General features: G+C 55.7%; 97 protein-coding genes, 1 tRNA gene and 2 pseudogenes (2 of these 100 cut by a window edge). 70 read left to right on the top strand and 30 right to left on the bottom strand.

Annotated features, from left to right (window positions below; translation table 11 throughout):
* The 4 genes from gyrB to dnaA form a co-directional block, all read right to left on the bottom strand.
* Window positions 1-800 carry the 5' end (the start) of a DNA topoisomerase (ATP-hydrolyzing) subunit B gene (gene gyrB / locus AC0T7J_RS17450; RefSeq protein WP_473795542.1) on the bottom strand. It extends 1,609 nt beyond the left edge of the window, so only the first 800 of its 2,409 coding nucleotides appear in the window; its start codon is at window positions 798-800; the stop codon falls past the left edge of the window.
* Window positions 801-818: 18 nt separating this feature from the next.
* Window positions 819-1,904, bottom strand: a complete 1,086-nt coding sequence (gene recF, locus AC0T7J_RS17445) for a DNA replication/repair protein RecF (protein WP_473795540.1) — start codon at window positions 1,902-1,904, stop codon at window positions 819-821.
* Between the two features lie 207 nt (window positions 1,905-2,111).
* Window positions 2,112-3,212 (bottom strand): DNA polymerase III subunit beta, encoded by a 1,101-nt coding sequence (dnaN, locus tag AC0T7J_RS17440; RefSeq protein WP_010258930.1) that lies wholly within the window; start codon window positions 3,210-3,212, stop codon window positions 2,112-2,114.
* 4 nt (window positions 3,213-3,216) lie between these two features.
* A complete protein-coding gene (gene dnaA, locus AC0T7J_RS17435) occupies window positions 3,217-4,632 on the bottom strand; it encodes a chromosomal replication initiator protein DnaA (RefSeq protein ID WP_010671615.1) in 1,416 nt (471 codons plus the stop codon).
* A gap of 597 nt (window positions 4,633-5,229) precedes the next feature.
* Between dnaA and rpmH the strand changes: the two genes are divergently transcribed.
* The 6 genes from rpmH to AC0T7J_RS17405 all read left to right on the top strand — a co-directional run bounded on the left by rpmH (window position 5,230) and on the right by AC0T7J_RS17405 (window position 9,928).
* A complete protein-coding gene (gene rpmH / locus AC0T7J_RS17430) occupies window positions 5,230-5,370 on the top strand; it encodes a 50S ribosomal protein L34 (protein WP_003849659.1) in 141 nt (46 codons plus the stop codon).
* A 14-nt stretch (window positions 5,371-5,384) separates the two neighbouring features.
* Complete coding sequence (gene rnpA / locus AC0T7J_RS17425) at window positions 5,385-5,744, top strand: ribonuclease P protein component (RefSeq protein WP_008926396.1); 360 nt, start codon at window positions 5,385-5,387, stop codon at window positions 5,742-5,744.
* On the top strand, window positions 5,708-5,965 hold the full coding sequence (gene yidD / locus AC0T7J_RS17420) for a membrane protein insertion efficiency factor YidD (protein ID WP_008926397.1): 258 nt from the start codon (window positions 5,708-5,710) through the stop codon (window positions 5,963-5,965). The genes rnpA and yidD overlap by 37 nt, the downstream gene beginning before the upstream one ends.
* Before the next feature lie 2 nt (window positions 5,966-5,967).
* On the top strand, window positions 5,968-7,614 hold the full coding sequence (gene yidC, locus AC0T7J_RS17415; protein WP_473795536.1) for a membrane protein insertase YidC: 1,647 nt from the start codon (window positions 5,968-5,970) through the stop codon (window positions 7,612-7,614).
* Window positions 7,615-7,706: 92 nt separating this feature from the next.
* Window positions 7,707-9,071: a tRNA uridine-5-carboxymethylaminomethyl(34) synthesis GTPase MnmE gene (gene mnmE / locus AC0T7J_RS17410; protein WP_122459560.1), complete on the top strand. Its 1,365-nt coding sequence runs from the start codon at window positions 7,707-7,709 to the stop codon at window positions 9,069-9,071.
* Between the two features lie 266 nt (window positions 9,072-9,337).
* Window positions 9,338-9,928: a malonic semialdehyde reductase gene (locus AC0T7J_RS17405; protein WP_010258936.1), complete on the top strand. Its 591-nt coding sequence runs from the start codon at window positions 9,338-9,340 to the stop codon at window positions 9,926-9,928.
* 54 nt (window positions 9,929-9,982) lie between these two features.
* Here AC0T7J_RS17405 and AC0T7J_RS17400 read toward each other — a convergent pair whose 3' ends face one another.
* The gene (locus AC0T7J_RS17400; RefSeq protein ID WP_473795533.1) at window positions 9,983-10,342 is read right to left on the bottom strand and encodes a nuclear transport factor 2 family protein; all 360 of its coding nucleotides are present in this window, start codon (window positions 10,340-10,342) and stop codon (window positions 9,983-9,985) included.
* Window positions 10,343-10,561: 219 nt separating this feature from the next.
* Here AC0T7J_RS17400 and AC0T7J_RS17395 point away from each other — a divergent pair, with 219 nt between their 5' ends.
* Complete coding sequence (locus AC0T7J_RS17395) at window positions 10,562-11,311, top strand: 4'-phosphopantetheinyl transferase family protein (protein ID WP_473795531.1); 750 nt, start codon at window positions 10,562-10,564, stop codon at window positions 11,309-11,311.
* Between the two features lie 36 nt (window positions 11,312-11,347).
* On the opposite strand, the gene AC0T7J_RS17390 is transcribed toward AC0T7J_RS17395, so the two are convergent.
* Window positions 11,348-12,661, bottom strand: coding sequence for an NCS2 family permease (locus AC0T7J_RS17390; RefSeq protein ID WP_473795530.1), 1,314 nt, complete (start codon window positions 12,659-12,661; stop codon window positions 11,348-11,350).
* A 152-nt stretch (window positions 12,662-12,813) separates the two neighbouring features.
* Between AC0T7J_RS17390 and yieH the strand changes: the two genes are divergently transcribed.
* Window positions 12,814-13,473 carry a 6-phosphogluconate phosphatase gene (gene yieH / locus AC0T7J_RS17385; protein WP_010258939.1) on the top strand — a complete coding sequence of 220 codons (660 nt, stop codon included), beginning with the start codon at window positions 12,814-12,816 and terminating at the stop codon, window positions 13,471-13,473.
* 11 nt (window positions 13,474-13,484) lie between these two features.
* On the top strand, window positions 13,485-14,417 hold the full coding sequence (locus AC0T7J_RS17380; RefSeq protein WP_473795528.1) for a GlxA family transcriptional regulator: 933 nt from the start codon (window positions 13,485-13,487) through the stop codon (window positions 14,415-14,417).
* Here the strand turns inward: AC0T7J_RS17380 and AC0T7J_RS17375 are convergent.
* Window positions 14,402-15,397 carry an acyltransferase gene (locus tag AC0T7J_RS17375; protein WP_473795526.1) on the bottom strand — a complete coding sequence of 332 codons (996 nt, stop codon included), beginning with the start codon at window positions 15,395-15,397 and terminating at the stop codon, window positions 14,402-14,404. The two genes, AC0T7J_RS17380 and AC0T7J_RS17375, sit on opposite strands and share 16 nt — an antisense overlap.
* 221 nt (window positions 15,398-15,618) lie before the next feature.
* Here AC0T7J_RS17375 and glyQ point away from each other — a divergent pair, with 221 nt between their 5' ends.
* The 7 genes from glyQ to AC0T7J_RS17340 all read left to right on the top strand — a co-directional run bounded on the left by glyQ (window position 15,619) and on the right by AC0T7J_RS17340 (window position 22,086).
* Window positions 15,619-16,530, top strand: coding sequence for a glycine--tRNA ligase subunit alpha (gene glyQ, locus AC0T7J_RS17370; RefSeq protein ID WP_010258942.1), 912 nt, complete (start codon window positions 15,619-15,621; stop codon window positions 16,528-16,530).
* Between the two features lie 9 nt (window positions 16,531-16,539).
* A complete protein-coding gene (gene glyS / locus AC0T7J_RS17365) occupies window positions 16,540-18,609 on the top strand; it encodes a glycine--tRNA ligase subunit beta (protein WP_473795524.1) in 2,070 nt (689 codons plus the stop codon).
* A gap of 375 nt (window positions 18,610-18,984) precedes the next feature.
* Window positions 18,985-19,218, top strand: a complete 234-nt coding sequence (locus AC0T7J_RS17360; protein WP_473795522.1) for a hypothetical protein — start codon at window positions 18,985-18,987, stop codon at window positions 19,216-19,218.
* Entirely contained in the window at window positions 19,181-20,131 is a 951-nt protein-coding gene (locus tag AC0T7J_RS17355) for a hypothetical protein (protein WP_473795521.1), read from the top strand. Before AC0T7J_RS17360 ends, AC0T7J_RS17355 begins: the two co-directional genes overlap by 38 nt.
* Window positions 20,128-20,394 carry a hypothetical protein gene (locus tag AC0T7J_RS17350; RefSeq protein ID WP_473795519.1) on the top strand — a complete coding sequence of 89 codons (267 nt, stop codon included), beginning with the start codon at window positions 20,128-20,130 and terminating at the stop codon, window positions 20,392-20,394. Before AC0T7J_RS17355 ends, AC0T7J_RS17350 begins: the two co-directional genes overlap by 4 nt.
* Window positions 20,395-20,441: 47 nt before the next feature.
* Window positions 20,442-21,566: a hemagglutinin repeat-containing protein gene (locus tag AC0T7J_RS17345; RefSeq protein WP_473795517.1), complete on the top strand. Its 1,125-nt coding sequence runs from the start codon at window positions 20,442-20,444 to the stop codon at window positions 21,564-21,566.
* 172 nt (window positions 21,567-21,738) lie between these two features.
* Window positions 21,739-22,086 carry an immunity 8 family protein gene (locus AC0T7J_RS17340; protein ID WP_473795515.1) on the top strand — a complete coding sequence of 116 codons (348 nt, stop codon included), beginning with the start codon at window positions 21,739-21,741 and terminating at the stop codon, window positions 22,084-22,086.
* 58 nt (window positions 22,087-22,144) lie between these two features.
* Here AC0T7J_RS17340 and AC0T7J_RS17335 read toward each other — a convergent pair whose 3' ends face one another.
* Together AC0T7J_RS17335 and AC0T7J_RS17330 are read right to left on the bottom strand one after the other, a co-directional pair.
* Window positions 22,145-22,468: a hypothetical protein gene (locus tag AC0T7J_RS17335; protein WP_473795513.1), complete on the bottom strand. Its 324-nt coding sequence runs from the start codon at window positions 22,466-22,468 to the stop codon at window positions 22,145-22,147.
* Window positions 22,465-22,689: a SymE family type I addiction module toxin gene (locus tag AC0T7J_RS17330; protein WP_473795512.1), complete on the bottom strand. Its 225-nt coding sequence runs from the start codon at window positions 22,687-22,689 to the stop codon at window positions 22,465-22,467. Before AC0T7J_RS17330 ends, AC0T7J_RS17335 begins: the two co-directional genes overlap by 4 nt.
* 370 nt (window positions 22,690-23,059) lie before the next feature.
* On the opposite strand from AC0T7J_RS17330, the gene AC0T7J_RS17325 reads away from it, so the two are divergent.
* Complete coding sequence (locus AC0T7J_RS17325; RefSeq protein WP_010671631.1) at window positions 23,060-23,344, top strand: DNA-damage-inducible protein J; 285 nt, start codon at window positions 23,060-23,062, stop codon at window positions 23,342-23,344.
* Window positions 23,341-23,640, top strand: a complete 300-nt coding sequence (locus AC0T7J_RS17320; RefSeq protein WP_136198180.1) for a type II toxin-antitoxin system RelE/ParE family toxin — start codon at window positions 23,341-23,343, stop codon at window positions 23,638-23,640. The genes AC0T7J_RS17325 and AC0T7J_RS17320 overlap by 4 nt, the downstream gene beginning before the upstream one ends.
* Before the next feature lie 136 nt (window positions 23,641-23,776).
* Here AC0T7J_RS17320 and AC0T7J_RS17315 read toward each other — a convergent pair whose 3' ends face one another.
* The 5 genes from AC0T7J_RS17315 to fdnG are packed head-to-tail and all read right to left on the bottom strand — an operon-like array spanning window position 23,777 to window position 29,936.
* Window positions 23,777-24,388 carry a glutathione S-transferase gene (locus AC0T7J_RS17315; protein ID WP_473795510.1) on the bottom strand — a complete coding sequence of 204 codons (612 nt, stop codon included), beginning with the start codon at window positions 24,386-24,388 and terminating at the stop codon, window positions 23,777-23,779.
* Between the two features lie 21 nt (window positions 24,389-24,409).
* Window positions 24,410-25,333, bottom strand: coding sequence for a formate dehydrogenase accessory protein FdhE (fdhE, locus tag AC0T7J_RS17310; RefSeq protein WP_010257482.1), 924 nt, complete (start codon window positions 25,331-25,333; stop codon window positions 24,410-24,412).
* On the bottom strand, window positions 25,333-25,974 hold the full coding sequence (gene fdoI, locus AC0T7J_RS17305) for a formate dehydrogenase cytochrome b556 subunit (RefSeq protein ID WP_473795508.1): 642 nt from the start codon (window positions 25,972-25,974) through the stop codon (window positions 25,333-25,335). The genes fdhE and fdoI overlap by 1 nt, the downstream gene beginning before the upstream one ends.
* Window positions 25,974-26,873 (bottom strand): formate dehydrogenase subunit beta, encoded by a 900-nt coding sequence (gene fdxH, locus AC0T7J_RS17300; protein WP_473795507.1) that lies wholly within the window; start codon window positions 26,871-26,873, stop codon window positions 25,974-25,976. The genes fdoI and fdxH overlap by 1 nt, the downstream gene beginning before the upstream one ends.
* 12 nt (window positions 26,874-26,885) lie before the next feature.
* The gene (gene fdnG, locus AC0T7J_RS17295) at window positions 26,886-29,936 is read right to left on the bottom strand and encodes a formate dehydrogenase-N subunit alpha (RefSeq protein ID WP_473795505.1); all 3,051 of its coding nucleotides are present in this window, start codon (window positions 29,934-29,936) and stop codon (window positions 26,886-26,888) included.
* 395 nt (window positions 29,937-30,331) lie between these two features.
* On the opposite strand from fdnG, the gene fdhD reads away from it, so the two are divergent.
* Entirely contained in the window at window positions 30,332-31,156 is an 825-nt protein-coding gene (gene fdhD / locus AC0T7J_RS17290) for a formate dehydrogenase accessory sulfurtransferase FdhD (RefSeq protein WP_473795503.1), read from the top strand.
* Here the strand turns inward: fdhD and AC0T7J_RS17285 are convergent.
* Window positions 31,153-31,929 carry a DeoR/GlpR family DNA-binding transcription regulator gene (locus AC0T7J_RS17285; RefSeq protein ID WP_473795502.1) on the bottom strand — a complete coding sequence of 259 codons (777 nt, stop codon included), beginning with the start codon at window positions 31,927-31,929 and terminating at the stop codon, window positions 31,153-31,155. The genes fdhD and AC0T7J_RS17285 overlap by 4 nt on opposite strands.
* 207 nt (window positions 31,930-32,136) lie before the next feature.
* Between AC0T7J_RS17285 and AC0T7J_RS17280 the strand changes: the two genes are divergently transcribed.
* The 3 genes from AC0T7J_RS17280 to AC0T7J_RS17270 all read left to right on the top strand — a co-directional run bounded on the left by AC0T7J_RS17280 (window position 32,137) and on the right by AC0T7J_RS17270 (window position 35,558).
* Window positions 32,137-33,477, top strand: a complete 1,341-nt coding sequence (locus AC0T7J_RS17280) for an aspartate aminotransferase family protein (protein ID WP_473795500.1) — start codon at window positions 32,137-32,139, stop codon at window positions 33,475-33,477.
* A gap of 282 nt (window positions 33,478-33,759) precedes the next feature.
* Entirely contained in the window at window positions 33,760-34,377 is a 618-nt protein-coding gene (sodA, locus tag AC0T7J_RS17275) for a superoxide dismutase [Mn] (RefSeq protein WP_008926407.1), read from the top strand.
* A gap of 212 nt (window positions 34,378-34,589) precedes the next feature.
* Complete coding sequence (locus AC0T7J_RS17270; protein ID WP_473795498.1) at window positions 34,590-35,558, top strand: VirK/YbjX family protein; 969 nt, start codon at window positions 34,590-34,592, stop codon at window positions 35,556-35,558.
* 9 nt (window positions 35,559-35,567) lie between these two features.
* Here the strand turns inward: AC0T7J_RS17270 and AC0T7J_RS17265 are convergent, their stop codons facing one another.
* The 6 genes from AC0T7J_RS17265 to AC0T7J_RS17240 form a co-directional block, all read right to left on the bottom strand.
* Window positions 35,568-35,930, bottom strand: a complete 363-nt coding sequence (locus tag AC0T7J_RS17265) for a YibL family ribosome-associated protein (protein WP_003848030.1) — start codon at window positions 35,928-35,930, stop codon at window positions 35,568-35,570.
* Between the two features lie 103 nt (window positions 35,931-36,033).
* Window positions 36,034-36,579, bottom strand: coding sequence for a mannitol operon repressor MtlR (gene mtlR / locus AC0T7J_RS17260; protein ID WP_133248908.1), 546 nt, complete (start codon window positions 36,577-36,579; stop codon window positions 36,034-36,036).
* A 64-nt stretch (window positions 36,580-36,643) separates the two neighbouring features.
* The gene (mtlD, locus tag AC0T7J_RS17255) at window positions 36,644-37,792 is read right to left on the bottom strand and encodes a mannitol-1-phosphate 5-dehydrogenase (RefSeq protein ID WP_473795496.1); all 1,149 of its coding nucleotides are present in this window, start codon (window positions 37,790-37,792) and stop codon (window positions 36,644-36,646) included.
* Between the two features lie 96 nt (window positions 37,793-37,888).
* Window positions 37,889-39,823 carry a PTS mannitol transporter subunit IICBA gene (locus AC0T7J_RS17250; RefSeq protein WP_010257448.1) on the bottom strand — a complete coding sequence of 645 codons (1,935 nt, stop codon included), beginning with the start codon at window positions 39,821-39,823 and terminating at the stop codon, window positions 37,889-37,891.
* 432 nt (window positions 39,824-40,255) lie between these two features.
* On the bottom strand, window positions 40,256-40,972 hold the full coding sequence (locus tag AC0T7J_RS17245) for a DUF3053 domain-containing protein (protein WP_010671639.1): 717 nt from the start codon (window positions 40,970-40,972) through the stop codon (window positions 40,256-40,258).
* A 237-nt stretch (window positions 40,973-41,209) separates the two neighbouring features.
* Complete coding sequence (locus tag AC0T7J_RS17240; RefSeq protein WP_473795494.1) at window positions 41,210-42,808, bottom strand: gamma-glutamyltransferase family protein; 1,599 nt, start codon at window positions 42,806-42,808, stop codon at window positions 41,210-41,212.
* Window positions 42,809-43,542: 734 nt separating this feature from the next.
* On the opposite strand from AC0T7J_RS17240, the gene AC0T7J_RS17235 reads away from it, so the two are divergent.
* The gene (locus AC0T7J_RS17235) at window positions 43,543-43,839 is read left to right on the top strand and encodes an HTH-type transcriptional regulator (RefSeq protein ID WP_010257438.1); all 297 of its coding nucleotides are present in this window, start codon (window positions 43,543-43,545) and stop codon (window positions 43,837-43,839) included.
* Window positions 43,840-43,878: 39 nt separating this feature from the next.
* Here AC0T7J_RS17235 and AC0T7J_RS17230 read toward each other — a convergent pair whose 3' ends face one another.
* The gene (locus AC0T7J_RS17230; protein ID WP_473795492.1) at window positions 43,879-44,475 is read right to left on the bottom strand and encodes an HD domain-containing protein; all 597 of its coding nucleotides are present in this window, start codon (window positions 44,473-44,475) and stop codon (window positions 43,879-43,881) included.
* 63 nt (window positions 44,476-44,538) lie between these two features.
* Here AC0T7J_RS17230 and AC0T7J_RS17225 point away from each other — a divergent pair, with 63 nt between their 5' ends.
* The 16 genes from AC0T7J_RS17225 (at window position 44,539) to AC0T7J_RS17150 (ending at window position 66,986) form a co-directional block, all read left to right on the top strand.
* On the top strand, window positions 44,539-45,003 hold the full coding sequence (locus AC0T7J_RS17225) for a MarR family winged helix-turn-helix transcriptional regulator (protein ID WP_473795490.1): 465 nt from the start codon (window positions 44,539-44,541) through the stop codon (window positions 45,001-45,003).
* Between the two features lie 95 nt (window positions 45,004-45,098).
* Window positions 45,099-45,527, top strand: a complete 429-nt coding sequence (locus AC0T7J_RS17220; protein WP_473795489.1) for an organic hydroperoxide resistance protein — start codon at window positions 45,099-45,101, stop codon at window positions 45,525-45,527.
* Window positions 45,528-45,847: 320 nt separating this feature from the next.
* Window positions 45,848-47,539: a kdo(2)-lipid A phosphoethanolamine 7''-transferase gene (gene eptB / locus AC0T7J_RS17215; protein WP_473795487.1), complete on the top strand. Its 1,692-nt coding sequence runs from the start codon at window positions 45,848-45,850 to the stop codon at window positions 47,537-47,539.
* Window positions 47,540-47,664: 125 nt separating this feature from the next.
* Window positions 47,665-47,741: transfer RNA gene (locus AC0T7J_RS17210), tRNA-Pro, on the top strand.
* A 972-nt stretch (window positions 47,742-48,713) separates the two neighbouring features.
* The gene (gene dppA / locus AC0T7J_RS17205; RefSeq protein WP_010671642.1) at window positions 48,714-50,324 is read left to right on the top strand and encodes a dipeptide ABC transporter periplasmic-binding protein DppA; all 1,611 of its coding nucleotides are present in this window, start codon (window positions 48,714-48,716) and stop codon (window positions 50,322-50,324) included.
* Window positions 50,325-50,495: 171 nt separating this feature from the next.
* Window positions 50,496-51,515, top strand: coding sequence for a dipeptide ABC transporter permease DppB (gene dppB, locus AC0T7J_RS17200; protein ID WP_010257427.1), 1,020 nt, complete (start codon window positions 50,496-50,498; stop codon window positions 51,513-51,515).
* A gap of 9 nt (window positions 51,516-51,524) precedes the next feature.
* A complete protein-coding gene (gene dppC / locus AC0T7J_RS17195; protein ID WP_010671643.1) occupies window positions 51,525-52,427 on the top strand; it encodes a dipeptide ABC transporter permease DppC in 903 nt (300 codons plus the stop codon).
* Window positions 52,428-52,439: 12 nt separating this feature from the next.
* Window positions 52,440-53,426: a dipeptide ABC transporter ATP-binding protein gene (dppD, locus tag AC0T7J_RS17190; protein ID WP_010257423.1), complete on the top strand. Its 987-nt coding sequence runs from the start codon at window positions 52,440-52,442 to the stop codon at window positions 53,424-53,426.
* Window positions 53,416-54,438, top strand: a complete 1,023-nt coding sequence (gene dppF / locus AC0T7J_RS17185) for a dipeptide ABC transporter ATP-binding subunit DppF (protein WP_473795484.1) — start codon at window positions 53,416-53,418, stop codon at window positions 54,436-54,438. Before dppD ends, dppF begins: the two co-directional genes overlap by 11 nt.
* A 774-nt stretch (window positions 54,439-55,212) precedes the next feature.
* Window positions 55,213-55,797 (top strand): cellulose biosynthesis protein BcsO, encoded by a 585-nt coding sequence (bcsO, locus tag AC0T7J_RS17180; RefSeq protein WP_473795482.1) that lies wholly within the window; start codon window positions 55,213-55,215, stop codon window positions 55,795-55,797.
* Window positions 55,788-56,591 (top strand): cellulose biosynthesis protein BcsQ, encoded by an 804-nt coding sequence (bcsQ, locus tag AC0T7J_RS17175; RefSeq protein ID WP_473795481.1) that lies wholly within the window; start codon window positions 55,788-55,790, stop codon window positions 56,589-56,591. The genes bcsO and bcsQ (AC0T7J_RS17175) overlap by 10 nt, the downstream gene beginning before the upstream one ends.
* Window positions 56,592-56,640: 49 nt before the next feature.
* The gene (gene bcsA, locus AC0T7J_RS17170; RefSeq protein WP_473795479.1) at window positions 56,641-58,752 is read left to right on the top strand and encodes a UDP-forming cellulose synthase catalytic subunit; all 2,112 of its coding nucleotides are present in this window, start codon (window positions 56,641-56,643) and stop codon (window positions 58,750-58,752) included.
* The gene (gene bcsB, locus AC0T7J_RS17165) at window positions 58,749-61,700 is read left to right on the top strand and encodes a cellulose biosynthesis cyclic di-GMP-binding regulatory protein BcsB (RefSeq protein WP_473795477.1); all 2,952 of its coding nucleotides are present in this window, start codon (window positions 58,749-58,751) and stop codon (window positions 61,698-61,700) included. Before bcsA (AC0T7J_RS17170) ends, bcsB (AC0T7J_RS17165) begins: the two co-directional genes overlap by 4 nt.
* A gap of 11 nt (window positions 61,701-61,711) precedes the next feature.
* Window positions 61,712-65,527 carry a cellulose biosynthesis protein BcsC gene (locus tag AC0T7J_RS17160; RefSeq protein WP_473795475.1) on the top strand — a complete coding sequence of 1,272 codons (3,816 nt, stop codon included), beginning with the start codon at window positions 61,712-61,714 and terminating at the stop codon, window positions 65,525-65,527.
* Entirely contained in the window at window positions 65,527-65,970 is a 444-nt protein-coding gene (gene bcsD, locus AC0T7J_RS17155; RefSeq protein ID WP_473795473.1) for a cellulose biosynthesis protein BcsD, read from the top strand. Before AC0T7J_RS17160 ends, bcsD begins: the two co-directional genes overlap by 1 nt.
* Before the next feature lie 8 nt (window positions 65,971-65,978).
* A complete protein-coding gene (locus AC0T7J_RS17150; protein WP_473795471.1) occupies window positions 65,979-66,986 on the top strand; it encodes a family 8 glycosyl hydrolase in 1,008 nt (335 codons plus the stop codon).
* Window positions 66,987-67,108: 122 nt separating this feature from the next.
* Here the strand turns inward: AC0T7J_RS17150 and bcsG are convergent, their stop codons facing one another.
* From bcsG to bcsE, 3 genes are read right to left on the bottom strand one after another with little or no spacing between them, the layout of a single operon-like run.
* Window positions 67,109-68,773: a cellulose biosynthesis protein BcsG gene (bcsG, locus tag AC0T7J_RS17145; protein ID WP_473795470.1), complete on the bottom strand. Its 1,665-nt coding sequence runs from the start codon at window positions 68,771-68,773 to the stop codon at window positions 67,109-67,111.
* Window positions 68,763-68,960: a cellulose biosynthesis protein BcsF gene (gene bcsF / locus AC0T7J_RS17140; protein ID WP_473795468.1), complete on the bottom strand. Its 198-nt coding sequence runs from the start codon at window positions 68,958-68,960 to the stop codon at window positions 68,763-68,765. The genes bcsG and bcsF overlap by 11 nt, the downstream gene beginning before the upstream one ends.
* The gene (gene bcsE, locus AC0T7J_RS17135; RefSeq protein WP_473795466.1) at window positions 68,957-70,495 is read right to left on the bottom strand and encodes a cellulose biosynthesis protein BcsE; all 1,539 of its coding nucleotides are present in this window, start codon (window positions 70,493-70,495) and stop codon (window positions 68,957-68,959) included. Before bcsE ends, bcsF begins: the two co-directional genes overlap by 4 nt.
* A 196-nt stretch (window positions 70,496-70,691) precedes the next feature.
* Here bcsE and bcsR point away from each other — a divergent pair, with 196 nt between their 5' ends.
* From bcsR to AC0T7J_RS17095, 8 genes are all read left to right on the top strand, one after another.
* Window positions 70,692-70,889: a cellulose biosynthesis protein BcsR gene (gene bcsR / locus AC0T7J_RS17130; RefSeq protein ID WP_473795464.1), complete on the top strand. Its 198-nt coding sequence runs from the start codon at window positions 70,692-70,694 to the stop codon at window positions 70,887-70,889.
* Complete coding sequence (bcsQ, locus tag AC0T7J_RS17125) at window positions 70,889-71,608, top strand: cellulose biosynthesis protein BcsQ (protein ID WP_473795462.1); 720 nt, start codon at window positions 70,889-70,891, stop codon at window positions 71,606-71,608. The genes bcsR and bcsQ (AC0T7J_RS17125) overlap by 1 nt, the downstream gene beginning before the upstream one ends.
* The gene (bcsA, locus tag AC0T7J_RS17120) at window positions 71,605-74,202 is read left to right on the top strand and encodes a UDP-forming cellulose synthase catalytic subunit (protein WP_473795461.1); all 2,598 of its coding nucleotides are present in this window, start codon (window positions 71,605-71,607) and stop codon (window positions 74,200-74,202) included. Before bcsQ (AC0T7J_RS17125) ends, bcsA (AC0T7J_RS17120) begins: the two co-directional genes overlap by 4 nt.
* Before the next feature lie 9 nt (window positions 74,203-74,211).
* The gene (gene bcsB / locus AC0T7J_RS17115; protein WP_473795459.1) at window positions 74,212-76,503 is read left to right on the top strand and encodes a cellulose biosynthesis cyclic di-GMP-binding regulatory protein BcsB; all 2,292 of its coding nucleotides are present in this window, start codon (window positions 74,212-74,214) and stop codon (window positions 76,501-76,503) included.
* Window positions 76,496-79,963, top strand: coding sequence for a cellulose synthase complex outer membrane protein BcsC (gene bcsC, locus AC0T7J_RS17110; RefSeq protein WP_473795457.1), 3,468 nt, complete (start codon window positions 76,496-76,498; stop codon window positions 79,961-79,963). The genes bcsB (AC0T7J_RS17115) and bcsC overlap by 8 nt, the downstream gene beginning before the upstream one ends.
* Before the next feature lie 117 nt (window positions 79,964-80,080).
* Window positions 80,081-82,087 (top strand): biofilm formation regulator HmsP, encoded by a 2,007-nt coding sequence (gene hmsP / locus AC0T7J_RS17105; protein WP_473795456.1) that lies wholly within the window; start codon window positions 80,081-80,083, stop codon window positions 82,085-82,087.
* Window positions 82,088-82,312: 225 nt separating this feature from the next.
* Window positions 82,313-83,602, top strand: a complete 1,290-nt coding sequence (locus tag AC0T7J_RS17100) for a dicarboxylate/amino acid:cation symporter (RefSeq protein WP_010257403.1) — start codon at window positions 82,313-82,315, stop codon at window positions 83,600-83,602.
* 246 nt (window positions 83,603-83,848) lie between these two features.
* Complete coding sequence (locus AC0T7J_RS17095; RefSeq protein ID WP_473795454.1) at window positions 83,849-85,339, top strand: M16 family metallopeptidase; 1,491 nt, start codon at window positions 83,849-83,851, stop codon at window positions 85,337-85,339.
* Between the two features lie 2 nt (window positions 85,340-85,341).
* Here the strand turns inward: AC0T7J_RS17095 and AC0T7J_RS17090 are convergent, their stop codons facing one another.
* Window positions 85,342-86,214, bottom strand: coding sequence for an alpha/beta hydrolase (locus AC0T7J_RS17090; protein ID WP_473795452.1), 873 nt, complete (start codon window positions 86,212-86,214; stop codon window positions 85,342-85,344).
* Window positions 86,215-86,706: 492 nt separating this feature from the next.
* Here AC0T7J_RS17090 and msbA point away from each other — a divergent pair, with 492 nt between their 5' ends.
* A complete protein-coding gene (gene msbA, locus AC0T7J_RS17085) occupies window positions 86,707-88,464 on the top strand; it encodes a lipid A ABC transporter ATP-binding protein/permease MsbA (RefSeq protein ID WP_473795451.1) in 1,758 nt (585 codons plus the stop codon).
* Between the two features lie 201 nt (window positions 88,465-88,665).
* Here the strand turns inward: msbA and kdgK are convergent, their stop codons facing one another.
* Window positions 88,666-89,598 carry a 2-dehydro-3-deoxygluconokinase gene (gene kdgK, locus AC0T7J_RS17080; protein ID WP_473795450.1) on the bottom strand — a complete coding sequence of 311 codons (933 nt, stop codon included), beginning with the start codon at window positions 89,596-89,598 and terminating at the stop codon, window positions 88,666-88,668.
* Window positions 89,599-89,882: 284 nt separating this feature from the next.
* Between kdgK and AC0T7J_RS17075 the strand changes: the two genes are divergently transcribed.
* A complete protein-coding gene (locus tag AC0T7J_RS17075; protein ID WP_473795448.1) occupies window positions 89,883-91,943 on the top strand; it encodes an AsmA family protein in 2,061 nt (686 codons plus the stop codon).
* On the opposite strand, the gene ppiC is transcribed toward AC0T7J_RS17075, so the two are convergent.
* Entirely contained in the window at window positions 91,944-92,165 is a 222-nt protein-coding gene (gene ppiC, locus AC0T7J_RS17070) for a peptidylprolyl isomerase PpiC (RefSeq protein WP_473795625.1), read from the bottom strand.
* A 135-nt stretch (window positions 92,166-92,300) separates the two neighbouring features.
* On the opposite strand from ppiC, the gene rep reads away from it, so the two are divergent.
* The 9 genes and pseudogenes from rep to AC0T7J_RS17025 all read left to right on the top strand — a co-directional run bounded on the left by rep (window position 92,301) and on the right by AC0T7J_RS17025 (window position 100,089).
* Window positions 92,301-94,322 (top strand): DNA helicase Rep, encoded by a 2,022-nt coding sequence (gene rep, locus AC0T7J_RS17065; protein ID WP_122459506.1) that lies wholly within the window; start codon window positions 92,301-92,303, stop codon window positions 94,320-94,322.
* 223 nt (window positions 94,323-94,545) lie between these two features.
* Window positions 94,546-94,629: pseudogene (locus AC0T7J_RS17060) on the top strand (Arm DNA-binding domain-containing protein); the annotation flags it as partial.
* 219 nt (window positions 94,630-94,848) lie between these two features.
* On the top strand, window positions 94,849-95,694 hold the full coding sequence (locus AC0T7J_RS17055) for a YPO3983 family protein (protein ID WP_473795446.1): 846 nt from the start codon (window positions 94,849-94,851) through the stop codon (window positions 95,692-95,694).
* Window positions 95,684-96,142 carry a DUF943 family protein gene (locus AC0T7J_RS17050; protein WP_031590313.1) on the top strand — a complete coding sequence of 153 codons (459 nt, stop codon included), beginning with the start codon at window positions 95,684-95,686 and terminating at the stop codon, window positions 96,140-96,142. The genes AC0T7J_RS17055 and AC0T7J_RS17050 overlap by 11 nt, the downstream gene beginning before the upstream one ends.
* A 403-nt stretch (window positions 96,143-96,545) precedes the next feature.
* Entirely contained in the window at window positions 96,546-97,388 is an 843-nt protein-coding gene (locus tag AC0T7J_RS17045) for a YPO3983 family protein (protein WP_473795444.1), read from the top strand.
* On the top strand, window positions 97,385-97,852 hold the full coding sequence (locus tag AC0T7J_RS17040) for a DUF943 family protein (protein WP_473795442.1): 468 nt from the start codon (window positions 97,385-97,387) through the stop codon (window positions 97,850-97,852). The genes AC0T7J_RS17045 and AC0T7J_RS17040 overlap by 4 nt, the downstream gene beginning before the upstream one ends.
* 100 nt (window positions 97,853-97,952) lie before the next feature.
* Window positions 97,953-98,401: pseudogene (locus AC0T7J_RS17035) on the top strand (DUF943 family protein).
* A 433-nt stretch (window positions 98,402-98,834) separates the two neighbouring features.
* Window positions 98,835-99,635 carry a YPO3983 family protein gene (locus tag AC0T7J_RS17030; protein WP_473795440.1) on the top strand — a complete coding sequence of 267 codons (801 nt, stop codon included), beginning with the start codon at window positions 98,835-98,837 and terminating at the stop codon, window positions 99,633-99,635.
* Window positions 99,625-100,089 (top strand): DUF943 family protein, encoded by a 465-nt coding sequence (locus tag AC0T7J_RS17025; RefSeq protein WP_191939450.1) that lies wholly within the window; start codon window positions 99,625-99,627, stop codon window positions 100,087-100,089. The genes AC0T7J_RS17030 and AC0T7J_RS17025 overlap by 11 nt, the downstream gene beginning before the upstream one ends.
* Window positions 100,090-100,281: 192 nt before the next feature.
* Here AC0T7J_RS17025 and gppA read toward each other — a convergent pair whose 3' ends face one another.
* Together gppA and rhlB are read right to left on the bottom strand one after the other, a co-directional pair.
* Window positions 100,282-101,769 (bottom strand): guanosine-5'-triphosphate,3'-diphosphate diphosphatase, encoded by a 1,488-nt coding sequence (gene gppA / locus AC0T7J_RS17020; RefSeq protein ID WP_031590309.1) that lies wholly within the window; start codon window positions 101,767-101,769, stop codon window positions 100,282-100,284.
* 7 nt (window positions 101,770-101,776) lie between these two features.
* The gene (gene rhlB / locus AC0T7J_RS17015) at window positions 101,777-103,069 is read right to left on the bottom strand and encodes an ATP-dependent RNA helicase RhlB (RefSeq protein ID WP_003851965.1); all 1,293 of its coding nucleotides are present in this window, start codon (window positions 103,067-103,069) and stop codon (window positions 101,777-101,779) included.
* A 117-nt stretch (window positions 103,070-103,186) separates the two neighbouring features.
* Between rhlB and trxA the strand changes: the two genes are divergently transcribed.
* From trxA to wecF, 12 genes are all read left to right on the top strand, one after another.
* Entirely contained in the window at window positions 103,187-103,519 is a 333-nt protein-coding gene (gene trxA, locus AC0T7J_RS17010; RefSeq protein WP_003851963.1) for a thioredoxin TrxA, read from the top strand.
* Between the two features lie 352 nt (window positions 103,520-103,871).
* Window positions 103,872-105,131, top strand: a complete 1,260-nt coding sequence (gene rho / locus AC0T7J_RS17005) for a transcription termination factor Rho (protein WP_010257369.1) — start codon at window positions 103,872-103,874, stop codon at window positions 105,129-105,131.
* A 280-nt stretch (window positions 105,132-105,411) separates the two neighbouring features.
* On the top strand, window positions 105,412-106,497 hold the full coding sequence (gene wecA, locus AC0T7J_RS17000) for a UDP-N-acetylglucosamine--undecaprenyl-phosphate N-acetylglucosaminephosphotransferase (protein ID WP_473795436.1): 1,086 nt from the start codon (window positions 105,412-105,414) through the stop codon (window positions 106,495-106,497).
* Between the two features lie 27 nt (window positions 106,498-106,524).
* Window positions 106,525-107,574, top strand: coding sequence for an ECA polysaccharide chain length modulation protein (gene wzzE, locus AC0T7J_RS16995; RefSeq protein ID WP_473795435.1), 1,050 nt, complete (start codon window positions 106,525-106,527; stop codon window positions 107,572-107,574).
* A 10-nt stretch (window positions 107,575-107,584) separates the two neighbouring features.
* Window positions 107,585-108,715, top strand: coding sequence for a non-hydrolyzing UDP-N-acetylglucosamine 2-epimerase (wecB, locus tag AC0T7J_RS16990; protein ID WP_473795624.1), 1,131 nt, complete (start codon window positions 107,585-107,587; stop codon window positions 108,713-108,715).
* Window positions 108,712-109,971: a UDP-N-acetyl-D-mannosamine dehydrogenase gene (gene wecC, locus AC0T7J_RS16985; protein ID WP_473795433.1), complete on the top strand. Its 1,260-nt coding sequence runs from the start codon at window positions 108,712-108,714 to the stop codon at window positions 109,969-109,971. Before wecB ends, wecC begins: the two co-directional genes overlap by 4 nt.
* Entirely contained in the window at window positions 109,968-111,038 is a 1,071-nt protein-coding gene (rfbB, locus tag AC0T7J_RS16980; RefSeq protein ID WP_473795432.1) for a dTDP-glucose 4,6-dehydratase, read from the top strand. Before wecC ends, rfbB begins: the two co-directional genes overlap by 4 nt.
* A gap of 19 nt (window positions 111,039-111,057) precedes the next feature.
* Window positions 111,058-111,939 (top strand): glucose-1-phosphate thymidylyltransferase RfbA, encoded by an 882-nt coding sequence (rfbA, locus tag AC0T7J_RS16975; protein ID WP_099257339.1) that lies wholly within the window; start codon window positions 111,058-111,060, stop codon window positions 111,937-111,939.
* Window positions 111,917-112,624 carry a dTDP-4-amino-4,6-dideoxy-D-galactose acyltransferase gene (gene rffC, locus AC0T7J_RS16970; protein ID WP_473795430.1) on the top strand — a complete coding sequence of 236 codons (708 nt, stop codon included), beginning with the start codon at window positions 111,917-111,919 and terminating at the stop codon, window positions 112,622-112,624. Before rfbA ends, rffC begins: the two co-directional genes overlap by 23 nt.
* Window positions 112,611-113,741, top strand: a complete 1,131-nt coding sequence (gene rffA / locus AC0T7J_RS16965) for a dTDP-4-amino-4,6-dideoxygalactose transaminase (RefSeq protein ID WP_473795428.1) — start codon at window positions 112,611-112,613, stop codon at window positions 113,739-113,741. The genes rffC and rffA overlap by 14 nt, the downstream gene beginning before the upstream one ends.
* Window positions 113,741-114,991: a lipid III flippase WzxE gene (wzxE, locus tag AC0T7J_RS16960; RefSeq protein WP_473795427.1), complete on the top strand. Its 1,251-nt coding sequence runs from the start codon at window positions 113,741-113,743 to the stop codon at window positions 114,989-114,991. Before rffA ends, wzxE begins: the two co-directional genes overlap by 1 nt.
* A protein-coding gene (gene wecF / locus AC0T7J_RS16955; RefSeq protein WP_473795425.1) for a TDP-N-acetylfucosamine:lipid II N-acetylfucosaminyltransferase crosses the window boundary here: on the top strand, window positions 114,988-115,343 show its beginning. It continues 712 nt past the right edge of the window; only the first 356 of its 1,068 coding nucleotides appear in the window; it begins with the start codon at window positions 114,988-114,990; the stop codon falls past the right edge of the window. The genes wzxE and wecF overlap by 4 nt, the downstream gene beginning before the upstream one ends.

Here is a 115,343-nt window from a genome sequence, read left to right as displayed (position 1 = left end):
TAGATATTTTCCTGGAAGCCGTCGTTCCACTGCAGTGCCACTTCCACACCAATGCCATCTTTCTCGGTAGAGAAATAGAACACGGTAGGGTGAATCGGGGTTTTGTTTTTGTTGAGGTACTCAACAAATGCCCGGATGCCGCCTTCGTAGTGGAAGTGATCACTTTTGCCATCACGCTTATCATCCAGACGAATCGACACGCCGGAGTTCAGGAATGAGAGTTCACGCAGGCGTTTCGCCAGGATGTCATACTCAAAATCGCGCACGTTGGTAAAGGTTTCGTGGCTTGGCCAGAAACGTACACGGGTCCCGGTAATATCGGTCTCACCCGTCACCGCCAGCGGTGCCTGCGGTACGCCATGGACGTAAACCTGCTGATGCACTTTGCCTTCGCGACGAATGGTCAGCTCCAGCTTCTGCGACAGGGCGTTAACCACGGAGACACCCACACCGTGCAGGCCGCCGGAGACTTTATAGGAGTTATCATCGAACTTACCGCCCGCATGCAGCACGGTCATGATCACTTCAGCGGCAGAGATGCCCTCTTCTTCGTGAATGCCGGTAGGAATGCCGCGTCCATCATCCTGCACTGAAACGGAGTTATCCGCATGGATGGTGACCACAATGTCACTACAGTGACCAGCGAGCGCTTCGTCGATTGCGTTATCCACGACCTCGAATACCATGTGATGCAGACCGGTACCGTCATCGGTATCGCCGATATACATGCCCGGGCGTTTGCGTACCGCATCAAGTCCTTTCAGGACTTTAATACTTGAGGAGTCATAAGAATTCGACATCAACGTTTCTCGCTCATTTTAATCTTCAGGTTGAACCGCTATTTTACCCTGTTCCACGCGGAACATCTTGCCCTTTTCGTCGGTCATGTCGATTACATGTCCGGCAGAAATTGCGCTGACAAACACCTGAGCCTGAGTGGCTTTTAACCGTTCCGCCAACAGGCGTCGGCGGCTCTCATCCAGCTCAGAAGCAAAGTCATCAATGAGGTAAATACAGCGGCGTCCGCTCTGGCTTGTCAGGAACTCGCCCTGTGCCAGTCGCAATGCACACATCAGCAGTTTTAACTGCCCGCGTGAGAGTAAATCTTCTACCGGCGTCCCTTCAGCCCGAATACGAAAATCGGCTTTATGGGGACCGCTGGCGGTATAGGTCAGCGCGCGATCGCGCTCGAAGTTACGTTCCAGCAGTTCGGCGTAGTCGCTCTCTTTGTCCCAGCCACGCTGGAAGGAGAAGCGCAGCTCAAATTCCGGCAGAAACTGACCACAGGTGGCAGTGATCTCCGCTGAAATCGCCGCACTGTATTCCGCCCGCCACTGGCTGATCTGTTCAGCCAGCGGGACCAGCTCCTGATCCCAGGGACGAATCTGGCTATAACGTGAGACCTGGCGCAGCGCCGCGTTCCGCTGTTTAAGCAGGCGGCGCATGTTGTTCCAGGCGTTAAAAAAGCCGGGGGTGTTATGGAAGCAGCCCCAGTCGACATAGGCTCTGCGATATTTGGGGCCGCCATTCAGCAAACTAAAGCCTTCAGGGGTGATTAACTGCATCGGCAGCAGCTGCGCCAGCTCCGCGACCTTGTGACCATCGCTGCCATCAATGCGCACTTTGCTGTCACCGGCACGGTTTTTGGTCAGCCCGACTGAAATTTCCCGCTCTGTGTTTTCCAGACGCCCATGCAGCACAAACGCCGCCTCGTCGTGACGAATCACGCGTCCCGCCTGCAGGCTGCGAAACGAACGGCCATGCCCCAGAGTATGAATCGCCTCTAAAACGCTGGTTTTACCACTGCCGTTGGCGCCGACCAGGAAATTAAAGCCCGGTGCCAGCTGCAGGTCAGCCTGCTCAATATTACGAAAATCTTTGATAAGAAGGCGGGTTAAAGCCATGAATCAGTCCAGCGTGAAGGGCAATGATCGGGATGAAATGGTTTTGCCTTGTAAAAATTCAGGTCTTACCTTTAACAATCCAGGGCGTCGACGGCGAAGCAAGTTTGCGCACGGCCAGCGCACAGGCCCTGGGAGCATACTGAAGTATGTGACCAGGGACGAGCACTGCCCGGGCGCAAAATGGCGAGTAAGTTAGCCCGGCACAGACTATAGACGCATGGGCATGACGACATAGGCCGCTGCCGGGCTCGCCACATCCTCAATCTGCACGCTCGACACCGAATCGGTCAGCAGCAGGCGGACGTTTTCGCACTTCAGCGCGTTCAGCACATCCAGTACGTAACTGACGTTGAAGCCAATCTCCAGTTCCGTGCCGTTGTAGCTGACGTCCAGCATCTCTTCCGCTTCTTCCTGTTCAGGGTTATTGGCGGTGATCTTCAGCTGATTTTCGGTGATATAGAGGCGAACACCGCGAAACTTCTCGTTAGAGAGGATAGCGGCGCGGGCAAAGGCCTGTTTGAGCAGATCGCAGCCCGCTTCCAGCGCTTTGTCGGGGTTCTTCGGCAATACGCGACGATAATCGGGGAAACGGCCATCAACCAGCTTAGAGGTAAAGATGTAGTCGCCGACATGCGCACGGATATTGCTGCCGCCAATCTGAACCTGCAGCGGGGTATCGCCGCCATCCAGCAGACGCAGCAGCTCAATCACGCCTTTACGCGGCACAATCACCGAATGACTCGGCAGCGCCTGACCAATCGGCATAGAGCAGACGGCCAGACGGTGACCGTCAGTAGCCACGGTGCGCAGCTCTTCCCCTTCGGTTTCAAACATCATGCCGTTGAGGTAGTAACGCACATCCTGATGCGCCATCGAAAACTGGGTCGCTTCAATCAGCCGTTTCAGCGTCGCCTGCGGCAGGGTGAATTCAACTTCACTCTGCCAGTCGTCAAGATTCGGGAAGTCACTGGCGGGCAGGGTCGACAGCGAAAAACGACTGCGGCCAGAGCGCACCAGCATGCGATCGCCTTCCAGTGCCAGAGTAATTTCTGCGCCATCCGGCAATCCGCGACAGATATCGAGGAATTTTCGCGCCGGAACGGTGGTGGATCCAGGCTCATGTGCCTGAGTCAGCGCCACGCGTGCGACCATCTCCATTTCCAGATCGGTACCGGTCAGCAACAGCGAACCTTCTGTTACCTGCAGCAGCAGGTTTCCAAGGATCGGCAGCGTCGGACGACCACCCAGGGGGCCACTTACTTGTTGCAGCGGCTTCAGCAGCTGCTCACGTTCAACAATAAATTTCATAGCGTCAGGAAGATAATGTTCTGATGAGATTAGAGAAATCTTCTTTGATGTCGTGGCTCTCTTCACGCAGCTGCTCAATCTTGCGGCAGGCATGAAGCACCGTTGTGTGGTCGCGACCCCCAAAAGCATCGCCAATTTCTGGCAAGCTATGGTTCGTCAACTCTTTTGCCATCGCCATCGCCATCTGGCGCGGTCGGGCTACCGAGCGCGAACGGCGCTTGGAAAGCAGGTCCGCGACCTTAATTTTGTAGTACTCAGCCACGGTCTTCTGAATATTATCGATGGTGACCAGCTTTTCCTGCAGCGCCAGCAGATCGCGCAGCGCTTCGCGCACGAAATCGATGGTAATCGCCCGGCCAGTAAAGTTGGCATTGGCGATCACGCGATTCAGTGCGCCTTCCAGCTCACGCACGTTAGAGCGTAACCGCTTGGCAATAAAGAAGGCGACTTCACCAGGCAGACGGATGTCGTTCTCATCCGCTTTTTTCATCAGGATCGCCACACGCGTTTCCAGCTCAGGCGGCTCGATCGCCACCGTTAAACCCCAGCCGAAACGTGATTTAAGACGATCTTCCACCCCGTTGATCTCTTTGGGATAGCGATCCGAGGTGAGGATGATCTGCTGATTGCCCTCTAATAAGGCATTAAAGGTGTGGAAGAACTCTTCCTGCGATCGCTCTTTATTAGCAAAGAACTGAATATCATCGATCAGCAGCGCATCTACCGAACGGTAGTAGCGTTTGAACTCTTCAATCGCATTGTTCTGCAGTGCTTTAACCATGTCCTGCACGAAGCGCTCGGAGTGCATATAAACCACTTTTGCATTGGGTTTACGAGCAATGATGCCGTTGCCCACCGCATGCAACAGGTGCGTTTTACCGAGACCGGTGCCGCCATACAGAAACAGCGGGTTATAAGCGCCGCCTGGATTATCCGCCACCTGACGTGCCGCCGCGCGCGCCAGCTGGTTAGATTTACCTTCAACGAAGTTATCGAAGTTATGACGGTTGTTCACATTTGAGCGATAGGTCACGTCGGCCGGTGCCGGAACATTATCCCAGCTGGGGCGCATGATCTGCGTCGGGGCCGGACGAATATGGCTCTGTACGGGCATAACGGGTGCGCTGACGCTGGCCATTACGGGCTGGCTGACCGCTGCCGCCTGCTGCTGAACCGGGCGCGTACCCACTTCAAAACGCAGTGTGGGCACGTTTGGACCGCAGAATTCATTCAGCAGTGCATTGATACTGTTAAGGTATTTGTCCCGAACCCAGTCGAGTACGAAGCGATTTGGAGCATACAAGGCAAGCGTATTGTCGTTTAACTCAGCCTGTAGTGGACGGATCCACATGCTGAATTCTGTGGCAGGAAGCTCATCCTGCAAACGGGCAAGACACTGTTGCCAAAGCGTAAGTGACACGGCGGACTCCACTCGTACAAATTCGAAAAGAATAGTAGGCGTTACTCTAAGAAACGTTCATTTTTGACACAGACGCTAAGAAAGCGCCTGCGACCGCTATCAGCGGTTTTCCGTCCTGCAATCACCGGAGGATCGTCAGCGGAAGGGCGGATCATAGCGCAAAGCGAGGCAGAGATCTTCCCTTTCTACACAGTTTTGATCCTTTTTATCCACAGGCCAGAGGCGCGCAAAGAAGTTTACGCCAGTTGCGGGAAAAACCAGCAGGGATCTGGCGCAATCCATTAAAATTTCGGGCGACATCTCATTTTATCCCCAGGATCCGGCGAGCCGATCGCAATAAGATCCCGCGCGATCCTTGCGCTTTAGTGCGGAGCCCGTATAATTCTCCACCCGACATTGAGCCATCAGGCGAAAAGTCGGGACTCTGCGGGCTGTATGCGGGTTTTCAGGCACTATGACACGCGAAGTAAATTGACTCGGGACTGTACAATTATTACAATCCCGCCTCTTTATTAAAGACACATTGAGGCGTAGGTCGATTTTCTGGCCCGAAACGCGTCACCCAGTGAAAATTTTCAAGTTTAGGTAGAAACCGCCATGAAACGCACTTTTCAACCGTCCGTACTGAAGCGCAACCGTTCACACGGTTTCCGTGCTCGTATGGCAACAAAAAATGGTCGTCAGGTTCTGGCACGTCGTCGTGCTAAAGGCCGTTCTCGTCTGACCGTTTCTAAGTAATAAAGCAAGCCCTGATGGGTAAGCTCGCATTTCCCAGGGAGTTACGTTTGTTAACTCCCACTCATTTCACTTTCGTCTTCCAGCAGCCACAACGGGCTGGCACGCCGCAAATTACTATTCTCGGCCGCCTTAACGCGCTGGGGCATCCCCGCATCGGTCTCACCGTCGCTAAAAAACATGTGAAACGCGCTCATGAACGCAACCGGATCAAGCGATTGACCCGCGAAAGCTTTCGTCTGCGTCAACATGAACTGCCGTCGATGGACTTCGTGGTGGTCGCGAAGAAGGGGGTTGCCGATCTGGATAACCGTATGCTGGCGGAAGCGTTGGAGAAATTATGGCGTCGTCACTGTCGCCTGGCGCGCGGCTCCTGATCGTCCTGATACGCGTCTATCAACGCGGTATCAGTCCATTACTGGGGCCACACTGTCGGTTTCACCCTACCTGCTCTCATTACGGAATTGAGGCATTACGCAGGTTCGGCCTGATAAAAGGCAGTTGGTTGACATTAAAACGCGTATTAAAATGCCACCCCTTGAACCCGGGTGGTGACGATCCTGTGCCGCCAAAAACCTTTGATACCAGAGAACATTAACGATGGATTCGCAACGCAATCTCTTTCTCATCGCTTTTCTGTTCGTGACCTTTATGATCTGGCAAGCCTGGCAGACGGACCACGCTCCGCAGCCACAGCAGACGCAGACCACACAAGGCACAAACAGCGTAGCGGGTGATACCGCCAGTCAGGGTGTACCGGCCAGCGGTCAGGGCCAGACGATCACCGTTAAGACTGATGTCCTGTCATTGAATATCAACACCCGAGGCGGTGATGTTGAACAAGCACAGCTGCTGACCTTCCCGGACAAACTGGGTTCCAGCCAGCCGTTCCAGCTGCTTGAAACGACGCCAGCGTTCCTTTATCAGGCTCAGAGTGGTTTGACCGGCCGTAATGGCCCGGATAACCCGAACAACGGTGCGCGTCCGCTGTTCAACGCTGCGCAGGATCACTTCGAGATGGCCGATGGCCAGTCCGAACTGCGTGTGCCGATGACCTACACCGCTGAAAATGGCGTGGTTTACACCAAAACCTTCATCTTCAAGCGTGGCGAATATGCCGTTAATGTCGATTATCATGTCAACAACACCACCCAGCAGCCGCTGGAAGTGTCGCTGTTTGGCCAGCTGAAGCAGACCATCGATCTGCCTAAGCATCGTGATACCGGCAGCAACAACTTTGCTCTGCACACCTTCCGTGGCGCGGCCTACTCCACCAGCGAGTCGAAATATGAGAAGTATAAATTCGACACCATCGCGGATAACGAGAACCTGAACGCCACTACCAGCAATGGCTGGGTTGCGATGCTGCAGCAGTACTTTGCAACAGCATGGGTTCCGCGTACTGAAGGCACCAACACCCTTTACACCAGCAACCTGGGTAATGGCGTGGCGGCGATTGGCTATAAATCTGCACCGGTCACCATTGCTGCGGGTGCACAGCAGAATCTGGGTGCAACGCTGTGGGTCGGCCCGGAAATTCAGGACAAGATGGCAGCGATTGCGCCGCACCTTGATCTGACCGTGGATTACGGCTGGTTGTGGTTTATCTCTCAGCCGCTGTTCAAACTGCTGAAATTTATCCACAGCTTCATCGGTAACTGGGGCTTCTCCATTATCGTGATCACCTTCATCGTGCGCGGCATCATGTACCCGCTGACCAAAGCGCAGTACACCTCGATGGCGAAGATGCGCATGCTGCAGCCGAAAATTCAGGCGATGCGTGAGCGTCTGGGTGATGACAAGCAGAAGCAGAGCCAGGAAATGATGGCGCTGTATAAAGCAGAGAAAGTGAATCCGCTGGGTGGCTGTCTGCCGCTGGTGATTCAGATGCCAATCTTCCTGGCGCTCTACTATATGCTGTCAGGTTCGGTTGAACTGCGTCATGCGCCATTTATTCTGTGGATCCATGACCTGTCAGCGCAGGACCCGTACTACATCCTGCCGATTCTGATGGGCATCACCATGTTCTTCATTCAGAAGATGTCACCGACCACCGTGACCGATCCGATGCAACAGAAGATCATGACGTATATGCCGGTGATTTTCACCGTGTTCTTCCTGTGGTTCCCGTCAGGTCTGGTGCTGTACTACATCGTCAGCAACCTGGTCACCATTCTCCAGCAGCAGCTGATTTATCGCGGTCTGGAAAAACGTGGTCTGCATAGCCGCGACAAGAAGAAAGCGTAAGCGATCCAGAGCGGGAGCAATCCCGCCTTAAAATAGTCTATTCTCAGGCGGTCAAAGCGACCGCCTGTGTTTTTTGTAGCGAGAGAAAATTTATGAGCCACAGCGATACCATTGTTGCCCAGGCGACGCCACCCGGACGCGGCGGCGTAGGCATTCTGCGCGTCTCTGGTGCCCAGGCGGCAGAGGTCGCCCGCCAGCTGCTGGGCAAACTGCCTAAGCCGCGTTACGCCGATTATCTGCCGTTCACCGATAGCGATGGCCGCGTGCTGGATCAGGGCATTGCGCTGTGGTTTCCTGGTCCCCACTCCTTTACCGGTGAAGATGTGCTGGAGCTGCAGGGCCACGGCGGCCCGGTGATCCTCGATCTGCTGCTGAAGCGCATCGTGGCGCTGCCGGGCGTGCGTATCGCCCAGCCGGGTGAGTTTTCAGAGCGTGCGTTTCTGAATGACAAGCTCGATCTGGCGCAGGCCGAAGCGATTGCCGACCTGATTGATGCCAGCTCTGAGCAGGCGGCGCGTTCGGCCGTGAACTCCCTGCAGGGCGTCTTCTCCACCCGTATCAATCATCTTGTGGAAGCACTCACTCACCTGCGGATCTATGTCGAAGCCGCTATCGACTTCCCGGATGAGGAGATCGATTTCCTCTCTGACGGCAGAATCGAAGCGCAGCTGAATACGGTGATCGGTGACCTGGATGCCGTCCGTGCCGAAGCGCGTCAGGGCAGTCTGCTGCGTGAAGGGATGAAAGTGGTGATTGCGGGCCGGCCTAATGCGGGCAAATCGAGCCTGCTGAATGCGCTGGCAGGCCGTGACGCCGCCATCGTCACAGATATCGCGGGCACCACCCGTGACGTGCTGCGTGAGCATATTCATATTGATGGCATGCCACTGCATATCATCGACACCGCCGGTCTGCGTGAGGCCAGCGACGAAGTGGAGCGCATCGGGATTGAGCGAGCCTGGCAGGAGATCGAACAGGCTGACCGGGTGCTGTTTATGGTGGACGGCACGACGACTGATGCCACCGAAGCGGCGGCAATCTGGCCCGATTTCGTCTCCCGTCTGCCGCCGGAACTGCCAATTACCGTGGTCCGCAACAAGGCGGATGTCACCGGTGAGTCTCTCGGTCTGACAGAAGTAAATGGTCACTCACTGATTCGCCTGTCGGCACGCACCAGCGCGGGTGTGGATGAGCTGCGCGATCACCTGAAGCAGAGCATGGGCTTCGCCGGCAATATGGAAGGTGGCTTCCTGGCGCGTCGCCGTCATCTGCAGGCGCTGGAGCTGGCGGCAACGCACTTACAGCAGGGTAAAGCGCAGCTGCTCGGTGCCTGGGCCGGTGAGTTACTGGCGGAAGAGTTGCGTCTTGCCCAGCAGGCGTTAAGCGAGATCACCGGCGAGTTCACTTCTGACGATTTGCTGGGTCGCATCTTCTCCAGCTTCTGTATCGGTAAATAACCGTGCTGGCCTGATAGCGCTCTGCTGTCAGGCCAGATTTCCTGCCACGCTGCTCCCCCTGTTATTCCCGCCTCTGCGTTGATTCTTGCTGATATGTTATTTTGCGGCGGCATGGCATTGCCGTATAACGGTTGAAGCGCCGATCTGACGTGTGGCAGCGGATTGCGGTGAATAATCCCCGCCTCATCCCGCCGCGTCGGACCGGACGCAAACCCACTACGTGAATACCGTTGGGTGATTCTTTTCGCCTGAAACAGGAGAGTTGCATGAGTACACCGCTCGACACGGCCGCACTGGACACGCTGTTTAATGACGCCCGCACCCACAGTTACTGGCAGGCTAAGCCCGTTGATAACGCCCTGCTGGAGCAGCTCTATGCCCTGACGGCGCTGGGCCCGACTTCGGCAAACTGCTCGCCTGCGCGATTTGTTTTCGTGACCTCGGCGGAAGGCAAAGAAAAGCTGAAACCGGCACTCTCTTCCGGCAATCTGGAAAAAACCATGAGCGCGCCGGTCACGGTGATTGTGGCCTGGGACCGCGAGTTCTATGAGCAGCTGCCCGCCCTGTTCCCGCATGCTGATGCGCGCAGCTGGTTTACCGGCAGCCCGGAAGCGGCAAAAGAGACCGCTTTCCGTAACAGCAGCCTGCAGGCGGGTTACCTGATTCTGGCGGCCCGTTCGCTGGGTCTGGATGCCGGTCCGATGTCCGGGTTTGATCCGGCCAAAGTCAATGATGCCTTTTTCCCCGACGGTCAGTATCAGGTTAACCTGCTGATTAACCTTGGCTACGGTGATGCGTCAAAACTGCATCCGCGCCTGCCGCGACTGAGCTTTGAGCAGGCGAGCCGTTTCGCCTGATGCTGCCCGCGTCGCGAGTCGAATCGCGGCGCGGATGACTTTATAAACAGCGTGTCACAGCGGCGCAGCATTTTCTGCAGGCGTCCCCTGATGAAACACCATTCGCCAGTTCTGACCCTCGCACAGCCAGTGTGATGCGCGCAGTGCGGCCCGGCTGCCATCGGCATCACAGCTCTGGTAGTGCAGTATCAGACTCATCTCGCCCGTGCTCACCAGCTGAAAGTTACTACTAAGCATATCGGGCATCGCATCTTCTTTTATCAGCGCCGCGATGGTTTGCGCGCGAGTGACAACGCGCCCTGAACGGGTTATCTCACAAAAATCAGGATGGAGTATCTGCTCCAGCCACGCCAGTTCCCGTCGCCTGGCACTGTGCAGGCTTCGCTCTCGTTTCACCATTTCGTCCAGCAACATGGCTGACCCTCCTGTTATTCTGCGCTGACAGGCAGCGATAATAATTCTGTTAAGCTGTTGAAGGTGGCATCGTGACGTTCCTGTCCGGTCAGCTATCCCTCGCGACTTTGCTCATCCTATTCCGAATTTAACTTAATCTGTGCGTTGCCAGGTGCATTAAGGTAAGAAAATTCCTACAATGCTTCTGATGATTATCTGACCATTTTCACGGAGCGACAGATGGCTGGTCATTTTGTACGCTGGACGGGCGATCCCGGCTTCCCGGCTAACGATTTACGCATTCCCCAGACTATCACCGACACGGCACAGCAGTTTGCTGACAAACGCCGTGGGCGATTTCTCGCCGCGCGTACCCTGCTGGCACAACTGATGCTGCGGGTTTATGGCATTGGTGAACTGCCGCGCCTGCTTATCCAGAGCAACGGACGCCCCGTTTTTGCTGACAGCGATCTGCCCGATTTCAGCATCGCCTATGCGGGCAATACGGTGGGTGTGCTGCTGGCCGAAGAGGGTGGGCGTGCCGGTCTGGATATGGAGATTGTGCATGCCAGAAGCCGTCAGACTCAGGAGCAGCTGATTCAGGGATTAACTTCGGGCGAGATTGCCTGGATCAATGCCCAGCAGGATGCCATGGAGGCGGTAACGCAGATCTGGACATTACGCCAGAGCATTCTCAAGCTGACGGGAGAGGGCGATCGGGGACTGGATTCGCTGCGCCTGTTACCCGGTGCGGGTCGGCTGCGATCTTCACTCTTTCCCGATATTCAGGTGGTGTGCGATGCGGAGCCCATGCTGGTCTGGTCGTGTGCGCTGTCGTCTGCGACTCAGCGTCTGCATCTGTGGGAGATGGATAACGCCTTTCAGTGGCACGCATTACGCGAAATAGAGATGGGTAAGCCCAACATCGGGCCTCATGCTCTGCGGCTGACCAGCCTGCCCAGCGAGCGCAGCCTGCATCCTGAAATGTAAAAAGCCGCAACCCGGAAGTTGCGGCCCTGAATGCGCTTAGTGCACGTCTACAAAGACAATCTTCAGCACAAACAGCAGAGCAACAATCACTACGCAGGGGCTGATTTCACGCCAGCGGCCAGTACCCAGCTTCATGACGCAGTAAGCGATGAATCCCAGCGCAATACCTTCGGTGATGGAAAAACTGAAGGGCATCATGGCAGCGGTCACAAACGCCGGAACGGCTTCGGTCAAATCATCCCAGCGTACGCGCGACAGGCTGGCAGTCATTAATACCCCAACGTAAATCAGCGCGCCCGCAGCGGCGTAGGATGGCACCATCGCGGCCAGCGGTGACAGGAAGGTCACCAGCAGGAACAGCAGGCCGGTCACCACGGCCATCAGGCCAGTACGACCACCAATCGCCACGCCCGAGGTGCTTTCGATATAGGCGGTCACGGATGAGGTGCCCGCCAGCGCACCACTCACTGAACTGATGCTGTCGACATAGAGCGCCTGCTGCATGCGCGGGAAAGTGCCGGTTTCATCGGTCAGTCCCGCTTTGTCGGTGACGCCGATCAGCGTGCCGGAGGAGTCGAACAGATTAACCAGCATAAAGGAGAAGATCACGCCCGCCATGCCGATGTTGAAGGCGCCTTTGATATCCACCTGGCCGACCACAGAAGTAATGGAAGGCGGCGCAGAAAACAGGCCGACAAACTTCACGTCACCCAGCATCCAGCCGATAGCGGTGGTAACCACCATCGAGATCAGCACTGCCGCGTGGATATTGCGTGATGCCAGAATAGCGATGATAAAGAAGCCCAGCGCGCCCAGCAATACGCTGTGCGAGGTCAGGTTCCCCACGGCCACCAGGGTATCGGGATTCGGCACGATAATACCGGCATTCTTCAGCCCCATCATGGCGATAAACAGGCCGATACCGGCGGTAATGCCGACGCGCAGGCTCAGCGGGATATTGGCAATCATCCAGTAGCGAACCCGCAGCAGCGTCAGGATCAGCAGGCCGACCGCACCCCAGAAGATCGCGCCCATACCCACCTGCCACGAATAGCCCATCGCGCCAACCACCACAAAGGCGAAAAAGGCGTTCAGCCCCATTGCGGGCGCCAGCGCCACCGGCAGATTGGCAAACAGTCCCATCAGAATACTGCCAAAGGCGGCAATCAGACAGGTGGTCACAAACACCGCCTGGGTATCCATGCCGGCGACGCCGAGGATCTGCGGATTGACGAAGACGATGTAGACCATCGTCAGAAAGGTGGTGATACCCGCGATCACTTCGGTGCGCACCGTGGTGCCATGTTCCTGCAGCCTGAAGATGCGCTGCAAAACGCCTTGCTTGCTCATGCCATCCATCCAGAAGAAAAAATCATCGGCGCGTATCCTGGCGATTTTACCGGGGCAATACAATGATTTTTCGCAACCGATTGCCAGTCTCGCAATCTGTGCTGAGTGCGGTAGAGTGTGGAGCACACCCCTGAATCGAAGGATAGAGTCTGATGTCAGTAGAATGCGTCTTTTTTGATTGCGATGGCACGCTGGTGGACAGTGAGTTGCTCTGTACCCAGGCCTACGTCAACACCTTTGCCCGTTACGGCCTGGAACTGTCGCTGCAGCAGATGTTTGAGAAGTATAAGGGCGTCAAACTCTACGACATTATTCGTGACGTCGGCGATGCGCATCAGGTGACGCTACCGATGGAAGAGGTGGAGACCGCCTATCGCGCAGAGGTCGCGCGGCTGTTTGATCAGCAACTGCAGCCCATCCCAGGCGCGAAAGCGCTGGTTGAGCAGATAAAGGTGCCGATGTGCGTGGTTTCAAACGGGACGGTAAAAAAGATGCAGCACTCGCTGGGCTTAACCGGCATGCTGCCGCTGTTTGCGGAGCACCTCTACAGCGGCTATGACATTCTGCACTGGAAGCCCGATCCGGAACTGATGTACCACGCGGCGGAACAGATGCAGGTGCCGATTGAGCGCTGCATTCTGGTGGATGACTCCGAAGCGGGCGCCCGCGCCGGTATCGCCGCCGGCATTCCGGTCTACTACTACTGCGCCGACCCGCACAACCCTGAACTGGATCACCCGCTGGTGACGCGCTTCGATGATATGGCGCAACTGCCTGCGCTGTGGCGCGCCCGTGGCTGGGATCTGGTGTAGCCCGGGCCAGCATGACACACACCGTCTGGTTTTTAACCCTGCCCAGCGTGATGGCGCTGGATCTCACCGGCCCGGCCGAGACGCTGAAGCTGGCGGGCGAACACTTTACGCTGCGCTACATCGGCCCGCAGCCGGAGGTGGTCTGCTCCACCGGCATGACCATTGGCGGCATCGAACCGTTACCGGAACAGTTGCCCGCCGGGAGTCTGCTGGTGGTGCCTGGCGTCTATGACTCGCAGGTCTGTTACGCCACGCCGCAGGCCGGAGAGGCTCGCGACTGGCTGATGCGCCAGCACGCCGCGCTGCGCGCGCAGACCTTTATGCTGGTCTGCGTCTGCTCGGGAGCGCTGCTGGCGGCGCAGGCAGGCTTGCTGGATGACGTGCTCTGCACTACCCATCATGATGTGATTGCCCGCCTGAAAGCCGCGGCCCCGCGCGCACGGGTGCAGGAGAACCGGGTGTTTGTCGGGCATGAGAATATCTGGACCAGCGCAGGCATCACGGCGGGAATCGATCTGGCGCTGCATCTGATTAATCAGCTCTGCGATACGCAAACTGCGCTGGCGGTAGCGCGGGAGATGGTGGTCTGGTTCCGCCGTGCCGGTGACGATCCGCAACTTTCGCCGTGGCTGCGTTACCGCAACCACATGCATCCGGCCATTCATCGGGCGCAGGATCTGATGATTGCCCATCCTGAACACGGCTGGACGCTGACCGAGCTGGCCGGACGCACACATGTCAGCAGCCGCCATCTGGCGCGGCTGTTTCGCCAGCATCTTGGGATTAGCGTGCGTGAATACCATGAGCAGCTGCGGGTTGGCGTGGCACGCCAGCGTCAGCAGCAGGGTGAATCTGCCGAAAAAGCGGCGCTGGCGGCGGGGTTTTCATCGGCGCGCCAGCTACGGCGCGCCCGCCAGCGTGAAGCCGATCAGCTGACAAAGTGACGGGTATCGACGCGTTTCAGTGCCATACCCAGCAGCAGGCTGCCGCCCAGTGTCACCCCGAACACCCAGGGCAGGTCGAGCCATGGACGCGACATATCATCGTAATGATGCGTACGCAGGTAGTGAATGAACAACGCATGAAAGCCGTAGATCGGCAGTGAATAGCGTGCAATCACCGTTAAACCCGGCAGCGTGCGCTGGTTCAGGCTGTTTTTAAACACGATCAGCAGGCTGATCGCGGCGATAAACACCAGCGGTCCGCAGTAGAGATACCAGGTGTCATTAAACGCCCCGTTGACGATCAGCGCCTGTTTCGTCCCCAATGTAATGCCAATCACACAGGCGATAAACAGTCCGGCAGCCAGCGGCGTCAGGCCGCGCCGGGTCGTCTCCATCGTGCCGATAGCCCGTCCCAGCAGCGCATAGAGCAGGTAGTAGATACTGTCACCGCTGACATAAAGATTAACCGGCAGAAAGTGAAACGGCCCCAGCGACTGGCTGACCGTATTGGGGTTGGCGAGCACCGCCAGCACCAGCACCAGCAGCGCCACGTAGCGCGCCTGCACGGTTTTTACCTGGATCAGGGGCGACAGCAGATAGATGCCGATCAGCGCAAAGAAGAACCACAGGTGATAAAACACCGGCTTCTGCAGCATCTTCAGGATTGATCGCCCTTCGCTGATGGGGGTCAGCCAGGTGATATAGGCCAGCGATACCGCACTGTAGAACAGCAGACAGAGCACCAGCCGGAGCATATGGCGCGGCTGGGCGCTGCGTTCGCCGAAAAACAGATAGCCGGAGATCATAAAGAACAGCGGAACACAGACGCGTGATGCTGAGTTCAGCAGATTAGCCGCATCCCAGGTGATGCCAGTCACCGCCATCGGCCCGGTGATATACCAGGTGGTGGTGTGAATCACGATCACCATCAGACAGGCAACCGCGCGTAAATTATCGATCCAGTAAATCTTCTGCGGCATGGCATCCTCTTGCGCATCGCGTCCGTGCGCAAAAGGGTAGCCAAATGCGACCAGAGCAACAACTGCTGCCAGCAGGATTCGGAGCCATCTGTATGCCAGCGCACTGAATCATCGCGAAAACGCGCCGGTAGCGCCTGGGATTTACGGCTGCACATCGCGCGGTCAAAGGGTATACTGTCGGCCTCTTTTTTTAATCTAACCGAAGCGCGTGCACACTCAACATGCAAAAGTTTGATACCAAAACCTTTCAGGGGCTGATCCTGACCTTGCAGGATTACTGGGCGCGTCAGGGCTGCACCATTGTCCAACCGCTGGACATGGAAGTGGGCGCTGGCACTTCACACCCGATGACCTGCCTGCGCGCACTCGGCCCGGAGCCGATCGCCGCCGCTTACGTGCAGCCATCACGCCGTCCCACCGATGGCCGCTACGGTGAAAACCCGAACCGTCTGCAACACTATTACCAGTTCCAGGTGATCATCAAACCCTCACCGGACAACATTCAGGAGCTCTATCTTGGCTCGCTGAAAGAGCTGGGTATGGACCCGACGGTGCATGACATTCGCTTCGTGGAAGATAACTGGGAAAACCCGACGCTGGGTGCCTGGGGACTCGGCTGGGAAGTGTGGCTCAACGGCATGGAAGTGACGCAGTTCACCTACTTCCAGCAGGTTGGCGGCATGGAGTGTAAGCCGGTGACCGGCGAGATCACCTACGGTCTGGAGCGTCTGGCGATGTACATCCAGGGCGTCGACAGTGTTTACGATCTGGTGTGGAGCGACGGTCCGCTGGGCAAAACCACCTACGGCGACGTGTTCCATCAGAACGAAGTGGAGCAATCCACCTATAACTTCGAATACGCCGACGTTGATTTCCTCTTTACCTGCTTCGAGCAGTATGAGAAAGAGGCGCAGCATCTGCTGGCGCTGGAAAAACCGCTGCCACTGCCCGCCTACGAACGCATTCTTAAAGCGGCACACAGCTTCAACCTGCTGGATGCCCGCAAAGCGATCTCGGTAACAGAGCGTCAGCGCTATATTCTGCGTATTCGCACCCTGACCAAAGCCGTGGCTGAAGCTTACTACGCCTCTCGCGAGGCAATGGGCTTCCCGATGTGCAATAACAAAAAGTAAGAGGCAGCCATGACTGAACAAACCTTCCTGGTGGAGATCGGCACCGAAGAGCTGCCACCAAAAGCCCTGCGCAGCCTGGCAGAAGCCTTTGCCGCGCAGGTCACTGCTGAACTGGATGCCGCTAACCTGAGCCACGGCGAGGTCAGCTGGTTTGCTGCGCCGCGTCGTCTGGCGCTGAAAGTCGCCAACCTGAGCGCCTCACAACCCGATCGGGAAGTAGAGAAGCGCGGACCGGCGGTCGCTGCGGCGTTTGACGCTGACGGCAACGCGACCAAAGCCGCTGAAGGCTGGGCGCGTGGCAACGGCATTACCGTCGATCAGGCTGAACGTCTCGCCACCGATAAAGGCGAATGGCTGGTTTATCGCGCCCAGGTTAAAGGCGAAGCGGCCCAGGCGCTGCTGCCTGCGATGATTGCTACCGCGCTCAGCAAGCTGCCGGTACCAAAACTGATGCGCTGGGGCGACAGCGATGTGCAGTTCGTCCGTCCGGTGCACACCGTGACGATGCTGCTGGGCGATGAGCTGATCCCAGGCACCATTCTGGGCATCGCGTCAGACCGGATTATTCGTGGTCACCGCTTTATGGGTGAAAGCGAAATCACGCTTGAAAGCGCCGATCACTATCCTGATGTGCTGGAAAAACGCGGCCAGGTCATTGCCGACTATCAGGTCCGCAAAGCGATGATTAAAGCCGATGCGGAAGCGGCAGCACGCCGTTTAGGCGGCAACGCTGATATCAGCGACAGCCTGCTGGAAGAGGTGACATCGCTGGTGGAGTGGCCGGTGGTCCTGACCGCGACCTTTGAAGAGAAATTCCTCAAGGTGCCTGCGGAAGCGCTGGTCTACACCATGAAAGGCGATCAGAAGTATTTCCCGGTGTATGACAATGACGGCAACCTGATGCCGAACTTCATTTTCGTCACCAACATCGAATCCAGCGATCCGCGCCAGATTATCTCCGGCAACGAAAAAGTGGTACGTCCACGCCTGGCCGATGCGGAGTTCTTCTTTAATACCGACCGCAAAAAGCGCCTGGAAGATCACCTGCCGCGTCTGGAGACGGTGCTGTTCCAGAAAGAGCTGGGCACGCTGCGTGATAAAACCGATCGCATTCAGGCCCTCGCGGGCTGGATTGCCGGTGAAACTGGCGCAGATGTGAATCACGCCACCCGCGCGGGCCTGCTTTCGAAGTGTGACCTGATGACCAACATGGTCTTCGAGTTCACCGACACCCAGGGCGTGATGGGCATGCACTACGCGCGTCACGACGGCGAAGCCGAAGATGTGGCGGTGGCGCTGAATGAGCAGTATCAGCCGCGCTTTGCCGGTGACGATCTGCCGTCCAGCCCGGTCGCCTGTGCGCTGGCGATTGCCGATAAAATGGATACGCTGGCCGGTATTTTCGGCATTGGTCAGCATCCAAAAGGCGACAAAGATCCGTTCGCACTGCGTCGTGCGGCGCTGGGCGTGCTGCGTATCATCGTTGAGAAGAACCTGCCGCTCGATCTGCAGACTCTGACCGAAGAAGCGGTGCGCCTGTATGGCAGCAAGCTGAGCAACGCCCGCGTGGTGGATGATGTGATCGACTTTATGCTGGGTCGCTTCCGCGCCTGGTATCAGGAAGAGGGTCACAGCATCGACACGCTGCAGGCGGTTCTGGCGCGTCGTCCGACCCGTCCGGCTGACTTTGATGCACGCATGAAAGCGGTGTCGCACTTCCGTACGCTGGAGGCCGCCGCAGCACTGGCGGCGGCGAACAAGCGCGTCTCTAACATTCTGGCAAAATCGACCGAAACGCTGAATGAGAGCGTGCAGGCGTCGCTGCTGAAAGAGAACGAAGAGATCCAGCTGGCGACCTTTGTCACTGCGCTGAGCAGCAAGCTGCAGCCTTACTTCGCTGAAGGCCGCTATCAGGATGCGCTGGTCGAACTGGCACAGCTGCGTACTGCGGTAGACAACTTCTTCGATAAAGTGATGGTTAACGCCGACGATCAGGCGGTGCGGGTTAATCGCCTGACGCTGCTGTCAAAACTGCGTGAGCTGTTCCTGCAGGTCGCGGATATCTCGCTGCTACAGTAATGCGATTTGTTGTGCGGAAAAGGGACGAGCAATCGTCCTTTTTTTATGGGATTTTTTGGCCGGATGTTTTCAACTCATACCTGAGTGTGACCGCTATAGCGGCCATTTTTAGGGTGCAAATGAAGACGTTAAAGTGCTCAGACTGCCATTGCCGGTCATCAGAAGTCGACTGTGGTTATGCACCAGATAATAAATTTTATATTATATATCAAAAGATTATTTGTTAACTTTTCTCCTGTAATACTCTAAGGATTTTCATAAATCCGGTGGTTAAGAAACCGCCCTAAAAATAGCCAACCCTCTTGTTTTCCCCTTCTCCTGATGGATAATTCGCCAGAATTTACACCCGGTTACAGTTAGTGAAATGGAATTTTCATGAAAAGGATTTGTTTATCGCTCTGGCATCCGCCAGTGCGTCTGCTCGCCATGGTGGCAGGCGCGTTGCTCTGCTCTGCTTTCCCGGTAATGGCAGCTCCGCCAGCCGATGATCCCCGCGAAGAAGGCCAGGCGATTGATGCCCGCGAGCAACTGCGTCAGCAGACGCGTGAAAATAATCCTAAAAGGTGTTTAGATGAATGTCTCAAATATGGATATGCAGCAAAAACTTGAACTTTCTATCACTAAGGCTGCAAAAATTTTGCCTGGTGATGTCGGTCAACAGTTGTTGGCAATGCTGACCCCTCAGGCATTGGCCACAATGGCTGCAATAACTGGTTTATGGGCTGGTGCACACTTTTTTGGTATTGGTGAGTTAGCTGACCTCATTCTGATTGTGGCGGGTTGGATTGCCGTAGGTGGTGTGGCTGTTGAGGCTTCAAAAAAGCTCTACGAATTCAGTAAGACCACATACAAAGCCAGGACCGAAAGTGATCTTGATGATGCGGCTGCCTGTTTAGCGGCAGCCATTACCATGATTGGCGTAGATACTGTGATGGCGATTTTACTGAAAAAGAACCCTCGCGACGCCTTCAGGCATTCATACAGAAATATACGTATGCCTAAATACAGCGCATCAGTGGGCCGCGCAATGAATGGCCACCGAAACACTTCTTCATCCTGGCGGTATCGCCCAAAAATCCGCTTTACTGATAGGCAAAATGCCGGGTTAGGTTCAACTAATTTATGGGGTGACATTACTATTGGCAGAGCCTACGACCGTACAGTAAAAACAGCGGAACAAGCGGCTGAGGATGTTCTGGCGGCCATATATCATGAGCGGGTACATTCCTCCATTGCGCCAAAGTTTTATCTGCTTCGAGAGCTTAGAGCCTTTATGCATACTAGCTCCTACAACAGGTCATATATTTTACGGTATCTGGAAGAAGCATTTGCCGAGATGGTTGGGCTAATGAGAGCGAAAGGAATGTCACCACGTTATGTTATTAATGGTTTCAAATTCCCGTTAACCAATAACTATGAGATTACTTTTACCGCACTTCGACATGAAGCAGCTGGCGTACTTCTTGGGCCGGTTGTTGTAGGCGGTGCTATGTACAATGTCTATTATGGAATTCAGCAATGATAAGCTTAGAAGACGCTAAGGACGCCGCTCGTGACTACGCATCCCGGCATAAAATGGGATGGAGTGAGAAATTTACTTTCATTCAAACGGCTTTTTATGATGGTGTTGAATGCTATATCGTTGAGACTTCTAGCGAAGATGTAGAAAACAAGTCATGGATGGAGATTGAGACCTCTACTCCCGTGAATATTTACGTCGATATGAAAACCGGAAAATGTTTTGGGCATCAGTTTGGTAATAGGGGTTTTAACAGGGGTATTTAATATCCTCAATCATTGACCAGCTAATACCGTGTGGCCTGGCCTTTACCGTGGACGGGGTCGCCCGCCATGACGGCGACACAGAACTTACGACGGGTAATAACACAACGGGTCGCCCACTGTTACCGGCAGAACTGGCCCTGACGGCGCTGCAACAACTGGAGAAAGTCGCCACAACCATCCCCAATAATGGTCTGTTCAGCCAGCATACCGCGGCGGGCAGCACGTTCCTGGTGGTGACTGACGAGCGCTTTACCAGCCAGAGCAAATTTATCAGCAGCGACTATCTGCTTGAACGGGTGGGCTATGACCCGTCACAGGCGCATAAACGCCTGGGCGACGGTTTTTATGAGCAGCGTTTGGTACGCGAGCAGGTCCTGAAACTGACCGGCAGGCCTTCCGTTAACGGCTGGGATGTGATGGCGCAGTATCAGGAGCTAATGAACAACGGCTCTAAAGTGGCGCAGGATTTCCATCTGGTGCCGGGCGTGGCGTTGACGCCGCAACAAATCGCGGCGCTGCAGCAGGATATCGTCTGGCTGGTCAGCGAAACGGTTGATACGGCAGATGGACCTCAGACGGTGTGGGTGCCAAAAGTTTATCTGGCCCAGAACACGCTGCGCCTGACCGGCGCGGGCGCGGTGATTGGCGGCGGTAACCTGCAGCTCTCGGCAGACAGCGTGACCAATGCCGGTAATCTGTTTGCAGACCAGGCGCTCTCTATAGACAGCGGGCAGTTTCAGCACCTGGGCGGCGATATTAAGGCGGGCAGCATCGACGTGCAGGCGGAAAGCCTCACGATCAGTACCGATCTGCAGAATGCCCTGCGTCAGGCGACGATGAGTGCTGAGGATATCAGCCTCAGCGGCAACGATATCCGGCTGCAGGGCGCGAAACTCAATGCCACCAATAACCTCAGCCTGAGCGCGCGCAACAACCTTGCGATCGGTGCCGCGAAAAGTAGTCACAGCGGCAGCCTGAACGTGATCTCCGGGGCGATGGGTAACCGCACCAGCAGCGGCATGGAAGAAGCGGGCGGGCGCATGGCCCAGGTCAGCGGCGAGTGGCAGCAGGCGCAGGGCAGCGAGCTTAACGCCGGTGGCAATCTTCTGCTCTCGGCCGGTCGTGACCTGATGCTGACGGAGCCAGACCAACAAGTGATGGCACAGGATTAGTCAGTGCTGATTGAACCAGAATTTATAGATCCCCTAAAGAAAAGCCAAATGCTCCGGATTCATTAAATCCAACGGGAACTCAGGCTAACTTTGAAAGTTATACAAAAAATATTTAAACAGGAAAAATGGATAAAACTGGTAACGGTCACTTGAATATTTCAGGGGAAAATAAATGAAAGCATCTCTGAGAAGTATTGGTTGTGATTGGCTTGATTTATCAAGTTATGAACCTGAAGAAGATGATTGTTTTCAATTTTTAGCCCATTTATGTATAGGGCCATCAGAAGAAAAAGGAATAAATCATTTTGAGGTTTATGTCTGTACCCCAGAATGGCTCTGCAAACACCACTGGCTACCAGAATTGATGCGCCATACGCTTCTGGTGCGTAAATACGATCTGGATGAGATCACCAAAACCATTACGGATTATATCGAGCAGTGCGAAGGGAGAGACTGGATGGAGATAGCGCATAAACTCTCCCGCGTATTTGCCTGGGAATATGAAGATTATCAGCTTTAAACGTTAAATCCCGGCCAGTGAGCCGGGATTTTGCTTTTAATCCCTAAATCCTCCCCGCTTACCGCCGCTGCAACCGGATCATACCGGGCGCAGCGGTTATCTCCAGCTGTCCCGCCTCGGTGATACCGAAACCAGTCAGCCAGATGCCGCCGATTATTACCTCGCCGTGATCCCGCACCCAGTCCGCGCCCAGATCCTGCCAATACTGGCTGGCTTCGCAGAGTTCTTCCCACTCCGCTTCATCGGTCACGGTTGTTACCGACAGCGTGTTATCCCGCAGCATCAGCCGGATCGGCGGATCGGTGGTAAATCCGAGAGCGGCCAGCTGGCCGCCCGTGATAGTCAGCTCCGGGACGGGTTCCTTAACAAAGGTGATGTTCATACGTTCTCCTCCGTGAGGTGCATGATGCGGATAATCAGCTGGCCCTTTTCGGCGATGATGCTGACCGGCTGGCCTTTGATAAATCCCCACTGTTCCAGCCATCGTCCCTTGATGGTCAGTTGGGGTAACGGATTCGGTCTGCCACCGTTGGGGCGGTAACCAACGATGCTTTTCCGTGCTTGGGGTACAGCGGCTTCTGACGTAGAATCTGTTCCAGCCATAATTAACTCCTGCTCAGTTAGTTGTGGTCAGCGGCTGTTGCGGGTTGGCGCTCGCTTCAGCCGCGCTAAAAAATCTCTGGTTACGTTCTTCCTTTTCTGTTTTCTCCTGTTCAAATATACATCGTCCGCTTTGTAAACTCGCTGAAAGCTAAGTAATAAACTGCGAGTCGTCTCTGAAAAACGGGTTGTTTTTTCCATTTACTATTTCGTTTACATCCTCTTCTCAATACTCTCTTCAGCATCTGCAGCCGGCCATTTGTTTATATGGGTATGGCGATTTCCGGCATCGCATAAGAGTGAAATGATGATGACAGGGAAAAGGATGACAGGCATGATGACACCACAAATGACACCACGCGAGAGTCAGGTTATGAGTACTATCCACTTCAGGATTGATGAGGACGTTAAACGGCTGGCGATGCGGGCAGCAGAGCGCCAGAAGATGACGCTGACAGAGGTTATGCGTCAGCGAGCGGAAGAGCTGGCTGCTGAAGAGCGGCAATATCAGGATGGCCAACATGATGCATGGCTGGAAGAGCAAATCACGGCGGCATTCAGTCGTTATGAAGCCGGTGATAGCGAGTTCATCAGTAACGATGAAATGAATGCCCGCATGGAAGAACTGAAAGCGCAGGCCGCGCGGGGAACGTTGTGATATCAGCCGTTCAATGGGAAAAACAGGCGCAGGCAGACAGGGAGACGATATTTCGTTATCTGTATCGTGAGGCTGGCCTGCTGGTAGCCAGTGCAACAGACGATAAGTTTACCCGTATGGCCAGTCTGCTTAGCGAAAACCCGCGGGCCGGAACAAAAGTCGGCACAGAAAAACAATATAAACTGGTGGTGCCACGCTTTCCGTTCATCATCATCTATGTTGCCGAAACAGATGGCGTTTGCATCCTGCGGGTACTTCATACATCCCGGAAAATATCAGGCCGCTATCAAAGATAGTTAGCCTGTTCATCCTGCATCAGATTGTCAGGCATAAGGACGTCGTCAGACAGAACGGCACGCCTCAGAGCTGGATTAGACAATTAGCCCCCAAACCGCACCTTTTAATTTTTCACCTGCCATCTACAGCACACCATCACGCCGCAGGCGGCGTCGTCCGCGCAAAGCTCTCGCGCTGAAACAGCGTTTCCGCCAGCTTCACCAGCGCCGGTCGTTCAACACACCAGTTCGGCACTACGCGGCGGAAATTGAGGTAGCCGATCATGCAACCAGTGGCGATATCTGCCAGATTGAGCTGGCCGTTGTTAAGCCATTTCCCCTCTGCCGCCTTCGCTTCCAGCATGTCGAGGCTGCGCTGAATCTTTTCACGATTGCGCAGCAGCACCTCTTCCGACTGCAAATCCCCCGGACGCATCTGCTCGCGCACGATCACCAGCGCGGCATCGCTGACACCATCCGCCAGCTTCTCCAGCTGACGGATGTTAAGCGATTCAAGCGGATCGGCAGGCAACAGAGCAGGCTCCGTGCCACGCAGTTCCAGAAACTCTGCAATGATGCTGGAATCGAACCAGATTTGCTTATCGTCAGCGACCAGCGCCGGGACTTTGCCCAGCGGATTGTAGTGCGGCACGTGGCTGTCATCGCTGTAAGGCGATGCGTTAACGAATTCAAAAGTAATGCCTTTTTCCAGCATGATAATCGAAATCTTACGCACAAACGGGCTGGTATAGCTGCCAATCAGTTTCATCGGGTTCTCCAGAGTCAGTGACTATTCGCCAGGAAACATAAAGGGATTGAGACTGCTGCGTGCGAAGCCTTCCTGCTCCATTCTGGCATCCAGTATCAGCGATGCCAGGTCATCTGCCACCGGTTCAATGGCCGGATCTTTCTCCTGATAGAGCATCTTCAGGTAAGTGCCGCAGTCACCACAGCTCTCTGCTTTCACCGCCGCCCGTTCGCTGTCGATCGACCAGTAGTGCAGATCACGGGACTGTTCGCACTGGGTACATTTGCTGCGCACCACATGCCATTCACTTTCGCACAGATTACAGTGCAGATAGCGCGCGCCTTCATGACTGCCCATATGCACCACGCTGGCGACCGGCATACTGGCGCAGACCGGACAGAACTGGCGCTGATCGCCCATCTCAGCGCGTGCTTTACCTGGGATCAGAGCCGCCATCTGCGCCCAGTAGAGCGAGAGTGCCGCCCAGATAAAGGGCGCTTTATCGCTGCTGACCAGCGCATACTCGCCGGTAAACAGCGCGCTGGCCAGCGTCTCCAGCTCGGTGGCAGACGCCTTCTCCAGATTCTCCAGCACCGCCAGTGCCTGACCGCTCATCTCCGGCTTCAGCTCAGCAATCAGCGAGTGCAGCAGCCGTTGCCAGTGCGGATCGCGCGGCAGGGTATGAATATTCAGCGGCGGCTTGCCCTCGCTGGCGCTCTGCGTCAGGCGGGCATGCAGGTCGATGTGCAGCGGATGGTCATACAGCACAATCTCCTGCGCTTCAGCGATCACCGCCGCAAAGCGCAGGTAGTCGCCGAGTGGGTTTTTCGCCGCCAGGTCACGCAGTCGCGCAGCACGACGGCTGTATAAATTTTTCAGCCGTGGAAAAAGTAACGGCGGAATCATCTCCGCCGTTGTCTTTTCGCCTTTCTCCAGCTGATCTTGCGGGATTATGCGAATACTCATCAGGGGCGTTTTTCCTGTTTTATTGGCGGATTACGCTGCTCGCGATACCAGCGAGGATGGTGCTGCCTGGCCCATTTGGCGCTGACCCAGCCTTCCACCATCGCGGTCAGTGTGCCTTTGACCCACAACGCAGCATAAACGTGCACCATAATGACAATGATCAGCGCCACCGCTGACACCGAATGCACCACCAACGCCAGACGAATCAGCGGAATGGCGAAGGCTTCGGCAAAGTAAGGTCGCCAGATCACGATGCCGCTGGCAAGCAGCAACACTAAGCTGATAATAGCAGCCCAGAACACACACTTCTGACCAAAGTTATATTTACCGGTATCACCCACCTCTTCATTCAGCGCAATTCGGTGAATGTTTCTGGCCCAGTAAAGGTCGTCGCGATTAATCAGGTTGTGTTTCCAGTAACGCAAAAACATCAGCATAAAAGCAACGAACATCACCACACCGACAAAAGGATGCAGAATACGCGCCAGCTGTGGTGTGCCAAATATCTGCATCAGCCAGTTAAACGACGGAAAGAAAAACCCTAATCCGCTTAAGGCGGCCATGACAAAGCAAATCGCGACAATCCAGTGATTGATGCGTTCGGATGCGCGGTAACGCACCAGATGATCGGGCTTTTTCATTATTTGCGCTCCTCAGGGTGATCGTCGTTGTCGTCGTGCTCTTCAGTGACGCGATTCGGGCCAACGCCGACATAGTGGAAGATTGAGGCGGCGAACGTAGCGGCAAAACCCACCGCCGCCAGCGGTTTCCAGATCCCCTTCCAGAAGGTCACCGTCGGGCTGATGCCCGGGTTAGCAGGTAGCCCGTGATAGAGCTGGGGCTTGTCGGCATGATGCAGCACATACATCACGTGGGTGCCACCCACGCCTTCCGGGTTGTAGAGGCCAGCCTGCGCAAACCCACGCGACTTCAGCTCCGCCACGCGTTCCGCCGCCAGCGTCAGCATGTCGCTTTTGCTGCCGAAATGAATGGCGCCGGTCGGACAGGTCTTCACACAGGCAGGCTCCTGGCCGACGCTGACGCGATCCACGCACAGGGTGCATTTGTAGGCGCGGTTATCCTCTTTATTGAGTCGCGGCACGTTGAACGGGCAACCCGCAATGCAGTAGCCGCAGCCGATACACTGCTCAGACTGGAAATCGACGATGCCGTTGGCGTACTGAATAATGGCACCTGCCGACGGACAGGCTTTCAGGCAGCCGGGATCGGCGCAGTGCATGCAGCCATCTTTGCGAATCAGCCAGGCCAGCTTGCCATTCTCTTCAACTTCCGAGAAGCGCATCACCGTCCATGATTTGGCGGTCAAATCGGTAGGGTTGTCATAGACCCCGATGTTATGACCGACTTCATCGCGGATGTCGTTCCATTCGGAGCAGGCGACCTGACAGCCTTTGCAGCCAATACAGGTGGTGACGTCAATTAGCTTCGCGACTTCACGCTGGTGATCGCGCGCCTGTGGCGGTGGGGTAAAGCCGTTAGTCGCTGAGCGACGGATAATATCTTGTGATTGATAAGCCATTGTCATCTACCGTTACGCTTTTTCCACTTTCACTAAAAATCCCTTGTATTCCGGGGTCTGCGAGTTGGCATCGCCAACCGACGGCGTCAGCGTATTGGCGAGGAAGCCTTTACGCGTGGTGCCCTCAAAGCCCCAGTGACAGGGAATACCCACGGTATCAACCGGCTTGCCGTCAATCATCAGACGCTGCAGACGACGTGTTACCACCGCTTTGGCTTTGATATAGCCACGGCGCGACGAGACTTTGACGCTGTCGCCGGCCTTGATGCCTTTCTCTTCTGCCAGTTCGGTGCCGATTTCAACAAACTGCTCCGGCTGTGCAATCGCGTTCAGCAGGGCATGTTTGGTCCAGTGGCGGAACAGTTCGGTAATGGAGTAGGTGGTGGCGACGCAGGGATAGTCAGCGGCCTCGCCCATTTGGGCGGCGTCGCTGCTGAACAGCCGAACGACCGGACTGTGGCGCTGCTGCGGATGCAGGGGATTGTCGGCGAGCGGGCTTTCCATCGGTTCGTAATGTTCCGGGAAAGGGCCGTCGGCCAGCTTATCGAGCGCAAACAGGTGGCCAAGACCATCGGGCTGCATGATAAACGGACCGGCCTGCTGCTGCGGCGACAGCTTTACCGGATAATCCGGCACGTCGATGCCGTGCCAGCGTGTGCCATCCCACTCAATCAGGCGGCGCTGCGGATCCCAGGCTTTACCCTGCGCATCCGCGGAGGCGCGGTTATAGAGAATGCGGCGGTTAGCCGGCCACGCCCAGGCCCAGCCGGAGACCGCGCCCAGCCCCGATGGATCGGCGTTGTCGCGTCGTGCCATCTGGTTACCTTCCGGCGTCCAGCTGCCGCTGTAGATCCAGCAGGCGCTGGCAGTGGTGCCGTCGTTACGCAGCTCTGAGAAGCCGTTGAGCTGCTGGCCTTTTTTCAGCAACAGCTTGCCGCTGGCGTCGTAAATGTCGGCCAGCGCCTGACCGTTGTTCTCCTGCGCCACCTCTTCCGGCTCAGGATTGAATGGATCGCGGTAGTCCCAGCGCATTGCCATCAGCGGTTCAGGGGTTGCACCGCCTTCCAGGCGATAGAGCGCCCGCAGACGCATGAACAGGTTGCCGAGGATTTTACCGTCGTGCAGCGCTTCAGCGGGCGGTTCAGCAGCCGCCCAGTGCCACTGCAGCCAGCGCGACGAGTTCGCCACCGATCCTGACTCTTCGGCGAAACAGGAAGAGGGCAGACGGAACACTTCGGTCTGGATTGACGACGGATCGACGTCATTAAACTCGTCGTGATGCTGCCAGAAGCTGGCGGTTTCGGTGCGAAGCGGATCGATCACCACCATATATTTGAGGCGGGACAGGGCCCGGACCGCTTTATTCTTGTCCGGGAAGGCGGCCAGCAGGTTGAAGCCCTGAATCAGACAGCCGTTCAGCGCGCCCTGTTCCATCATCTCCGCCTGCGCCATGCAGTCGTAGCTCTTATCCCATTTTGGCAGCCAGTCGTATCCCCACTGGTTTTCGGCGGTGGCGTTATCGCCGTAGAAACTCTTCATCAGGCTGACGAAAAATTTGTCGGTGTTCTGCCAGTAGTTGACCTGATCCGGCAGTGTCGCAACCGGCGTGGCCTGCTGCAGGTAGGTCGCCAGGGTGGTCATCTTCTCGAAGGGCAGTGGCAGATAGCCCGGCAGACTCTGCGCCAGCAGGCCGAGATCGGTATAGCCCTGCACATTGGAGTGGCCGCGCAGCGCGTTAATACCGCCGCCTGGCATACCGATATTGCCCAGCAGCAGCTGAATCATCGCCGCCGTGCGAATAATCTGCGAACCGTTGGTGTGGTGAGTCCAGCCCAGCGCATAGAGAATAGTCGCGGTGCGATTCGGCACACAGGTGGAAGCGAGCTGCTGGCACACCGTAATAAAGGCGTCCTGCGAAGTGCCGCACAGGCGCGTCACCATTTCCGGGGTGTAACGGCTGGCGTGGGTTTTCAGCAGGTTCAGCACGCAGCGCGGGTGAGTGAAGCTCTCATCGCGTTTCGCATGGCCGTTTTCATCCAGCTCATAGTGCCAGCTCTGACGATCGTACTGACGGGTTTCAGCATCGTAGCCGCTGAACAAACCGTCACTGAAGCTGAAGCCTTCGCTGACAATCAGGGCGGCATTGGTGAAGGCGCGAACATACTCCTGCTGAATCTGATTGTGTTGCAGCAGATAGTTGATCACCCCCATCAGGAAAACCACGTCGCTGCCCGCACGCAGTGGCGCGTAGAGATCGGCGACCGCCGCAGAGCGGTTAAAGCGTGGATCGACCACGATGACCTGCGCATTGTTATGGGTTTTGGCTTCTATCACCCATTTAAAGCCAACCGGATGCGCCTCGGCGGGGTTGCCGCCCATGATCATCACCACATTGGCGTTTTTGATGTCGTTCCAGTTATTGGTCATTGCACCACGACCAAAGCTGGGGGCCAGCGCGGCCACGGTCGGGCCGTGACACAGGCGCGCCTGGTTTTCCAGCGCCAGAATACCCAGCGAGCGGGCAAATTTCTGATCGAGCAGGCCGGTTTCATTACTGGCGGCGGAAGAGCAGAGCATAGCGGTGGTCGGCCAGCGGTTTACCGTCACGCCAGCGGCGTTGGTGGCCTGGAAATTGGCATCACGATCCTGCTTCATCAGGCGGGCAATTCGCTCAAATGCCTCATCCCAGCTGATGCGCTGCCATTTATCCGAGCCTGGCGCGCGGTACTCCGGATACTTCAGGCGCTGTTCACTGTGAATAAAGTCGAGCACGCCTGCGCCTTTAGGGCAGAGCGAACCACGACTGACCGGATGGTCAGGATCGCCTTCAATATGGTAAATCGAGGCGCTGGCATTTTTAGCGCCATCACCCAGACTGTAAATCAGCATGCCGCAGCCGACTGAACAGTAGGTGCAGTTATTACGGGTTTCTCTGGCGCGAATGAGTTTGAATTCTCTGACGCTGGCTAAGGCTGTGGTGGGGGCAAAACCGAGTAACGCCGCGCTGGTGCCCGCCAACCCGCCAGCACAGATTTTAAAAAAACTCCGTCTGTTAATTTGCATTTTATCGTTCTTCTTTATTGGCTCCATTGCGAAGCCTTGCAAAATAGCAGCCCTATCTGCCTGTAAGTTGACCAGGGTCAACAGGTTAGTCATTAGTAATACTTTTTCTAAATTTTGTTAAAAACCTTCGGCGGTGGATTTGCGCTGCAAGCAGATTTTCAAAGGCAGCAGATAATTACTGTTGTTTTATGCTTATCAATGTTAATGCGTAAAAGATACCCATTCTCATTGTGCCCGCAAGTGGGCGTGGCTACGCCTTTTGGGGGAGAAAACCGCATGAATTGCCCCACTGTTTATTTGCGCAGCCAGGGGCTAAAAGGCAGAATCAGGGCACGTCTGTGCTCTGTCATCCCGGGCACTGAATTACATAATTTATTAACAACAGGTCATACTTTTTGAAAGCTATCCAGCCTGACTCAGGCGAAGATTTAACAATTCAGGCCGGCGTCAGCAGGACGCAGGTTTGGCAGCGTAAAGACCTGACCGATGCCCAGGATGACTGGCTGGCGGACGAGGTTCCGGTGGCGCTGGTCTATAACGGCATCTCGCACGTGGTGATGATGACCACGCCTAAAGATCTGGAGGCGTTTGCGCTGGGTTTTTCACTGTCAGAGGGCATTATCGACGCACCTGGCGACATTTTCGGCATGGATATCGTGCCGGGCTGTCACGGCATTGAGGTTCAGATTGAGCTTTCCAGCCGCCGTTTTATGGCGCTGAAAGAGCAGCGTCGCGCGCTGGCAGGCCGTACCGGTTGCGGCGTATGTGGCGTTGAACAGCTTGACCAGATCGGCAAGCCGCTCTCTCCGCTGCCGTTTACCCAGACCTTCGCGCTGGACCAGCTGGATCGGGCGCTGGGCCAGCTGAAAGCATATCAGCCGGTCGGACAGAAAACCGGCTGCACCCATGCTGCCGCGTGGATCCAGCCTGATGGTCAGCTGGCTGGTGGCTGTGAAGACGTGGGTCGCCATGTGGCACTGGATAAGCTGCTGGGGTATCGCAGCCAGGCTGAGTGGGGGCCAGGCGCGGTGCTGGTCTCCAGCCGCGCCAGCTATGAGATGGTGCAGAAGTCCGCCATGTGCGGGGTTGAGATCCTGTTCGCGGTCTCGGCAGCAACCCGCCTGGCGGTAGACGTGGCTGAGCGCTGCAATCTGACGCTGGTCGGGTTCAGTAAACCTGGACGCGCCACGGTCTACAGCCATCCTCAGCGACTGCGTTAAATCACCATCACCTCGGGCAGCGTCTGCTGCAATGCTTCAAGGGCGGCACTGTTGTCGCCGCCGCTGTCGGTAATCAGCAGGGAGACCGTCTGCGGTGGCGCGTAAACCGTGCGGCTGACCACGCCGAGTTTGGTGTGATCGGCCAGCAGATAGCAGGCAGCGGATTGCTGCACCATCGCCCGGGCGATGGCCGCTTCGTGCGGATGAAAACTGCTGGCACCGCAACCCGCCTCAATGCCGACCGGTGACAGCAGCGCCACATCAGCGCGGTAGCGGATGATCTCACCCACGGTAATTTCGCCGCGCGTCTGTTGCGCACCCGCCGACATCGTCCCGCCCAGCAAAATGATCTGATTATTCAGCGGCTGATCTTCTTCTCCGGCGCTCAGCGCCAGCGCGGCCTGCAGGCTGTTGGTCACAATCGTCAGGCCGGAGAGGGCGTGCAGCTCCTCTGCCAGCAGCGTGGTGGTGCTGCCCGCATCCAGAAACAGCGTCTGTCCGGGCTGCAGCAACTGCGCCGCGGCGCGGGCGATGGCGCGCTTCTCGCGGGCCTGGTTACTGCGGCGTTCCGTCAGCGGGGGTTCAGCCCGCGTTTCAATCGCCACCAGCCCGCCGTGAACGCGGCGTGCCAGACCCAGCGCTTCCAGCTCAATGATATCGCGGCGCGCGGTTTCGCGTGACACCCCCAGCTCCCTGATAATGCGCTCGGTACTCACCTGGTTAAGCCGGGTCAGTAAGGCACGGATGCGGTGAAGGCGCGTTTCCTGCAGCATAAAGGTTTCCTTATAAAGCGCGAAGAGCACGGATGATACGCCACTGAAGCGAAAGATTCCGTCTGAAACAGAGAGCAAGCTTAGCGTGGGGATCGGCCTGCGTCATGTGTATTTTATTGTATTTGTGTATTTGGTTGCATTTTAGATTCAGGCAGGCATGATAAAGGCGTCAGCTCTTCCTCCATCATCCTTGTAACGGGAGTCATTATGGCCACGCGTTCCACTATCATGGATACCAACAGTTTCCGTGCCGAACATGCCGATGCGCTCGACAGCGAGACGCGCAAACTGACCGATAAACGCAGCAAAGTGCTTGGCGAATCCTATCGCCTGTTCTATCGCAAACCGGTGCATCTGGTGCGGGGTGAGGGGCAATATCTTTGGGATGCGGCGGGCGATAAATATCTCGACGTCTATAACAACGTGGCGAGCATCGGGCACTGTCATCCGGCCGTGACTGAGGCGGTGACGCAGCAGATGAAAATGCTGAACACCCACACCCGTTACCTGCATGAAAATATTCTGGATTACAGCGAAGCGCTGCTGGCGACCACGCCCGCGGCGATCGATCGCGCGATGTATATGTGCACCGGATCGGAAGCCAATGACCTGGCGATTCGTGTGGCGCGCGCCTTTAGCGGCGGCAGCGGGATTATTGTCAGTAAAGAGGCCTACCACGGCACCAGTGAACTGACATCCGGCGCTTCTCCGGCGCTGGGCAGTGGGCAGCCGCTGGCGCCCACCACGCGGCTGGTGATGCCACCGGATGCGTATCGTGTGGATGCGCCTGACCTGGGCGACTGGTTCGCTGACCAGATTCAGCAGCAGATTGATGATCTGGCGGCGCACGGCATTAAATTTGCCGGTTTCCTGGCGGACTCAATCTTCTCCTCGGACGGCGTGTTGCCCGATCCGCGCGGCTTCCTGAAAAAAGCGGTCGAGGTGGTGCATGCCAACGGCGGCATCTTTATAGCCGATGAAGTGCAGCCTGGTTTTGGCCGTACCGGCGACGCGTTCTGGGGCTTTGGCCGCCACGATGTGGTGCCTGACATCATTACCACCGGCAAGCCAATGGGCAACGGCATTCCGGTTTCCGGCCTGCTGGCAAAAAGCGACGTGCTGGCCGCCTTCAGCGACTCAATTCCCTACTTCAATACCTTTGGCGGTAATCCGGTGGCGATGGCGGCGGCGCAGGCGGTACTGAAAGTGATCACCGAAGAGGGGTTACAGGAACACAGCCGCGTGGTCGGCGCGAAGCTGCTGGCTGAGCTGCGAACCCTGATGGATCGCTATGAGTGCGTGGGGGATGTACGCGGTGCCGGACTGTTTATCGGTTTTGAGCTGGTCACCGATCGTCACAGCAAAACGCCGGACAAAACGCTGGCGCTGGATTTAATTGAGAAGCTGCGTGAACATCGTGTGCTGACCTCGGTCGCCGGCCCGTATGGGAATGTGCTGAAACTGCGTCCGCCACTAGCGTTCCAGGAAGGTGATATCGACTGGCTGGTCGGCGCGCTCGACAGCGGGCTGCGCGAACTGGGCAGGTAACGCGCAGGGCAGGGCAGATGCGGCGTTCGGGCGGGATGAGTGCCCGCTGGTGGTGCTGGCAGTGGGCGACAGTCTCCCTGTCTGATAAAGCTGAAAAGGCGGAGTCAGCAGCAGCATGCTGTAAAAACAACGGGTTGCTTTTGCCAGATTTCTCAAATCCTTATGGTTAATAGGGCATTGATTACCCTTTTACGCTACATGAATTTAACTATAATGATTCGACTGCTTACGCGGCACGTCCCGAATTCGTCGTGCTGCTCAAATTAAATGGAGAGGAAGAACATGAGTTATTCACTGCCATCCCTGCCTTACGCATACGACGCACTGGAACCGCATTTCGACAAGCAGACGATGGAAATCCATCACACCAAACATCACCAGACCTACGTGAACAACGCGAACGCGGCGCTGGAAGGCACTGAATTTGCCAATCTGCCGGTAGAAGAGCTGATCACCAAACTGGATCAGCTGCCAGCAGACAAAAAAGGCCCACTGCGTAACAACGCAGGCGGTCACGCTAACCACAGCCTGTTCTGGAAAGGCCTGAAAACCGGCACCACGCTGCAGGGCGACCTGAAAGCGGCTATCGAGAAAGATTTCGGTAGCGTGGAAAAATTCCAGGAAGAGTTCGAGAAAGCAGCAGCGACCCGTTTCGGCTCAGGCTGGGCGTGGCTGGTTAAAAAAGGCGACAAACTGGCTGTGGTATCTACCGCAAACCAGGACAACCCGCTGATGGGTGAAGCGGTTGCTGGCGTTTCTGGCTTCCCAATCATCGGTCTGGACGTGTGGGAACACGCCTACTACCTGAAGTATCAGAACAAACGTCCTGATTACATCAAAGCATTCTGGAACGTGGTTAACTGGGACGAAGCAGCAGCCCGCTTCGCAGCTGCCCAGTAAGTTAACCCAGTGTTAACGTGATAACGATAAACCGGTGGAATTTATTTCGCCGGTTTTTTTTATCTTTAACTTCTGTTGTCCCAGATTAAACCAAAAATAAACGGATCTCGCTTTTTAACCGCCGCGCTTTTAACCTTCTGCCACATTAACACGCCGTTGATACTCGTTGTCTTATGCTCAGTGACATTCCTGCTCACTGTGTGTCGATGACTATGTCAATTATAACTACTCATGAAACCACGACCGATTCTTCAGCTTCGCTTTTTTTTCAGTTAATTAGTGGAAAATACGTTCCGAATAAACTCTGGTTAAGTAAACGTTTCCGCCTGAAATTTGTGTTAAGAACCTTAATATCACCGCTGACGACGCTGCGTTATCTGGATAAGCTGTCGCATTTACCACAACTTCCTCTGTTGATGAGTACCCAGGGATTGCTGCCTGCCAAGCTGCACCGGCCCTATCTGCGCTCAGGGTTGAGCATTGCTGCCCGTGCGCAGGCGATACTCGATCATTACAGCCTGATGAATAACCTGGAAAATCCTGCACTGCGTCAGCTGCTGCAGAGCGCGACGGATAATCCGCTGGCTACGCTGACCGGTAAAAATGGCGAGACCTTTATTCTCTCCTGCAGTTCCGGATATTTCGATCGGGAAGGGGAAGTGACGCTGGTATTACGTTATAACGACGAAATTATTGCGTCGCTCTCATTTTCTATTCTCAATGAGAATAACCAGCGCACTCTGTTAATTGGTGGATTACAGGGGCCACGTAAACATATTAATAATGAGATGATCCGCGAGGCGACCAAAGCAGCTCACGGTCTCTTTCCGAAACGCCTGTTAATGGAAGCGGTGTTTATTGTTGCGAAGCAGTGCGGCGTGGAAAGTATTCAGGCGGTGGGCGATGAGACTCATGTCTTCCGCAGCCTGCGTTATCGTCACAGCAAAGGGGATAAGTTCTTTGCCAGCTACAGTGAGTTCTGGCTTTCGCTGAGTGGTGAAGCGCGCAAAGATGGCATGTTTACACTGCCGCTGAGTCTGCCGCGTAAAACGCTGGAGGAGATCGCCAGTAAGAAACGGGCAGAGTATCGCCGTCGCTATGAACTGCTGGATGCGCTGGCGGAGCAGGTGTATGCCGCCGCCGGCGATCGCAAAGCCGATGTCGATCAGGCAGCTGCCTGATCGACCCCGTCAGAATGCGGTTTTAGCGAAGCCGGTCATCGCAGTCAGACCCATCTCACGTCCCAGCGCGGTCATTGGATGCACCACCACCAGGCCGCGCACGCTTTTCTTCAGCGCACCCAGATTTGCCTGCTCTTTCTTGGTAATTTCGCGGCTGAAGCCCATTTTCTGCAGCTTCTGCGCCTCGGCACTGAGTTTTTCAACCCGCTGTCCGCGCAGACGCTCAATCTCAATGACCAGCGCTTCTTTCTCTTTCAGCAACGCGCCCAGTTTCTCGACATCACCCGATTCGAGTAACTGTGGCTCTTTGCGGTTCAATGCGTCCAGCTTATCGCTGAGAAGTTTAATTTCGTTCTTTTCTTGCTCTTTCATGACAACAACTCGTTGAGGAAAACAGGCCAAGGATACACCAAATCTGGCGCATATTCCCGCTCAGGTTAAGACGAAAAAGGCGCCGTGATGGCGCCTGACAGGATTAGCTGCCGGACTTTTTAAACGCCTGTTTCATACTGATGCGGGCGATCAGCTCGGTTAGCGACAGGACCATAGTGGATCGCACCATCTGCAGATAGCGCTGCTGCTGCATGCTGCGCAGCTCGGCATCTTCAGTGTGAAACACTGGCGCAGGCGGCCAGGCTGTCACACAGTGCAGCTCACCAAACGGGCCCAGGATCTCATCGTCGGTAAAACGATAATCGCCGCTGTCGTGATTCAGCTCTTCGCGCAACGCCAGCAGCAGCTCACCATCTTCATATTCGTGGCGACTGATTACGCCAAGTCCGTAAATCAGCTTCAGGCGAACCGAGAGTTCGCCCAGAGGACCATTGCCCAGCAGCAGCGGCTCTACGGCATATTTCACCGCATAGTCATCTTTACGGAACACCTGCAGCACCAGCAGATTGACGGCTTCAGCCAATAGCTCAACGGCGGCGATCAGAAAGCTTCTCACCGAACGACCGGCGTTCAGGCGCTCAAGCACCCGGTTCTCAAAAGCCTGCTTCTCTTCCATTATTGCCTGCATGGGTTCTATACCGCCGTTGGGCGCAGGCGAACTGCGCCCGGCTTGCGTCACTAACACGCGCGCATTATGCCATAGCGTGCCAGGCGCTCACCACAGAAGCCACGACTTCGCTGTTGGCATCCAGTCCTGAAATCTCAGCCAGCGTCGCCTGTGGGCCTTTTTCTGCCAGCAGCGTGGCCAGCTCCTGCGCCTGTGGGTCCTGGTCGCTGCGATAGTGCATCGCGGCGGCAATGCCCTGCACCAGGCTGGCGTGCGGCAAACCATACTCCAGCGTGCCCAGCGTCGGCTTGATCAGGCGATCGCCCGCGCTGAGTTTACGCAGCGGCTGACGACCCACACGCTCAACATCATCTTTCAGATAGGGGTTTTCAAAACGGCCCAGTATTTTCTGGATGTAGGCCGCATGTTTATCCGCCTCAAAACCGTAGCGCTTAATCAGCACCGCGCCGCTCTCTTCCATCGCCCCTTTGACCACGGCCCGGATTTTTTCATCAAGGATGGCGTCACGAATGGTCTGGTGACCGGCCAGCTGGCCAAGATAGGCGGTAATCGCGTGACCGGTGTTCAGAGTAAAGAGTTTACGCTCAACAAATGCCATCAGGTTATCGGTCAGTTCCATACCCGGAATCGCAGGCAGGTCGCCTTTAAACTGAGTTTTATCGACGATCCATTCGCTGAAGGTTTCCACGGTCACTTCCAGCGGATCGGTGCTGCCCGCTTCAGAAGGGGGCACGATGCGATCGACAGCGGAATCCACAAAGCCGACATGCTGCTCCAGCCAGGCGTGATAGTGCTCCGGCAGCGCCTTCAGCACATGCTGTTTCAGCTGGCTGGTGCCGCGCACCATATTCTCACAGGCGATAATATTTAGCGGGCGGGTATTGCCGTTGTCACTGCGTTTTGCCAGCCCTTTAGCCACACTGCCGGCAATACGCTCCAGAATCTGCGGACCCACGGCGGTGGTAACGAGATCGACTTCAGAAACCAGAGTGATGATCGCATCGCTGGTGCTGTTTACCGCACTGACGCCTTTAACGGTTTCTGTTTTGGCCTGCTCGCCAACTACATGAACGGGATACTCATGACGCGCGTTCAGTGCATCCAGCACCGTCTGATTCACATCAGCAAAAACCAGTTCGATACCTGCATCAGCCAGTAACTTGCCGATAAAGCCGCGACCAATGTTTCCTGCTCCGAAATGTAACGCTTTCATAATTTTTGACCCATATCAAATGACGATGGGGCGGGCAAACCCGCCCCAGGAAATCGGGACGGGCATGACCGCCCCAGGGAAAATAATTGCTATAAATTACGCGATTGCAGGCTTACCTGACAGCAGATCCAGCACTTCCTGCACGCTGGTGGTGTTCGCCAGCTTCTCAATCACGCTGTCATCATCCAGCGCATTGGTCAGGCTGGTGATCACCTGGATGTGCTCGTTGTTACGGGCAGCAATACCAATCACCAGGCGCGCCACATCGTCCGGCTCTTCGCCGAACAGGACGCCTGCCGGATACTGACAGAACACCACGCCGGTTTTCAGCACGCGATCTTTCGCTTCGACCGTACCGTGCGGCACGGCAATCGACTCACCGAGATAGGTCGGCGTCAGTTTTTCACGCGCCAGCATCGCCTCAACGTATTCAGGCTCAACGTAACCGCCTTTCACCAGCTGTTCGCCAGCAAAGCGAATCGCCTGCTCTTTGTTACTGGCGGTCAGGCCGAGGAAGACGTTATCCGCACCCAGTTTAAACAGGTGTGCGTTGCCTTCATCGTAGCTGTCAGAGAGCGCGGTATTCACCGTTTGACGATGCACATCGCTGCGGTTAGCCGCCACCAGACGCTCGGTCAGGGTGCTGTAGAGCGCGCTGTCGAGGAAGTTGTTCAGCGAGATATGCTGCGCATGCGGAGCCTGGCGGATAGCGCGTTCAGTCAGGTCACGGTGGGTAATCACCAGATCGACATCACCCGGCAGGGCGTTGATCGCGGTATTGGTCACCGACACATTGCTCAGCCCGGCGTCCTGCACTTTCTTACGCAGTACGCCTGCACCCATTGCGCTGGAACCCATACCGGCATCACAGGCGACGATAATTTTACGCACGTGATGCAGTTCAACGCTCATGGCATCGCTGGCGACTGGAGCACCCGCGCCGCTCTGGCCTTTGGACTGCGCTTTCATCTCATGCATGCGCTGGGTCGCGGCTTCGATATCGTCATCTTCTTTGACTTTGCTGGTTTTCAGCAGGATAGCGGACACTACGAAGGAGACGGCGAAGGCCGCAGCGATAGCGGCGATGTTCGCGAAGTAGGCACCTTTTGGCGTCATTGCCAGCACGGCCAGGATAGAACCCGGTGAGGCAGGGGAGACCAGGCCACCGTTCAGCACAGTCAGCGTGAAGACGCCGGTCATACCGCCAAGGATAACCGCCAGCAGCAGGCGAGGGGCCATCAGCACATACGGGAAGTAGATCTCATGGATGCCGCCAAGGAAGTGGATGATTGCCGCACCGCCCGCAGACTGTTTCGCACTGCCACGACCAAAGAACATATAGGCCATCAGCACGCCCATACCCGGACCCGGGTTGGCTTCGATCAGGAAGAAAATGGATTTGCCGGCTTCACTCGCCTGCTGAATACCGAGCGGCGAGAAGATACCGTGGTTAATGGCGTTGTTCAGGAACAGGATTTTCGCGGGTTCGACGAAGATCGAAGTCAGTGGCAGCAGGTTGTTCTGCACCATCAGATTCACGCCTGCGGCGAGAATGTGTGACAGACCTTCTACCAGCGGGCCGATCGCCAGGAACGCCAGCAGTGCCAGTATCATCCCGATAATACCGGCCGAGAAGTTATTAACCAGCATCTCGAAGCCGCTTTTGATTTTGCCGTCAATCGCCCGGTCAAACGACTTGATTGCCCAGCCGCCCAGCGGACCGGCAATCATCGCACCGAGGAACATCGGCATATCAGCACCGACAATCACACCCATGGTGGTAATGGCACCAACCACGCCACCGCGATCGCCGCCCACCAGACGCCCACCGGTGAAACCGATCAGCAGTGGCAGCAGGTAGGTGATCATCGGGCCAACCAGTTTGGCCAGCGTTTCGTTAGGGATCCAGCCAGTTGGAATAAACAGTGCGGTGATGATACCCCAGGCGATAAACGCCCCGATGTTTGGCATCACCATATTACTCAGAAAGCGACCAAAGCTTTGTACTTTGACCTTCACTGATGAGGACATAAACCCACCCCTTATTGAGACGCGCTGCAATAGGAGAGCGCGCTTGTTTTTGTTTAGCCACCCCGACGTAATGCCGGTGGTATTACTGTATGCACGCGGACTCTATCATGCGAATTTGACGCTGCGTAGCGTGCGGGATAAGTGTGATCTACATCACTGATTAAGGGTGGTGGCAGGGGTGTTTAGCGTGACTTTGATCACATTTTAAAGCATGGCTCAGGCTCTTTTGGCTGATTTTTAGACGGGGTGATCGGTTATCTGTGAGGTAAGTCACACTTGTCTGGCGTTGATTTGTTATTTATCTGTGACATAGATCACAAACTATTTTTGGTCGAAAATGCGCCAGATCACACTTCATTCTGCGGATGAGCGGGTGGGAGGAGAAAAGGGAGTGTAACGGGCAGACGATCAACGTCTGCCCGTCAAGCGGGTCTACTGCAGACCACCCTGGACGGCAGCCTGTGCCTGAGGAAGCGCCTGCGAATTGGCGGATAAAGTGCTCATCAGTGCGTTATATTGCGAAGCCTGATCCTGAGTCGGGAACTGCACGCCGCCATCATTGAAGCTGACACGGGTTCCCTGCGTTTGCAGGAAATCGCCGGTCTGCACTGCACCCTGGCTCAGCGCCTGGAGTTTTGGCAGCAGAGGAATCAGCTGATTGGCGGGCACCGTCACCACTTTGTTATAGGCGGTGTCGTAGACTTTTTTCAGGTCATCCGGCTGCTTCAGGGTCGCCTTGCTGCTGTCCGCCTGCATTTTGGCGCTTTCAATCTGCTGGGTGACGATCACCAGTGCGCTGGTCGCCTGACGCAGGGAATCACGACGGCTGAGATAATCCTGCGGAACGCGAATAGCAGAAAGCTCATCCACCACCGGACGCATACCCTGTTCAACCGCTTTGTTCGCCTGCTGCGAGAAGCCATACATGATGGCGTAATCGCTGGCGAAGTTGCCAAAGCTCTGCTTCTGGTTTTCGCTCAGGCTGGGCAGATGCTCGCCGCTGCGCATGACAGTGTTCTGGAGAAAATCGATAAATGCTTTGCGCTGCTCGCCTTCTTTATCACCACATGCGGTGAGTTGCAGCACGATCAGCGCGCCAGCGAGCATAATGCCGCCGCGTGCCATAAGGCGTGTAAGTCCTGAAGCCATAGGGTCAACTCCTGTCGGTGATACTGTCTGATGTCCAGGTAGGAATGGCCTAAAGAATAGAACAAACCCGAGCCACGGCACAACGTGAAACCACCGGTGAAACAGATGCTTTCTGAAACGCCGGTTACAGAAAGGGAATGTCTGCGCCTGAGGGCGTGCTGCGTTCCCTGCCATCGCAGGCTTCAGCGCGCAGAGTTGAAGGAGGGGTTGAGCAGCCTGACACTCACTGTCGCGACCTTAAAACACCACCGCCTGACCATCTTTGCGACTCTCACTGGCCGCAATGTAGAAGCCCTGCGGATCGCGCACTATCGCCTGCGCGCCACCAAAATTGTAATTACTCAGCGGGTCTTCCAGTACCACGTTGTGACCCATGCGGCGCAGCGTACTCAGGGTATTGCGATCGATCGTTGATTCAAACACCACTTCGCGCCCCTGCACCACGCGCCAGCGCGGCGCATCAATCGCGGCCTGTGGATTCTGCTGGTGCAGCATAATGCGCAGCGCCAGCTGAACGTGTCCCTGCGCCTGCATCGGACCGCCCATCACGCCAAATGCCATCAGCGGCTGGCCCTGCTGATCCCGCGCAAAGGCCGGGATGATGGTATGGAGGGGCCGCTTACCGCCCGCCACAACGTTGGGATGCTCTGGATCGAGTGAAAAGCCCGCGCCCCGGTTCTGCAGGCTGATGCCGGTATCGGGTACCACTACGCCGGAGCCAAATCCCATGTAGTTAGACTGAATGAATGAGACCATCATGCCGCTGGCATCACCGGCGGCGACATACACTGTGCCGCTCTGCTGCGGTGATCCAAAGCGGAAATCTCCCGCCTTGTCAGGATCAATTAACGCTGCCCGCTGGCGGATATAGTCGTTGCTGAGCAGGTGTTCAGCCGGAAATTCGAGGTGATCTTCATCGGTGACATAACGGTCCAGATCTACCAGCGCCAGTTTCATCGCCTCGATGGAGAGATGCAGCCACTGCGGGGAATCCGGTGCATAGCGATTGATTTCCCACGCTTCCAGTATGCCAAGTGCGATTAAGGTCGCAATGCCCTGACCATTCGGCGGCAGCTCCTGCACCGATCCTCCGGCAAACGGACGCGACAGCAGGGTAACCCAGTCGGCACGATGGTTTTTCAAATCTTCCAGCGTCAGGGCCGCGCCATGCTCACGGGCGAAGGCTGCCATCTTCTGCGCCAGTGCGCCGCGATAAAAGCTTTCGCCCTGCGTCTCAGCGATTTCCTGCAAGGTACGGGCCTGAGCCGGATTGCGGAACAGCTCGCCAGCACGAGGCGGACGACCCTGCGGCGCAAAACAGTCGCTAAAGCCAGGTTGATCCTGCAGCTTGTCATAGCCGCGCTGCCACAGCTGACCAATCAGCGGTGATACCGGAAAGCCGTCGCGCGCATAGTCAATGGCCGGTTGTGCCAGGGTGGTCAGCGGTAAGGTACCAAAGCGCTGTGCCAGTGTGACCCAGGCCGAGACGGCCCCCGGCACAGTGACGGATTCCCAGCCGGTTTCAGGCATCGCACTAAAATCGGCAAAGCGTTCGGGATGCCAGGCGGCTGGCGATCGGCCTGAGGCGTTTAACCCATGCAGTTCGCTGCCGTCCCAGACAATGGCAAACGCATCGCTGCCGATGCCGTTTCCGGTTGGCTCCAGCACGGTTAAGGCGATGGCGGTGGCGATAGCCGCATCCACGGCGTTACCACCCTGTTGCAGCATCCGTAAACCCGCCTGCGCCGCCAGCGGTTGAGAGGTTGCGACGGCATTACGACCCATCATCGGTACACGATGAGAAGGGTATCCGACGTTAAAATCTGTTTCACGCATCGCTTTTCCTTACAGAGATCAGGTATGGGTTTGGCCCGTCGTCAGTGCGTTATCACGGGGCTGCACTTTTACCGCGCATCAGGTCGATGGTTGCCGGGTAACTGCACCGGCATGAGGCGTCAGCCGTTTCGTTAAGATGACTGTTGATTAATCTGGCGGCAGAGCGCCGTTAAGAATAAAAGATTTACCCGCGCTGCACTGTGAGCCGCCGCGCGCCAGGCCTCAGGCCTCGACCAGGACTATTCTTAATTTAATAAGAAAAGTGAATATATGTGTTCAGGAAGTAAACCATTGGCGTATATTTTGCACTCACTACCTGAAGAGGTGTATTGCCTCACAGAAATGAGAATATGCCAGCTAAAAGTTTGATGGCATCCACATAAATAGCAAACACCATTTGATTTTTTTGCCCACACTGAAGGCCAAAAACTCAACTGCCTCAGCGGGTTAGAGGCGCTGGAACTTTTCCGGCAAACCATAGTTAAAAAAATAATTACAAATTGCGCGGCAAATAGTCAGGTCTCTATCCATACTTAGTCTCCCGGCATTTGTTGCATTGATCTGACATCTTTAAGTCAGTGCACCGCAGGCTGTGTCCCGTAATGGTTTCTCTCATAACAAAAACAAACCCTTGCGGGATCCAGCCTGAAACAGGCCCGGTTTCAGAGTCCTGACTTCAGGCTCGTACCTCTCTACTTTCACGTGCTTCATAGCGAGTTTTTAAGGAGTTCTCTATGGAATTAAAAGACCCGATGTTTGAATTGCTCAGCAGCCTTGAGCAGATTGTTTTGACACGTGATGATCGCGCCGCCGAATTACTTATTCAGCGTCAGCAACCCGCCCAGCCAGAGCCGCAGCGTCTGCGTGAAATGACCGGCATGCAGGTTGATGAGTTTGCAAAAGTAATGGGCGTGAGCGTTTCTTCCGTGAAAAGCTGGGAAGCCCGGCGTACCCGTCCTTCCGCGACGGCGCAGAAATTGATGAAGTTATTGCATGCCAATCCCTATCTGGGACGTCAGTTGCTTGAATAAACCGATATCACGAAAAGAACCCGCCGCTGGCGGGTTTTTTTATGAGCGCAATTCGCTGTATTTAGCTGCCTGCCTGGCAAACCAGCTCTCCGGCACGCTATAGGGCGGCTCCCGCAACTGTGCTAGACCGCTTTCAATAATCGTTGAAGCCTGCCGCCATAACTGCGCATCTCCCTGCTTCAGCAACTCAATCTGTATCTGCTTTTCAACCAGGTAGACCCGCGCAAAGTCGGGATCAAAACGCACAATCGCGCGCGTGTTATCAATAATGTCAGCGAGTTTAATAGTTTGAGCCTCAGGACTGGCACTGGCAGTATGGCGGAAGTGTGCCAGTTTACGGGCCGCCCGATTTTTTGCCGCAGCGGGCGCGCTGTTGGTCAGCATCTCCACCAGGCTTGCCACGTGCGCACCAAAATGGGCTTCAATATCACTCTGTGTGGTTGAGGTATCTTCCACGGTATCGTGCAGCCATGCCGCCGCTAACAACGCGTCGTCATGGCTGACACTGCGCACCAGTTCTGCCACCGCGGCCGGATGAACAATATAAGGCTCATCGGTATATTTGCGGCGCTGACCAGCACTGGCATGTGCCTCGGTGGCGAAGCGACGCGCCTGTTCTTCCAGTGAATCCTGCATGCTTTTTTCCCCTGAACAAAAGTTTGCTTGCAATTATCTAGCGCGCTATCTATATTGATATCCATGAACTGTGATCAAGATGACAAAAAAGTGAAACCGATGCCACTGTTGGTCGATCAGCAACTCTGTTTTGCGCTTTATTCTGCCAACCTGGCGATGAATAAAGTTTATCGTCAGATGCTGAGCCAGCTCGACATTACCTATCCGCAATATCTGGTGATGCTGGTGTTGTGGCAAAAAGATGATGTCACGGTGTCTGAGATTGGCGAGCAGCTTTTTTTAGACTCGGCCACATTAACGCCTTTGCTTAAGCGGCTGGAAAGCGCAGGTCTGATTAACCGGCAGCGCACCCGTCAGGATGAACGGCAGGTAGCAGTAACGCTGACCGAAGCGGGCCGTGCACTGCGCATTAAGGCTGAAGAGATTCCAGAAGCGGTGAAATGTGCCACCGCCTGTGATGATGACGCTCTGCTGGCGCTTAAATTACAGCTGGATGGGTTACGGGATAATCTGAATCAGTCACGATAAACATAGCTGACGGGTGCGCTGCACCCGTTGAACCTCATCGCCTTATTACGGTTAAATAAGTAGTGGGCGATTAAATAGCGTAACGGAGAAATGTCATGTCTTTAGAACAAGTGGTTTACCGCGCCAAAGCCAAAGCAACCGGTGGTCGTGATGGTCGTGCAACCTCTTCTGACGGTGTACTGGACGTGAAACTGGGCGTGCCAAAAGAGATGGGCGGTGCAGGCGGCGAAGTCACTAACCCTGAGCAGCTGTTTGCTGCGGGCTATTCTGCCTGCTTCCTCGGCGCGATGAAGTTTGTGGCGGGCCGTGACAAAATCACCATGCCAAAAGACGCCTGGATCGAAGGTGAAGTGGGTATCGGCCCTATCCCTGATGGCTTTGGTATTGAAGCGACCCTGAACATTCATTTGCCAGAGATGGATGAAGCAGACGCGCAGAAGCTGGTCGATGCGGCGCACATCGTTTGCCCTTACTCAAACGCCACCCGTAACAACATCGATGTCACGCTGAACATTATTCGCTAAGTGTTCTGCGGGCCTGAAACTATCAGGCCCGCATTTTTCTTCCCCTGTCATTCCTCTTTCCTGCTGCTCGCTGCGACAGACTGCGCGGCAATGCCTGCCCGCCGTGTACAAAAAATGTGCTAATCAGGTCGACAAAGATTATTTTCTGGTCTATCAAACGCGACCATGTTTTACTGAGCCACCTCGCGTTATAGCCCATAAATCCGTTCAGAATTTTCCTTCATCTTGTCCGGTCCGCTTATTCAGCGAACTCTGCCGCGTTTCGGCAGTCACATAAAAGATTTGGCCAAGCGCTTCACACCGGAGAAACACCTTTTTTCATGAATTACATTAAAACCCTGACTCAGCAGAAGTTATCGCTCTTGCTGGCGCTCTATCTCGGTATCTTATTGAATTTACCGATTTTCTATCGCCGTTTTGACGGTTTTCTCAGGCACTCTACAATAACGAACTGGCTGACTGCCGTCACCGAGGTGGTGGCCATTGTGGTGCTGACTTTCTTCCTGATGCGTCTGCTGTCGCTGGGAGGAAAGTGGTTTTATCGCGTGCTGGCCACGCTGATTGTGCTGATTTCTGTTGCCGCCGCCTATTACATGGCGTTTTTTAACGTGGTGATTGGCTACGGCATTGTGGCTTCGGTGATGACGACCGACACCGATCTCTCCAGAGAGGTGATTGGTTACCATTTCATCCTGTGGATGGTGCTGGTCAGCGCGCTGCCACTGCTGATGATCTGGCGCAATAAGCTGAGCATGACGCTGAACGAACAGCTGCGTACGCCGGGTCAGCGGCTCAAGCCCACCCTGATCATGCTGCTCTGCGTGGCGCTGGTCTGGCTGCCGATTCGTTTTTTCGACAAGCTGCAGAAGCATAACGAAGAGATCACCAACATCGATCTGCCGAGTTACGGTGGTGTGGTGGCGCACTCTTATCTTCCTTCGAACTGGCTGGCGGCTGTGGGCCTGTTTGCCTGGACCCGTGTGGATGAGTCGCTTAACAGCCAGGAACTGCTGGATCCGGCGAAGAAGTTTACCTACGTCGCGCCTGCCGGGCTGGATGATACCTATGTGGTGTTTGTGATTGGCGAAACCACGCGCTGGGATCACATGGGGATGCTGGGCTATGAGCGTGACACGACGCCAAAGCTGTCGAAAGAGAAGAACCTGGTGGCGTTCCGGGGCGAGTCCTGCGATACCGCGACTAAGCTGTCACTGCGCTGCATGTTCGTGCGCGAAGGCGGCACTATGGATAATCCGGGCCGCACGCTGAAAGAGCAGAATGTGTTTGCGGTGATGAAAGAGCTGGGCTTCACCTCTGAGCTGTTTGCGATGCAGAGCGAAGTCTGGTTCTACGACAACATCAATGCCAACAATTTTGCCTTCCGTGAGCAGATTGGTTCAGAGAAGCGTAATCAGGGCAAAGCGGTGGATGACATGCTGCTGGTACCGGAGATGAAAGCGTCACTGGATCGTTTCCCGAAAGGTAAACATCTGATTGTGTTGCACACTAAAGGTTCGCACTATCTCTATTCACAGCGTTATCCGCGCAGCTTCGCGAAATATCAGCCGGAGTGTATGGGCGTCGATGAGACCTGCAGCAAAGCGCAGTTGATCAACGCTTATGACAACTCGGTGCTGTATGTCGATACCATGCTGGATAGCGTACTGGATCAGCTGCGTGATAAGAAGGCAATCGTCTTCTATGCCGCCGACCACGGTGAGTCAATCAGTGAGAATATGCACCTGCACGGCACGCCGCGTGAGATGGCTCCGCCTGAGCAGTTCCGGGTGCCGATGATCGTCTGGGCGTCAGATAAGTATCTGGAAGACAGCCAGAACCGCAGCAACTTTGAACGTCTGCAGGCGCAGCAGCGCGTGGGCCGGACCCATCGCCACGTTGAGTTGTTCGATACCATCCTGGGCTGTCTGGGTTATACCTCACCAGATGGCGGCATTAACCCGGCCAACAACTGGTGTCAGGCACCGGCGAAAGGTCAGGCTAAACCGCTGTAATAGTGCCCGAAAAGGGTAAAGCAGGCGGTTGATTCCGGGTAACCGCGTGCTTTCCAGGCGATTGGCGGTAAAAGCTTAAAAAGCGGTTGACGCTGATCGGGGGTAGCAGTAACATGCGCCCCCATCGGCGAGTAGCGCAGCTTGGTAGCGCAACTGGTTTGGGACCAGTGGGTCGGAGGTTCGAATCCTCTCTCGCCGACCATATTTAAGAAACCTGTCTGAAAAGACAGGTTTTTTTTCGTCTGTATAAAAGTGGATGAAAGATACGGATTTACCGTTGAGCGGGCTTCAGGGAGCATACGCCAGGCAGACGCTGGGAGCCTCAGACGGCTAACAGATCCAAACCCGAGTGACTCTGACAGCAATGAACAATTTCAAGGCGCAGGGAACACGGGCAGAGGAGGAAAGCGTCCCACGCCATGGACGGCGTGGGCCGAGCGTCCAGGGAGGGTTTAAGCGCCTTTCCGATCTGACCGTGTTCCCGAAGCCGTCTCGATCTGACAGCCATTCATGCCACATCCTCTTCCCTGAACCTTCCCCCGCTTTCAGCCTCTGGCTATCATTTTCCAGAAAGTTCCAGTAAACCCCTTCCAACGCGCATTCTCTTTGCCAGCCGTTGTTATCATCACTAACCCGCTGGCAGGCCTTGCTATACAAGAGATGCGATCATAATTCGCGACACATTCTTCTTATGACCGAAAGCGGCAACATGCTGATTTCTTATGCTTCTTTACCAGCATATTCCGCTGGATGAACGTCATAACGCACGGTGAATCGTTCAGTTATTCAACATTTACCGGTAAAAGTTTTAAGTTTTTTAGCGGTGAGAATCACTAGCGATAGAACAACCATCCAGCACAATGCACGGAAATCATGCCTGTAGCACTGTGCATTGTGTGGCTTTTAGACCGAAAGGGTTTTTATTACCGTTGCATGCTATCCCTCACACTCTGTGTAAATAAGTAACCGTTGTATTGACGTTCTTTGCAACTGTTGACAAATTGATGCGTCAATAAACGCGCAGTTACGGAATTTTCTGAATGCATCATCTGCATCAGAAAAAACAAAAAAACGTAGCGCGCGTTAACCACCCGTTCGGTGGTACGCCTGAACCGCATAAAAAAATCAGAGGTCGGGCAATACACACAACATCACATCACAATGGAGCAAAAGCATGATCAACTCCCTGGCTAAATCCGGGATGCTGAAGGTCGGTCTGAGCCTGATTGCTATGACTGTCGCCGCCGGTGTTCAGGCAAAAACCCTCGTTTACTGTTCTGAAGGTTCTCCGGAAGGCTTTAACCCGCAGTTGTTCACCTCGGGCACCACCTACGATGCCAGCTCACGTCAGATCTACAACCGACTGGTTGAGTTCACTATCGGCACCACTGAACTGCACGCTGCGCTGGCAGAGAAGTGGGATGTCAGTGAAGACGGTAAAACGTATACCTTCCACCTGCGCAAAGGCGTGAAGTGGCAGACCACCAAAGATTTCAAACCAACGCGCGACTTCAATGCGGATGATGTGGTGTTCACCTTTGAGCGCCAGCTCGATAAAAACAACGCCTATCACGGCGTCTCCGGCGGCAGCTACGAATATTTCGAAGGCATGGATATGCCGAAGCTGATCAGCAAAATTGAAAAAGTGGACGAGAACACCGTACGCTTTGTGCTGACGCGTCCTGAATCGCCATTCCTTGCTGACCTCGGCATGGACTTCGCCTCGATTCTGTCGAAAGAGTACGCTGACAACATGCTGAAAGCGGGCACCCCGCAAAACGTCGACCTGAACCCGGTCGGTACCGGTCCGTTCCAGCTGCTGCAGTACCAGAAAGATTCGCGCATCCTTTACAAAGCTAACCCGGACTACTGGGGCACCAAGCCGAAAATCGATCGCTTAGTCTTCTCCATTACCCCGGATGCTTCAGTGCGTTACGCCAAGCTGCAGAAGGGCGAATGTCAGGTCATGCCTTATCCAAACCCGGCTGACATCGCGCGTATGAAGCAGGACAAAAACATCAACCTGTATGAGCAGGCTGGCCTGAACGTCGGCTATCTGTCGTACAACGTTGAGAAAAAACCGCTGGATAACCTGAAAGTGCGTCAGGCACTGACCATGGCGGTCAACAAAAAGGCGATTATCGAAGCCGTTTATCAGGGTGCAGGTCAGCCTGCTAAAAACCTGATCCCACCAACGATGTGGGGCTATAACGACGACGTGAAAGATTACGCCTACGATCCTGAGAAAGCTAAAGCGCTGCTGAAAGAAGCGGGCATGGCAGACGGCTTCTCAATCGACCTGTGGGCAATGCCGGTTCAGCGTCCGTACAACCCGAATGCACGCCGCATGGCTGAGATGATTCAGAGCGACTGGGCGAAGATTGGCGTCAAAGCCAAAATCGTCACCTACGAGTGGGGCGAATATCTGAAGCGCGCTAAAGCGGGTGAACACCAGACCGTCATGATGGGCTGGACCGGCGACAATGGGGATCCGGATAACTTCCTGGCCACCCTGTTCAGCTGTTCAGCGGCAAAAGATGGCTCTAACTACTCGCGCTGGTGTGATAAATCCTTTGAGGATCAGATTCAGCCAGCTCGCGCCACCGCCGATCAGGCGAAGCGCATCGAGTACTACAAACAGGCACAGGTTGTGATGCATGACCAGGTACCGGCGCTGATGATCGCGCACTCAACGGTATACGAACCGGTCAGCAAGAAAGTCTCCGGGTACAAAGTCGATCCGCTGGGCGGACACTACTTTGCTCAGGTAGACATTAAAGAATAATTGTCGCCTTTTCCGGGGCGGCTGTGCGTCGCCCCGGCTTTATCTCCCTGTTTTACTGGAAACGGTAGAGGCGCAGCCTGTCTGCGTCGCGGTCGGGCTTACCCGATCGTCAGATGTAAGCAATAACTACCCTCGCGGCGACGGTCGCGCGGACAAGAGAGAACCCGGATTATGCTGCAGTTCATACTCCGACGTCTGGGCCTTGTCATCCCAACGTTTATCGGTATTACATTACTCACCTTCGCATTTGTTCACATGATCCCCGGCGATCCGGTACTGATCATGGCGGGCGAACGCGGTATTTCTCCTGAACGCCATGCACAGTTAATGGCGCTGTTAGGTCTGGATCAGCCGCTGTGGAAACAGTACCTGAACTACATTAACGGCGTATTACATGGTGACCTGGGCATTTCACTTAAGAGCCGCATCCCGGTCTGGGATGAGTTTGTTCCGCGCTTCAAAGCGACGCTGGAACTCGGCATCTGCGCCATGATATTTGCCGTGGCCATTGGTATCCCGGTTGGGGTCATGGCTGCCGTGAAGCGGGGGTCGATTTTCGATCACACCGCCGTGGGAATCTCACTGACCGGCTACTCGATGCCGATCTTCTGGTGGGGCATCATGCTGATCATGCTGGTCTCGGTACAGCTCAACCTGACACCGGTTTCCGGGCGGGTCGGCGACACCGTCTTCCTGGATGACACCATGCCGCTGACCGGCTTTATGCTGATCGATACCTTCTTCTGGGGGGAGCCGGGCGACTTCCACGATGCGGTGATGCACATGATTCTGCCTGCCATCGTGCTCGGCACCATTCCGCTGGCGGTGATTGTGCGAATGACGCGATCGGCGATGCTCGAAGTGCTGGGTGAAGATTACATCCGTACTGCGCGTGCCAAAGGCCTGACGCGGATGCGCGTGATCGTAGTGCATGCGCTGCGAAACGCCATGCTGCCAGTGGTCACGGTAATCGGCCTGCAGGTCGGCACCTTGCTGGCCGGGGCGATTCTGACCGAAACCATCTTCTCGTGGCCGGGCCTGGGTCGCTGGTTGATTGAAGCATTGCAGCGCCGTGACTATCCGGTGGTGCAGGGCGGGGTGCTGCTGACAGCAGTACTGATTATTGTGGTCAACCTGCTGGTTGATCTGCTGTATGGCGTGGTTAACCCGCGCATACGTCATAAGAAATAAGGGGGCATCATGTCTGTTGTTGATCCCGGCAGCGTTACCGTTGCACCCAAGCCGATGACCCCGTTTCAGGAATTCTGGCACTATTTTAAACGTAATAAAGGCGCCGTCGTGGGCCTGGTTTACATCATCATTGTGTTGCTGTGTGCCATTTTTGCCGATGTGCTGGCCCCGCATGCACCTGCTGAGCAGTTCCGCGATGCGCTGCTGCATCCGCCGGTCTGGCAGGAAGGCGGCAGCTGGAGCTACATTCTGGGCACCGACGACGTAGGCCGCGATGTGCTGTCGCGTCTGATGTACGGCGCGCGCCTGTCGCTGCTGGTTGGCTGTCTGGTGGTGGTGCTGTCACTGATTTTTGGCGTGATATTTGGCCTGCTGGCCGGTTATCTCGGTGGCGTGGTCGATGCCATCATCATGCGTGTGGTCGATATCATGCTGGCGCTGCCCAGCCTGCTGCTGGCGCTGGTGCTGGTCGCTATCTTTGGCCCCTCAATCGTTAACGCCTCCATCGCGCTGACCTTTGTGGCGCTGCCGCACTATATCCGTCTGACCCGCGCGGCGGTGCTGGTGGAAGTGAACCGCGACTATGTGACCGCCTCCGGCGTAGCCGGTGCCGGTATGCTGCGCCAGATGTTTGTGAATATTCTGCCTAACTGCCTTGCACCATTGATCGTGCAGGCTTCATTAGGTTTCTCCAACGCCATTCTCGATATGGCGGCGTTGGGCTTTCTCGGTATGGGTGCGCAACCGCCAACGCCGGAGTGGGGCACGATGCTCTCCGACGTCCTGCAGTATGCGCAAAGTGCCTGGTGGGTAGTGACCTTCCCTGGATTGGTCATTCTGCTTACCGTGCTGGCATTTAACCTGATGGGCGATGGTTTGCGTGATGCACTCGACCCGAAACTCAAGCAGTAAAGAGGCACCGAGATGGCGTTATTAAATGTAGACAAACTGTCGGTGCATTTCGGCGACGATAAAGCACCGTTCCGCGCGGTTGACCGCATCAGTTATCAGGTTGAGCAGGGCCAGGTCGTGGGTATCGTAGGCGAGTCCGGCTCCGGTAAATCGGTGAGTTCACTGGCAATCATGGGGCTGATCGATTTCCCCGGCAAGGTGATGGCTGAGAAGCTGGAGTTTAACCAGCGCGACCTGCAGAACATCTCCGAACGTGAGCGCCGCCAGCTGGTGGGCGCCGAAGTGGCGATGATTTTTCAGGACCCGATGACCAGCCTGAATCCCTGCTACACCGTAGGTTTCCAGATCATGGAAGCGATCAAGGTGCATCAGGGCGGCAATAAACGTACACGGCGTCAGCGGGCGATTGACCTGCTGAATCAGGTTGGTATTCCCGATCCCGCGTCGCGGCTCGATGTCTATCCGCACCAGCTGTCGGGCGGCATGAGCCAGCGTGTGATGATTGCCATGGCGATCGCCTGTCGGCCTAAGCTGTTAATCGCCGATGAGCCGACCACGGCGCTCGACGTGACCATTCAGGCGCAGATCATCGAACTGCTGCTGGAGTTGCAGCGGCAGGAGAACATGGCGCTGATCCTGATTACTCACGATCTGGCGTTAGTGGCAGAAGCGGCGCACCACATTATCGTGATGTATGCCGGTCAGGTGGTGGAGAGCGGTAAAGCGACCGATATCTTTAAGGCGCCGCGCCATCCTTATACGCAGGCGCTGCTGCGTGCGCTGCCGGAGTTCGCGGCCGATAAAGCACGCTTGGCCTCGCTGCCTGGTGTGGTACCGGGCAAGTATGACCGTCCGATTGGCTGTCTGCTTAATCCACGCTGTCCCTATGCGACTGACCTTTGTCGTCAGGAAGAACCTGAACTGCGCACGATTCCAGGACGCCAGTCCAAGTGTCACTATCCGCTGGACGATGCCGGGAGACCCACTTATGAGTCATGAAACCACGAAAGATCAGTTCCTGCTGCAGGCGATTGATCTGAAGAAGCACTACCCGGTGAAAAAGGGGCTGTTTGGTCAGGAACGTCTGGTCAAAGCGCTGGATGGCGTCTCTTTTGATCTGGAACGCGGCAAAACGCTGGCGGTGGTAGGCGAGTCAGGCTGTGGTAAATCCACGCTGGGCCGCCTGCTGACGATGATTGAAACCCCGACCGAAGGGCAACTTTACTGGCACGGTCAGGATCTGCTGAAACACGATCCCCAGGCGCAGAAGTTGCGTCGTCAGAAAATCCAGATCGTGTTCCAGAACCCGTACGGCTCACTCAATCCGCGCAAAAAAGTAAGCCAGATTCTGGAAGAGCCGCTGGTGATTAATACCCAGCTGACCCGCGCGGAACGCCGCGAGAAGACGCTGGAGATGATGGCGAAAGTCGGCCTGAAAACCGAGCACTATGACCGCTACCCGCACATGTTCTCAGGCGGGCAGCGTCAGCGTATCGCCATCGCGCGCGGGCTGATGCTCGATCCGGACGTCCTGATTGCCGATGAGCCGGTTTCGGCGCTCGACGTGTCGGTGCGTGCCCAGGTGCTTAACCTGATGATGGATCTGCAGCAGGATATGGGGCTTTCTTATGTCTTTATCTCGCACGATTTGTCGGTGGTGGAACACATTGCCGATGAGGTGATGGTGATGTATCTCGGCCGTTGCGTTGAGAAGGGCAGCAAAGAGGCGATTTTCGCTAACCCGCGCCATCCTTATACCCAGGCTTTGCTGTCGGCGACGCCGCGGCTTAATCCAGACGACCGTCGTGAGCGCATTAAGCTGACCGGTGAGCTGCCGAGCCCGCTCAATCCGCCGCCAGGCTGCGCCTTTAATGCGCGCTGCCACCGACGTTTTGGCACCTGCGTGCAGTTGCAGCCGAAGCTGAAAAACTACGGCGGGCAGGAGATTGCCTGCTTCGCGGTTGATCAGGATGAAAATCAGCCGGTCGGCGTGGCAGAAAAGGTCGATTAAGGAGTGGCGCCTGAGCCGTTGATTCGTTGATTCGTTGACGGCTCAGGGAGCATGCGCCTTTTGCAAAAACGCCATCCATGACAGGCTCAGCGCGGGCAATTACACACCTTATCCCTGAGGTGCGCCTGTAGCCGGGTCAACGCTTTGTGTTCTTCAAAAACGCTCCCGGCGTTTTTGTCCATGGCCCGCGATGCTTTGCTTCCGGCTGTATGCTCCTCTCACTTTACGATGGTTAGCCGTCCTGGGATCTGATTGCACCCTGTGCCTTCTTGCTATTCTGAGGCTCCTTTCCGGAGCCTTTTTTTATTTGAACTCAGCTGCAAGCCGTACTGCTGGCAGGTCAGCGAGCACTTTCTGGTTATTCCTCCTCCTTTTCCGTTATCAGGCTTAACCTGTTTTTCTTCTGGCGATACTTGCAGTAGAAAAACATAAACAGCCTCAATGACTTATGGCAATAATGCGATTTTTGCGCCTGCAGCAGCCTGAACGTTCTCTGAAACGCTGTTTACAGGAGTCAGCCTGGCAGTACCAGAGGTTGTCAGAGCGGCATTTTCTGCAAAATTATTGAAACAGTGCTAATGAATTTAACTTAATCTTCGCTTATTAATTATCAGGGCTAATGACTCAACAGAGGCTTTATTCCGCCACTATTGAATCCTTATGATTAAATAATTTGATTGAATTTGCTTTTTTTGTAATCAGGTTTTTCTGACTGATATTAAAGGGATGTGTTATATTCCAGGAAAATTCCCACCTTGTTGCAGGCCACGGCCAATGAAGAATAATTACGATGATTTGCAGCGTTTTAAAGAGAAAACGCAAACGCTCGACATCGACTTTAAAGATATGTCTGGCCAGGCGCAGGAAGCGGCAGAACACAGTAAATGGGCATTGATTCGCCAGCTGGCGAAAGAAGAACATCAGACCCCGTTTGGCGGCGGCGAGCGTATTGACCTGCCGCAACCTCAGCCGCTGCGTGGTGATGAGTTCACGGCTCCACCGCCTGGGGCACCGGTACGACATGCCGCACTCACTGCGCAACCGGCAATGGCATCCCGCACCTCGATTCTCGATAGCCTGTCAGGCAGTAACCTGCCAGCAACCAGCACGACTGAACGCGGCCCTTCATCGCTCTTTCCGCCACCGCCGCCACTGCAAAAAGTGGCTGAGCCTTCGACTACGCTGCGTGCTGAGCCGGTCCGGCCTGCCACCGTGGCGGATCTTCAGCCCGTCGTCGCCCCCACCGCCACCCATTCTGAGCCAGGACGATTTGGTGCGCTGTTCCGCTCGCGCGAGATTAATCTGCCGAAAGAAACCTTACTCAAACCGTTACTGGAGAAGATTGCGCTATGCCATTAGTTTGTGTGTGCTCGCCGAAGGGGGGCGTGGGGAAAACCACGCTGGCGGCGAATCTGGCCTGGAGTCTGGCGCGTTCCGGCAGCAAAGTTCTGGCGATTGATTTTGATGTGCAGAATGCACTGCGTCTTCACTTTGGCGTGCCGCTTCATGATGGCCGCGGATTTGTGGCGCGCTCAGAAGAGCAGGCGGACTGGAGCCAGTCGATCCTCACCACCGGCGGCAATATCTTTGTCCTGCCCTATGGTGACGTTACGGAGCCGCAGCGTGAACGGTTCGAAGAGAACCTGATGAAAGATCCCCACTTTATTACGCGCGGTCTGGATACGGTGCTCAATTATCCTGGTCTGGTGATCGTGGCTGATTTCCCCCCTGGCCCAGGCCCCGCCCTTAAAGCAATGACGGCGCTGGCCGATATGCATTTAGTGGTGATGTTAGCCGATACCGCATCAGTATCGTTATTACCGCAGATTGAAGAGAACCGGATGATCGGTAAGCCGCTCAATAATAAGCAGGGTCACTATTTTATCCTTAACCAGTGTGACAACCGCCGGAATATCAACCGCGATGTCACCGCGTTTATGCAGCAGCGCCTGGGCGATAATTTACTGGGCGTGGTTCACCGTGATGAAAGTGTAGGGGAGGCCAATGCTTCCCAGCAGTCTGTTTACGATTTCAGCCCCGCCTCGGCTGCGGCATTTGATATTGAACTGATCGCGAAACGTGTCAGCAGCATTCTGAATATCACCGTGGGTAATGGCGAAGTTCAGGCTCCCATCCGCACAAACCACTTTTAGTCGGCTTCCGCCAGACGACTGACTTACACAGCTCTTCTCAGGGTGAATCATGAGTAAAATCGGGTTTTACCTGCTGCTGCTGGTGCTTGCACCCGTTGCCGCGGTGATCATCATTACGCCAATGGACAGCCAGAAACAGTATATTTTTGGTCTGATCAGCATCGGTATGATGTTTTTATTGGGTTTCAGCAAGAGCCGCAAAATAACGGTGGTGATGGTGATTCTCTCTGCGCTGATGTCCAGCCGCTATATCTGGTGGCGGACCACCGAGACGCTGCACTTTAATTCCGAAGTTGAGGCTATCTTAGGGATTGGCTTATACCTGGCGGAGCTGTACGTCTGGCTGATCTTAATTCTTGGCTTCCTGCAAACCACCTGGCCTTTAAAACGCACGATTGAACCCTTACCGGATGACACCAGCCTGTGGCCGACGGTCGATATTTATGTGCCTTCCTACAATGAAAGTCTTGATGTGGTGCGCGACACGGTACTCGCGGCGCAGTGTATCGACTACCCGCGTGACAAAATCAGGGTCTATCTGCTGGATGATGGCAAGCGCAGCGAGTTTGCCCGCTTTGCGGCGGATGTCGGTGTGGGTTATATCACCCGCGACGACAACAAACATGCCAAAGCCGGGAACCTCAACCATGCGATGAAAATCACCAAAGGTGAGCTGATTTGCATCTTCGACTGTGACCACGTGGCGACACGCACCTTCCTGCAGGCAACGGTAGGCCCGTTCCTGAAAGATCCGAAGCTGGCGCTGCTGCAGACGCCGCACTACTTCTATTCCCCCGATCCCTTTGAGCGTAACCTGCGCGCTGCGCGCAGCATTCCCAATGAAGGCTCGCTGTTTTATGGCCCGGTGCAGCAGGGTAACGATAACTGGAATGCCACCTTCTTCTGTGGCTCCTGTGCGGTGATCCGTCGTTCAGCGCTGGAAGAGATTGGCGGCTTTGCCGTTGAAACGGTGACCGAAGATGCACACACCGCCCTGAAAATGCAGCGACTGGGCTGGGGCTCAGCCTTTTTGTCGATCCCGCTGGCTGCCGGTCTGGCAACAGAACGTCTGGGCCTGCATATCATTCAGCGTACCCGCTGGGCGCGCGGTATGACGCAGATTTTCCGCGTCGATAACCCACTGTTTGGCCGTGGCCTGAAGTGGCAGCAGCGTCTTTGCTATCTCAACGCCATGCTGCACTTCCAGTTCGGCCTGCCACGCGTTGCCTTCCTGACTGCGCCTCTGGCTTACCTGCTGTTTAATCTGAATATTATTCACTCATCGGCCTCGCTGATCTTTGCCTACGTGCTGCCCCATCTGGTGATGTCGCTCTACGTTAACTCACGGATGAATGGCCGTTTCCGTTACACCTTCTGGGGTGAGATTTATGAGACGGTCATGTGCTTCCATCTGGTGATTCCGACCATTCTGACCCTGCTGTCGCCGAAACATGGCAAGTTTAACGTGACCGATAAAGGCGGCGTGCTGGATCAGGGCTTCTTCGATTTCCACATCGTGCGTCCGCATGTGATTGTGGCGCTGCTGCTGGGCATTGGCATTGTAGCCGGCGTGGTGCGCGCCGTGATGCATGACTACTTTGGCGTCGATCCTTACGTTATCGCGCTTAACGTCGGCTGGGCGATCTTCAGCCTGATCATTCTGATGGCGGCGATTGCCGTGGCGCGCGAAACCAAGCAGGTGCGTAAAACTATCCGTGTTGAAGTGCAAATCCCGGCGATTATTCATTACGCCAGCGGCATTTCATCGCGCACCCAGACCAGCAACCTTTCGATGGGCGGCGCGCAACTTGATGCACCCGATCGACGTCATGAAACGGATAAGATTGAAGAGATTGACCTGCTGCTGAAATCCGGCGCGATCACTATCCCGGTCAGTCAGATTTCCAGCGATGATGAGAGCATCCGTCTGCGCTTTGAGGCGATGCCGCTGGCGCGTCGTCGCGAACTGGTCCGTGTGGTGCTGGCTCGTGCTGATGCCTGGATTCAGCCGGAGTATAAGCAGGACAACCCGCTGATTTCGCTGGGCACCATTATCCGTACCGTCTTTGAGCTGTTCTGGCTGACCTGGAAAGGCCGTCACGATAAACGTAAAAATGTCGATCCGGTTGTCGCGGCGGCGAAAGAGGATGGCGCGGCATGAAGATCCTGACGCAAACTTTGCTGGTCAGTTCACTGACCGCAGCGTTATGGCTGACGCCCGCTGGCGCGGAAACGCCAGTGGCTACTGATAACAGCAGCGCTGTGCCGGTAAACAGTTCAGCCCCGACGCCGCCTGATGCTGCTTCCACCACGCAGCCTGCCAGTGCGCCGGTAAACAGTCCGGCTCCGACGCCGCCTGATGCTGCTTCCACCACGCAGCCTGCCGATGCCACTGCCATTCCACCCGCGACAAATCTGGCTCCGGCCAGCGATGCGGCCTCTGTGGCACCCATGAATAATGGTTCCACCCAGACGGCAGGTTCAGACCAGGTCGCGGTCCCGGTCAGCGGTGGAGAGTCTGCAATGCCGTCAGTATCACCAGCGGCAAATGCGGCATCTGCGACACCGTCCGCAGAATCTGCACCGGCATCGGCGCCACAGAGCGCATCACCCAATGCCATGGCACCCCCGGGGAACGCCTCTTACGCCTCAGGTCGCGAGGCGACATCACAAACTCAGCCATCTTCAGTGACCGGTGACGCGACTTCAACGCCTCAGACAGCGTCATCGACCGGTGAGGCGGCGGCTTCTGCCCAGACCACCGCGCCGATGGCTGCCTCCGGCGCGGTGACCCAGGACAGCAGCGCGCTGTCAGCAGTGCCCCTGCCGCAGGGCCTGAGCAGTGCCGATCCCGCGCTGGAAGCGGCCGCCAGTGCGCTGCCCTACGCGCCAGGTCAGGTAGCTGCACCGGTTGCAGAACCGCAGCCGCCGATCGCGACTGCCATCAATCAGCCGATCAGTAGCGTCATTTCAGTGGCCCAGATGGGCCAGTCGCGCGGCATCACGCTGACCGGCGGCCAGCTACAGTCGGGCATCACCTTTACCCTGCCCGGCGATGAAGTCATCACCAATGCGCGACTTAATCTGACGCTGCGTGTCTCAGCCGCACTGGCAGCACGCAATACGTCGCTGCAGCTGATGCTGAATGGTCAGCCGCTCGGCACGCTGCCGCTGGGTGCGACGGACAGCGACGTCAGTGACTATGAGCTGGATATTCCGGCGGCGATGGTGGTGTCGGCGAATAACCTGAGTTTTAAAATCAACGATGCGGACAAGTTGCTGTGTGAAAGAGAGAGCGCACAGCAGTATCAGGTCACCATTCTGCCAAACACATCGCTGCACCTTGAAGGTCAGAAGCTCAATATCGGCACCAGCCTGCGTAATTTCCCGCGGCCCTTCCTGGATCCACAGCGGATGACGGCGTCCAGCGTTACGGTGGGCTTTGCCAGTCATGTTTCAGCCGATGCCGTCAGTGCGGCGGCACTGGTGGCATCCTGGCTCGGCATTCAGAGTGATTATCGCGGCATCCGCTTCCCGGTGGTGCGTGGCGAACTGCCGGAACACAACGGCATCCTGTTTGGTCATCCTGGTGACCGGATCGGCACCCTGACTTTTCCGGCCAGTAACGGTCCGATGTTGCAGGTGGTGGATAATCCCAATAATCCGGTTTACAAATTGCTGCTGGTCAGTGGTAACAATGAGGACCAGTTGCGTCAGGCGGCGAACCGTCTGACGACGCAGCCACTGACGACGGATGAGAGTCAACTGCAGGTCCCTGCCCAGACTATTGCAAACCGCAAACCTTACGATGCACCGCGCTGGATTAACACTGACCGCCCGGTACGGCTGAGCGAACTGCTGCGTAAAGATCAGAGTCTGACCAGCAGCGGCATCTGGCATGATGCGCTGCGTGTTAACTTCCGCGCCGCGCCTGATTTGTTCCTGTGGGATGGCGACACAGTGCCGGTCAGTCTGCACTATCGCTTCCCATCTGAAAGCTGGATCGATGAGGATAATTCCTTCCTTAACGTCATGCTCAACGGCACTTTTCTGCGCAATCTGACGGTGAACAAAGTCGGCCTGCTGGAGAACGTCTGGCACCGTCTGGGCGGTGATGCGCGTCAGGAGCAGTATCAGCTTAATCTCGAACCCTACCTGATTTATGGCGATAACCAGCTGGCGCTCTACTTCAATATCAAACCGCGGGCTGATGCGCCCTGCGGTGTGTTACTGAACAACAACATCAAGAGCCGGATTGAAGAGGATTCATGGATCGATCTGAGCCATACCCGTCACTTCAGCATGTTGCCGAACCTCTCTTACTTTGTCGGCGCCTCTTTCCCGTTCTCACGTCTGGCCGATTTCAGCCAGACCACGCTGCTGCTGCCGGAAACACCCAGCGATGCTGAACTGTCAACGCTGATGGATCTGGCAGCGCGGGCTGGTAAAGCCACAGGTCTGGTGCTGACACAGAATCAGGTACTGTTTGGCCTGCCCAGCGGCGGCACCCATCTTGCGCGCCTGCAGCAGAGCGATTTGCTGGCGGTCAGCACCACCGGCAACAGCGCCTTCAATCAGGCGATGCTGGCGTCCTCACCGTATGACGCCACCAGCAGCACCTTTGGGGTGAAAGAGCCCGACACGCTGGAGAAATTACGCGGCTGGCTGACCGGCGACTGGAGCCTTCAGCAGCTGGATGCCGATCGTTACTTCTCCTCCAACGAAGCGTGGCGAGGCTTTCTCAGCTACCGATCGCCGTGGAATCACGATCGTCTGGTGGTGATGACGGTGGCAACCAGCGACGATCAGCTGCTGCGACTGCATAACGATTTGAGTTCGGCGCAGATTAACGCCGGCATTCGTGGCGATACCGCGATTATTACCGATGAAAACGGCATTCGCAGTTTCCGCGTCGGCGCGCAGTTCCCCAGCGGTGAGATGCCCTGGTACATGATGGTGGTGTGGTATGCCAACCAGCACTCTGTGCTGCTGGCGGTGGCGGCGATGCTACTCTCCGCGCTGGTGGGCAGTGCGGTCTGGGTGATGCTGAAGCGTCATGCGTGGCGGCGTCTGAACCCAAAGCAGGGCCGTGATTCCGGCAGGAAGTAAGGATAATAACAATGAAAAATAATCTGTTAAGTGCCGGTATCCGCAAGGCGTTGCTGCTGGGCAGCGCGCTGGTCCTGTCACCGCCGCTGCTGGCAGCAGAAAGCGCGAATCCGGCGTTGCAGGCGCTGTTCGAACAGGCGTCTTACTGGCATCAGAAAGCGCATGACGATCTGGCGAAAGCCTCGCTGCAAAAGGTGCTGATGGTCGAACCCAATAACACCCAGGCGCTCTATCTGCTGGCGCTCTATTCACAGCAGGGCGGCGACACGGCCGCCGCGGCGCAGTATCGCGCGCGTTTAAGCCAGGTCTCCCCCAACGATCCGCACCTCGGCGAGCTGGATAATGCGCGTCAGATGCAGACCATTCCGCAGGCGCAGCTTGCGCTGGCGCGTCAGCAGGCGCGCAGCGGCAACATTCCGGCGGCGTTACAGACCTGGCGCAACACCTTCAGCGGCAATGCGCCACCACCCAGCGTCGCGGCAGAATATTATCTCACTATGGCGGGCGACCGCACGTTGCTGCCGCAGGCAGTTGAAGCGCTGCGGCAGTTTGCGGCTCAGCATCCACAGGATACCGGTGCGCAGCTGGCGCTGGGTAAAGCGCTGACCTATCAGGAGCCGACCCGTCGCGAAGGCATTGAGGTGCTGAGTTCGCTGGCGAGTGGTAATCAGGATGCCGACCGCTCACTGCGTCAGGCGCTGCTGTGGCTCGGTCCACAGCCGTCAGATGCGGCGCTCTATCAGACCTGGCAGCAGCGTCATCCGCAGGACTCCGCCGTCATCGACTACTACCGTAAAAACGTCGGCGGCGCAGAAAAAGGGGCCGGATTCAGCGCGCTCAACAGCGGTGACGTCGGCGGTGCGCAATCCAGCTTTGAGAAAGTACTGGGCGCCAATCCGCAGGATGCCGATGCGTTAGCGGGCATGGGCTATGTGGCCCAGCGAGCCGGACGTTATCAGGAAGCGGCGGATTATCTGCAGCGGTCTGCTCAGCTTGGCGGCGATCAGGGTTCATCGCGTCAGCAGCAGGCGGACGATGCGCGCTTTTATGCACAGCTGGCCAGCGCCCAGCAGGCACTGAAAAGCGGAGACACGGCGCAGGCGCTGACATTAAGCGAACCGCTGGTGCAGGCTGACGGCGAAAAAGGGCTGGCCGCCAGACTGTTTCGCGCCGACGTGCTGCGCCGCACCAATCAGCCGCAGCAGGCGGAGCAACTCTACCGCACTATTCTGCAAAGCGATGCGGATAACCGCAGCGCCAAAGAGGGGCTGTTCTACGTTCTGCGTCAGCAGAATCGGGGGGCCGAAGCTAACACGCTGCTGGGGGCACTGCCGGACAGTGTGCGCCAGAGCGTCACGCCACGGGCCAATGAAGCCGATGCACTGCGTCAGCAGGCGAAGCGTCAGCTGGCAGCCGGTAACAACGCCGCTGCCATCGCGACGCTGCAGCAGGGTATTCAGCGCTATCCCACGGATGGCTGGCTGCGGCTTGATTTAGCCCGGCTCTATCGTCAGCAGGGCGACACGCTGCTGGCGGCCAACGTGATGCAGCCGGTGATGCGCAACGGGGCCAGCACCAGCGAACTGTATGCCGGTGCGCTTAACGCCAGCGAGAGCGGCGGCTGGCAGCAGGCCAGCACGTTGCTGTCGCGCATTCCCGCTAACGCGAAGACGGCGGCGATGCGTGAACTGGCGCAGCGGGTGAATTTCAATCTGCAGATGAGCACGGCCGATCAGTACCTGGCGCAGGGCGCGACGGCTGCTGCCGCCAATACCCTGAAAGCGCTCACGGTCACGCCGCCGGGCAACCCGGTTGACGCCGGAAACCTGGCGCAGAAGCTGGCGCAGGCGGGCGATCTCACCAGCGCCGTTTCGGTGGTGCGGACTAACCTGCAGCGTGGCGTGCAGGGCAATGCGGGCGATTATGCCGCGCAGATGACAGTACTGAATCAGGCGGGCCTCGGCAGTGAGGCGCAGCGCTTCCTCAGCAACCCGGAACTGCAGGCGCGGAGTACGCCAACGCAACTGGCCGGTATTCGCAATGGCTATCTGATTAACGAAGTAGATCGCCTGCGGCAGCAGCGTCAGTACGCGGTGGCGTATGACAAGCTGATTGGTGCACTGCAACAGGATCCGCAGAACCGCGATCTGATGTTCGCGATGGCTCGTCTCTACCAGGACGGCAAGATGAACCGGGATGCGGGCGTGGTCTATGACTACCTGATGACCCAGGATACGCCGACGCAGGATGCGCGCGTCGGGGCTATCAACGTCGCGCTGGCGCAGAACAATGTGCCGCGCGCTAATGAGCTGAGTCGCGGCCTGAACAGTACGGTTCAGACGCCGGATCGTCTGTTGCTGCTGGCGCGGGTCGCGGAAGCCAATGGCGAGCACTCGCAGGCGATGGCGTATCTGCGTTCAGCGCGCGGTCAGCTGATTGGCCTGCAGGGCGCGCAGCCTGGCAGCGTGCCGACCGTGGGCGGACTGGCGCTGGCGGATAATCCGTTTATCAACCGTGATACTTCGCCGGTGGGACGCTCACCCTCCAGCTACGGCACCGTGCTGCCGTGGCAGGCGGCACCTGCGGGTGTTGCCGCTGACGTGACAACGCAGGGTGAACCGGCCGCGGGCAGCGAAACCGTTTCTCAACAGTCACAGATTCTGCACGACGTCGACACCATGATGGATTCGCTGCAGGAGAAAACCGGCACCTGGAGTCAGGGCATGGTGCAGGTGCGCGGGCGTGATGGCGAGTCGGGCCTGAGCAAGCTGACGGAAGCGAAAGCGCCGCTGACCTTCTCTACCGTGCCGTTTGAAACGGCGCGCTTCGACTTTACCGCCACGCCGGTTTCACTCACGGCGGGCAGTGGCGCAGGCGATGCCTGGCGTCGTTTCGGCACTAATGCGCTGAGTCAGGGCAGAGTGGTGGCCGCAGGCGGTGCGACGGTAAATGACCTGCCGAATGCCACTACCGATTCGCAAACCGCCTCTGGCGTGGAGCTGAATCTGGCGCTGAAGGGCGACAGTTACAAAGTGGATATCGGCAGCACACCGCTGGGCCAGGATCTGAGTACTCTGGTCGGTGGCGTGCAGTGGTCACCGAAACTCACCGACTTCCTGACACTGATCCTCACCGGTGAGCGGCGCGCGATTACCGACAGCCTGCTCTCTTACGTCGGCGCTGAAGATAAAACCAGCGGCAAACGCTGGGGACGCGTCACGAAGAACGGCGCGAACGCCCTGTTAAGCTATGACAATGGCGATGCGGGCTTCTACGCTGGTGCCGGCGCGTACAGCTATCTTGGCGAGAATGTCGCCAGTAACAACAACCTGCAGGCAACCGCTGGCGCTTACGTCCGTCCATTCCACACTGACGATCGCGAGCTGAAAGTGGGCATGAGCCTGTCGTGGATGGACTTCTCGAAAAACCTCAGCTACTTCAGTTACGGGCAGGGCGGTTACTTCAGCCCGCAGAACTATGCGTCGGTCTCGTTCCCGATAGAGTTCTCACGTAAGTTTGACGACTTAAAAGTCAATATTGGTGGTGCAGCCGGTTATCAGACCTACAGTCAGGATAAGAGCGCGTACTTCCCGGCGGATGCCAGCCTGCAGTCAGAGCTGGAATCCCTTGCCGCCAGCGGCAGTGTAAAAGACGCTTACTATTCTGGCAGCAGTAAAAACGGCATCGGCTACAACCTGCACGCCGGGGCGGACTACAAACTCAATAAAGATGTGACGATTGGCGGCCAGCTGGGTTATGACACCTTTGGTGACTACAACGAAAGCAGTGCGCAGCTCTATGTCCGTTACCTGTTCGGAGAGAAGTAATGAGTGAGCATTCGGGGGTATCACATCCTTATCAGCCGGGCTGGTTTGACCTGGTCAGCGTGCTGATTGACGGGATGATCGCCAACGCCGGTCAGCATGATGCGGAAGCCTTTCTCTACAAGATGGGGGAATCGCTGGCGACCCGCTATCCTTTGCCGGAGTCACGTACCGTTCAGGATCTGGAGCGCGAGTGTAATCTTCAGCTGGCGCGGTTTAACTGGGGCTTTGTGCAGTTACAGCCGGAAGATAAGGCGCTGCTGATTGCGTATCACGCTTTACCGGCAGGCGATAACATCCACTCTCCGGCTGACTGGCAGGCAGCGTTTGGTGCGGTGATGGCTGGCCTTTTTTCGGGCTGGTTGCAGGGTCAGGGCGGCAGCACCATTGTGCCGGTTACGCTTGAACTCAACGATGGCAGCACGCTGCACTATCGATATCAATAGGATCATAAATGAAACGTAAGCCATTCTGGCTCGGCTGGATCTGTTCTGTTTTACTGCTGGCCTGCAGCGCACAGGCGAGTGCCAGCGGCTGGGACACGTTTAAAAGCCGCTTTGTGACCGCGGAAGGGCGGATCACGGACACCGCCAATAATAATGTCAGTCACACCGAAGGTCAGGGTTATGGCATGTTGCTGGCGGTGGCCAATAACGATCGCGCCACCTTTGATCGGCTGTGGCAGTGGACGCGCACCCAGTTGCGTAATCCGCAGACCGATCTCTTCTACTGGCGCTATGTGCCAGGCACTGACAACCCGGTTGCCGACAAAAATAATGCCTCGGATGGTGATGTGCTGCTGGCCTGGGCGCTGCAGCGCGCTGCACAGAAATGGCAGGTGGAGAGCTACCAGCAGGAGTCTGACCGTATTCAGCGCGCCATCATCAAACTGGATGTTACGAGCTTTGGCGGCCATACCGTCCTGCTGCCGGGCGCGCAGGGTTTTAATAAATCCAGCTATGTGGTGCTTAACCCCTCGTACTTCCTGTTTCAGGCATGGCGGGAGTTTGGTGAACGCAGCCATCTGCAGGTCTGGGATAAGCTGATTAACGATGGCTTTGATCTGCTGGGTAAGCTGAGCTTTGGCAAAACCGGCCTGCCGCTGGACTGGGTCGCACTGAATGCCGACGGGTCGGTTGCCCCGGCGGTCGGCTATTCGAACCGCTTCAGTTATGATGCGATTCGCGTGCCGCTGAACATCTGGTGGTATGACCCGCACAGTCTGGCGCTGGTGCCGTTTCAGCGCGTCTGGCAGGGTTACAGCCGCATGCTGACACCCGCCTGGTTCGACGTGCTGGCGAATGCGCCTGCACCTTACCATCTTGAGGGCGGTCTGCTGGCGGTACGTGACCTGACGCTGCATGAGACCGGTTATCTGAGCGATAAGCTGGCTGCGGATCAGAACTACTTCTCTGCCAGTCTGCAGTTACTCACCTGGCAGGCGTTTCAGGAGAAGCGCTGATAATGGGCAGAGCAGCGACACTGGCCGCTGCTCTGCCACCGACAGCCACGCGCTTAACCGGGGACAGGTGCTGAGCGGCCTTTTGCTGCCGGGTCACGGCTCTGTAACCCGGCGGTTACGTGTTACTCCGGATAGGGTACCCAGTCTCCGCCATTCAGCCTGATCCAGGGCTTGCCCTGATACATCATCACTACCGCACCGTCGTTTTCCGACACCACCGGCGTCTGCGGCAGCTTGTCAGTCAGAACCGACATATTCACATTTGGCGCATTAAATACCTGCCCATCCACCACGCGTGACACAATCTCTGAGACCGCCAGCAGGCTGGTTGGCGCATCAATATTGAGTGGCTGTCCCTGATGCGGGGCTTTCATGCCGACAAACTTAATGCCCACCGGCACATGCGTAATGCCCGGGCTGGGAATATCGCGCAGGCCGGACATCTGCATTTTGTCTCCCTGTAGCGCGGCACCATGCTCGGGCACCACCAGCACCATCACCCGGCGGCCCGACTTCTCCAGTTGCGTCATAAAGGCATCAAGCTGATCGAATAGGAGTTGCGCGCGCGGTTTCCACGGTGCCGTTTTGGTGCTGCCGAGTTCGCGGGTGCCATCGTGCAGCGGGATCAGATTATAGAAGGTGGCGCTGCGTGCATCGCTGCTCTTGTTGCGATCGTCGAGCCAGCGCTGCATCAGCTGGGCATCGTTGAACACCGGCGTGCTGTCGAATGAGGTCACCTCCGGTGCAATATCCGTCTGCGACATCAGCGGTGCCTCAATATCCCCGCTCTCGCGCAGCTCTTTGAGATAATTACCAAACACGCCAGTGTGGTCCATCATCAGCTGCTCTTTAAAGCCCAGCTTCGCCAGATTATCGAACAGATAGCAGCGTGAATCGGTGGGTTTATAAAGGTCGCTGTGCGAGGCCTGGCCGCAGCTGGCACGCAGCAGACGAATCCCCGCCGGTCCGCTGTAACTGGTGGCGGAGTTGTAGTTGGTCAGCATGATGTCGAAGTGCTGCCACAGCGGATGATTACGCAACTGGGAGGCATCCATGTCGGACCAGGCGAGTGAACAAATGTTGATCACCAGAATGTCGAACGGCTGCGAATCGGCAGGCAGGCTGTCGGGGAAGTGGGTGACGCGCTTGCGTTCACTCTCATAAAAACGGCTGAGCCAGGCGTTCAGGCTGGCGCTGGTTGGCGCGGCTGACTGATCAAGTCCGTCCGGCACGGCCGCCGCCTGGCTGGTGGCGGCGGGGGTCTGATTCAGCACCACCTGCGGGGTGGCCGCGCGGGTCGGCAGCAGCGACATCGCCGGGCCGGCAATCGTCAGCACGTTGAGCCAGATCAGCATCAGCGAAACCAGCACGGTGATGCGGATCCAGGGGGAAATAAACAGGTAGAGAACCAGCAGCACAAAGGCGGCCCCCACCATTTGCCAGTTAATAAAGCGATCGGCCAGGTCGAGCAGATAGGCCGCAGAGAAGCCCGCCAGCTGATCGCCCTGGCTGAGTATGCTGCTGAGTCCTGGCAGCCAGGTGTCGTGCCAGAACAGCGCGATGCCAACCGGAATCGAGATCAACTGGCGGATGCGATGCAGGCGCGCCGAGGGTAACGGAAAAAGCAGCCAGGCGAGAAACACCAGGTTGCTCAGAGCGTGAAAGTTGAGATAGCCGTACCACAACAGGGCGAACTTCACTAAAAAGTAGAAATTCCAGCCGCCCAGTCCGCGCCAGCAGGACCACAAACCTGAAGAGTGGGCCGCAGCGGGTTGATCATTTTTCATTAATTTTTGCATCCGTTTTTGGCGATTGACGCTGCCAGTGACCTTCAGACTTCAGCGCGCGAGCAGGTAACAGGCGATTCAGCAGGCCATTCCAGCGACGCGGCAGCCACCGCTGCCAGACTGGCTTTAAAATCAGCAGGATAAAAAGAGCCAGCAGCGTAATCTGTACCCAATCCATCAGGTTCATCGGGATTCTTTCTCCGGCAGTAAAGTGATGGGCTGCGGTGCCGCGCGTTCAGGCGCCTCCAACGGCTGGCGGGTGGATTCGCGCATTGATTCTGAAACTGGCGTCAGTTCCTGCAGTGCCATCGGCGTCATTTTTCTGATATTGCTGATTTCGGCCAGAATCTGGTTATCTTCAAACCAGATAATCCGGTTCGCAAACAGTTCATCATGTGGCAGTGAAAAGATAAATTTCAGTGCCTTATCCAGGTCGTTGTAGCGGCAGGAGGAGAGAAACAGAATGACACGATCCTCCAGCACCGTAACCAGATCGCCAAAGCGGCGCGGTTTGCAGAGCGTCAGCACCTGCTGAGGGGAGAGCTGTGGCACCGGACGCAGGGCGACCAGCAGACCTTTGTCATTCTCCGGCAGCAGGGTATTACTGATTAACTGGCCGACCGACTGACAGAAAGCATCCAGCCGCAGATAGCCCTTTTCATGTAACGGCTGCAGTGAGGCGATCAGGGCATCCAGACTGGCGGGGACGCGGCGACTGAACCGTTGCCCCTGAATTCCTTCGAGCATCGTGAGAAAGCGCGACATCGCAGCGGTGGTCGGGACGATGGTATTCACGCCACAGGCCTGCAGCAGGCGCTCATCGCTGTATCGCAGGCTCACGCCCAACTCGCGCACCACGATTTTCAGCCCGTTTCCGCGGGCGCGGCGCAGGCTGTGTACCATGTTTGCCAGTTCGCTGATCTGCTCACTGTGTGTCAGGCTGAAAATAACGGTTGCCGCATTGGCCTGTTGCGCCCGCAACCAGACCTGCTGATTATCGTCGAACAGCTGCCACTGGCGCGAAAGGGGCGGCGCACCTTCCAGTACGCTTTTATCGGCCAGATAATGCTGCTCGTCATTCAGGCTCAGCGGTTCCTGCGTCTCTTTTAAGGCAAAGAAATGGTTATCTTCACAGCCCAGACGCAAAGTACGATCGGCAAGCAGTCGTTCACCGGCGTACCACCAGCTTATTTGATACTGCCAGATATCCTGCTGAAAGGTTAAATAAGCCAGCCCGTCCATGTGACGAAAATAACGTTGAAGATTATTGGTCTGATAAAATTGCGTGATACCGGAGGTGACGATTAGAAGCGTCATCTTCCTTTTATGCAGCAGCCGGCGCATGCGCTTTATCCAGCCGCTTAATTCCGCCTCATTTAATTTATCCCATTGCACCCCACTGCTGCTAAAAATCACCAGTCCATTTTTACTGCCGAGCGTGCGGGAAAAATCACGTTCAAGTTGTAGCAGGCTTTTTTTATTTTCTGGCAGAGAAAACAGCGGAATGCGGTCTGGGCCACCCACCGGATCGGGCGTCAGTAGCTCGCGGGGCGACAGGCCGGCACTAATTAGCGTAACGGATTGCTGATGCGAAATAACCTGACGAATAAACGTGCGGGCATCCTGCTGGCATGCGCAGGTGACCCAATAACAGCCGGGAGTTTGCAATGTGGTCACTTCAGGCTGAACCTGCAGCAGCCCCAGCGAAAAAGAATTTTTCATTTTGAATTCGTTATTTTTCCAGCCCGAGCTAGTTTATTATAGACAGGTCAGGTTGTAACGTGACTAATTAAAAATTACTGAATACAGGCTACTTTCCTTTTTTTGTGATCGTGCTCATTCCGGAAACCCCTTTCCAGGAAAAAGGCAACTGTCACCGTCCCTGTATCCGACGCTGTTTTATTCATGGCGAACCATAATGAAAAACCAGGATATTTATATGCCGGACGTCGCTCACGCTGAACCCCAGGATGATATCAGCGCACTGCGTGATGCCTTTTCTCTGCATGCGTTCAGTTATGTCGATATTGCCCGCGAAGAACGGCTGAAAGAAATTGTGGCTCGCTGGCCGCTGTTAGCGGAAACCGTCGCCACGCTGCCAGGACATCTTCGCTGATGCCACAGATTGGGCTTCAGGGCATTCGTGGTGGCGTCGGCACCACCTCTCTCTGCGCGGGCCTCGGCTGGGCGCTGGCCGCATTGGGGGAACGGGTTCTGCTGATTGATGGTTCGCCGGTCAGCCAGCTGGGTGCGCACTTTAATCTGCCTGTGCATACAGGGCAGGGCTGGATGCAGGCGCTGTGTAGCGGCGGCGACTGGCAGCAAAGCGCGCAGCGCTATCCGCAGGGGCCCGATCTGCTGCCCTATGGGCTGCTCTCGTCGCCTGCTCCCGTTCAGGATGAGGCCATCGCTGCACCGTTGCTGAAAGCCCTCCCGGCGCTAAGTGTACGTTACTCATGGATTATTTTTGATTTGCCCGCTGAAACCGCGCCGTGGCATGAAACGCTCTGGCCACAGCTGGACGGCCTGGTCTGCGTCACTACACCAGATGCCAACTGCCATTTGCGGCTTAGCCAGCGGCGTTTTCCCGCGGCGACCCGTTTTCTGATCAACCAGTTTAATGCCAACAGCTGCCTGCAGCAGGATCTGCATCAGCTCTGGATGGCTTCGCTGAATCCGCTCATCCCGCTGCTGATCCACCGGGATGAGGCGCTGGCAGAAGCGCTGATGATGAAGCAGCCTGTAGGGGAATACCGGCCACACGCGCTGGTCAGTGAAGAGATCACCACGCTGGCTAACTGGCTGCTTCTGCACATTAAAGGCGAACGCGCTTGAATCCGCTGCGCTGGCTGCTGACCGGCCCCGCCTGGCAGGCATTGCAGAGGCGCTACACCACTGCACGTGGCAATGGCGCATCCCGCTTCGCCAGTGCGCTTCATCTGTTCTGGTGTGGACTGGCGGTGATGCTGTTCCGTGTCGAAGCACCAGGCTGGCAGCGGATTATCCAGCAGCGCCGCAGGCTCTATCCCCATATCTCACCCGAGCGTCCGCAGCCACTCGATTTTCTGCGCTATCTGATTCAGTCACTGTGGCTGCTGGTTATCCTGCCGCTGGATGACAATGGCCGCCGCACAAACGGCTTCGCGGCGCTGATTCGCTGGCGGCAGCAGGGCTACCGCTGGCTGGAAAGGCGCGCTAAGCAGGCAGAGATGCAACGGCTCGGCATGCGGGGTGAACGCCGGCTGAAGCGATTGCCGCCCCTGGTGCGTTACGTTCTGTTTATCGGGATGGGGCTGTTCGCTTCGCTACTGGCGTTGCTCTGTATTAGCCAGCCCTTTGACCTGATGACGCAGTTTATCTTTGTGCTACTGCTCTGGAGCCTGGCGATGGTGGTGCGGCGCGTGCCGGGCCGTTTACCCACCATGATGTTGATTGTGCTGTCGCTGACCGTATCCTGTCGCTATCTGTGGTGGCGCTACACCTCCACGCTGAACTGGGATGATCCGATGAGCCTGGTGCTGGGACTGCTGCTGATCGCCGCAGAAACCTACGCCTGGGTGGTCCTGGTGCTGGGCTATTTTCAGACGCTATGGCCGCTTAATCGGCAGCCGGTTTCTATGCCCGCTGACCGCTCGCAGTGGCCATCGGTGGACCTGCTGGTGCCGACCTATAACGAGCCACTGAACGTGGTCAGGCCGACGCTCTACGCTGCGCTGGGCGTCGACTGGCCAAAAGATCGTCTCAACATCTATCTGCTCGACGACGGCAACAGACCCGAGTTCCGCGAGTTTGCCGCCAGCATCGGCGTGAACTATGTGGTGCGTCCGTCTAACGAACATGCCAAGGCGGGCAACATCAACCACGCGCTGAAAACCCACTGCCGCAGCGACTTTGTGGCAATCTTTGACTGCGACCATGTGCCGACACGCTCTTTCCTGCAGATGACCATGGGCTGGTTTATCAAAGATCCCCGGCTGGCGATGCTGCAGACGCCGCATCACTTCTTTTCACCCGATCCGTTTGAGCGCAATCTGGGGCGTTTTCGCCGTACGCCCAATGAGGGATCGCTGTTCTACGGGCTGGTTCAGGATGGCAACGACACCTGGGACGCCACCTTCTTCTGCGGCTCCTGTGCCATTCTGCGGTGCACCGCGCTGGAAGAGATTGGCGGCATTGCGGTCGAAACCGTGACAGAAGATGCCCACACCTCACTGCGCCTGCATCGCCTGGGTTACACCTCCGCCTACATCCGCATTCCCCAGGCGGCGGGGCTGGCGACCGAGAGCCTGTCAGCGCATATCGGCCAGCGTATCCGCTGGGCGCGTGGCATGGTGCAGATTTTCCGTCTCGACAATCCACTGTTCGGCAAAGGGCTGAAGTGGGTGCAGCGTCTCTGTTATGCCAACGCCATGCTGCACTTCCTCTCTGGTATTCCACGGCTGGTGTTCCTGCTGGCTCCGCTGGCGTTTCTGCTCTGCCATGCTTACATCATCTATGCCCCGGCGCTGGCAATCGCCGTCTATGTGCTGCCTCATATGCTGCATACCAGTCTGACCAATTCACGCATTCAGGGGCGCTGGCGACACTCATTCTGGAGTGAAGTCTACGAGACCGTGCTGGCGTGGTATATCGCCCTGCCAACCACCGTCGCGCTGATCAATCCGCACAAGGGCAAGTTTAACGTGACCGCCAAGGGCGGACTGGTGGAGAAGCGGCATCTGGACTGGGTGATTACCCGGCCTTATATGCTGCTGGTTCTGCTTAATCTGGCGGGCGTGGTGATGGCGGTCTGGCGGATGCAGCACGGTCCGGCCAATGAAGTGCTGACGGTGTGGGTCAGCCTGGTGTGGGTGATCTACAACATGGTGATTCTGGGCGGCGCGGTTGCCGTCTCGGTGGAGGCAAGGCAGATCCGTGAAGCGCACCGCGTGGAGATTGCGATGCCTGCGGCGATTTCGCGCGAAAACGGACACATGCTGCCCTGTACGCTGCGTGACTATTCAGACGGCGGTGTCGGTCTGGAACTGCGCGAGCCGGATGCGCTGCAGGAGAGTGAAAAAGTCTGGCTGCTGCTGCGTCGCGGGCAACAGGAGTTCAGTTTTCCCTGCACGGTGCAGCGCGTCTTTGGTCGCCGGGCGGGCGTGCGTCTCGAAGATCTGACCACCCGGCAGCACATTGATTTTATCCAGTGCACCTTTGCCCGTGCCGATACCTGGGCGTTGTGGCAGGACGGTTTCCCGGAGGATAAACCGGTGCAGAGTCTGGCCGATATTATGATCCTCGGCTTTAAAGGTTATCTGCGCCTGGCGGAATATGGCCCACCGCAGTTACGTCGGTTGTTTAACCTGCTTACCGCTGGGGTAAGCTGGCTGGCTTCGCTGTTGCCGCAAGGCATTATGCGCGCGCCCGTCTCAAAAAATCTGCATTGAGTTGATGATATGACAACAACAGGAATAAACAGATGGGTCGCTGCGCTGCTGCTGGGCTCCGCAACGCTAAGCTGCGCACTGGCGCAGGAAAGTGCGCCGATCACTGTCGCCGGAGAAACTGCGGTGCAATCTTTGCCGCAGGAACCCGCCGCGCCGCTGCGTAACAGCCAGCTGAGCTTTGTTAAGCTGGCGCCGCCGCCGGGCAGCATGACGCTGCGTGGTACGCGCACCACCGGACAGATTGAGTTCGGCGTGCGCAGTGATGAGGTGGTGACGCGTGCACGGCTTAATCTCAGCTACCGGCCATCGCCTGCGCTGCTGCCCACGCTGTCGCAGCTCAAGGTCTATCTCAATGACGAACTGGTGAGTCTGATCACCCTGACGCCGGAACAAATCGGCAATCAGAATCAGATGCAGCTGGCGATCGATCCCCGCTTTATCACCGATTTTAACCGCATACGCTTTGAGCTGGTCGGTCACTACGCCAACATCTGCGAAAATCCGGCCAACAGCACCATCTGGCTCGATATCGGTAAAGAGAGCGGTCTGGATCTGACGCTGCAAAAACTGCCGCTGAAAAATGACCTGTCACACTTCCCGGAGCCCTTTTTTGATGCGCGCGACACACGACCGCTGATCCTGCCGATGGTGTTTGCTGCCCGGCCGGACATCAGGCAGCAACGCGCCGCTGCAATCCTCGCGTCCTGGTTCGGCAGCAAAGCCGCCTGGCGAGGACAGCGCTTCCCGGTGCTCTACAATCAGCTACCGCAACAACAGCATGCCGTGGTGTTTGCCACCAACGACGCGCGCCCGGATTTCCTGAAAGATCTGCCGCCGGTGACGAAGCCAACCGTGGAGATGGTGAGCCAGCCTGGCAGCCCCTATGAAAAAATGCTGCTGATTCTGGGACGCAACGACGACGATCTGCTGACGGCGGTGCAGGGCATCGCGCAGGGTGAGTTGCTGTTACGTGGCGACATCTCGACCATTGACCGCGTCACGCTGCTGGCACCGCGTCAGCCCTATGATGCGCCAAACTGGGTGCGCACCGATCGCCGCACCACCTTTGCTGAGCTGACGCAGTATGAAAACCAGCTGCAGTCTGACGGCCTGCAACCCAATCCGATCAGCCTGACGCTGAATCTGCCACCCGATCTCTTCCTGGTGCGGGCGCGCGGTATCGATATGGATCTGAGCTATCGCTACACCTCACCTGTCCGGCAGGATGGCTCAAGGCTGGCGGTCAATCTGAACAATCAGTTTATTCAGGACTACCCGCTGCTGCCGAAAAACACCGCCGGGCAGCAACTGCTGCATATTCCGCTGATTCAGGGGATGCTGGACAAGAATCGTGAGTTGCTGATTCCGGCATTACGCCTGGGCATGGTGAACCAGCTGCGCTTCGATTTTGACTATGCCAATACCTTTATGGGGGGCACCGCTGACGGACGTTGTGAAACCGTGACGCCGGTTGGCCATCATGTGGTGCTGGATGAGAGTTCCAGCATCGATTTTTCGGGCTATCGCCACTACATCGAAATGCCGTCACTGCAGACCTGGGCAAATGCAGGCTTTCCGTTCAGTCGCTATGCCGATCTGGCTCAGACGCTGGTGCTGGTTCAGCCAGAACCGGATGTGCAGCAGGTCAGCACGCTGCTGAATACGCTGGGCAATATGGGTGCGCAGACCGGCTATCCGGCGCTGCGCATGCAGCTCACCGATGACTGGAGCACGGCGCAAAAGCAGGATGCGGATCTGCTGTTGATCGGCGTCATCCCCAAAGATCTTCAGGATGACCGCCGGATCTCTGCGCTGGTCGATGCTACTGCCAGCTGGCTGAAAACGCCGGTGAGAAAGGCTTCTCAAACTACTCAGCTGCTCAGCGAGGCTGAACGGGCAGCGGAAAGTACCACGGCTATCGGTTCACGTGGCCCGCTGGCGACCGTAATCGGTTTCCAGTCGCCGTTTTACGATCAGCGCAGTGTGGTGGCGCTGCTCGCCGATGGCAGTCCGCGCAGCTGGCAGCTGCTCGATGAGGCATCAGGCGACAGCGGCAAGCGCAGTGCGATTTCTGGCTCCACCGCGATTATCCGTGAGTCTGGCGTCAACAGTCTGCGCGTCGGAGAGACCTACTATGTGGGCCATCTGCCGTGGTGGGAGCGGCTCTGGGCCATGCTGGCGACGCATCCATTCTGGCTGGCGTTGTGCGCAGTGTTTGTTGTGGTGCTGTTTGCCGTACTGGTCTGGCGTCTGATGCGCCTTATCGCGAACCGCCGTCTGCTTGACGATGAAGATGAATAAGCGGCGTTTGCTGCGGGCAGGTGTACTGATCGGCGTGCTGGGTGCGCTGCCGGGGCAGGCTGCGCCTGTTACCGGGCCGCAGGTCTCGCCGGTTGACTGGCTGCTGACCCAGGTGCGAATCGGCGAATCCACTAATAAGTATGCGCTGGTGCAGCAGTCGCTCTACCGGCTGGAAAAGATGGACCCGGATAATCCCCAGGTGCTGGCGGCGCGTCTGCGACTGGCGCTGCATCAGGGCGATATCACCGCAGCGCAGAAACTACTGGATCAGCTCAACCAGCTGGCGCCCGACTCGGCGGCCGCGCGTGAGTCTGCCGCAGGCCTGCGCATGATGTCGCCTGAGGGACGGCAGCAACTTCAGCAGGCGCGCCTGCTCGCCACTTCTGGCCGTCTGGCGGAGGCGAAAAGCGCTTACGATGCGCTGTTTAATGGCGTGTTCCCCGATCCCAACATCGCCCTGGAGTACTGGCGGCTGCTGGCGCGCCTTCCCGGGCAGGACGATGTCGTCTGGCAGCAGCTTCAGGCGCTGGAGCAACGCTATCCTGGCAATGTTGGCGTCGGATTGCAGATTGCCCGCATGGCGTTTGATCGGCAACAGCCAGCGCAGGCGATAGCACAACTGACGCGGCTGGCTGAGAGCGGCGGCGGGCGTGATGCTGCGGCTGACCTCTGGCTGAAGCAGATCAACGATCAGCCAGTCAGCGACAGCAGCGTGGCGCAGTTGAAGGCTTATCTGACTGTTTTTACCGACGGCGACGCGCACCAGCAGGGCGTGGATGTGCTGGCGAAGCAGCAGGCGCAGCTCGCCGATCCCGCCTATCGCGAACGAATGCGTGCCCTGGCGCTGGTCGAGGCGGGCGATGTGAATAATGCAATGGCAGCGCTTAGCCGGGCACTGAAGGATAACCCCAACGACGCCGAATTAATGGGCGCGATGGGGCAGACCCAGGCCCGTGCGGGCCATCGTGAGACGGCGATTCAGTGGCTGGAATGGGCCATTAAAGCGGGTCAGCAGAGCACGTTGATCGGCAAATGGCAGTCGCTGCTGCAAAGCAATCGTTACTGGCTGGCGATTGAGAAGGGCGATAAGGCGCTGGCGCAGCACGATGTTGAGGGGGCCGAACGCGCTTACCGCGCCGCACACAAAATTGATAGCACCGACAGCTATGCCCTGACAGGACTGGGGGATGTGGCGATGGCGCGTAAAGATGCGGCAGGTGCCGAACTGTTCTGGCAGCATGCGCTGCGGCTTGACGCGACCAACACGACCACCGTTCGTCGCCTGGCTGGGTTGTATCAGGCCGAGTCGCCTGCCCGCGTAATGCAGTTTATCAGTACGCTACCTGCCGGGCAGCAGCGCGAGATGGCGGGAACGTTGCGTGCGCTGCGCAGTGACAGCCTGCGCGCCGAGGCCGATGCGTTTGCCCGGCAGAATAAATGGCCGCAGGCGGCAGAGAAGTATCGGGCGGCGCTGGCGCTGCAGCCGGATGACGTCTGGCTCAGTTATCGGCTGGCGAGCGCGCTACGCGACGGGGGGGCCACCCAACAGGCGGATGCGCAGATCGCGACGCTGCAACAGCAGCATGCCGGAGATGCAACCGCGCTCTACGCCGCCGCGCTCTATCTTTCCAGCCGGGATAATGATGACGCCGCACTGGCAACGCTGCATCGCCTGCCTGAAACGCAGTGGAACAGTAATATGCATGAGCTGGCTGACCGGCTCGGGCAGGATAAAATTTTTACCAGCGCCGAAGCGCTTCGTGCGGCAGGGCAGGAGCGGGCCGCGGTGACGCTGCTTTACCAGCAGCCGGTTTCCAGCCGACGCGACCTGACGCTGGCCGACTGGGCGATGGCTCGCGGGGATGCGCAGCAGGCACTGGAGACCTATCAGCAGGTGATGACGCGCGAGCCGGAAAACGGCGATGCGGCGCTGGGACGAATCGAAGCGCTGGTCGCGCTCCAGCGCACCGGTGAAGCACGGCAGGCACTTGAGCAGCAGCCAGCCCAGCCCAATAGTCTTAATGCCGATCGCCGCGCCGCGCTGGCATGGCAGGCGGTGGGCGAAACCACGCAGGCTGCCGTGCGCTTTGCCAGCCTGAAGCAGCGCGCTGCGGCACTGCCGTCTTCGCAGGATAAGGCTTTAGTGTTTCGTGATGCGGCCAGACTGGAGCGCACACAGCAGCAGCCAGAGATCGCGCTGGCGGACTATCGTCAGGCGATGACAGCCAGCGGTATCGGCAGCGGTGAAAGTATCAGCCGCGCGACACGCTCTGAGGCCCAGGATGACTGGCTGAAGCGCAGTATTCGAAGCGACACTGCAGATCTTTATCATCAGCGTGAGACCACACTGACGGTGCAGCAGGACTATTCACGCAATAAGGGTACGGCTGGGGTCTCCGACTTTACTGCCCATACCACCATGCTGCAGGCGGAAAGTCCGTTTGCCGACGGACGCGGCTTTTTCCGTCTCGACCGGGTTGACGTCTCGGCAGGGCGTTTTTCCACCCGAAACGGCAGCTTCGACGAGCAGTTTGGTAGCTGCGACGACGCCAGTTCCGGCGGATGCAGCCGCGATGCCAGTCAGCGCGCCGAGGGCACTGCGCTGGGCGTCGGCTGGCATAATGACCGCTGGTCAGCGGATCTGGGTACCACGCCGCTGGGCTTTGAGGTGACCCACTGGACCGGCGGTCTGAGCTGGAAAACTGACGTCAGGGATCTTGGCGTGACGCTGACCGCCTCGCGACGGCCGATCGCCAGTTCGCTGCTTTCCTATGCGGGCGCGCGCGATCCATCAGCCAACGGTGGAAAAAGCTGGGGCGGCGTAGTAGCAACGGGTGGCAGCATCGGGCTGAGTTACGATCAGGGTGGGGCGCACGGCGTCTGGGGCGACATCAGTGCGCATCAGATAACCGGTAAAAACGTTGCGGATAACAGTCGCGAGCGCTTAATGGCCGGTTACTACTACAAGGTCATTAATAGCGATAATCGGCGGGCCACCGTCGGGCTGAACAGTATGCTCTGGCGCTATCAGAAGGATCTCAGCGATTACACCTTCGGTCAGGGCGGCTACTACAGTCCGCAGCAGTATCTCTCCTTTTCCGTGCCTGTCACCTGGCGACAGCGTACGGAAAACTGGTCGTTCGACCTGGGCGGCTCGGTTTCCTGGTCACATTCGAAAACCGATGCGCAGCTGCGCTATCCGGTCAATCCCGGCTTTACCCTTGCCAGCAATCCCGTTTCCGCCAGCAGCACCAGTAGCGGCACGGGGTATACGCTGCAGGGCGTGGTTGAGCGACGTATCACACCCGACTGGTTTATCGGGGTGGGCGTCGATATTCAACAGGCGAAAGACTATACCCCAAGTCATGGTCTAATCTACGTGCGTTACTCTGCCGCTGGCTGGGAAGGGGATCTGGATATGCCGCCACAGCCGCTGACACCTTACGCGGATTTCAAATAATCCCGATCGGGAAAAAGCCGGACTTTTCAGACGGTAAAAAAGTCAGTTTATGGGATATACTGGCGGGCATTGTACTGTCTGCTATCTGGGCTTTTTTCATCGTCAGGAGAGAATTTTTTGCGCGTAAGCCGGTCACTTACGATAAAGCAGATGGCGACGGTTTCGCTGGTTGCGGTTATCACCATCAGTATCTTTATCGTCATCCAACTGTTTCATTTTGTGCAGCAGCGCAGGATTGACTACGCCCAGCAGATGGAGAATATCGCACACACCGTCCGTCAGCCGCTATCGGAAGCGGTGCTGCGCGCCGACATTCCTCAGGCCGAACGCATTCTTCACTCGCTCAAACCGGCCGGTATTTTATCGCGCGCCGATGTGGTGCTGCCAAATGCGTTTCAGGCACTGCATGCCGACTTCGAAACGGAGAAACCGGTGCCGCGTCTGGTGGCGCGCCTGTTTGAACTGCCGGTGCAGATTACCCTGCCGCTCTATTCGGTGGAAAATACCGGAATGCCGAAACCGCTGGCCTACCTGGTGTTGCAGGCAAACTCGACGCGCGTCTACCAGTTTATTCTCAGCACGCTCTCAACCATGATTATCACCTATCTGCTGCTGGCACTGATCCTGTCAGTGTCGATCAGCTGGTGTATCAACCGGCTGGTGGTGCATCCACTGCGCAATCTCTCGCGTGAGCTGCAGGAGCTGCCACCGCAGTCGATTCTGACGCATAAGCTGTCCCTGCCGCAGAGCCATCGCGATGACGAAATCGGTATGCTGATCCGCAGCTACAACCGCAATCAGCAGGTGCTGGAGTCGATACATGATGAGATGAGCCGGCTGACCACCCATTTTGCCGTGACCGATTTGCCCAACCGTACCTTGTTCCTGGCGCTGGTCGAGCAGTTCATGAGCAGCCCTGGGCAGTCTCTGGGGCTGATGGTGATCCGCATTGAAACCCTGCAGGAAGCCAATGGCGTACTGAGCGATGAGCAGCGCGATACGCTGATGCTGACGCTGGTGGAGAAGATCCGTAATACGCTGGATGACCATACTCTGCTGGCGCAGATCGGTATCAGTGATTTTGTGCTGTTAATGAAGCGCGCCAGTAATCCGTTCCGCGCACTGCGTCTGGCCCGCAACCTGATGATTCGTCTTAATCAGCCGGTTAATCTGCATCAACTGCAGCTGCGTCCCAATGCCAGTATCGGTCTGGCGCTGCGTGACGATCAACCACTGAGTGCCAATGAGCTGCTGGATCGCGCGACCTCGGCGATGATGTCGGCCCGTCATCAGGGCAAAAATCAGATTCTGTTCTTTGACGCCGCGCTGACTGAGCGCGCCCAGAAGCGCCTGACTCAGGAGCACGATATTTTGCAGGGGCTGCACGACGAGCAGTTCGCCCTCTATCTGCAACCCCAGGTCGATATGCGGACCGGTGCGTTAGTCGGCGCGGAAGCCCTGCTGCGTATGCGCCAGCCAGACGGCAGTTATGGTCTGACCGAGGAGTTTATTGCCAGCGCTGAAGAGATTGGCGTGATTAGCGCGATTGGCCGCTGGGTGTTTGAAGAGGCGTGCCGCATTCTGGCAGGCTGGCAGCGACAGGGCATTATGCTGCCGCTAAGTGTGAATATTTCCGCTGTGCAACTGCGCGATACGGGCGTGGTCTCTCATCTGCAATCCCTGCTGACGCGCCACTGCATCGCACCCGGCACCTTTGTGCTGGAAGTGACAGAGACGGCTCAGCTTAATGATGCTGAACAGGCGATATCGATGCTGCGGATGCTGCAGCAGACTGGCGTGGTCGTGGCCCTGGACGATTTCGGCATGGGCTACTCCAACCTTAACTATCTCCATCAGCTGAAAGCGTTGCCGGTTAACAAGCTGAAGATGGATCGCAGCTTCGTGGCAGCGCTGCCGCATGACGACACGATGGTCCGCATCGTGGCGGCCATCGCCGGGATTATCCATCTGGAAGTGATTGCCGAAGGCGTGGAAACAGCTGAACAACGTGACTGGCTGCTGGCGCGCGGTATCCATATCGGACAGGGCTATCTGTATGCTGAAGCGCTGCCTCTGACCCGATTCAATCAGGCATGGATTGAAAACTCCTCACTACCGCAATAATTGCCTGATTCATTGATTTTGCGAGAATTTTAGTTACAAAACCCCATGCTGAAGCGTTTCAGTTCAGAATTACGATCCCCGGGTTTCCTGGGCGTTTGTCACCCTGTATTAATCACGTAAACAGAGTGTTATTTTCGGGTTACTGTCAGGCGTCACCTCTGTTGCCCGCCAGTCACAATAACGAATCCGACAACATCACCTCACGGCGTTAGTGGACACCTGTTTATGAAAACCTCACTTTTTAAAAGCCTTTATTTCCAGGTGCTGATGGCGATTGGCATCGGCGTTTTGTTAGGCCATTTTTACCCGGAGTTAGGGACCCAGATGAAGCCGCTGGGCGATGGCTTTGTTAAGTTAATCAAGATGATTATCGCCCCGGTGATTTTCTGTACCGTGGTGACCGGCATCGCTGGCATGGAAAGCATGAAAGCGGTAGGACGGACCGGCGCAGTTGCCCTGCTCTATTTTGAAATTGTCAGCACCATCGCGCTGATTATCGGCCTGATCGTGGTTAACGTGGTGCAGCCAGGTGCCGGGATGAACGTTGATCCTGCCACGCTGGATGCCAAAGCCGTGGCGATATACGCGCAACAGGCAGAACAGCAGGGTATCGTTGCTTTCCTGCTGGATGTCATCCCCAACAGCGTAATTGGCGCTTTTGCCAGCGGCAATATTCTGCAGGTGCTGCTGTTTGCCATTCTGTTTGGTTTTGCCCTGCATCGTCTGGGTAACACCGGCACGCTGATTTTCAACGTGATTGAAAGCTTCTCAAAAGTGATTTTCGGCATCATCAACATGATCATGCGTCTGGCGCCGATAGGAGCATTTGGCGCGATGGCCTTCACTATCGGCAAGTATGGCGTGGGTTCACTGGTGCAACTCGGCCAGCTGATTATCTGCTTCTACATCACCTGTATTCTGTTTGTGGTGATTGTGCTGGGGCTGATTGCACGACTGTTCGCCGGATTCAGCATCTTTAAGTTCATCGCCTATATCAAAGAAGAGCTGCTGATTGTGCTGGGCACCTCCTCTTCCGAATCTGCGCTACCGCGCATGCTGGATAAGATGGAGAAGCTGGGCTGCAAGAAATCGGTGGTAGGGCTGGTGATCCCCACCGGTTACTCTTTTAACCTGGACGGCACCTCGATTTACCTGACCATGGCGGCAGTATTTATCGCTCAGGCGACCAATGCGCACATGGATATTTTCCATCAGATTACGTTGCTGGTGGTGCTGCTGCTCTCCTCCAAAGGTGCGGCGGGGGTAACCGGAAGCGGATTTATCGTGCTGGCGGCAACGCTCTCTGCGGTGGGACATCTGCCGGTGGCGGGTCTGGCGCTGATCCTCGGCATCGACCGCTTTATGTCCGAAGCCCGTGCACTGACCAACCTGATCGGTAACGGTGTGGCGACCGTGGTGGTGGCGAAGTGGGTCGACCAGCTGGATCATAAACAGCTGACCGACACGCTGGCAGGCCGGAATAAGGAGAATAAAGCGTCTGAATCTTCAATTTAATCATTGAATTTCACTTAAATCCCCACAAATGCCCGCTGTCGCTTGCCCTGACAGCGGGCATTTGCATAATAAAGCCCACTTGTTTTTTTTGACGTTTTTCACTTCGTTACGCGACATCCTGCGCTTCCTGTGGTCAAACACTTTGTTGTTGGATAACAGCGCGATTCGGCGCCAGCCGATTCGTTAATAACAGCGGCAATATGCGCCAGTGATAACGATATTTGAATTATTTGAGTAGGGGTTCACATGCAGGGCACCAGAATTCGGCTTTTGGTTGGTGGATTAGTGCTGGCAAGCAGCTTTGGTCTCCAGGCAGAAACGCTGCAACCGGATCCGGCCTGGCAGGAAGGCAAGCTGGATAATGGATTTAACTGGCAGTTACTGGCCACACCGCAACGCCCCAGTGACCGTATTGAACTGCGGCTGGTGGTGAATACCGGCTCGCTGGTGGAGAGTGCGCAACAGGCCGGCTTCAGCCATCTGCTGCCGCGTCTGGCGATGGTGCACAACACCGCGCTTGATAACAATCAGCAGCGCGCGCTATGGCAACAGGCGATGGATCCACAGCATCCGCTGCCACCTGTGATCACCTCCTATGACTCCACCCAATATAATCTGAGTCTGCCGAATAACCGCCCCGAGTTGCTGAAAGAAGCGCTGAACTGGCTGGCGGCCACGGCGGGCAATATGGCCATCACCGAACAGGTGGTTAATACCGCGCTGGCGGCATCGGATCCGGTGGCGACCTGGCCGAAGGATACCCAGGATGTCTGGTGGCGCTACCGCCTGAAAGGCTCCGCGCTGCTGGCGCATGACCCCGCAGCGCAACCACGCGTGCCGGTTGATTTAACCCAGCTCAATGATTTTTATCATCAGTGGTACACCCCGGATGCGATGACGCTCTACGTGGTAGGGAATGTCGACAGCCGCAACCTCTCTGAGCAGATCAATAAAACCTTCTCAGCGTTAACCGGTAAACGAGAAACGCCAGCGCCACTGCCCACCCTGTCGCCGCTGCCGCACGAGCCGGTCAATCTGGTCAGCAGCAATATGACGCAGGATCGCCTCTCGCTGGTGTGGGATACGCCGTGGCAACCGATTCGTGACTCCCAGAATCTGCAGCGTTACTGGCAGGGTGATCTGGCCCGTGAAGCACTGTTCTGGCATGTCCAGCGTGCGCTCAGTGACAGCAAGGCACAGGGCATACAGGTGGGATTTGATTGCCGGGTGCTCTATCAGCGTGCGCAGTGCTCCATCAACCTGGATGGACGCAACGAAAATCTGGCGCAGAATATGAATCTGGTAGCGCGTGAGCTGGCAAACGTGCGTGATAAAGGCTTGCCGCAGGAGGAGTTCGATGCGCTGATGGCGCAGAAGCTGCTGGAGCTGAACAAGCTGTTTACCACCTATGCCCGCACCGATACGGATGTGTTGATGAGCCAGCGTCTGCGCTCCCAGCAGAACGCCGTAGTCGATATCGCGCCTGAACAGTATCAGAAGCTGCGTCAGACTTTCCTGGCCGGCCTGACCCGCGAACAGCTAAACCAGGAGCTGCGTCAGCAGCTGACGCAGGAACTGATGATGGTACTGATTCAGCCGGAAGGCGAACCGGAAATCAACGTGAAGGGCCTGCAAAATAACTGGGACAAAGTGATGGCACCGCCAGCGGCACCGGCGACCAGCAATGAAGCCAGCCCGCCGGATAGCAACGTCAAAGACGTTCCGCCAGCCGCTTAAGGTCAGGTTTTTGCCCTGAGCCATTCGGTCACTAACATCGGCCAGCTGGCGAGGGGCAAATCTGCCACGCCGCGGATACCAAATCCGTGGCCGCCTTTCTGATAGAAATGCACCTCTGCCGGAACCTTATGTTCACGCAGCGCGCCAAAAAACGCCATGCTGTGATTCACGGATACATCATCATCGTCGGCGGCGTGGATTAACAGCGTCGGCGGCACCAGCGGATGAACCCGGGTTTCCATTGAATAAGCGTCAATGGTTTTCTGATCGGGCCAGGCACCCAGCAGGCGGGTTCTGGCACCTTCATGGGCGATGCCGTCACGCATGCTGATCAGCGGATAGACCAGGACCATCGCATCCGGACGCGGTGAGAAGTTTTCTGCACCATCCTGTACCGGATAGAGTTTCTCTGCGAAACGCGTACCCAGACTGGCAGCCACGTGGCCACCCGCCGAAAAGCCCATCATGACGATATATTTACCATTCAGGCCGCGCTGCGCCCGTTCACGCAGGACGCGTACCGCACGCTGCGCATCGGCCAGCGGCGCATCAGGGCCTTCATGATGTCCATCATAGGGCAGACGATAGGTCATCACCGCCAGGGTGTAACCCATTGAGGTAAAGAATGTTGCCAGGGCGCTGCCTTCACGATCGATCATCACGCGCTGATAGCCACCGCCCGGTGCAACCAGCAGGGTAATCCCGTTTGATTCAACCGGATGCCAGATCGCCATTTCCGGGCAACGCACGCCGGTAGCTGCACGATCGTAAGGCTCATACTCTTTTGCCATATCGACAATCTGCGGCTCTGCGCGTGAATCGCTGGCGCCTGGCGCATCACCGTGTGGCCAGACATTAATAATTTCTGTGTGCATAAATAGATCCTGATGCGGGGAATATTTTAATTGTTTTGTTCGCGGCCGGAGAGAACAGCGTCCTGCTGTCTTTTGATTAAAAGATGGTCTTTTTTCAGGCAGTCGTCCATCCGAAAAGGGCGAATCTGACCAGATTCGGACTATGCCTGGTGAGGGATTTGTTTATGTAACAGTTTAATTTTAATGAATAAATTATAAGGGCAGTTGAAGGAGATTGCTGCAGGAAGTCCATCATTAACCACTAATCTGCAGCTTAAGGTAAATGGCTGGTACAGCCCGCTTCGATAGCCGCAATTTACCGGACATCACACTGCCTGCTGTTAAGGCGACATAATGATTTTAGCGCCAGGGTCACTCCCGCCACATTGCAGAGGCTTAAGTGCCAGTCTCATTTGGGAACGATCAGCGTCGGATAGAACCGGGCAGTTTCCTGTTGGTTGATGGGGTTTAACATAACATCGGTCGTTCATTCACAACGGTAAGATGCATGCCATGTTTGATACCGATCTCTCCACCCGACAAACCTTTTGTCGCCTGTGGCCGACGATTTCTCCCTTCAGGCTGGGACTGCTGGTTGCGGGTGTTGCCCTGATCGTCAACGCCGCAATAGATCCCTTTATGCTGACCTTACTGAAGACGTTGCTGGACGATGTCATTGGCAAAAATAATCACGACATTCTGCGCTGGATGCCGCTGATGATTATCGGGCTGATTCTGATCCGCGGTGTCAGCGGCTATATCTCCAGTTACTGCATCTCCTGGGTGTCAGGCAAAGTGGTGATGACCCTGCGTCGTCGCCTGTTCAGTCATATGATGGGCATGCCGGTGGCATTTTTTGATCAGCAGTCGACCGGCACGCTGCTCTCCCGTATCAGCTACGACTGCGAGCAGGTCGCTTCCTCCTCTTCCGGCTCGCTGGTGACGGTGGTGCGGGAAGGGGCCTCCATTGTCGGCCTGTTTGTGATGATGTTCTATTACAGCTGGCAGCTTTCACTGATCCTGCTGGTGCTGGCACCCATTGTGTCACTGGCGATCCGCATCGTCTCCAGACGCTTCCGCACAATCAGCAAGAATATGCAGAACACCATGGGGCAGGTGACGTCTCATGCAGAGCAGATGCTGAAAGGGCATAAAGAGGTCCTGATGTTCGGCGGTCAGCAGGTCGAGACCTCCCGCTTTGAACAGGTCAGCAATAAAATGCGTCGCCAGGGAATGAAAATGGTCTCGGCGACCTCGCTATCCGATCCGATTATTCAGTTGCTCGCCTCCTCTGCACTCGCCTTTGTGCTCTATGCGGCCAGTTTTCCGTCGGTGATGGCAACGCTGACGGCGGGATCCATCAGCGCGGTGTTTTCCGCCATGCTGATGCTGATGCGTCCGTTAAAGTCCCTGACCAACGTCAATGCCCAGTTCCAGCGCGGCATGGCAGCCTGTCAGACGCTGTTCGCGATCCTGGATACTGAACAGGAGAAGGATGAAGGTACCCGGGTGGCTGATCGCGCCACCGGGAATATTGAATTTCGCGATGTCACCTTTACTTATCCGGGATCGGAAACGCCTGCGTTGCAGCATATCAATCTGACCCTTCCCGCCGGTAAAACCGTGGCCCTGGTGGGCCGTTCCGGTTCGGGTAAATCGACTCTCGCCAGCCTGTTAACGCGTTTTTACGATATCGACAGCGGCGAAATTTTGCTGGATGGTCATGACCTGCGCGATTACACCCTGGCCTCACTGCGCGAGCAGGTGGCGCTGGTCTCTCAGCATGTTCACCTGTTCAATGATACGGTCGCCAATAACATTGCCTATGCCCGTACCGACGTCTTCAGTCGGGAGGCGATCGAAAAGGCGGCGCAGAGGGCCCATGCCATGGAGTTTATTAATAAAATGGATAACGGGCTGGATACGGTGATTGGCGAGAATGGGGTGCTGCTGTCGGGTGGACAGCGTCAGCGCATCGCGATTGCCCGCGCCCTGCTGCGCGACAGTCCGATTCTGATCCTCGACGAAGCGACCTCGGCTCTGGACAGCGAGTCTGAACGCGCGATTCAGTCTGCACTGGAGACGCTACAGCAAAACTGCACCACGCTGATTATCGCTCACCGGCTCTCGACCATTGAAAGGGCAGATGAAATTCTGCTGGTGGAAGAGGGCAGGATTGTTGAGCGCGGCTCGCATCAGCAGCTGCTGCAAAAGAACGGCGCTTATGCCCGGCTTTATCAGATGCAGTTCAGTCAGCCACTTTGTGCGTAAGAGATGTTTGTGCCGAATGCCAAAGCAGTGTGAACCCAACAGCAATTAATATGCTCAACTCACAGAGAGTCGGGTCAGAGGAGAGAAGTGTTACAGCCACGCAGCCAGACGTTACCAGCAGCCTAAAAAATGCGCCCTCAGGCGCATTTTCTGGCATCGGCACGTTCAGTGCCTGTATCAACGACGCTGGCTGTCGCTCTGTCAGTCAGGCATCGCCTCTGCCGGAATAATCGCGCCACGATGCTGAATCACGGTGCTGGCAGTCAGATGTCCGCGCTGCGCGGCGACTTCTGCAGAAGCGCCGGTCAGACGGCGAGCCAGATAACCGGCACTGAACGAATCGCCGGCTGCGGTGGTATCGATCACTTTCTCTTTCGCCAGACGTACCGCAGGCACATCGATCAGTGGCGCATCGCCGGTGACCACCAGGCAGGAGTCTGCACCGCGCTTAATCACAATTTCGCTGGCACCCGCCTGACGGGTTCGCGCGATAACGTCATCCAGCGGCTCTTCGCCCCAGAGCAGATGTTCATCATCCAGTGTCAGGAAGGCGATATCGGTGCAGCTGAGCATGGCACGATAAGCGGCCTGTGTGCTGGCCCGATCGGCCCATAAACGCGGGCGGTAGTTGTTATCAAAAATCACCTTGCCGCCATTAGCCCGGCAGCGAGCCAGCAGCACCATCAGCTTTTCACGACTGTCAGGCGGCAGAATCGCCAGGCTGATGCCGCTAAGGTAGAGATAATCGTAGTGCGACAGCTGTTCAGCTATCTCTGCTGATTGCGGACTGTCTAGCCAGTAACGCGCGGCGGCATCGCTGCGCCAGTACCAGAAGGTTCGCTCACCGTCGGCATCGGTTTCAATGAAATACAGGCCCGGCATTTTATTATCGAGCCGCTGAATCAGGTCGGTATTGACCTTCTCCTGCTGCCAGGCAGCGATCATTTGATCGCTGAACGAATCCGTACCCAGCGCAGTGACATAATCAACCCGTAACTGCTGCTTATCAACCTGGCGGGCGAGATAAACGGCCGTATTGAGCGTATCGCCGCCAAAGCCACGTTTAATGTTCTCACCCTTTTCGGACAGCTCAATCATGCATTCGCCGATGATGGCGATTTTTTTCTGCGTCATGGTTTCAGACCTGTAGTGAAATATCGCCTTAGTCTCGCGTCTGGTATGGCAGACGTCAATGGTTTTAAAACGGTGTTTTAATTTACCTTTAAAGGTGGCGATTAGCCCCGGTCTGGGGAATAAACGCCGGGAATGTCGGCTTTTTTTACCGCTTATGCTCACGAAATGGCTGAGAAACCCCCTTTTCTGAATTGAATCATCTTACTCTCCCGCTTCCCTGATGCCGTTGCCCGCGGTCTCGACTATCTTTAACGCAGACCGTGAATGTGCAAGGAGAAAGCGTAATGTCGCGTACCGGGAAAATAGTCAGCTGGGTAGCAGGAATTCTGGTGTTGTTGATCGTGGTGATTATCGTCGTCATCGCGACCTTTGACTGGAATCGCCTGAAGCCCACCATCAATCAGAAAGTCTCAACCGAACTCAATCGGCCCTTTGCAATTCGCGGGGATCTGGGTATCGACTGGGCACGAAATCGCGACGAGGCAGGCTGGCGGCGCTGGGTGCCGTGGCCGCAGATCCATGCGGAAGATATCATGCTGGGGAATCCGCCTGACATTGCTGACGTCACCATGGTACATCTGCAGCGGGTCGATGCCACATTGTCACCGCTGTCGCTGCTGCACAAAGAACTGTTCATCCCGTGGATTAAATTGCAGCGGCCGGATGCGCGTCTGATCCAGACCGCGGATAAAAAGAACAACTGGACCTTTACGCTTGCCGATAGCGACAAGGATGAGAAGAATGCTGCGCCATCGGCCTGGTCATTCCGTCTGGATAATATTCTGTTCGATCAGGGCCAGATTCGTTATCGCGACGCCATTAACCGCGCAGATGTCACGGTGCAGGTTAATCCGCTGGGTAAACCGGTGCCATATACGCAGATTGCCGGAGGCAATGACCAGCAGAAGGGCGCAGGCGACTTCGTCTTTGGCTGGCAGGCGAAGGGCACTTATAACAATGAGTCACTCAGCGGCGACGGTAAGATTGGCGGCATGCTTTCACTGCGCAGTCAGAACACCCCGTTCCCGATTGAGGCCGATCTCCGCAACGGCACCACGCGCGTTCAGGTAACCGGCGGTCTGCAGGATCCGATGAACCTCGGCGGGCTTAACGTGCGACTGCGCTTCTCGGGCGATACGCTGGCGAATCTCTATGGCCTGACCGGCGTCCTGCTGCCTGACACGCCACCTTATGAAACCGACGGCCATCTGATTGCTAAATTCAGCGGCGAAAAGGGCGCGGTCTACCGCTATGAGAAATTCAACGGACATATTGGCGACAGCGATATTCATGGCTCGCTAATCTACAGTCAGGTTAAACCCCGCCCGACACTCAGCGGCGAGCTGACCTCTGAGCAACTGCGCATGGCCGATCTGGGGCCGCTAATTGGCGTCGACTCTGGCAAAGGCAGTGAAAAAACGGCGCAGGCCAAAGCCCGGCGCGGTGAGAAATCGAATCAGCCCGCCGACCGCGTGCTGCCACACGATAAATTCGATACCAAAAACTGGGACGTGATGGATGCCGACGTGAAGTTCAGCGGCAAACGGATCGAGCACAGTAATTCACTGCCGTTAAGCGATCTCTATACCCATTTACAGCTGAAAAACGGTGATCTGTTGCTGGACCCGCTGCGCTTTGGTGTGGCGGGCGGCGCGCTCAACAGCACCATCCGGCTGGAGGGCGATCACTCGCCGATGCGTGGTCGGGTTGATCTTCATGTCCGTAAGCTGCAGCTGCGTCAGCTCTTCCCGAATGTGGAGGCGATGAAGAACAGCCGTGGACAGCTTAATGGCGATGCCAGCTTTACCGGTACCGGTAACTCCATAGCCGATCTGCTGGCGACCAGCAACGGGCAACTTAAGCTGCTGATGAATGATGGTCTGATCAGCCGCAGCCTGATGGAAATTGCCGGACTCAACGTCGGTAACTACGTGGTGGGCAAACTGTTTGGCGATGACCAGGTGCGCATCAACTGCGCCGCCACCGATCTCAAACTGCAGAACGGTGTGGCGACGCCTAACCTGTTTGTATTTGATACCGAGAACGCGATTATCAATGTGTCAGGCAATGCGAACTTCGCCAGTGAGCGGCTGGATCTGTCGGTGAATCCGGAGAGTAAGGGCGTCCGCATCGTCACGCTGCGCTCCCCGCTCTACGTGCGCGGCACCTTTAAAAATCCTGATGCGGGCGTGAAAACGGGGCCACTGCTGGCACGTGGTGCCGCAGCCGTGGCACTGGGCGCAGTAGTGGGCCCGGCGGCGGCGCTGCTGGCACTGATCTCTCCAAGTGATAACGAAGACAACCAGTGCAGCACCGTCCTGCAGCAGATGAAGCAGAAGAAGTAACTAGTTGCGATAGAGCACTTTGATAATGTGATAACCAAAGCCGGTCTTTACCGGCCCGTAAGGCGTCAGCAGCGGGCAGGTAAAGACCGCTTTATCAAAAGCCGGCACCATCTGTCCCTGCCGGAACTCGCCCAGATCGCCGCCATTCCGGCCAGAAGGACAGGTTGAGTGCTTCTTTGCCAGCTGCTGGAAATTGCCACCCTTCGCCAGTTTCGCCAGAATCTATTGTGCCAGCGCTTCCTCTTTGACCAGGATGTGTAAAGCCGCCGCGGTTTTCGCCATGTTGGTATCTCGGTTGTGTATAATTGCCGCCCAGTATAAACCCCTTTCTTTTGATTCAATCAGGCGATTTCTCCTATGCGTTTAAACCCCAGCCAACAACGTGCCGTCGAATTTGTTACCGGTCCCTGTCTGGTGCTGGCGGGCGCGGGATCGGGCAAAACCCGCGTGATTACCAATAAAATCGCCCATCTGATCCGTGAATGCGGCTATCAGGCGCGCCATATCGCCGCGGTGACCTTTACCAATAAAGCCTCGCGTGAAATGAAAGAGCGTGTGGCGCAGACGCTGGGCCGCAAAGAGGCACGCGGTTTGCTGATCTCCACCTTCCATACGCTGGGACTGGAGATCATCAAACGCGAAACCGCGGCGCTGGGCATGAAGTCAAACTTCTCGCTGTTCGACGATCAGGATCAGCTCGCCTTGCTGAAAGAGCTGACAAAAGAGTGGCTGGAAGAGGATAAGACGCTGCTACAGCAGCTCATCTCCACCATCTCGAACTGGAAAAATGATCTGATCGATCCGCAGGGCGCCGCCGCGCTGGCGCGATCGCAGCAGGATAATATTTTTGCTCACTGCTACGCCCTCTACAGCCAGCATCTTAAGTCGTGCAACGTGCTCGATTTCGACGATTTGATTCTGCTGCCGACCCTGCTGCTGCAGCGTAATCAGGAGGTGCGTGAACGCTGGCAGCAGCGTATCCGCTATCTGCTGGTGGATGAGTATCAGGACACCAACACCAGCCAGTATGAACTGGTTAAGCTGCTGGTGGGCGCGCGGGCGCGCTTCACGGTGGTGGGCGATGATGATCAGTCTATCTACTCCTGGCGCGGCGCACGCCCGCAGAATCTGGTGCTGCTGAATCAGGATTTCCCGGCGCTGGAGGTAGTGAAGCTGGAGCAGAACTACCGCTCTTCGCAGCGCATACTGAAAGCGGCAAATATCCTGATTGCCAATAACCCGCACGTCTTTGAGAAGCGGCTGTTTTCGGAGCTGGGGCAGGGCAGCGAGCTGAAGGTGCTCACTGCCAACAGCGAAGAGCATGAAGCGGAGCGGGTCACCGGCGAGCTGATCGCGCATCACTTTATCAACCGGACGCAGTACAAAGATTACGCCATTCTTTATCGTGGCAACCATCAGTCCCGGACCTTTGAAAAGTTTCTGATGCAGAACCGCATCCCTTATCGCATCTCTGGCGGTACCTCGTTCTTCTCACGGCCAGAGATCAAAGATCTGCTTGCCTATCTGCGCGTGCTGACCAATCCTGAGGATGACAGCGCGTTTCTGCGCATCGTCAATACGCCGCGCCGTGAGATTGGCCCGACCACGCTGCAGAAGCTCGGTGAGTGGGCCAACCTGCGCAGCAAGAGCCTGTTTAACGCCAGTTTTGATGTCGGTCTGGGGCAGACGCTGAGTGGCCGCGGTCTGGAGCATCTGCAGCGGTTTACCCACTGGCTGAATGAGATTATCCAGCTGACCGAACGTGAGCCGGTGAACGCGGTGCGTGATTTGATTCGCGGCATCGACTACGAGAGCTGGCTGTTCGAAACCTCCGGCAGCCCGAAAGCCGCAGAGATGCGGATGAAGAACGTCAACACGCTGTTTCAGTGGATGACCGAAATGCTGGAGGGCAGCGATATCGATGAGCCGATGACGCTGGCGCAGGTGGTGACGCGCTTTACCCTGCGCGACATGATGGAGCGCGGTGAAAGCGATGAAGAGCTGGATCAGGTGCAGCTGATGACGCTGCACGCCTCCAAAGGGCTGGAGTTCCCCTATGTGTTCCTGGTGGGCATGGAGGAGGGGCTGTTACCGCATCAGAGCAGTATCGATGAAAATAATATCGAAGAGGAGCGTCGCCTGGCCTACGTGGGGATCACGCGGGCGCAGAAAGAGCTGACCTTTACCCTGTGTCGCGAACGCCGGCAATATGGCGAATTAATCCGGCCGGAGCCGAGCCGTTTTCTGCTGGAGCTGCCGCAGGACGATCTGCAATGGGAAACCGAGCGCAAAGTGGTCAGTGCGGAGGAGCGGATGAAAACCGGTCAGAGCCGGGTGGCCGGTCTGAGAGCGATGCTGGATAAGGCGAAAAAGAGTTAAACCAGTGCAGGAGGCGAAGGAGATTCGCCTCACGCGACGGTAATTACGACAGGGAACACCTACCGCAACTATTTTCACTTTCAGAAGATCTGATGAAAATTAAAATTAACCTTTAACCATGCGGCTTTACAGTGGCTGTAAATTTTTTAACGTCTATTGTAATTCGCCTATATTAAGGGTCATGACCGGGGCGCTCTGGTTCGATATAAAAACTGACCCTGAGATAAAATTAACTGCACGACAGGTAGAGACATGCAAGCCTAAAGGCAAAGCTTATAAACTTGCTGATGACATGGGATTGTACCTCTTTAGTTCCCTGACCAGAGAAAGCCATACCTGAGACTCGAAAATATGTCATATAGCATTCTGGTAATAGACGGTAAGCGCAGTGCGCCGATTGTGGCAACACGGCACAAATGATGCGTAAAATGCGAACAGGGCTGTTCAATATTTACACTCCCGTCTGCTTCCACGTATTATTCTCTGCTAAGGACGCAACGGACGATAATACAAGGAATGTATACGGATGGTCGCATTACAATTTCCCTGCACCCTATTCAAAACCCAGAAATGGATGGACGACTACAGCGCCAGTGATATGCAATGCGCCGATCTGACAGAAGCGGCGCTAAAATCCCATTACGGGCTGGGCTATATTTCTGACCGGGTTGATCCTTACACGCTGACCCGACGCTCTTCAATGGATCGTCCTCAGTCCATGTTCTGCTGTAATCTGCGCGGCCAGGGTGAAAAGATTACCCGGCAGCAGTGCGCCTCAATGCTGTTTGATGAATTCCGCTTGTTATCCCGTCAGTTTTCCCTTTACGGGCCATACAGTCATTTAATCGAAAAGATGATCACTCATATGCAAAATGGTAACGGTAAGCCGTTTCGGGATATGGCGCTGGATGGGGCTTTAAAGGAGCAGATTCTTAATGAAAAAAGTGAAAATAGTACATTGCTGCGAATAAATGAAGTAATTAAAAACTATATTAACTGGAAAGAAAATACCTATCCAATAGAAAAGAAAGACGAATTACGTAAAGCAATATCTGGTGGCAAACTACCTAAGTTTGACAGATTCCAGGATAATTATAATGGCATGGGGATTACCGTCCATGATACCTGGGTAACACATATTACCCTAAATTCAGTGCATATTGAAAATGATCGTTACAGGGCAGTGGTGCATTACAAGGTACAGGATCACTTTGGCCTCGACAGCGAGGATATACTGAAAAGAAAATTCTGTCAGTTCCATTTCTTCCGAATCTGGTTTGTGCTCCAGCGATACAATCAGTTTGGTTTTAAGCCGTTCATGACCAATATGGCGGCTACTGTAGAAGTTTCCGGTGGCCGTGATGAAAAGTAACCTTAAAAAAAATGTGTTGGCTCTTATTATAACCAGTTGCGCGTTAATAGGCTATTTTTTTTGGTTTTCCTCACGACCGATAGAAGTTATTGCAGTCCACGAGGACGGTAACTACAGCTTTGTTTTAGTGAAAAAATTCCCAATTACGGATAAAGGTAAAATAGATTGGTGGTTGAAGAATAAAGACATATTCAAAAATCGCTATGATATTCCAAAGCCCGCCGCATATGGTGGCTATGATGTTACTTTTTGGAATTTTGGTGATGGGTATAAAGAAGATAAATACGACAGATTATGTTTCGATGATATGAAAACGAAAATGAATTGCATCAATAAAGAACCATTATTGACTATAAAAAGATATAACTATGAAAGAGAGATATTTATCACTTACGAAGGACGCTATAAATTGAAGAACAACGGAGAGATAACGAAAGTTCATCGTTAATAAAGCTGCCCCCTCGTGTGAGGACAACAATACAATCATTCGCTCTACACAACCTTGCCCCAGCAAAGCGGAATTAGCAAAATGCTCAGGATGCTATCCCGGACGGAGAGAAGAGCGGCAATGCCTTACCGCCTGCCTCAACACCGATCCCGGCAGGTTTCACAGTATACAGATATGCGGATCGACAATATCGAGATCCAAACGCAGGCAATCACTGAAAGTCGGAAATATGTCATATAGCATTCTGGTAATAGACGGTAAGCGAAGTGCACCGATTATGTGAACCCGGCATAAATGATGCATAAAATGCGATCATTGCTGTACAATATTTACACTCCCGTCTGCTTCCACGTATTATTCTCGTTAAGGCCCCAACGGACGATAATACAAGGAATGTATACGGATGGTCGCATTACAATTTCCCTGCACCCTATTCAAAACCCAGAAATGGATGGACGACTACAGCGCCAGTGATATGCAATGCGCCGATCTGACAGAAGCGGCGCTAAAATCCCATTACGGGCTGGGCTATATTTCTGACCGGGTTGATCCTTACACGCTGACCCGACGCTCTTCAATGGATCGTCCTCAGTCCATGTTCTGCTGTAATCTGCGCGGCCAGGGTGAAAAGATTTCTCATCAGCAGTGCGCCTCAATGCTGTTTGATGAATTCCGCTTGTTATCCCGTCAGTTTTCCCTTTACGGGCCATACAGTCATCTGATCGAAAAGATGATCACCCATATGCAAAATGGTAACGGTAAGCCGTTTCGGAATATGGCGCTGGATGGGGCGTTAAAAGAACAAATTCTCAGCGATAAGTCACAGGAAAATAGTACACATGTTTTATTGCAGAAAGCGTTTGAAGACAATATAGACTGGAAAAATAAAATTTATTTATCTATTGAGAAGGCAAATCTGTATGAAGCCATATCAGGGGGTAAATTGCCTAAATTCAATAGACTTCAGGATAATTTTAACGGTATGGATATTACCGTTCATGATACCTGGGCAACACACATCACCCTAAACTCCCTGCATATTGAAAATGATCGTTTCCGAGCAGTGGTGCATTATAAAGTTCAGGATCATTTTGGTCTGGATAGTGATGACATTCTGAAAACAAAGTTCAGCCAGTTCCACTTCTTCCGCATCTGGTTTGTTCTCCAGCGATATAATCATTTTGGCTTCAAGCCTTTCATGACCAATATGGAAGCCACCATACAAATCACAGGAACTCGCAAATGATAGCGAAATACAAGAAAACTATAATTTCGCTCTTTCTGGCTGGTTGTGTGCTACTTAGCTATTGGCTTTGGTTGTTTCTTCGTCCTGTGAAGATCATAGATGTTCATCACAGAAGTAGTGGTTTTAGTGATGTTCTGGTCACCAATTTTCCGCCGACTGATAAAGGAAAAATCAACTGGTGGTTAAAAAACAAGGATATGTTAAAAGATAAATATGACATTCCAATGCCTGAAAGAAATGGCTATTTTTATACAACCTTCTGGATATTTGGCGAGGGGTATAAAGAGGAAGGAAAATATGACAGGCTTTGCTTTGTTGATATGTCCCCTCCTGTAAACTGCATTGAGAAAGATAGGGTTTTTTCGATCAGTTCCAGCAAAAACAGAGGCACTATATTTACAGTAAATGATGGCGAATACCGTATGAATAAAGAGGGTAAGATAATAAAAATTAAAGATGAGTAATCTCTGCGCCCCTCATGTAAAGAAAGCAATAAAACCAGTCTGGCTTAAAGCCATTCATGACCAGTATAGAGACTGCCATGGAAATTTTGGGGGGTCGTTAATGATAGTGAAAAACACCACTATTGTTCTGCTCTTTCTGGCTGGCTGTTTGTTCCCTTGCTACTGGTTTTGGTTATCTCTGCGTCCAGTGGAAATTGTCGCCATTCATCATCGAAGTCGTGGTTTCAGCGATGTTTTAGTCACGAGTTTCCCGCCGACTGATAAAGGGAAAATTAACTGGTGGATAAAAATAAATATGGTATTCCCAACCCTGATTCAGAGGGTGACTTTTATGTAACTTTTTGGTTGTTTGGAGAAGGATATAAGAAAGATGGGAAATATGACAGGCTTTGTTTTGATGATATGAAGACAAAAGTAAACTGCATAGAAAAAGATGCTGTTTTTTCTGTCGATAAAAGCAGAAATATGGGCGTAATCTTTACCGTGTACGATGGTGATGATTATCGCTTAGACCATAATGGTTACATTATAAAAGCCGCTTCCGATTAGGTTTGCTCCACGCGAAGAGACAGCAATACAATCATCTCCTGCACCAGCTATGCATAAGTAGCAAAATGCTCAGGATGCTATCCCGAAGGAGAGAAAAGCGGCAATGCCTTATCGCCTGCCTCAACACCCTCCCGGCAGGTTTCGCAGTATACAGATATGCGGATCGATAATACTGAGTTCCAGACGCAGGCCATCACTGAAAGTCTGAAAGATGTTATATCGCGTTCTGGTTGTAAACTGTAAGCGCAGTGCGCCGATTATATGAACCCGGCCCGGATAGTGCACAAAATGCGATCACGACTGTACAACGTTTACACTCCCGCCTGCCACCGCATATTATTCTCTTTTAAAAGCTCAACCGATGATAGCACAAGGAATGTGTCACGATGACCGCACTACAGTTCCCTGCACTCTATTCAAAACCCAGAAATGGATGGACGACTACAGCGCCAGTGATATGCAATGCGGCGATCTGACAGAAGCAGAGCTAAAATTCCAATACGGACTGGGCTATATATCTGACCGGGTTGCTCCTTCCTCGCTCACCCGGCGTTCTTCAATGGATCGTCCTCAGTCCATGTTCTGCTGTAATCTGCGCGGCCAGGGTGAAAAGATCACCCGCCAGCAGTGCACCGCAATACTGTTTGATGAATTCCGCTCATTATCCCGTCAGTTTTCCCTTTACGGGCCATACAGTCATCTGATCGAAAAAATGATCACTCACATGCAGAACGGCAACGGTAAGCCGTTTCGGGATATGGCGCTGGATGAGGCTTTAAAGGAACATATTATCAGAGATAACTCACAGGAAAATAGTACATATCTGTTATTGAAAGAGATTTTTGATACCTATATCGATTGGGGTAAAAAATACTACCCAATCAGGCAAAAAGGCGAACTAACAAAAGCTATTACTGAGGGACGATTGCCCAGGTTTGACAGATTTCAGGATAATTATAACGGTATGGGTATCTCCGTTCATGATACCTGGGCAACATACATCACCCTTAAATCCCTAAATATTGAAAATGATCGATACCGGGCAGTGGTGCATTACAAGGTACAGGATCACTTTGGCCTCGACAGCGAGGATATACTGAAAACAAAATTTAGTCAGTTCCATTTTTTCCGTATCTGGTTTGTTATCCAGCGGTACAATCAGTTTGGCTTCAGACCGTTCATGACTAATATGGAGGCGGCTGTAGAAATTACCGGATTTCGTAATGAAAGTTAAACATAAGACAGTACTATTCGCGCTGTCATTCTTCGCTTTGCTGCTACTGGCATGCATACTCTGGCTGTCACTGCGTACGATGGAAATCGTCGCTGTACACGAGAATGGTAATCACAGCTATATTTTAGTGAGAAAATTTCCTTTTACGGATCAAGGAAGAATAAATTGGTGGGAGGAAAACAAGGATATGCTCAAAGAAAGGTATGAAGTCCCCAGGCCTGATGCTGATGGTTTTTTTACTGTTGTCTTTTGGGCTTTTGGTGATGGTTATAAAGAAGAAGGTAAGTACGACAGACTTTGCTTTGAAGACATGAAACCACCAAGGAACTGTATAGAAAAAGATAAAGTTTTTATTGTCAGCTATGGCAGGAATAGGGGGCTCTCTTTTACAACGAATAATGAAATATATCGCATGAAGAAAGACGGTAAGATAGTAAAAGACGGAACCGATTAGATTTACTTCAGACGTAGAGACAGCAATAAAGCATCCCCTACCCGGCTTGCACCAGTCATACATAAGCAGCAAAATGCTCAGCAGGCTATCCCGAAGCAGAGAAAAGCGGCAATGCCTAACCGCCTGCCTCAGGGGCATTGAAAATAGATAACGATTACATCGTAGTTATTTCCATGCCACTCACTTCAGGGTTTATTCCTGCAGCGTTAATAACCAGTGGACGTAAGACTGATAGTGGCTTTCCTGCTCCAGCAGCTCACTGCGCAACGGATGGGCCTCCAGCCAGCCCGCGGGCAGGGTCAGATGCAGGGCATCATCGTCTGCCTGTAGCCGCACCGCAGGCAGGGTGTCATCGCGACGACGGGTGGAGAAAATAATCGCCAGCCGGAGCAGACGGCACATCCGTTCCGCCAGCCGCGGCGGCAGGGCATTCTGCTGAGTCAGCAAAGCCAGATCGATGCTGCCGCTCTGGTTTTGCAGTAAACAGGCCAGCAGCTTCTTCTGCGCCGGTGTGAAACCAGGAAGATCGAGGTGACGCACCAGATACGCCGCATGCTGCGGCGCATGACGGAAGTCAACGCTCAGGCCGATTTCGTGAATCGCGCAGGCGCTGAGCAGCAACTCACGACAGCGCTGATCCAGCTTCCACAACGTGGAAACCTGACGGAAAAAGCTCTCCGCCAGCTGACGCACGCGATCCGCCTGCTCAACATCAATGCTGAAACGGCGCTGGACGTTGTGTAGCGTACGGGTACGGATATCCCGGTCGATGGGCAGATGCAGCATGCCGTAGACCAGTCCTTCACGCAGTGCGCCGCCCGCCAGCGTCATGCTATCGATACTGAGCTCCTGGAAGATGGCGATCAGAATCGACAGGCCGCTGGGGAACACCAGCGCCCGCTCCAGCGTCAATCCTTCGATTTCCAGCTCTTCCAGTTTGCCGCACTGAATGGCGCGCTGCTTCAGCTGCTGCAGCTTATTCAGCGTGATGCGCTCATCCATGCCCTGCGCCACCATGATCTCCTGCAGCGCCTGAACCGTGCCTGAAGCACCAACACAGGCCTGCCAGCCCTGCTCACGCAGCTGCGCTGCAATGGGCTGGATCATCTCACGTGCCGCCAGCTCGGCCTGGTCAAAGTTCTCTTTTGCCAGATGACGATCGCTGAAGAAGCGCTCCAGCCATGTCACACAGCCCATCGACAGACTGAACAACACCGACGCGTGCGAACCATCGCCGGTAGCCAGCTCGGTGCTGCCGCCGCCGATATCGACCACTAAACGCTGGTCGGAACCGCCGGTGGTGTGGGCCACGCCCTGATAAATCAGGCGCGCCTCTTCTTCACCGCTGATGACGTTGATGGTACAGCCAAGGATCTGTTGGGCGGTGTCGAGGAAGGTCTGCGCATTGGCAGCCAGACGCAGCGTGGCGGTCGCCACCACGCGAATCTGATCGGGGGGAATATCCTGCAGTTGTTCAGAGAACAGTCTGAGGCATTGCCAGCCCCGCGACATCGCGTCGGCTGACAACAGGTTATTTTTATCCAGACCGGCAGCAAGGCGAACCTTGCGCTTAATTTTTGCAACGGTCTGGATACTGCCAGAGACCTCGCGCACCACCAACATATGAAAGCTGTTAGACCCTAAATCAATCGCTGCATAAAGTGACGATGCGCTTAGCATGGTGGCCTTAACCTGAACGTTTACGGTTGTTGTTGCGTGGAGCACCGCGACGATTGGCGTTATTCCCTCCGCGACGCGGGCCATTGCCGGAACGGCTGCGTTGCAGACGCTTAGGCGGCGGTAAATCCGTTAACAACGCTTCGCTGCTGTACTTGCTGACCGGGATGCTGTGGCCGATGTACTCTTCAATCGAAGGCAGATTCAGCGCGTACTCTTCACAGGCCAGGCTGATTGAATGACCGCTGGCGCCCGCACGACCGGTACGGCCAATACGGTGAACGTAATCTTCACAGTCGTCTGGCAGATCGTAGTTAAAGACGTGGGTAACAGCCGGGATGTGCAGACCGCGAGCAGCCACGTCAGTGGCGACCAGAATATCCACATCACCTTTGGTGAAGTCATCCAGAATGCGCAGGCGCTTCTTCTGCGCAACGTCGCCGGTCAGCAGGCCGACACGATGTCCATCGGCAGCCAGGTGGCCCCAGACATCTTCACAGCGGTGCTTGGTATTGGCGAAAATAATGGCGCGATCTGGCCACTCTTCTTCCAGCAGGGTCTGCAACAGGCGCATTTTCTCTTCGTTAGACGGATAGAAAAGCTCTTCCTGAATGCGATGGCCGGTTTTCTGTTCCGGTTCCACTTCCACATATTCAGCACTGTTCATGTGCTCGAATGCCAGTTCACGGACACGGTAGGAGAGGGTCGCCGAGAACAGCATGCTCAGACGCTGAGTCGCCGGCGGCATGCGACGGAACAGCCAGCGAATATCTTTAATAAAGCCGAGATCGAACATTCGATCGGCTTCGTCCAGCACCATGACCTGAATAGCACCGAGGTTAACGTGATTCTGTTTCGCGTAGTCGATCAGGCGACCGGTGGTAGCCACCAGAATATCAACGCCCTGCTCCAGCACTTTCAGCTGTTTGTCATAACCGTCTCCGCCATAGGCGAGACCCAGTTTCAGGCCGGTTGAGGCGGTAAGGGGTTCTGCATCTGCATGAATCTGCACAGCAAGTTCACGCGTCGGCGCAAGAATTAGTGCCCGTGGCTGGTTAACCTGACGACCTTCCGCCGCAGGATGAGAGAGAAGATGATGAAACGTTGACGTCAGAAACGCCATCGTTTTGCCGGTACCGGTTTGCGCCTGGCCTGCAACATCACGCCCTGAAAGCGTAAAAGGCAGAGCTAACGCCTGAATCGGCGTGCAGTATTGAAAGCCTTTAGTATCAAGGGCTTCCACCACTTTTGGGTGCAGGGCGAAGTCGGAAAACTTCTGTTCAGTTAAGTGTGTTTTGCTCATAGTGTGGTAGAATATCAGCTTACTATCGCTTTACGAAAGCGTATCCGATGAAATAAAGTCAACCAACATTGGTATATTTTACGCCAATTCGCCAGGCATAATCTTGTGGAGTAAAACATGAGCAGCGATAAAATCGTTCATCTGACTGATGACAGTTTCGACACCGACGTGCTGAAAGCCGACGGCGTTACACTGGTAGATTTCTGGGCTGAATGGTGTGGTCCTTGCAAAATGATCGCGCCAATCCTTGATGAAGTTGCAGAAGAGTATGATGGCAAGCTGACCATCGCTAAGCTGAATATTGATGATAACCCAGGCACGGCACCGAAGTATGGCATTCGTGGTATCCCGACGCTGCTGCTGTTTAAAAATGGTGAAGTCGCCGCGACCAAAGTGGGCGCGCTGTCTAAAGGCCAGCTGAAAGAGTTCCTGAACGCCAATCTGGCGTAATTCAGGGCTGAATGTCCGGCAGTGGTGAATTTATCTCCTGCTGCTGGACGTTCGCTTTCAGGCGTGCTAATTTACGAACACTGCATTACGAACTTACCTTGTAGTTAGCATCTAAAAGTTTTCCCTTGTTGAACCCTGTCGCCCTGTACCTTATAAAGATAGAACGGTTCAGCAATCTTACGGTTAGCTCCAACTCTGGCATCACATTCGGACATCTCCCTGCATACCGATCGCCATTCCATACGATGATCGTCAGGAAGAGCCGAAAAGAGCCATTAACGGCATGGATTAGTTGCCATACCATTCACGACAAACATTCCGAGTATTACCCCGAGTTTAAGAACCCATCACTATGAATCTTACCGAATTAAAGAATACGCCGGTTGCTGAGCTGGTTACTCTCGGCGAAAATATGGGACTGGAAAACCAGGCTCGTATGCGCAAGCAGGACATTATCTTTTCAATCCTGAAGCAGCACGCGAAAAGCGGCGAAGACATCTTCGGTGATGGCGTGCTGGAGATCCTTCAGGATGGATTTGGATTCCTCCGTTCCGGAGACAGCTCCTACCTCGCCGGCCCTGATGATATCTACGTTTCCCCTAGTCAAATCCGCCGCTTCAACCTCCGCACTGGTGACACCATCTCTGGCAAAATCCGTCCACCGAAAGAGGGTGAACGTTATTTTGCGCTGCTAAAAGTTAACGAAGTTAACTACGACAAGCCGGAAAATGCGCGTAATAAGATTCTGTTCGAAAACCTCACGCCGCTGCACGCAAATAAACGTCTGCGTATGGAGCGGGGTAATGGCTCAACGGAAGATTTAACTGCTCGCGTACTGGATCTGGCATCGCCAATTGGTCGTGGCCAGCGTGGTCTGATTGTTGCACCACCGAAAGCCGGTAAAACCATGCTGCTGCAGAACATCGCGCAGAGCCTGGCGCACAACTATCCGGACTGTACCCTGATGGTACTGCTGATCGATGAGCGCCCGGAAGAAGTAACCGAGATGCAGCGTCTGGTGAAAGGCGAAGTTATCGCCTCAACCTTCGATGAGCCCGCTTCACGCCACGTTCAGGTTGCTGAAATGGTGATTGAAAAGGCCAAGCGTCTGGTTGAGCACAAAAAAGATGTCATCATCCTGCTCGACTCCATTACACGTCTGGCACGTGCTTACAACACCGTGGTTCCTGCTTCAGGTAAAGTCCTGACCGGTGGTGTGGATGCCAACGCCCTGCATCGTCCAAAGCGTTTCTTTGGTGCTGCACGTAACGTGGAAGAGGGCGGTAGCCTGACCATCATCGCGACCGCGCTGGTTGATACCGGTTCGAAGATGGATGAAGTGATTTACGAAGAGTTTAAAGGTACCGGTAACATGGAACTGCATCTCGCCCGTAAAATCGCTGAAAAACGCGTCTTCCCTGCGATTGATTACAATCGCTCTGGTACGCGTAAAGAAGAGCTGCTCACCTCTCAGGAAGAGCTGCAGAAGATGTGGATCCTGCGTAAGATTATTCACCCGATGGGCGAAATCGACGCAATGGAATTCCTCATCAACAAGCTGGCGATGACCAAAACTAATGATGAATTCTTCGATATGATGAAGCGTTCTTAATCCGATACTGCCTGGCCGAACCTCAGATTCGGCTTTTTTAGTCCAGATGCGCAGAAAATCGACCTCACGCCACGTCTCAACGTGGCGTTTTTCATTTGTGAGCTATAGGATTGAACACTGGCAGGAGCATTTATAATGACTGTGGTAGCGATGGCGAACTTTTAACCGTTCGTCTGTCTCTTTATGCAGAATTCGGAATCCGACACAGCGATAGGCGCGTTTTTTCGCGTATTGTTGTGCGGGATGTTAGCTGAGAGCGTTTAACGTGAATTTACTCACTATGAGTACTGAGCTTGGTTTAATTTTTCTCTTTTCCCTGGCTTTCCTCTTTTTTGCTCGAAAAGCGGCTAAAAAAATTGGTTTAGTTGATAAGCCTAACTCACGTAAACGCCATCATGGCGCGATTCCGTTGGTGGGCGGCATTTCTGTGTTCGCAGGTATCTGCTTTACGTTTGCCATTACCAACTACTATCTGCCTCACGCACTGCTCTATCTGGGCTGTGCCGGTGTTCTGGTGCTGGTTGGCGCACTGGATGACCGTTTCGATATCAGCGTCAAAATTCGTGCGGTGGTGCAGGCCATTGTCGCGCTGGTGATGATGTTTGGCGCAAAACTCTATCTGCTTAGCCTGGGCTTTATCGTCGGCCCGTTCGAGCTTATCGTGGGGCCCTTCGGCTATGTGCTGACGCTGTTTGCCGTCTGGGCCGCGATCAACGCCTTTAATATGGTGGATGGGATTGATGGTCTGCTGGGTGGACTTTCCTCGGTCACCTTCGCCGCCATGGGGATCATCCTCTACTTCGACGGCCAGACCAGCCTCGCGATGTGGTGTTTTGCGATGATTGCCGCCACGCTGCCCTATATCCTGCTTAATCTCGGCTTCCTTGGCCGTCGCTTCAAAGTCTTTATGGGCGATGCCGGCAGCACCATGATCGGGTTCACCATTATCTGGATTCTGCTGGAAACGACGCAGGGTCTGAGCCATCCCATTACGCCCGTTACCGCACTATGGCTTATTGCCATTCCCCTGATGGATATGGTGGCGATTATGTATCGTCGCCTGCGCAAAGGCATGAGTCCGTTCTCGGCTGACCGTCAGCACATCCATCATCTGATTATGCGTGCCGGCTTTAGCTCGCGTCAGGCCTTTGTGCTGATTACTGTTGCGGCGGCCATTCTCGCCGGTATCGGTGTGCTGGGTGAATATCTGGCCTTCATCCCGGAGTGGGTGATGCTGTTGCTGTTCCTGGGCGCGTTTATGGTTTATGGCTATTGCCTCAAACATGCGTGGCGCGTGGCGCGACGTGTCCGCCGTATTAAGCGCCGTCTGAGCCATCATCGCGAAGCAAAAAACAAATTACCCTGAAAAGAGCTGATAAAGGATACCTCTGCCATGCCTTCTGACGTTGTGGACAACGAACTGGATATTCGCAGCTTTTGCTGCCGTTTATGGCGTGGCAAGCGCTGGATTGTCGGGCTGGCGCTGCTGTTTGCTCTGATCGCCTGGCTGGCCACGCTGCTGCTGAAGCAGGTCTGGAGTACTACGGCGATCACCGATCGTCCGACGGTGAACATGCTGGGTTCTTACTATGCACAGCAGCAGTTCCTGACCAATCTGGATGTGCGCAACAACGCCTTAACCCTGGCCGCACCTTCACCGACGGTGATGGATCAGGTTTATCAGGAGTTCACCATGCAACTCGCCTCCTGGGATACGCGTCGTGAGTTCTGGCAGCAAACGGATTATTACAAAAGTCGTAAAACCGGCAATGCACATAATGACGCCGCGCTGCTCGACGATATGATCGGCAATATCCTGTTCACGCCCGCTGACGCGGCACATAACCTGCCCGATAACGTCAAACTCAAAGCGGAAACCGCTGGCGACGCCAATAATCTGCTGCGTCAGTACATTGCCTATGCCAGTGAGCGCGCCGCGCGTCATCTGAATGATGAGCTAAAAGGTGCCTGGCGGGCGCGTACCGACCAGTTGCAGGCGCAGGTGAGACGTCAGCAAGATGTGGCTAACGCGGTGTTTCAGCGCCAGCAGCATCGGCTGGAGCAGGCGCTGAAGATCGCCAGCCAGCAGGGCATCAATGAGAAACAGACGCGTGAAGCGGGTGAGAATCTGGCAGACAGCGACCTGTTCCTGCTGGGCCAGCCCGTTTTACAGGGACAGCTGGATACCCTTCGCGCCACCGGTCCGGAGTTTGATATCAGCTATGATCAGAACAGAGCAATGCTGACCACGCTGCAGACCGGACCAAAACTGAACAGCCAGTTCCAGACCTACCGTTATCTGCGTACGCCGGAAGAGCCGGTATCACGTGACAGTCCGCGACGTCTGTTCATGATGATTATGTGGGGTGCCATTGGGGCATTAACAGGCGCGGGAGTGGCGCTGGCACGTCGTCCGCGTCTGATGTCAGACACGCATGAGTGAGAGAAACAGTGTGAAAGTTCTGACGGTATTTGGTACTCGCCCCGAAGCGATCAAAATGGCACCGCTGGTTCAGGCGCTGGCGCAGGATCCCGCTTTCGAATCGCGACTGTGCGTCACCGCACAGCATCGCGAAATGCTCGATCAGGTGCTGCGCCTGTTCAAGCTGCAGCCGGACTATGATCTTAATATCATGCGTCCTGAGCAGGGGCTGACCGAGATCACCTGCCGCATTTTAGAGGGCATGAAAACCGTCCTGCTCGACTTCAAACCGGACATCGTGCTGGTGCATGGTGACACGACCACGACACTGGCGGCGAGCCTGGCGGCATTTTATCATCAGATTCCGGTCGGGCATGTGGAGGCCGGTCTGCGTACCGGCGATCTCGCCTCGCCATGGCCGGAAGAGGGTAACCGTAAACTTACCGGTCATCTTGCCCATCTGCATTTTACCCCCACCTCCCGATCGCGGCAGAATCTGTTGCAGGAAAATCTGCCCGATGCGCGCATTATCGTAACCGGCAATACGGTCATTGATGCGCTGCTATGGGTTCGCGACAGGGTGCTGGATGACAGCAATCTGAATGCGCAACTGGCGGCGCGCTATCCGTTTCTCGACCCGGATAAGAAACTGGTGCTGGTCACCGGACATCGTCGCGAAAGCTTTGGTGGCGGCTTTGAACGTATCTGCAGCGCGCTGGCGCAGATTGCCCGCCAGCATCCCGAGGCGCAGATTGTCTATCCGGTGCACCTTAACCCCAATGTCAGCGAGCCGGTAAACCGGATTCTCAGCGGCATTGAGAATATCATTCTGATTGAACCGCAGGAGTATCTGCCTTTTGTCTGGCTGATGAACCGCGCCTGGCTCATCCTCACTGACTCCGGTGGCATTCAGGAGGAAGCGCCTTCGCTGGGTAAACCGGTGCTGGTGATGCGTGATACCACCGAGCGGCCTGAAGCGGTCGACGCCGGTACCGTCAAACTGGTGGGGACAGATATCGACCGAATCGTGGCGGAGGTCAGCACCTTGCTGACTGATGATGCTGCCTGGCAGGCGATGAGCCACGCCCATAATCCGTATGGCGATGGCAAAGCCTGTGGTCGTATTTTACAAGCCTTAAAAGATAACCGAGCCGAATTATGAGTTTTGAAACCATCTCCGTGATTGGACTGGGATACATTGGGCTGCCGACGGCAGCCGTTTTTGCCTCAAAGGGAAAAAAAGTAGTGGGCGTGGATATCAACGCGCGCGCCGTTGAAACCATCAATCGTGGCGCGATCCATATCGTGGAACCCGATTTAGATCAGGTGGTGCATGCGGCCGTGACGCGTGGCGATCTGCGCGCCACCACGCAGCCGGAAGCCGCCGACGCTTTTCTGATCGCCGTACCGACCCCTTTTAAAGATGCGCATCAGCCCGATCTGCGCTTTGTGAAAGCCGCGGCGGAGTCGATTGCGCCGGTACTGAAAAAAGGTGATCTGGTGATTCTGGAGTCGACCTCACCGGTGGGCAGCACTGAACAGATGGCCGAATGGCTGGCGGCGGCGCGTCCCGATCTGCGCTTTCCTCAGCACGGTGATACGCCCGATATTTTTGTGGCCTACTGCCCGGAGCGCGTGCTGCCTGGCCAGGTAATGGTTGAGCTGATTAACAACGACCGGGTGATTGGCGGCATGACGCCAGCCTGCTCCGCCCGCGCCAGCGAGCTTTATCGGCTGTTTTTAAAAGGCGAATGCGTTGAAACCAACGCCCGAACCGCCGAGATGTGTAAGCTGACAGAAAATAGCTTTCGTGACGTGAATATCGCCTTTGCCAATGAGCTGTCGCTGATTTGTGCCGATCAGGGGATTAACGTCTGGGAGCTGATTGCGCTGGCGAATCGCCATCCGCGCGTCAACATTCTGCAGCCAGGTCCAGGCGTCGGCGGTCATTGTATCGCCGTCGATCCCTGGTTCATCGTGGCGCAGAATCCTGAATTAGCCCGCCTGATCCGCACCGCGCGCGAGGTCAATGACGCCAAGCCGCAGTGGGTGCTGGACCAGGTGAAAACCGCGCTGGCGGACTGCCTGACGCAGACCGGCAAGCGCGCCAGCGATATCACTATCGCCTGCTTCGGCCTGGCCTTTAAACCGAATATCGATGACCTGCGCGAAAGCCCGGCGGTGGGTGTGGCACAGAAAATTGCAGAGTGGCACAGCGGCACCACCTGGGTGGTTGAACCCCATATTGAGCAGCTTGCTGACGCCCTGGTGGATAAAGCCGGACTGGTCTCCTGTGAGCAGGCGCTGGAACAGGCCGATATTCTGGTGATGCTGGTCGATCACCGTGCCTTCCGCGCCATTGATGGTGCCAGCGTTCAGCAGAACTGGATTGTCGACACCAAAGGTGTGTGGCGATGAGACGCTTTCTGATCACAGGCGGTGCCGGTTTTATCGGTTCGGCTCTGGTGCGCTTTCTGATCGCAGAAACCGAACATCAGGTGGTGGTGGTCGATAAACTCAGCTACGCCGGCAATCTGGCGTCACTCGCCAGCGTTGCCGACTCGTCCCGCTTTCATTTTGAGCAGGTCGATATCTGCGATCGCCCGGCACTTGATCAGGTGTTTGCTCGTCATCAGCCAGACTGTGTGATGCATCTTGCGGCTGAAAGCCATGTGGATCGTTCAATTGACGGGCCGGTGGCCTTTATCGAGACCAATATTGTCGGGACTTATCAGTTGCTGGAAGCCGCGCGTTTCTACTGGCAAAACCTGGATGACGCGCGCAAAACCGCCTTTCTGTTCCACCATATCTCGACCGATGAAGTCTTTGGCGATCTGCATGACAGCCAGGCTTACTTCACCGAAACCACACCTTATGCGCCAAGCAGTCCTTACGCCGCCAGCAAGGCCAGCAGCGACCATTTAGTGCGGGCCTGGCTGCGAACTTATGGTCTGCCCACGCTGGTGACCAACTGTTCAAATAACTACGGCCCCTGCCATTTCCCGGAGAAGCTGATCCCGCTGACCATTATCAATGCGCTGGCCGGGAAGGCCTTGCCGGTTTACGGCAACGGACAGCAGATTCGTGACTGGCTCTACGTCGAAGATCACGCCCGCGCACTCTATCAGGTGGTCAGCGATGGCAAGCCAGGCGAAACTTATAATATTGGCGGCCATAACGAGCGGCGCAATATTGAGGTGGTCGAAACGATCTGCAGCCTGCTTGAAGAGCTGGCCGCGGAGCAGAAACCTGCCGGGCTGGTGCATTACCGCGACCTGATTACCTATGTCACCGACCGCCCCGGTCACGATCAGCGCTATGCCATTGATGCCAGTAAAATCGCGCATGAACTTGGCTGGGTGCCGCAGGAAACCTTTGAAAGCGGCATGCGTAAAACCGTGGCATGGTATCTGGACAATCCCACCTGGTGGCAGGCTATTCTGGATGGTCGCTATCAGGGCGAACGCCTTGGCTTATCGCAATAAACCCGCGTAAGGAGCAGCGATGAAAGGCATCATTTTAGCGGGAGGGTCGGGCACGCGGTTACACCCGATAACCCGTGCAGTATCAAAGCAACTTCTGCCGGTCTACGACAAACCGATGATCTACTATCCGCTCTCCGTGCTGATGCTGGCGGGTATTCGCGACATCCTGTTAATTACCACGCCGGAAGACCGGGCGCAGTTTGAACGTCTGCTGGGCGATGGCAGTGAATTTGGGATACGCCTCAGCTATGCGGTGCAGCCAAGTCCTGATGGGCTGGCGCAGGCCTTTATCATCGGCGAATCCTTTATCGGCGAGGATAATTGCTGCCTGGTTCTGGGGGATAACCTCTATTTTGGTCAGGGCTTCAGCCCCAAGCTCCGGAAAGTCGTCGAACAGAATCGTGGCGCAACGGTGTTCGGCTATCAGGTTATGGATCCGGAACGTTTCGGTGTGGTGGAGTTTGACGATAACTTTAAGGCGATCTCAATTGAAGAGAAGCCACAACAACCGAAATCGCGCTGGGCGGTAACCGGGCTCTATTTTTATGACAACCAGGTTATTGAATTCGCGAAACAGGTGAAGCCCTCAGCGCGGGGCGAGCTGGAAATCACCGCCATTAACCAGATGTATCTGGCGCGCGGTGAGCTGACGGTCGAACTGCTGGGACGAGGCTTTGCCTGGCTGGATACCGGCACTCATGACAGCCTGGTGGAAGCCAGCATGTTTGTGCAGACGGTGGAAAAACGTCAGGGCTTTAAAATTGCCTGCCTGGAAGAGATTGCCTGGCGCAACAGCTGGCTGAGTGATGACCAGTTGCGTGCCGCGGGTGAAGCGCTGACAAAAACCGGCTACGGCCAATACCTGCTGGATTTATTACATGCCCGTCCACGTCAGTATTAATCCCCTTCGCTGGGAAAGTGCATTCTTCGGTGTTGAGACCATACGGCTGGAGCCTCAGGGCGATACGCCGCTGGAACAGGCACTGGGTCATCCCTGTGCGCTGATGCAGATGAAAGTCGCTGCCAGCGAGACGGCGCTAATTGATACGCTGCAGCAGCATCAGTTCCGGCTGGCAGAAGGCGAGGCGGATCTGACGCTGGCGGTTAAAGAGACAGAACGGCAGGCGGGAATTCGCATCGCGCGCGAAGCTCAGATCCCGCTACTGCGCGATGCGGCCTCACAGCTCTTCAGCCAGAGTCGTTTTCGCGCGCCCTGGTATGCGCCGGACGCCAGCGGACGCTTTTATGCGCAGTGGATTGAAAATGCGGTGCGCGGGGCGTTTGACGATCAATGCCTGGTGGCAAGTGATGCCGCGGGTCAGCTGCAGGGATTTGTTTCGCTGCGCGCGGTGGATGGCGATGCCCGCATTGGCCTGCTGGGCGTATTGCCCCACGCGCAGGGCCAGGGGCTGGGTCAGCGACTGATGCTGGCGGCGGCAGACTGGGCGCGGGTACGGCGGCTGGCTCAGCTTCGGGTTGCTACCCAGCTCAGCAATCTTACGGCGATGCGCCTCTATTTACGCAGCGGTGCCCGGCTCGACAGCACCGCCTATTGGTTTTACAGGAAAGGTCATGATTCCATTTAATGCGCCCCCGATTGTGGGCACAGAAATTGAGTATATGCAGTCGGCGATGAACAGCGGCAAGCTGTGCGGCGACGGCGGATTTACCCGTCGCTGTCAGCAGTGGATGGAGCAGCGGTTTGGCAGCAAAAAAGTGTTGCTGACTCCCTCCTGTACCGCTTCGCTGGAGATGGCCGCGCTGTTAATTGATCTGCAGCCCGGCGATGAAGTGATCATGCCGAGCTATACCTTTGTCTCTACCGCCAACGCCTTTGTGCTGCGCGGCGCCCGCATTGTGTTTGTTGATGTGCGCCCGGACACCATGAACATTGATGAAACGCTGATCGAAGCGGCCATCACTGAAAAAACCCGCGCCATTGTGCCGGTGCATTACGCAGGCGTGGCCTGTGAAATGGACACCATCATGGCGCTGGCGACAAAGCATAAGCTGTTTGTGATTGAAGATGCGGCGCAGGGCGTGATGTCACGCTACAAAGGTCGTGCGCTGGGCACCATCGGTCATATTGGCTGTTTCAGTTTTCACGAAACCAAGAACTACACCGCCGGCGGCGAAGGCGGCGCGACGCTCATTAACGACGCCAGCCTGGTCGAGCGCGCCGAGATCGTGCGGGAAAAAGGCACCAACCGCAGCCAGTTCTTCCGGGGTCAGGTCGATAAATACACCTGGCGCGATATGGGATCGAGCTATCTGATGGCCGATCTGCAGGCCGCCTATCTCTGGGCGCAGCTGGAAGCCGCTGAACGCATCAACCAGCAGCGGTTACGCATCTGGCAGCGTTATTACGATGCGCTGCAGCCGCTGGCGGCTCAGGGACGCATCAGTCTGCCGGTGATCCCCGCCAGCTGTGAACACAATGCGCACATGTTCTACATCAAACTGCGCGATCACGACGATCGCCAGGCGCTGATAAACTGGATGAAAGAAGCCGAGATACTGACGGTGTTCCACTATATTCCGCTGCACAGTTCGCCTGCCGGTGAGCGGTTCTCGCAGTTTGTCGGCGACGATCGCTTTACTACGCGGGAAAGTGAACGCCTGCTGCGCCTGCCGCTGTTTTATAACCTGTCGGATAATAATCAGAGCACGGTTATCAGCTCACTGCTGAGCTTCTTTTCCTGATGTCATTAGCCAGAGCCTCAGTGTGGACCGCGTCGTCCACGCTGGTAAAAATTGTGGCCGGTCTGCTGGTGGTCAAACTGCTGGCGGTCAGCTTCGGACCCGAGGGGGTCGGCCAGGCGGGGAACTTCCGTCAGTTGATCACCGTGCTGGGCGTGCTGGCGGGCGCAGGCATCTTTAATGGCGTCACCACCTATGTGGCGCAGTATCAGCAGCAGCCCGAACAGTTGCGGGCGATGGTGGGCACGGCATCAACCATGGTGCTGGGCTTTTCCGGTGTGCTGGCGTTGCTGTTTCTGCTGGCGGCGGCACCCATCAGCATCGCGCTGTTTGGTCACGACCGCTATCAGGGCGTCATCCGCGTGGTGGCGTTTCTTCAGCTCGGCATCGCCTGGGCCAACTTTACCCTGGCGCTGCTAAAGGGCTATCGCGACGCGCGCGGTAATGCGCTGGCGCTGATTCTCGGCAGTCTGATGGGTGTGGCGGGCTATCTGCTCTGCTGGTGGCTGGGCGGCTATCAGGGTGCGCTGACCGGGCTGGCGCTGGTGCCGGCTTTGCTGCTGCTGCCTGCACTCCTGATGCTGAAACGCCGTGCGCCGCTGCCGCTGAGCTGGCTGCGTCCGCAATGGCATCCTGAGCTGGCCCGTAATCTGGCAAAATATACCCTGATGGCGCTGATCACTGCCGTGACCCTGCCGGTCGCCTGGGTGTTGATGCGTAATCTGCTGGCGGAGCAGCAGGGCTGGGCACAGGTCGGATTGTGGCAGGGCGTCACCAGCATTTCCGACGCCTACCTGCAGTTTATTACCGCGACGTTTAGCGTCTGGCTGCTGCCGACGCTGGCGCGGCTGGATAACAAACGCGACATCGCGCGCGAGATTGGTCGTGCGCTGCGCTTTGTCCTGCCCGCCGTAGCGGCCGCCAGCCTGGGTGTCTGGGTACTGCGCGATTTCGCCATCAGCCTGCTGTTCTCTGAAGCTTTTCGCGGGATGCGCGATCTCTTTGTCTGGCAGCTGTGCGGTGATGTTTTTAAGGTCGGCGCCTATGTTTTCGGATATCTGGTTATCGCCAAAGCCTCGCTGCGCTTTTATGTTCTGACTGAGATCAGCCAGTTCCTGTTGCTGACCCTGTTCTCACGCTGGTTGATCCCGTTACATGGCGCGACGGGTGCGGCGCAGGCCTATATGTTTACCTATATGGCTTACTTTGCCCTGTGTTGTGGCGCTTTTATCGTTTACTGCCGGAAAAAATGACTTTAATTCACGTTTTGGGATCGGACATTCCCCACCACAATCTTACGGTGCTGCGCTTTTTCAACGATGTACTCAGCGTTGAGCAGCCTGCGGCTGCGCCACGCCATTTTATGGTGGTGACGCAGCAGCCAGAGAGCCTGACGTCGTTCAGTGCGTTGCAGATTGAGTGCTTCACCAGCAAAAAAGCGCTGGCGCAGGCGGTGCTGCAGCGGGCCAGAAATCGTCAGCAGCGTTTTTTCTGCCATGGTCAGTTTAACCCGTGGATCTGGCTGGCGTTACTCAGCGGTAAGCTGCGCCGTTCTCAGCTCTTCTGGCACGTCTGGGGTGCCGATCTCTATGAAGATTCGCGCAG

It is taken from the genome of Pantoea sp. E956-1, from assembly GCF_982223955.1.
Note: the sequence above shows the minus strand (reverse complement) of the source record. Positions and strands in the feature narration are given on the sequence as shown.

Bases quoted from the DNA above. Each gene is read 5' to 3' on its own strand.
- recF (WP_473795540.1), bottom strand. From the start codon at position 1,904: ATGGCTTTAACCCGCCTTCTTATCAAAGATTTTCGTAATATTGAGCAG.
- dnaN (WP_010258930.1), bottom strand. From the start codon at position 3,212: ATGAAATTTATTGTTGAACGTGAGCAGCTGCTGAAGCCGCTGCAACAA.
- rpmH (WP_003849659.1), top strand. From the start codon at position 5,230: ATGAAACGCACTTTTCAACCGTCCGTACTGAAGCGCAACCGTTCACAC.
- rnpA (WP_008926396.1), top strand. From the start codon at position 5,385: ATGGGTAAGCTCGCATTTCCCAGGGAGTTACGTTTGTTAACTCCCACT.
- yidD (WP_008926397.1), top strand. From the start codon at position 5,708: ATGGCGTCGTCACTGTCGCCTGGCGCGCGGCTCCTGATCGTCCTGATA.
- yidC (WP_473795536.1), top strand. From the start codon at position 5,968: ATGGATTCGCAACGCAATCTCTTTCTCATCGCTTTTCTGTTCGTGACC.
- mnmE (WP_122459560.1), top strand. From the start codon at position 7,707: ATGAGCCACAGCGATACCATTGTTGCCCAGGCGACGCCACCCGGACGC.
- AC0T7J_RS17405 (WP_010258936.1), top strand. From the start codon at position 9,338: ATGAGTACACCGCTCGACACGGCCGCACTGGACACGCTGTTTAATGAC.
- AC0T7J_RS17400 (WP_473795533.1), bottom strand. From the start codon at position 10,342: ATGTTGCTGGACGAAATGGTGAAACGAGAGCGAAGCCTGCACAGTGCC.
- AC0T7J_RS17395 (WP_473795531.1), top strand. From the start codon at position 10,562: ATGGCTGGTCATTTTGTACGCTGGACGGGCGATCCCGGCTTCCCGGCT.
- AC0T7J_RS17390 (WP_473795530.1), bottom strand. From the start codon at position 12,661: ATGAGCAAGCAAGGCGTTTTGCAGCGCATCTTCAGGCTGCAGGAACAT.
- yieH (WP_010258939.1), top strand. From the start codon at position 12,814: ATGTCAGTAGAATGCGTCTTTTTTGATTGCGATGGCACGCTGGTGGAC.
- AC0T7J_RS17380 (WP_473795528.1), top strand. From the start codon at position 13,485: ATGACACACACCGTCTGGTTTTTAACCCTGCCCAGCGTGATGGCGCTG.
- AC0T7J_RS17375 (WP_473795526.1), bottom strand. From the start codon at position 15,397: ATGCCGCAGAAGATTTACTGGATCGATAATTTACGCGCGGTTGCCTGT.
- glyQ (WP_010258942.1), top strand. From the start codon at position 15,619: ATGCAAAAGTTTGATACCAAAACCTTTCAGGGGCTGATCCTGACCTTG.
- glyS (WP_473795524.1), top strand. From the start codon at position 16,540: ATGACTGAACAAACCTTCCTGGTGGAGATCGGCACCGAAGAGCTGCCA.
- AC0T7J_RS17360 (WP_473795522.1), top strand. From the start codon at position 18,985: ATGAAAAGGATTTGTTTATCGCTCTGGCATCCGCCAGTGCGTCTGCTC.
- AC0T7J_RS17355 (WP_473795521.1), top strand. From the start codon at position 19,181: ATGAATGTCTCAAATATGGATATGCAGCAAAAACTTGAACTTTCTATC.
- AC0T7J_RS17350 (WP_473795519.1), top strand. From the start codon at position 20,128: ATGATAAGCTTAGAAGACGCTAAGGACGCCGCTCGTGACTACGCATCC.
- AC0T7J_RS17340 (WP_473795515.1), top strand. From the start codon at position 21,739: ATGAAAGCATCTCTGAGAAGTATTGGTTGTGATTGGCTTGATTTATCA.
- AC0T7J_RS17335 (WP_473795513.1), bottom strand. From the start codon at position 22,468: ATGAACATCACCTTTGTTAAGGAACCCGTCCCGGAGCTGACTATCACG.
- AC0T7J_RS17330 (WP_473795512.1), bottom strand. From the start codon at position 22,689: ATGGCTGGAACAGATTCTACGTCAGAAGCCGCTGTACCCCAAGCACGG.
- AC0T7J_RS17325 (WP_010671631.1), top strand. From the start codon at position 23,060: ATGAGTACTATCCACTTCAGGATTGATGAGGACGTTAAACGGCTGGCG.
- AC0T7J_RS17315 (WP_473795510.1), bottom strand. From the start codon at position 24,388: ATGAAACTGATTGGCAGCTATACCAGCCCGTTTGTGCGTAAGATTTCG.
- fdhE (WP_010257482.1), bottom strand. From the start codon at position 25,333: ATGAGTATTCGCATAATCCCGCAAGATCAGCTGGAGAAAGGCGAAAAG.
- fdoI (WP_473795508.1), bottom strand. From the start codon at position 25,974: ATGAAAAAGCCCGATCATCTGGTGCGTTACCGCGCATCCGAACGCATC.
- fdxH (WP_473795507.1), bottom strand. From the start codon at position 26,873: ATGGCTTATCAATCACAAGATATTATCCGTCGCTCAGCGACTAACGGC.
- fdnG (WP_473795505.1), bottom strand. From the start codon at position 29,936: ATGCAAATTAACAGACGGAGTTTTTTTAAAATCTGTGCTGGCGGGTTG.
- AC0T7J_RS17285 (WP_473795502.1), bottom strand. From the start codon at position 31,929: ATGCTGCAGGAAACGCGCCTTCACCGCATCCGTGCCTTACTGACCCGG.
- AC0T7J_RS17280 (WP_473795500.1), top strand. From the start codon at position 32,137: ATGGCCACGCGTTCCACTATCATGGATACCAACAGTTTCCGTGCCGAA.
- sodA (WP_008926407.1), top strand. From the start codon at position 33,760: ATGAGTTATTCACTGCCATCCCTGCCTTACGCATACGACGCACTGGAA.
- AC0T7J_RS17270 (WP_473795498.1), top strand. From the start codon at position 34,590: ATGTCAATTATAACTACTCATGAAACCACGACCGATTCTTCAGCTTCG.
- AC0T7J_RS17265 (WP_003848030.1), bottom strand. From the start codon at position 35,930: ATGAAAGAGCAAGAAAAGAACGAAATTAAACTTCTCAGCGATAAGCTG.
- mtlR (WP_133248908.1), bottom strand. From the start codon at position 36,579: ATGCAGGCAATAATGGAAGAGAAGCAGGCTTTTGAGAACCGGGTGCTT.
- mtlD (WP_473795496.1), bottom strand. From the start codon at position 37,792: ATGAAAGCGTTACATTTCGGAGCAGGAAACATTGGTCGCGGCTTTATC.
- AC0T7J_RS17250 (WP_010257448.1), bottom strand. From the start codon at position 39,823: ATGTCCTCATCAGTGAAGGTCAAAGTACAAAGCTTTGGTCGCTTTCTG.
- AC0T7J_RS17245 (WP_010671639.1), bottom strand. From the start codon at position 40,972: ATGGCTTCAGGACTTACACGCCTTATGGCACGCGGCGGCATTATGCTC.
- AC0T7J_RS17240 (WP_473795494.1), bottom strand. From the start codon at position 42,808: ATGCGTGAAACAGATTTTAACGTCGGATACCCTTCTCATCGTGTACCG.
- AC0T7J_RS17235 (WP_010257438.1), top strand. From the start codon at position 43,543: ATGGAATTAAAAGACCCGATGTTTGAATTGCTCAGCAGCCTTGAGCAG.
- AC0T7J_RS17230 (WP_473795492.1), bottom strand. From the start codon at position 44,475: ATGCAGGATTCACTGGAAGAACAGGCGCGTCGCTTCGCCACCGAGGCA.
- AC0T7J_RS17225 (WP_473795490.1), top strand. From the start codon at position 44,539: ATGAACTGTGATCAAGATGACAAAAAAGTGAAACCGATGCCACTGTTG.
- AC0T7J_RS17220 (WP_473795489.1), top strand. From the start codon at position 45,099: ATGTCTTTAGAACAAGTGGTTTACCGCGCCAAAGCCAAAGCAACCGGT.
- eptB (WP_473795487.1), top strand. From the start codon at position 45,848: ATGAATTACATTAAAACCCTGACTCAGCAGAAGTTATCGCTCTTGCTG.
- dppA (WP_010671642.1), top strand. From the start codon at position 48,714: ATGATCAACTCCCTGGCTAAATCCGGGATGCTGAAGGTCGGTCTGAGC.
- dppB (WP_010257427.1), top strand. From the start codon at position 50,496: ATGCTGCAGTTCATACTCCGACGTCTGGGCCTTGTCATCCCAACGTTT.
- dppC (WP_010671643.1), top strand. From the start codon at position 51,525: ATGTCTGTTGTTGATCCCGGCAGCGTTACCGTTGCACCCAAGCCGATG.
- dppD (WP_010257423.1), top strand. From the start codon at position 52,440: ATGGCGTTATTAAATGTAGACAAACTGTCGGTGCATTTCGGCGACGAT.
- dppF (WP_473795484.1), top strand. From the start codon at position 53,416: ATGAGTCATGAAACCACGAAAGATCAGTTCCTGCTGCAGGCGATTGAT.
- bcsO (WP_473795482.1), top strand. From the start codon at position 55,213: ATGAAGAATAATTACGATGATTTGCAGCGTTTTAAAGAGAAAACGCAA.
- bcsQ (WP_473795481.1), top strand. From the start codon at position 55,788: ATGCCATTAGTTTGTGTGTGCTCGCCGAAGGGGGGCGTGGGGAAAACC.
- bcsA (WP_473795479.1), top strand. From the start codon at position 56,641: ATGAGTAAAATCGGGTTTTACCTGCTGCTGCTGGTGCTTGCACCCGTT.
- bcsB (WP_473795477.1), top strand. From the start codon at position 58,749: ATGAAGATCCTGACGCAAACTTTGCTGGTCAGTTCACTGACCGCAGCG.
- AC0T7J_RS17160 (WP_473795475.1), top strand. From the start codon at position 61,712: ATGAAAAATAATCTGTTAAGTGCCGGTATCCGCAAGGCGTTGCTGCTG.
- bcsD (WP_473795473.1), top strand. From the start codon at position 65,527: ATGAGTGAGCATTCGGGGGTATCACATCCTTATCAGCCGGGCTGGTTT.
- AC0T7J_RS17150 (WP_473795471.1), top strand. From the start codon at position 65,979: ATGAAACGTAAGCCATTCTGGCTCGGCTGGATCTGTTCTGTTTTACTG.
- bcsG (WP_473795470.1), bottom strand. From the start codon at position 68,773: ATGAAAAATGATCAACCCGCTGCGGCCCACTCTTCAGGTTTGTGGTCC.
- bcsF (WP_473795468.1), bottom strand. From the start codon at position 68,960: ATGAACCTGATGGATTGGGTACAGATTACGCTGCTGGCTCTTTTTATC.
- bcsE (WP_473795466.1), bottom strand. From the start codon at position 70,495: ATGAAAAATTCTTTTTCGCTGGGGCTGCTGCAGGTTCAGCCTGAAGTG.
- bcsR (WP_473795464.1), top strand. From the start codon at position 70,692: ATGAAAAACCAGGATATTTATATGCCGGACGTCGCTCACGCTGAACCC.
- bcsQ (WP_473795462.1), top strand. From the start codon at position 70,889: ATGCCACAGATTGGGCTTCAGGGCATTCGTGGTGGCGTCGGCACCACC.
- bcsB (WP_473795459.1), top strand. From the start codon at position 74,212: ATGACAACAACAGGAATAAACAGATGGGTCGCTGCGCTGCTGCTGGGC.
- bcsC (WP_473795457.1), top strand. From the start codon at position 76,496: ATGAATAAGCGGCGTTTGCTGCGGGCAGGTGTACTGATCGGCGTGCTG.
- AC0T7J_RS17100 (WP_010257403.1), top strand. From the start codon at position 82,313: ATGAAAACCTCACTTTTTAAAAGCCTTTATTTCCAGGTGCTGATGGCG.
- AC0T7J_RS17095 (WP_473795454.1), top strand. From the start codon at position 83,849: ATGCAGGGCACCAGAATTCGGCTTTTGGTTGGTGGATTAGTGCTGGCA.
- AC0T7J_RS17090 (WP_473795452.1), bottom strand. From the start codon at position 86,214: ATGCACACAGAAATTATTAATGTCTGGCCACACGGTGATGCGCCAGGC.
- msbA (WP_473795451.1), top strand. From the start codon at position 86,707: ATGTTTGATACCGATCTCTCCACCCGACAAACCTTTTGTCGCCTGTGG.
- kdgK (WP_473795450.1), bottom strand. From the start codon at position 89,598: ATGACGCAGAAAAAAATCGCCATCATCGGCGAATGCATGATTGAGCTG.
- AC0T7J_RS17075 (WP_473795448.1), top strand. From the start codon at position 89,883: ATGTCGCGTACCGGGAAAATAGTCAGCTGGGTAGCAGGAATTCTGGTG.
- rep (WP_122459506.1), top strand. From the start codon at position 92,301: ATGCGTTTAAACCCCAGCCAACAACGTGCCGTCGAATTTGTTACCGGT.
- AC0T7J_RS17055 (WP_473795446.1), top strand. From the start codon at position 94,849: ATGGTCGCATTACAATTTCCCTGCACCCTATTCAAAACCCAGAAATGG.
- AC0T7J_RS17050 (WP_031590313.1), top strand. From the start codon at position 95,684: ATGAAAAGTAACCTTAAAAAAAATGTGTTGGCTCTTATTATAACCAGT.
- AC0T7J_RS17045 (WP_473795444.1), top strand. From the start codon at position 96,546: ATGGTCGCATTACAATTTCCCTGCACCCTATTCAAAACCCAGAAATGG.
- AC0T7J_RS17040 (WP_473795442.1), top strand. From the start codon at position 97,385: ATGATAGCGAAATACAAGAAAACTATAATTTCGCTCTTTCTGGCTGGT.
- AC0T7J_RS17030 (WP_473795440.1), top strand. From the start codon at position 98,835: ATGGACGACTACAGCGCCAGTGATATGCAATGCGGCGATCTGACAGAA.
- AC0T7J_RS17025 (WP_191939450.1), top strand. From the start codon at position 99,625: ATGAAAGTTAAACATAAGACAGTACTATTCGCGCTGTCATTCTTCGCT.
- gppA (WP_031590309.1), bottom strand. From the start codon at position 101,769: ATGCTAAGCGCATCGTCACTTTATGCAGCGATTGATTTAGGGTCTAAC.
- rhlB (WP_003851965.1), bottom strand. From the start codon at position 103,069: ATGAGCAAAACACACTTAACTGAACAGAAGTTTTCCGACTTCGCCCTG.
- trxA (WP_003851963.1), top strand. From the start codon at position 103,187: ATGAGCAGCGATAAAATCGTTCATCTGACTGATGACAGTTTCGACACC.
- rho (WP_010257369.1), top strand. From the start codon at position 103,872: ATGAATCTTACCGAATTAAAGAATACGCCGGTTGCTGAGCTGGTTACT.
- wecA (WP_473795436.1), top strand. From the start codon at position 105,412: ATGAGTACTGAGCTTGGTTTAATTTTTCTCTTTTCCCTGGCTTTCCTC.
- wzzE (WP_473795435.1), top strand. From the start codon at position 106,525: ATGCCTTCTGACGTTGTGGACAACGAACTGGATATTCGCAGCTTTTGC.
- wecC (WP_473795433.1), top strand. From the start codon at position 108,712: ATGAGTTTTGAAACCATCTCCGTGATTGGACTGGGATACATTGGGCTG.
- rfbB (WP_473795432.1), top strand. From the start codon at position 109,968: ATGAGACGCTTTCTGATCACAGGCGGTGCCGGTTTTATCGGTTCGGCT.
- rfbA (WP_099257339.1), top strand. From the start codon at position 111,058: ATGAAAGGCATCATTTTAGCGGGAGGGTCGGGCACGCGGTTACACCCG.
- rffC (WP_473795430.1), top strand. From the start codon at position 111,917: ATGCCCGTCCACGTCAGTATTAATCCCCTTCGCTGGGAAAGTGCATTC.
- rffA (WP_473795428.1), top strand. From the start codon at position 112,611: ATGATTCCATTTAATGCGCCCCCGATTGTGGGCACAGAAATTGAGTAT.
- wzxE (WP_473795427.1), top strand. From the start codon at position 113,741: ATGTCATTAGCCAGAGCCTCAGTGTGGACCGCGTCGTCCACGCTGGTA.